Source organism: Streptomyces sp. NPDC002851 (genome assembly GCF_053591935.1).
This window is the reverse complement of sequence record NZ_JBSFUT010000021.1, coordinates 57187-146202: the sequence shown is the minus strand read 5'-3', so window position 1 is coordinate 146202 and position 89016 is coordinate 57187. Positions and strand designations below refer to the sequence as shown.

The window sequence follows — 89016 nt, the reverse complement described above, 5'->3', positions numbered from 1 at the left end:
CCTCGTGGCGGCATACCCGGCCCGCTGACCCGAGTACCGGGCGTCCTTGTCTACTTGACCGGCGGATACGCGTTCTTCAGGAGCTCCTGGAACTGGGCGGAGAACCAGTGCCCGGACAGCGGCGCGTCCGGCAGGGCGCCCGACGGGTTGTTGCCGTTGCGCGGATTGCCCTCGTAGGTCGGGTCACACATCCGGTCGAAGCCCTTGCCTTCGTCGTTCGGGATCTCCTTGCTCGACCCGTCGGACTCGCCCGGCGGCTTCATCCACACATACGCGTCGATACCGGCGGCCGGTGCGACCTGCGGGCGCTCGCCCAGGCCCGCGCCCGATTGGTTGCACCAGTTGCCGACATGGATGCGGCGGTCGTAGCGGCCTCCGTCGACGTACTCGTCCACGCTCGACTCGGGGCCCGGTCCGGAGGGCCGGGCCTCGCCGCCCCAGCCGTTGCGGGAGGTGTCGATCAGCATGCCGATCCCGGCGTCGAAGCCGGTCGACACCAGCTGCTCGCGGAACGTCTGGGCGAAGGTCAGCTCGTCCACCGAGTTGTTCCAGTCGACCCACTTCGACTCGCGCACCGAGCGGCCGCCCACCGTGTCCGTGACGGCGAAGTTCTCCTCCTTCAGGGCGCTGTAGTTCGCCGTGTTGGCGATGAAGCCGTGCACGTCGTCCGGGCTCGCGCCCTCCGCGTTGGCGGCCTCGAACATCACTTGCGCGGAGGGGGCGAAGTTGTCCTCCCAGCCGATCCAGCCGTGGTGGCCCGCGTCGACGTAGTTGTAGACGTTGTCGATGGCGCCGAGCTGCGCGAGCGCGTAGCCGACGCCCTTGACGTAGTTGCCGTTCTCCTTCATCACATCGCACTCGGGGGTCGCGGTGGGGCGGCCGCCGGTGTTGGTGACGAGGTTCGGTAGCGAGTCGATCTCGACGGTCGTCACGATGCGCAGGCCCGCGTACTTCTCGTCGGCCAGGATCTGGGCGATCGGGTCGATGTACTCGGTCTTGTAACGGTCGATCTCGGTGGGTCCCAGCTCGCCGTTGGAGGCGAGCGCGGCGCAGTCCCGGCCCGGCAGGTTGTAGATCACCACCTGGACGACGTCCGCGCCCTGCCGCAGCGCCTCGTCCAGGTGGCCGCGGAGCCCTCTGGCCTCGTCGGTGCCCTCGATGGCGGCGATCCGGTCCAGCCAGACACCGGTCGGCTGGTCGGCGATCGCGTCGCCACCCGGCTCCGCGGCGGCCTTCGCGGACCACTCCGGGTTCACATAGACCTTTGCGCCCTCGTACGGGTTGTCGACGCGGGCGGTGGGCGCGGCGGCGTCGGAGGCCACTGCGGCACCGGGACCGCCGGTGGGCAGCGCGGTCGCGGTACCGGCAGCGGCCGCGGCGACCAAGAGACTTCCGGCGAGCAGGGCGGTGCGCCGTCCTCGGGGGAGCGAGGCGCGGCGGTGTGCATGGCTCATGGGGGGTTCCTCTCGAGGTGAGTCGTTGAACTGCGGTTCGGGAAGGGCAGTAGCCCGGAAGGTCAGCCCAGGCCGCGCAGGTGGTCGCGGAGTCCGATGCCGTACGCGGTCGGAGTGCCGTCGTAGGACGAGATCAGGGCGGGTCCGGCGGAGCAGTCCCAGGTGTTCCAGGTCCAGCCCAGGTAGGAGAGTTCGCGCGCGTCGAACCAGGTCATGACCCGGTCGATGAAGCCGTGCCCGCAGGTGTTCTCGCCGTTCTCGCCCGCGATCAGCGGGACCTGCTCGGCGACCGGGGCCAGCGTCCGCTCCCAACAGGCCTCGTCCACACAGACGTTGAAGTTGTAGACGTGCCACTCGGCGGCGAGATTGCCGGTCGGGTCCTCGGGCCGGTGGTCGAGCCAGCCGCTCAGGTCATTGGCGTACGCCAGGCCGGTGGCGAGGACGACGTTCTCCGCGCCCGTGCCGCGTACCGCGTCGATCAGGTCCTGCATCCCGGCGACCTCGTAGTCGATGCCGGTGCAGGCGTCGCCACCGTCCCGCCAGCACCGCCAGGCGGCGTCCGCACCCGCGCCCGGCATGGCGCGGTCCGGGAACGGCTCGTTGAACAGGTCGAAGACCACCGCCCGGTCGTCCTTGAAGGTCTCGGCGACCGAGGTCCAGAAGGCGGGCGTGTAGCGGGCGTTGGGCATCGGCTTCTGGCAGGACGCCACCTCGGTGTCCGGGCAGTGGTTGTCGTGCCCCGTGTAGCTGCCCCAGGACCAGTGCAGCTCGACGACCGGGGTCATGCCGAGCGCCTTGACGCGGGTCACCAGGTCGGTGACGGCCGCGATGTAGGGCTCGCCCGCGTAGCGCGGGTCGATGTGGTCGGTGCCGAGCCAGCACTCCTCGTTGAGCGGGATGCGTACGGTGTTGGCGTTCCAGTCGGCGATCTTCTGCAGCGAGGCGTCGTCCACCGGGCCGTCGAAGATGCCATGGCCCTGTACGCACATGTACTCGCCGCCGGAGCGGTTCACGCCGAGCAGCCGTCGGGGCGTGCCGTCGCCGGTCGCTTCCACGAACTGGTTGCCCTCGACGCGCAGTTCGGGTGCGGCGGCCACCGTTTCGTGGTCCGCCTCCCGGGATGCCCCGGACGCTCCGGATGTCCCGGACGCTCCGGACGCGAACGCGGAGGGCAGCGTGAACAGCCCGGCGCACGCGAGCAGCAGCCCCGTCGTGAGCGCGAGCAGGCGTCGCCGTAATCGGGGAAGGTGAGGTGGGGGGTGTCGCATGAGCGAGTCCTTACCGATCTTTCGACGGATGGATTCGCTCCCACTGGTGAGCGTGGAAGCTAGCAGCAAGTCGCCGCCGAAGTAAGGGGAGTTGCCGAGATATCCGAACCGCGACCGCACCGCGGCCGCATATTTCTCCGTCGAATCAATTCGACTGTCGAAGGCCCGTCGAATACCGGCAGAGCCCTTGACTGCCGGTCCGCCCCAACTGTTTCTTGGGAGCGCTCCCACTGGTTTCGGCTCCCTCTCCGGAGCACCCCCCGCAGAAGCAAGTGGAGGACCTTCGTCATGAGATTCACCCGCCGCCGCATCCTCGGCCTCGGTGCCGCGGCCGCGCTCACACCGCTCGCCGTCACCCTCGGACCCGCAGCTCAGAAGGGTGCCGCGGCACCGAACGCGACCGAGTACGAGCAGCGCTTCCTCGATCTGTACGGGCAGTTGACCGACCCGGCGAACGGCTATTTCTCGCCGGACGGCATTCCGTACCACGCGGTGGAAACCCTCATCGTCGAGGCCCCCGACCACGGCCACGAAACGACCTCCGAGGCCTACAGCTATCTGATCTGGCTCCAAGCCATGTACGGCAAGGTCACAGGTGAATGGGACCGCTTCAACGCGGCCTGGGAAACCATGGAGAAATTCATGATCCCGAGCCAGGACCAGCAGCCGACGAACAGTTTCTACAATGCCGCGAAACCGGCCACCTACGCGCCCGAATGGGACACTCCGGACCAGTACCCGGCGCAGCTCGACGCCGGGGTCCCGGTCGGCTCCGACCCGCTCGCCGCCGAACTGCGCGGCGCCTACGGCACCGACGACATCTACGCCATGCACTGGCTCCAGGACGTCGACAACACCTACGGCTACGGCGGTGACGGCGCGACCCCGACGTACATCAACACCTTCCAGCGCGGACCGCAGGAATCCGTCTGGGAGACCGTCCCGCACCCCAGCCGCGAGGAGTTCGCCCACGGCGGCCCCAACGGCTTCCTCGACCTGTTCACCGGCGACGCGAATTACGCGAAGCAGTGGCGGTTCACCAACGCCCCCGACGCCGACGCGCGTGCCGTACAGGCCGCCTACTGGGCGCACAAGTGGGCCGCGGCGCAGGGCAAGGAGGCCGACGTCGCCGCCACCGTCGCCAAGGCCGCGAAGATGGGCGACTACCTGCGCTACGCCCTGTTCGACAAGTACTTCAAGGAGATCGGTGACTGCACCGACCCCACCGGCTGCACCCCCGGCAGCGGCAAGAGCAGCGCCCACTACCTGCTCTCCTGGTACTTCGCCTGGGGCGGCGCCACCGACACCGCGGCCGGCTGGGCCTGGCGGATCGGCTCGAGCCACGCACACGGCGGCTACCAGAACCCCCTCGCCGCCCACGCCCTGAGCGGCTATGCCCCGCTCGCCCCCAAGTCGGCCTCCGCGAAGGCGGACTGGGCGGCCAGCCTGAAGCGGCAGATCGAGTTCTACCGCTGGCTCCAGTCCGCCGAAGGCGCCCTCGCGGGTGGCGCCACCAACAGCTGGCAGGGCCACTACGCCGAGCCGCCCGCCGGTACCCCCACCTTCTACGGCATGGCCTACGACGAGAAGCCCGTCTACCACGACCCGCCGTCCAACCAGTGGTTCGGCTTCCAGGCCTGGTCGATGGAGCGGCTCGCCGCCTACTACAAGGAGACCGGCGACGCCGATGCCAAGGCCGTGCTCGACAAGTGGGTCACCTGGGCGCTCTCCGAGACGACCATCGCCGACGACGGCACCTACGCCATCCCCGCCACGCTCCGGTGGTCCGGCGCCCCGGACACCTGGGACCCCTCAAGTCCGGGCGACAACACGTCACTTCACGTCTCCGTGACCGAGCACACCGACGATGTGGGTGTGGCGGGCGCGTACGCGCGCACGCTCGTCCAGTACGCCGCGAAGTCCGGCCACGAGGCCGCGGCCGCCACCGCCAAGGCGCTGCTCGACGGCGTATGGGCGCACCACCGGGACGACAAGGGCGTGGCCGTGCCCGAGCAGCGCGACGACTACAAGCGGTTCCAGGACGCCGTGTTCACCCCGGACGGCTGGAGCGGCACCATGCCGAACGGCGACACCGTCGACGCCTCGGCGACCTTCGCCTCCATCCGCTCGTTCTATACGGACGACCCGGACTGGCCGAAGGTGCGGGACTACCTGGACGGCGGCGCCGTCCCGGAGTTCACCTATCACCGGTTCTGGGCCCAGGTGGACTTCGCCCTGGCGATGGGCACGTACGCGGAGCTGCTCGAATCATGAACGGGCGCGTGCGCACCGTCCTCGTGGGGACCCTCGCCCTCCTCGCGAGCCTGCTCACCGGAGCCGCCGCCGAAGCCGGGCCCGAAGCCCGGTCCGAAGCCGCCGCACCCGCGCCTCCGGCCGCCGCCGAACCGTACACCTGGAAGAACGTCCGCATGGACGGCGGCGGTTTCGTCCCCGGCATCGTCTTCAACCGCACCGAGAAGAACCTCGCCTACGCCCGCACCGACATCGGCGGCGCCTACCGCTGGCAGCAGGAAACACAGTCCTGGACACCGCTCCTCGACCACATCGGCTGGGACGACTGGGGCCACACGGGCGCGGTCTCCCTCGCCTCCGACCCGGTCGAACCGGACCGCGTGTACGCCGCCGTGGGCACGTACACCAATGACTGGGACCCGGGCAACGGCGCCGTCCTGCGGTCCGCCGACCGCGGTGACACCTGGCAGAAGACCGGCCTGCCGTTCAAGCTCGGCGGCAATATGCCGGGCCGCGGCATGGGCGAGCGCCTCGCCGTCGACCCGCACGACAACCGCGTCCTCTACCTGGGCGCCCCGAGTGGCCACGGCCTGTGGCGCTCCACGGACGCGGGCGTCACCTGGTCCGAGGTCACCGCCTTCCCCAACCCCGGCAACTACCAGCAGGACCCGAGCGACGAGTCCGGCTACGCCTCCGACAACCAGGGCATCGCCTGGGTCACGCTCGACGAGTCGACCGGCCAGCCGGGATCCCGGACACAGACGGTGTACGTGGGCGTCGCCGACAAGGAGAACGCCGTCTACCGCTCCACCGACGCGGGCAGCACCTGGCAGCGCCTTGACGGACAGCCCACCGGCCTCCTGGCCCACAAGGGCGTCCTCGACGCCGAGAACGGCTACCTGTATCTCGCGTACAGCGACAAGGGCGGCCCCTACGACGGCGGCGCCGGACAGGTCTGGCGGTACGCGACCGAAACCGGCAAGTGGACGGACATCAGCCCCGCACCCGCCGCCGAAACCTATTACGGCTACAGCGGACTGACCGTCGACCGGCAGCACCCCGGCACCGTCATGGTCACCGGCTACAGCTCCTGGTGGCCCGACACTCAGATCTTCCGCTCCGCCGACAGCGGCGCCACCTGGACGTCCGCCTGGGACTACGAGCCGTATCCGGAGCGCAAGAACCGCTACACCATGGACACCTCATCCGTCCCGTGGCTCGACTGGGGCGCGAAGCCCGCGCCGCCCGAACAGAGCCCGAAGCTCGGGTGGATGACGGAGGCCCTGGAGATCGACCCGTTCGACTCGGACCGCATGCTGTACGGAACCGGCGCGACCATCTACGGCACCACGAACCTGCGGGAGTGGGACAAGGGCGAAAAGTTCACGATCACGCCGATGGTGCGCGGCCTCGAGGAAACCGCCGTCAACGATCTCGCCGCACCCCCGTCCGGCGCCGCCGTACACACCGCGACCGGCGCGGGCGGTCCGCCAGAGACGCAGCAGGCATCGACGGGCATCCCGCGGGGCGCGACCGTCGAGGCCGACCGCGAAGACCCGGAGCTGTTCTACGGCTTCAAGTCCGGTGTGTTCTACGTGAGTTCCGACGGCGGGAAGACCTTCGAGGCGCGCGCGGACGGCCTGCCGGAGGAAGGGAACGTCCGCTTCCAGGCCGTCCCCGGCAAGCAGGGCGACATCTGGCTCGCGGGCGGCAAGGAGAACGCGACGTACGGCCTGTGGCACTCCACCGACGCGGGCACCACCTTCACCCGGGTCGACGGCGTCGAGGAGGCGGACACGGTCGGCTTCGGCAAGGCCGCACCCGGCAGCGACCACCCCGCGCTCTACATCAGCGCCCAAGTCGACGGCGTACGCGGCATCTTCCGCTCCACCGACGCGGGCGCGAGCTGGGTGCGGATCAACGACGACGCACACCAGTGGGGCTGGACCGGCGCGGCGATCACCGGGGACCCGAATGTCTTCGGCCGGGTGTACGTGTCCACCAACGGACGCGGGATCATGTACGGGGACACGGCCGCGGCCGACTCCGGCGCATCCCCGCAACCAGCCGCCCACAAGGGCCGGTCGGCCGATCCGGTGCTGCGCGACCTCGCCGACGCCCACGGCCGCAGGTACGGCACCGCCGTCACCGGCGGCAAGCTGACCGGTGGCTACGCGGACGTGGCCGGGCGGCAGTTCGGCTCCGTCACGCCCGGTAACGAGATGAAGTGGGACGCGGTCGAGCCGGAGCGCGGGCGCTACACCTGGGCCGCCGCGGACCGGGTCGTCGACTTCGCCGAGGCCCACGATCAGGCGGTACGCGGCCACACCCTGGTATGGCACCAGCAACTGCCCGCCTGGCTCACCCAGGGCACCTTCCCGGACGACGAGCTGCGACAGATCATGACCGGCCACATCGCCGCGGAAGCCGGCCGCTACCAGGGCCGCGTGGACCACTGGGACGTCGTCAACGAGCCACTCGACGACGACGGAACGCTGCGCGACACCCTCTGGTATCGGCAACTCGGCGAGGGCTACATCGCCGACGCGCTGCGCGCCGCCCGCGCCGCCGACCCGGACGCGAGGCTCTACCTCAGCGACTACAACACCGACGGCATCGGGGCGAAGAGCGACGCCATGTACGCCCTGGCGAAGCGCCTCCTCGCGGACGGCGTGCCCCTTGACGGCATCGGCTTCCAAGGGCATCTGATCGTCGGGAAGGTGCCCGACACGCTGACCGAGAATCTGCGCCGGTTCTCCGACCTCGGCCTCGACGTGGCGATCACCGAACTCGACATCCGTATCCCGACCCCCGCCGACGAGAGCGAGTTGGCGCAGCAGAAGGAGGACTACCGGACCGTCACCGCCGCCTGCCTGGCCGTCGAGCGCTGCCGGAACGTGACCGTGTGGGGGTTCACGGACTCCGACTCGTGGATCCCCGGCACCTTCCCCGGCTGGGGCGCGGCCACCCCGTACGACGAAGAACTCCGCCCGAAACCCGGCTACTTCGGGATCGCGGAGGAACTCGGCTGGACACCGGCGCCATCCGGCGAGACTCCGGCAGCCACAGCCACAGCCACAGCCACAGCCACAGCCACAGCCACAGCCACAGCCACAGCAACCGCTACCGCACGGACAGCGTCGACTGCCGCACGACAAGCTCGGGCTGGAGCACGACGTTCCGGTGCTCGTGCGGCCCGGACCCCGCATTGCCGCCGTCGGCCCCCGCGATCTCTGCGATCTCCGTGAGCAGCAGCTCGGCCGCAAGCCCGCCCATCTCCGCGGCGGGCTGGCGGACCGAGCTGAGCGGCACCGCGGCGGCCGCGGCGAACTCGATGTCGTCGTAGCCCACCAGGGCGACATCCTGCGGCACCTTCACGCCCGCCGCGTACAGCGCCTGCAGCATGCCGAGGGCAAGCAGGTCGTTGGCGCAGAACACGGCCGTCGGGCGGGGCGCCATGCCGAGCAGGCGGGCGGCCGCGTCCCGCCCCGCGGAGACATCGAGGCCCTCCGCCCGCACCTCGCGGAGCGTCGCCGCGGGCAGCCCGGCCGCCGCGACGGCCTCCTCGGCGCCCTGCCGCCGGTCGTCGATCTGCTGGAGCTCGCCGGGGCCCGACACGTACACCACGGAGCGGTGCCCGGCGTCGAGGAGATGCCCCACCGCGAGGCGTCCGCCGCGGACATCGTCCACGGACACCGCACAGGCCGACCCGGCCCCCGCGGTCCGGTCCACCAGGACATGTGGAATGCCATGCCGGGCGAAGGCCTCCAGGGTGCCCCCGGTCGGATCGGCGGGCGTCACCAGGACCCCGGCCACCCGCTGCTCGGCGAAGAGCGACAGATAGTGCGCCTCCTCCTCGGGCCGCTGCGCGCTGTTGCACACCATCACCCCGAACCCGGCCTGCCGGGCGGCCCGTTCGGCACCCCGGGCGACCTCCACGAAGAACGGGTTGCCCATGTCGAGCACGAGCAGAGCCAGGATGCGGCTGCGTCCGGCGCGCAGCTGGCGCGCCGACTCGCTGCGCACATAGCCGAGCGCGGCGATGGCCTCCTGGACCCGGCGCCGCGTGGGGGCGGCCACCGACTCGGGGCGGTTGATCACGTTGGAGACGGTGCCGACGGACACCCCGGCCGCCCGTGCCACGTCCTTGATACCCACCGACTGTCCCACGGCCCGCGCCCCGCCTTCCCGCCGCTGGCTCTTCCCGCCGCTCGCTCTTCCCGCCCCTCGATCAGGGGTTGAATTGTTTCACAGGGCGCGGCACCAGGAGCAGCCCGAGCACGGGTACCGCCGCGAGCACCAGCCACGGCAGCGCCCCGCCCGCCTCGAGCAGCGCGCCCGCCGGGGCCCCACCGGCGAGCACGACAAGCCCGGACAGGGACGACAGGGCACCGGTGAAGAGGCCGAGTCGGCGCTCGTCCACCAGGTCCGGAAGGAGTGCCCGGGTCGCCGGAACCACCAGCATCTGCCCCACCGTGAGCAGCACCACGAACGCCACGGAGGGCACGAGCCCACCCACCGGCAACAGCGCCCCGGCGGCCGCGAAGCCCACCCCGATCAGCACGAGCCCGCAGCGCAGCGCCGCCCGGCGCCCCATCCGCGCGGCCACCAGACGCGACAACGGCACCTGCCCGGCCACGACAAGCACCGAGGACAGCGCGAACAGCCAGCCGAGCGCGGCCTGCGAGCCGAGCGCACGGTCCAGCTCGGCCGGGAGTGCCAAATAGAGCTGGTTGTACGCGAGTAGATAGGTCGCATAGGCCAGACAGAGCCCGAGAAAGCGACGGTCGAGCAGCGCCCGCCACGCCCCGCGCTCCGCCCCTGGACGATCCCGCGCGGTGCGCACCGTCGTACGACGCGGCATCAGCCGAGCATGAGCGGCCAGCACCACCACGAACACGGCGGCCCCCGCCAGGCACGCGAGCCGGAACCCGCCGAGCAGAAGCACCGAGCCGAGCACGGGCCCGAGCAGCGCGCCCGCCTGCCCTCCGGCCGAGAACAGCGCGAGCGTGCGGGTGCGGTCGACGCCGGTAGCCTCCTCGTGCCGTACGGCCTGCCGGGCGATCTCCGACTCGACGGCGGGCGAGAACAGCGCGGCCGCGAACCCCACCAGGAGCACCGCCCCGACCACGGCCCCCGTGGCCTCCGCGTAGCCGAGCCACGCGAACCCCGCGACCCGCAGCACACACCCGGCCAGGACGACCGGCCGTGGCCCGTACCGGTCGGCGAGCGCCCCGCCCACCACGAAGAGGCCCTGCTGACTGAAGGTGCGAAGCCCGAGCACAAGGCCCACCAGCCACCCGGCGAGCCCGAGCCCGCCGCCCAAGTGGTCGGAGAGATACGGCAGTACGGCGAAGAAGCCGACGTTGAAGGCGAGTTGCGTGACGATGAGCAGCCGGGGCAGGGCGGGCAGGGCCCGGTAGGAGCGCATGGCGCCCGCGGCCCGCGCGGCCCGCGCCGTCCGCCCGGGGTCCGTCTCCTCGTCCGTGCGGGCACTCATCGGACCGCCACGGGCATCGCGGGCGCGGCCGCGAGCAGCTCACGCGTATACGGATGGGACGGCCGCGCACACACCTCACTCACGGGCCCGCTCTCGACGATGTGCCCGGCCCGCATCACCGCGACCCGGTGCGCGAAGTGCCGTACAAGCGCCAGGTCATGGCAGATGAACAAGTACCCGAGGCCGAGGCGTTCCTGGAGCTCGGCGAGGAGATTGACGATCCCGGCGCGCACCGACGGGTCGAGCGCCGACACCGGCTCGTCCAGGACGAGCAGCCGGGGCCGCGCGGCAAGGGCGCGGGCGATGCCGACGCGCTGGCACTGCCCGCCGGACAGCTCACGCGGCCGCCGCCGCGCGAGCGACGGTTCGAGCCCGACGAGCTCCATCAGCTCCTCGGCCCGCCCCGGCTCGCGCCTGCCCCGTACACGCAGCGGCTCGTCGATGGCGGCGCGTACGGAGAGCCGCGGGCTCAGCGACCCGTACGGGTCCTGGAATACGGGCTGGAACCCCGCGCGCAGCGGCCGCAGTTGGCGCTCGCCGAGCCCGGTCAGCTCCCGCCCCTCGAACCGTACGCTGCCCGCGTCCGGGCGGCGCAGCTGGAGCACCGCGGCAGCCGTGGAGGACTTGCCGGAGCCGGACGCGCCGACGAGGCCGAGGGTCTCGCCCGCCGCGACGTCGAAGGAGACCCCGTCGACGGCGGTCTGCGTGCCGTACCGGACGGTGAGGTCACGGACGGACAGAAGCGGCTCGGCGGTCATGCGGCGGGCCGCCACAAGTCGGCGGCGGGAACGGTCGGTTCGCGGTGGCAGGCCGCCAGGTGCCCGTCGTCGGCACCGCGCAGGGCGGGTTCCCGCTCGGTGCACTCCGGCCCGGCGAGCGGGCAGCGCGGCGCGAACGCACAGCCCGGTACCGACGCCGCCAGCGCGTCCGGCGAGGGCGGAGCGCCGCCGATCGTGGCGAGCCGCTCCCCGGGGGTGGGCTCGGCGGACGGCAGCGAGGCGATGAGCCCCGCGGTGTACGGGGCCCGGGGCGCGGCCAACACGTCGGTCACGGGCCCGAGTTCGGCGACCCGACCGGCGTACAGGACGAGCATCCGGGCGGCTGGGGTCCGGCTCTCCGAGCTTTGCGGGCCCACGGAGACCGGGGAGCCGGACCCGAGCCCGGCGGCCAGGGCGATGTCGTGCGTGACGAGCACGAGCGCGGCCCCGGACTGCTCGCGCACCTCGGTGAGCACGCCGAGCACCTGCTCCTGCACGAGCGGGTCGAGCGCGGTCGTCGGCTCGTCGGCGACGATCAGCTCGGGCTCGTTCACCAGGGCCATGGCGATCACGGCGCGCTGCCGCATCCCGCCGGAGAACTCGTGCGGATACGACCGCGCCCGCCGCGCCGCCTCCGGTATGCCCACGCGGTCCAGGGCGGCCACGGCCCGCGCCCACGCCGCACGCCGCGGCACCCGGGCCACCGACCGTACGGCGGCAGCGAGTTGGTCGCCCACGCGGTGCACGGGACTGAGCACGGCAAGCGCGTCCTGCGGCACGAACGCCATCCGCCGCCCCCAAAGCCCCCGGCGGTCGGCCACCACCTGTCCCCGGTAGCGGACGGCGCCCTCGACCCGCACCCCGTGGGGCAGCAGCCCGAGCAGTGCCCGCGCGGTCAGCGACTTACCGGCGCCCGACTCCCCGACGACGGCGAGTACTTCACCGGCCCGCAGATCGAAGGAGACCCCGCGGACGGCGGCCACCGGCTGCCCCCGGTCGCCGGGGACGGTGACGCGGAGATCGCGGACGGAGAGGAGGGGGTCGGTGTCGCTCATGGTGTGGGTGCCTTCGGTGTGGGGTCGGTCATCGATCAAGCCCGTCCGGCGTTTGAGCACGCGCCCGCAGGGCGATGTGCGGCGCCCGAGCCGACGGTGCGGGACGTCTTCACGCGAGATGTCTTACGGAACGCGCCCCCGCGCAGCCCCGCCAAGCTCACCGCAAGCCCCGCGAGCAGCGCCAACGCCCCCGCCGGTGCCAGCGCGGCGACGGGCGCCCGTTCGACGTACATCCGTGACTCCTCCAGCATCAGCCCCCACTCGGGCGCGGGCGGCTGCGCGCCGAGCCCGAGGAACCCGAGCGAGGCGAGCGCGAGCGCGATGACGGGCAGGCGGAGGACCGCGTGCCGGGCCACCGGGCCCGCGACGGCGGGAAGGAGATGGCGGCCGAGGATCCACCACGGGCTCGCCCCGATGGCGCGTTGCGCGGTCAGATGCCCGGCGGCGCGGGTCTCGGCGACGAGCGCGCCGGTGTGGGCGGCGAGTGGCGGCCAGGAGATGAGGGCCACCGCGAGCGAGGCCCCGGCCGTGCCGGGTCCGAGTACCGCGGCGACGAGGATGCCGACGATCACGGGCGGCAGGGCGTTGGCGATGTCGGAGACGCCCGCGGCCAGGCGCGGCAGAAAACCGAGGGCGAGCGCGCACAGGAAGGAGACGAGACAGACGAGCAGGGCGACCCCGACGGTGCTCGCCGCCCCGTGCCCGAGCCGGGCGAGCACATCGCGGCCGAGCCCGTCGGTGCCGAGCGGATGGGCGGGGGAGGGCGCGGCGAGCCGGGCCGCGGTGTCGACGGCGTACGGGTCGCGGAGCAGCCCCGCACCGATGACGGCGACGAGCAGCCCGGCGAGGACCATCGGCACGGCCGGGCGGATCCGCAGCGGCGGCGGGTCGGGCAGGGCGAGCGCGGCGTCGCGGAGCCCGGGGCCGAGCAGCCGGGCCCGGACGAGTCCGGCGAGCCCGCCCGCGAGCAGTCCGAGGGCGAGGAGCGCGAGCACGGAGCCCTGGAGCAGCGGCAGGTCCTGCGACTTGGCGGCGCCGAGCGCGGTGCGGCCGAGCCCCGGCACCGCGAAGACCGTCTCGACGGCGACGGCGCCGCCGGTGAGCCCGACCACGACGAGCCCGAACTGCGGGACGAGCGCGGGCAGCGCCCGGCGCAGCGCGGCCGCGGTGATCCGCACCGGCGAGACCCCGGAGGCCCGCCACAGCCCGGTCCAGCGCTCGGTGAACACGGCGGGCAGCGCGTCGTCCACGAGCCGCCCGAGCAGCGCACCGGCCGGGACGCCCATGGCGAGCGCGGGCAGTACGAGGTTGACCGGGCCGCTCCAGCCGGAGGTCGGCAGCCAGTCGAGCCACACCCCGAGCACGATCAACGCGAGGGTGGCGAGCAGAAATTCGGGCAGCGAGGCGAGGAGCGCCGCCGTCGTCCCGCGCGAGACGCCCGGCCGACCGCGCGCACCCCGCACCAGGGCGGGTGCGGCGAGCGCGGCCGCGACGACCAGGGCCACCACGAGCGCGGCCCCCATCAGACCGAGGGACACCCCGAGCGCGCCGAGCACGCCCGGAAGGACGTCGCCGCCCGACACCCAGGAGGTGCCGAGGTCGCCGCGGAGCAGCCCACCGGCCCAGGAGCCGAGCAGGTGCAGCGGTCCGGCGTCGAGCCCGAGGTCGGCGCGGATGGCGGCGAGCGCTTCGGGCGTGGCCTCTTGTTCGGCGGAGCGGGCCCGCAGCACGGTCAGCGCCGGATCCTTGCCGGACAGCCAGGGCAGCAGGCCGACGGCGGCGAGCGTGACGGTGAGGGCGAGGCCCCGGGCGAGCCCGGACCGCAGCCCGGGCCGCCGAAGCACCGCCGCCCACGGCACACCGGGGCGCCGCCGCGTAGCGGCCGCGCGGGTCGACTCCACGGCGCCCGACCTCACTTCACGTGGGTGTCGACGGTGACCAGCTCCCGCTCCCGCGGGTCCTTGGCGGAGCCGACCACGCGGGTGGCGTCGCCCTGGATGACCCGCTCGTGCAGCATGGGGATGGCCGCGTCGGTGTTGAGTACGGCCGTCTCGGCGTCGAGGATCGCGCTCCGGCGCCCGTCCCCGGAGGGTGCGGCCTCGGCCTTGCGGATCGCCTTGTCGACCGTGTCGTCGGCGAGTTGGGAGATGTTGAACGAGCCGTCCGAGCCGAAGTCGCTGTGCAGATACGCCGCCGGGTCCCCGGAGTCGAGCACGGTGGCCCGGGACAGGATGAACGCGTCGAACTTCCCGTCGAGCGCGTCCGCCTCGATATTGGCGTACTCGCGCACCTCGAGGCGCACCTTGAACCCGGCCTTCTGGAGCTGCTGTTGCAGCGCCTGCGCGACCTCGGGCAGCTCGGCCCGGTCGGTGAACGTGCCGATGGTGATCGTCTCGCCGTCCGGCTTTCCGGCCTTGGCGGCGTCGGTACGTCCCTTACGCTGCGACGCCCACGGCAGCGCGGGCCCGAGCAGCCCCTCGGCGAGGTCGGCACGGCCCTCGTAAATGTCCTTGACGAGCGCCTTCGCGTCGATCGCCGACCGCGCCGCGGCCCGGAGACCCGCGTCCGCGAACGGGCCCGAATCGGCGTTGAGATACAGCGTGTTGGTGCGCGGCATCGGCACCTCGGTGATCTGCTCCGGCTTGAGCAGCGAGGCCTGCGAGACCGGGACGGACTCCACGATGTCGGCCTCTCCGCTGCGCAGCGCGGCGGCCCGCGCGGCGCCGTCGGGCACGAACGTCGCGTCGATCCCGGCGGCCTTGGCGCGGCCGCCCCAGTAGTGCTCGTTGCGGTCGAGGTGCGCGGAGCTGGTGCCGTTGACCTTCTTGAGCACGAAGGCGCCGGTGCCCGCGCCGACCGGGTTCACGGTCTTTCCCTTGTACGCCTTGGCCGCGAGGATCGACAGCTGCGGCGAGGAGAGCCGCTGCGGCACCAGCGGGTCCACGTCGCCGGTGGTGACGGTGACGGTGTTGTCCTTGTCGCCCTTTGCCCGCACGGTCAGTTCGACGCCGTCGAGGATGCGCGGCTTGGGCGCGGCCTGCGCGGCCGCGGTGAGGGAACGCTCGACGTCCCGCGCCGTGAGCGGCGTGCCGTCGTGGAACCGGACGCCGTCCCGGATCGTGAACGTCCAGGTCTTCGGCGAGGTTTGGGCCCACTTGGTGGCGAGCGCGGGCTCGGCGTCACCCTCGTCGTCGAGCGTGACGAGGGTCTCGGCGGTGGACCAGCGGGACAGTTTGAACGCGTCGTCGCTCAGCGGGGACAGGGCGGAGCGCGGCGGCTGCATCATCGCGACGCGGATCCGCTCCCCGGAGCCGTCGGCGGCGCCGCTGCCGGACCCGGAGAAGCAGCCGGAGAGCAGCAGCGCGCCGGCGAGCGCAGCGGCGGTGGTGGGCAGGGGTTTGGGCAGGTGCACGGAGGTTCCCGAGGTCGCGAGTTACGTGGCCTTGACCGTAGCGTATGACAATCATTTTCAACAAACTCGGTGACCTTTCAACTATCCAGAAGGAGTCGACGGGCAGGTGAGTCCCCGTGGTCGAAGCGCTTCGATGTGCCGCGATGCCCCTATGGACATCCGCTCCCGGCCGCTCTAAGGTCATCGTCCAGAGAGCCCGGCAGTCCAACTGGACGCCGCCGCAAGGACGTTGTCGAAGCGCTTCATCTCGCCGCCCCGGGAGTGCGGAATGGTCACCCTCGCCGATGTCGCCAAGGACGCCGGAGTCTCCGCCAGTACGGTGAGCTATGTCCTGAGCGGCAAGCGTTCCATCTCCGCCCCCACCAGGGAACGCGTCGAGCGCAGCATCGACCGGCTCGGCTACCACCCCAACGCGGGCGCCCGCGCCCTCGCCAGCAGCCGGTCCAACATCATCGCCCTGATGATGCCGCTCCGTACCGATATGTACGTCCCGGTGATGATGGAGATCGCCGTCGCCGTCGCCACCACCGCCCGCACCCACGGGTACGACGTCCTGCTGCTCACCGGCGAGGAGGGCGCCGCCGCCGTGCACCGCATCGAGGGCAGCGCGCTCGCGGATGCCGTGATCGTGATGGACGTGGAGCTCGACGATGCCCGGCTGCCGCTCCTGCGCCACTCCGAACGCCCCGCCGTACTCATCGGGTTGCCCGCCGACCCGGCCGGACTCACCTGCGTCGACCTGGACTTCGCGACGGCCGGGGCGCTGTGCGCGGAGCACCTGGCGGACCTCGGGCACCGCGATATCGCCGTCATCGGCGAGGCGCCCGGCGTCTACGAACGGCACACCGGGTTCGCCGAGCGCACCCTCGCGGGCGTACGTGAGCGGGCCCGGGCGCGCGGCCTGCGCGCGGTGCACCGGCCGTGCGAGGGCAGCTATGCGGCGGTGGCTGCGACCCTGGCCCGCGTCTTCGAGGAGCGCCCCGGCACCACGGGCTTCGTCGTGCAGAACGAGGCGGCCGTCGAACCCCTGCTCGCCCTGCTTCGCCACCAGGGCCGCGCCGTGCCCGAGGACATCTCGGTCACCGCCATCTGTCCCGAACAGGTCGCGTCGCAGGCGTCCGTGCGGCTCACTGCCGTGTCCATCCCGGCGCAGGAGATGGGCCGCCGGGCCGTGGAGCGCCTGGTCGCACAGCTGATACCGGGCGCCGCGCGGCGCGGCACCGGCCACGGCTCGCCGGGCGGCGCGCCGAACGGGCGCCCGGGCCCGGAGCTGCTCACCCCCGAACTCACCGTCCGCGCCAGCACGGGCCCGGCCCCGAGCCCCGCGTAGATCCCCGCCACCGCCACCCACCAGGAGTGCCGCCCCGTGGACACCCCCCACACCCTGGCCCAGTCCTCGCCCACCGTCGGCACCCTGCGCGCCCGCGACGGCGCGTTGGAGTGGAGCGGCCGCCAGGAGACCGTACGCCTCGAACCCTGGGGGCCCGACGCGATCCGCGTCCGCGCCCGCCTCGGCGGCGGCGGGATGCTCGACGGGCTGCCCGGGGCCCTCCTCGACGCACCGGAGGACGCCAACGACACCCGCCCGGAGATCGAGCACGGGCAGGGCCGTCTCACGGTCGGCGCGCTCACCGCGCACATCGACGCCGAAGGGCTCGTACGGTTCACCCGCACCGACACCGGCGCCGAACTCCTTGCCGAGGAGCGCGCCCACTTCTGGTGGCCGGGCCCGCGCCTCTACACCGCGACGGGGAACGGCCACCACCGACTTGAGCAGCGCTTCTGCGCGTACGAGGGCGAACGGCTCTACGGCCTCGGCCAGCACCAGCACGGCCTGCTCGACCAGAAGGGCAGCGTCCTCGACCTGGTGCAGCGCAACGCCGAAGTCGCCATCCCGGTCCTGGTCTCGAGCCGCGGCTACACGTTCCTGTGGAACAGCCCGGCGATCGGCCGCGTCGAGCTCGCCGCCAACGGCACCCGCTGGGTCGCCGACTCGGCCCGCCAGATCGACTACTGGATCACCGCGGGCAGCCCCGCCGACGGCCAGCGCCGCTACAGCGCCGCCACCGGCCGCACGCCGATGCTGCCCGAGTGGGCCGCCGGATTCTGGCAGTGCAAGCTCCGCTACCGCACCCAGGACGAACTCCTCGCCGTGGCCCGCGAGTACCAGAGGCGCGGCCTGCCCCTGTCGGCCATCGTCTGCGACTTCTTCCACTGGACGCACCTGGGGGAGTGGCGCTTCGACCCGGAGCAGTGGCCCGACCCGGCCGCGATGACCGCCGAACTGCGCGCGCTGGGCGTGGAGTTGGTGGTGTCGGTATGGCCGTCCGTGTCGCCGCTGAGTGAGCACCACCGGACCATGGAACAGCGCGGCCTGTTCATCGGCACGGAGCACGGGCCGCTCGCGCATGCCGACTGGCCGGACAAACAGGTCGCTGCCCCGGTCCAGGTCGCCTTCTACGACGCGACCAACCCGGAGGCGCGCGCGTTCCTCTGGGACCGGGTGCGGGCCAACTACCTGGAGCCGTACGGCATTCGGGCCTACTGGCTGGACGCCTGCGAGCCGGAGCTCAAGCCCGCCTTCGCCGCCAACCTGCGCTACCACGCGGGCCCCGGCCTCGAGGTCGGCAATCTCTACCCGCGCGAGAACGCCCGCGCCTTCCACGAGGGCCTGCGGTCCGCCGGGCAGCCCGAGGTGATCACCCTCAACCGCTCGGCCTGGGCGGGCAGTCAGCGTTACGGTGCCGCCCTCTGGTCCGGTGACATCGGCACGGACCTGCCGACGCTGCGCCGCCAGATCGCGGCCGGTCTGAACGCCGGGCTCTCCGGGATCCCCTGGTGGAACACCGACATCGGCGGCTTCCACGGCGGTGACCCGGATGACCCCGCGTACCGCGAAGTGATGGTCCGCTGGTTCCAGTTCGGGGCGCTCTCCCCACTGATGCGGCTGCACGGCTACCGCGACCCGGGCATGCCGCTCGGCCCCGACATGACCGGCGGACCGAACGAGGTCTGGTCATACGGACCGGAGGCGGGCGCCGTCCTGGAGTGGTACGTCCACCTCAGGGACCGCCTCAAGCCGTACGTCATGGACGTCATGCGCGCCGCCCACGAGGAGGGCCTGCCGGTGATGCGGCCGCTGTTCCTGGAGTTCCCGGCGGACGACACCTGTTGGGCGGTCGACGACGCGTATCTCTTCGGCCCCGATCTCTTGGTGGCGCCCGTCCTGGAGCCCGGCGCGCGGACCAGGACCGTCCACCTCCCCGCGGGCGCGCGCTGGACCGATGCCTGGACCGGCGAGGAGTACGCGGGCGGCTCGGACGTGACCGTGCCCGCCCCGCTGGAACGGATTCCGCTGTTCCAGCGGGACGGGGCACGGCTGCCGATCCTGCCCGCGTAGTTACGGCGTCACTTGGTGCCCAGGTAGTAACTCACCTGCGGCGGCTGGTTGTAGCCGGTGTTCTGCCAGGCCACGCCCGTGCGGTAGACCGGGTCGTGCATGAGCGTCGGCAGCCGGTACTCGGTCGCGTACGGCGTGGTGTAGAGCCGCAGTGCCGTGGAGTCCGCGTTCCGCCAGAGCATCTCCTCACGCCAGTCGCCGAGCAGGTCGGCGGAGAGCGAGGGGTTGCCCTTGGTCCAGTTGTTGGAGCGGGCCTCCTGGTCGTACCAGAGGCGGGTCAGCTCGGTGCTGCCGGTGTGCTTGAGTATCTGCCCGTAGCCGGAGCCCGCCGAGCCCGACCAGCGGTGGTCGAGCAGCTCGCGGTGGGCGTCGCCGTCCCACCAGATCGCCGAGTTGTACGAGGCGCCGCCGCCGAAGGACGGCACACTGTCGCTGATCTTCGTGCCGTCCGCCGCGTAGAAGCCGCCCGCACTCGACCAGCACTCGGCCCCCGCGTGCTCGCGGGTCAGGTCGGCGCAGATCCCGCGCCCGACGTCGGAGCCGGTGCGCGAGCCCCACAGGATCTCGCCGGTCCGCGCGTCGTGCATCTCGTAGCCGTACGCGGCCGACGTGCTCTCGTGCACGTTGAAGGACTCCAGACCCGCGCGGGCCGGGTTCAGGTCGCCGACGTGCAGGGCGTCGCCGTGGCCGAGCTTCGTGGTCCACAGGCCATGGCCGTTGTCGTCGACGGCCATCGCGCCGTACACGATCTCGTCCTTGCCGTCGCCGTCGAGGTCGGCCACCGCGAGATTGTGGTTGCCCTGCTTGTCGTAGCCCTTGCCGTAGTTGGTCGAGGAGTTGGAGTCGAACGTCCAGCGGCGGGTCAGATCGGAGCCGTTCCAGTCGTACGCGGCGAGCGCCACCCGCTCGTAGATCCCGCGCGTGAACACCATGCTGGGCTTTGCTCCATCGAGATACGCGGTGGCGGAGAGCAGCCGTCCCGAACGGTTCCCCCAGGTGTCGCCCCAGTCGGCCACGTTCCCGCGCGCGGGCTCGAAGGGCACGGAGTCCATCACCTTGCCGGTGGTGCCGTTGAAGACGGACAGGAACTCGGGGCCGGTCAATACGGCGCAGTTCTCGTCGAGATGGGACGCGTCCGGGTCCCCGATGACGGTCTCGGCGGAGTCCTCCGAGCCGTCCGACGTGCGCACGGCCATCTCGGCCTTGCCGTCGCCGTCGTAGTCGTACACCTGGAACGAGTCGTAGTGCGAGCCGCTGCGCACATTGGTGCCGAGGTCGACCCGCCACAGCCGGGTGCCGCTCAGGTCGTAGGCGTCGTAGACGGTGGGCCCGGTGCAGGTGCCGGAGTTGGCGGAGTCGGTGGCATTGGACGGCGCCCACTTGAGCACGATCTCGTAGTCGCCGTCGCCGTCCAGGTCCCCGACGCTCGCGTCATTGGCGGAGTACGTGTAGCGGACGCCGTCCTGGGTGGTGCCGCCCGGCGGCTGATCAAGCGGGATGTCGAGCCGTCCGCCCGCCCACACGGAGGTCTTCTCGCCGGGCTGCTCGGTCCCGCCGACCACGGCGCGCACCTCGTAGGTGGCCCCCGAAGTGCCGTCCGGATCAAGGTAGTTGGTGTTCCCGGTCGCGGCGATCTCGGTGCCGTCGCGGTAGAGGCGGAAGGAGACGTCCGCCGGATCGTCGCCGAGCATCCGCCAGGTGACGAGCACTCCGTCCCCGGAGGGCACGGCCACCGGGCCGCGGCCGAGCCGCTCGGCGATGCGAGCGGCGGCAAGTGCCTTGGCGGCGCTGTTGGCGGGGGCGGTGGCGGGCGTGAGGGCCGCGGGCGTGAGGGCCGCGGGCGTGGCGGGTGCGGCCCCCGCCAACTGGGTGGCGGTCAGCCCGCCACCGGCCACGAGCGCGGTGACCAGGGCGCCGATGGCGAGTCTGCCGGGGCGGCGCCGGTGTCTGGAGCGTGCGGGGTGGGACATCGGTACCTCATCCGTCGTGGGGGATGGTGACGATGACGCCTCTGAGTCGCCGCCCGGCCGCGCGGAGGTTGCCTCATGGACCCTGTCCGCACCGTTGACCCCTCCAACTCTCCCCGCATATCGTCCCGTTCGAACTTCCGAATCTCGTCTGATATCTCGAACAGAGAAGTACTGAACGGAACGGGACTCCGTATGCATTCATTCCGCTCCAGATTCGGTCTGGCGGGCGCCGCCCTCCTCGTGGGCACCCTCGTCGCCGCCCCCACCGAACCCGCCCAGGCCGCCGAGGTGGCCGACTACACCCTCGACGTCGACGCGGCCGCCGAAGGACCGGCCATCGACGACACCATGTACGGCGTCTTCTACGAGGACATCAACCACGCCGCCGACGGCGGCCTGTACGCCGAGCTCGTGCAGAACCGCTCCTTCGAGTACGCGCCGGTCGACAACTCCCAGTACACCTCGCTGACCTCCTGGAAGACCGAGGGCACGGCAGCGACGGCCGACGACGACGGCCGACTGAACGCCCGCAATCGCACCTACCTGAACCTCGGCGCCGACTCCTCGGTCACCAACACCGGCTACAACGAGGGGATTTCGGTCGAGCGCGGCAAGACCTACGACTTCTCCGTCTGGGCCCGCACCGACGGCTCGGCCCCGCTCACCGTCACCCTGCACGACGCCGACGGGGAGCTCGCCGGGGCCAAGCGCGTGACCGCGCGCGGCGGCTGGGCCAAGTACACCGCCACCTTCACCGCCGCCCGCACCAGCGGCACCGGCCGACTCACCGTCGCCACCGCGCAGCCCGCCGCGCTCGACATGGTGTCGCTCTTCCCGCGCGACACCTACAAGGGCCGCGAGAACGGGCTGCGCAAGGACCTCGCCGAGAAGATCGCCGCCCTGAAGCCCGGGTTCCTGCGGTTCCCCGGCGGCTGCCTCGTCAACACCGGCAGCCACGAGGCGTACGACGAGGCGTCCGGCTGGCAGCGCGAGCGCTCGTACCAGTGGAAGGACACCATCGGCCCGGTCGAGGAGCGGGCCACCAACCACAACTTCTGGGGCTACAACCAGAGTTACGGCCTCGGATACTACGAGTACTTCCAGTACGCGGAGGACATCGGCGCCGAGGCGCTGCCCGTCGTACCCGCGCTCGTCACCGGCTGCGGCCAGAACAAGGCCACCGACGACCCCGAGCTCCTCAAGCGCCACATCCAGGACACCCTCGACCTCATCGAGTTCGCCAACGGGTCCGCCACCAGCGAGTGGGGCAAGAAGCGCGCCGAGATGGGCCATCCCGAGCCGTTCGGCCTCAAGCGCCTTGAGGTCGGCAACGAGGAGAACCTGCCCGACGAGTTCTTCGCCCGCTTCAAGGAGTTCCGCAAGGCCATCGAGGCCAAGTACCCCGACATCCAGGTCATCAGCAACTCCGGCCCGGACGACAGCGGCGCCACCTTCGACCGCGCCTGGGAGCTGAACCGCGAGGCGAACGTCGCCATGGTCGACGAGCACTACTACAACAGCCCCGCGTGGTTCCTGGAGAACAACGACCGTTACGACTCCTACGACCGTTCGGGCCCGAAGGTCTTCCTCGGCGAGTACGCCTCCCAGGGCAACCGCTTCTCCAACGCCCTCGCGGAAGCCGCGTTCATGACGGGCCTGGAACGCAACGCGGACGTCGTCAAGCTCGCCTCGTACGCCCCGCTGCTCGCGGACGTGCACGACGCGCAGTGGAAGCCGGACATGATCTGGTTCGACAACAACCGGTCCTGGGGCTCGGCGAATTACGAGATGCAGAAGCTGTTCATGACCAACACGGGCGACCGGGTCGTGCCCAGCAAGGCGTCCGGCACGCCCGCGCAGTCCGCCCCGATCACCGGCGCGGTCGGCCTCTCCACTTGGGCCACAAGCGCCGCGTACGACGACGTCCGGGTGACCGGCGAGGACGGCATGGAACTGCTCTCCGACGACTTCTCCGGCGATGCGAGCCAGTGGACGAAGGCGGGCGACGCGGGCGAGTGGGCCGTCCAGGACGGCGCGTACGTCCAGTCCGACGAGACCGCCGAGAACACCATGGTCACCGCCGGGGACAAGGGCTGGCAGAACTACGACCTGAAGGTCAAGGCCACGAAGAAGTCCGGCAAGGAGGGCTTCCTCGTCGCCTTCGGCGTCAAGGACACCGGCAACCACTACTGGTGGAACCTCGGCGGCTGGGGCAACTCCCGGTCGGCCGTGGAGAAGGCTGTAGACGGCGCCAAGCACACCATCGCGGGCACGGAGAAGAACACCACCATCGAGACCGGCCGCACCTACGACATCGAGATCAAGGTGCGCGGCCGCCAGGTCACGCTCTACCTCGACGGCAAGGAGTGGGGCAGCTTCACCGACGACGCGAAGGCCGAGCCGTTCCGCCAGGTCGTCACCCGCGACCAGGCCACCGGCGACCTGATCGTCAAGGTCGTCAACGCCCAGGACACGGCCGCCCGCACGCGCATCGACCTGGGCACCGACTCCATCGCCGACACCGCACGGCTCACCACGTTGGAAGCGGCCCCGGACGCGGAGAACACCGCGACCGAACGCCCGGTCAAGCCGGAAACGTCCACGGTGAAGGGGGTGTCGCGCCAGTTCACGCATACGTTCCCGGGTAACTCGGTGACGTTCATGCGCATCGCCGAACGCTGAACCGCGTGCCACCTGACACGTGCCGCGTGCCACCTGCCGCATGGCGCCGCCCCGCCGGTCCTCCGGCGGGGCGGCGCCGCCCGGGCTGACGTCATCCGTACGACCTGCGGTTCCGTCACGCCCGTTGACCCTGCCGTAACGCCGCCTTACCGTTTTGGCGTTCGGGATTGCAGATGCCGTACGAAATCCCGAACGGCCGTGTGTGCGTGCACCGTTGACGGGACTCCGGCCCACCGGCGGTGCGTCGCGCCCCCGTTCCTCATTCCCGAAAGGCCCCTATGAGCCGCCCCGACTTTCCCGCCCGCAGAACCCTCCTCAAGGGCACCTTCGCCGCCACCGCCCTCACCGTGGCCGCCCCCGGCCTGGCCCGGGCCGCCACGGCAGACCGGCGCGCCGTTGCTGCCAATCCGCTCGTGCGGCAGCGCGCCGACGCGCACATTCACCGGCACCCCGCCGACGACCGCTACTACTTCACCGCCACCGTCCCCGAGTACGACCGCATCATCCTGCGCCGCTCGGACTCTCTTGCCGGTCTCAGTAACGCCGACGAAGCGGTGATCTGGCGGGCGCACGAGACCGGTGACATGGGCGCACACATCTGGGCGCCGGAGCTGCATCACATCGACGGCGCCTGGTACATCTACTTCGCCGCCGCGCCGGCCGACGACGTGTGGAAGATCCGGATGTGGGTCCTGGAGAACCGGAACCCCGACCCGTTCCGGGGGAAGTGGACCGAGAAGGGGCAGATCGTCACGGCCTGGGACACCTTCTCGCTCGACGCCACCACCTTCACCCACGGCGGCACCCGCTATCTCGCCTGGGCGCAGCACGAGCCCGGAATGGACAACAACACCGGCATCTTCCTCTCCAAGATGGCCAACCCCTGGACCATCACCGGACCCCAAGTGCGGCTCACCACCCCGGAGTTGCCCTGGGAGCGCGTCGGCTACAAGGTCAACGAGGGCGCCTCGGTGATCCAGCGCAACGGCCGCGTGTTCATGACGTACTCCGCCAGCGCCACCGACAGCAACTACTGCATGGGGCTGCTGACCGCCGACGCGGACAGCGATCTGCTGGATCCGGCGTCCTGGGTCAAGTCGCCCGAGCCGGTGTTCGTCAGCAGTGAGGAGAACAAGCAATACGGGCCGGGGCACAACTCGTTCACCGTCGCCGAGGACGGCCGGACCGATGTCCTCGTGTACCACGCGCGCCAGTACAAGGAGATCGAGGGCGATCCGCTGAACGACCCCAACCGGCACACCCGCGTGCAGCCGTTCACCTGGAGGTCCGACGGCACCCCGGACTTCGGTGTGCCGGTCGCCGACGGTCCCATCGATCTACGTCGCTAAGTCCAAGTGGTCGGCGTCCGTGCCTAGTTGAAGCACCTCGATCCTTCTTCCGTCCGAACCGTTGACTCCCCGGGGCCCGCTCTCTACCTTGACGGCAAGCGCTTTCTGGAACGTTTCAACGTACGCCTGGAGGACGAACCGTGCGGACCACCAAGGGTGTTCATGGGGTCGAGGGAGTCGACCGCCGCGCCGCGCTCAAGCTCATGGGCGGCTCCGCCGCAGCTCTCGGCCTCACGGCTGCGGGCTGCGGCACGGGCGCCGGTGCCGATGGCACGGTCACCATCCGGTACTCCTGGTGGGGCGCCGACGACCGGGCGAAGCGCATCAATGAATCGATCAAGCTGTTTGAGAAGAAGCACCCGAAGATCAAGGTCAAGACCGACTTCCAGCCGTACCTCGACTTCTGGAAGAAGTTCAACACCCAGGCGTCCGGGGGCAATCCGCCGGACGTCTTCCAGAACGCCATCGGCTTTCTGCGCAAGTACGATGCCAAGAACGTACTCCTCGACCTCAATCAGCAGGTCGAGGCGGGCAACCTCAGCATGGACAACTTCCGCGCGGGCCTGGAGAAGTTCGGCGTCGTCGACGGCAAGCTGCTCGGCGTCCCGGTCGGCTCCAACTCCATGGCCCTGGTCATCGACAAACCCGTCTACACCAGAGCGGGCATCACGCCCGAACAGGGCTGGACCTGGGACGACTTCGACGCCGCCCTCAAGAAGATCCGCGACAGGACCGGACGCGCAGGCGACAGCGGCATGTACGGCGTCATGTACCTGTACGACCTGTATCTGCGCCAGCACGGCAAGGCGTTCTTCACGGAGCAGGGCCTCGGCTTCAGCGAGGCCGACCTCACCACCTGGTGGACGAAGGCCCGGGCCGACACCCGCGCCGGACTCGTCGCCGACACCAAGAAGGTCGTCCAGGCCAAGCCCAAGTCCGCGGTCACCGCCGAGCTCGCGGCCGGCGAGTTCACCTGGGACAACTTCACCAACCGCTACAGCGCCGAGGGCAAGAGCGAGTACGGGCTCATGCCCATCCCCACCACCGACGGCAAGAAGACCGGCCAGTACCTCGGCTCGCTGATGCTCAGTGCCTCCAAACGCACCCAACACCCCAAGGAAGTCGCCCAGTTCATCGACTTCATGGTGCACGACCCCGAGGTCGGCAAGATCATGGGATACGACCGCGGGGTGCCCGCCACCACCGAGCAGGACGAGGCGTACAAGCCCACGAACCCGGTCGACCAGGAGATCTCCGCGTACGAGAAGTCCCTCGTCGACGCCGGAGTCCTGGAGACCATCACCCCGCACCCGGCGGGCGCCGACATCTGCGAGTCGGCCTTCCTGCGGATCGCCGAGGAACTCACCCTCGGCAAGCGCTCCGTGGGCGAAGCGGTGAAGCAGTACTTCACCGAGGCGACGACGGCGCTCGGCGGCCGAGGGGAATGACGACCGTGAGCCAGGCCTCCGCCGCCGTGGCGGGCGGCAGCGAAGCCGACGCATCCACCGATCGGGCGGGCCCGCCGGGCAGTTCCCGCGACGGGGGGACCGGCGGGCCCGCCGCACAGCGCCGCCGGGGCCGCCGTGAGAACCTCGCCGGCTATCTCTTCATGTCGCCGTGGATCGCCGGGTTCCTGCTGCTCACCGCGGGACCGATGATCGCCTCGCTGTACTTCGCCTTCACCGACTACAACCTTTTCGACGCCCCGCGCTGGATCGGCCTCGACAACTTCGCCGAGATGTTCGCCGACCCGCGCTGGCGCCACTCGGTGTCCGTGACCCTGTGGTACGTCGTCATCGGCACCCCGCTCAAGCTGGCCCTCGCCCTGGGCGTGGCGCTGCTGCTCGCGCAGCAGCGGCGCGGGCAGGCCTTCTACCGGGCCGCGTTCTACGCCCCGTCGCTGATCGGCGCGAGCGTGTCCGTCGCCGTCGTCTGGAAGGCGATCTTCTCCGACGACGCGCTCGTGGACCGTGCGCAGCAGGCCCTCGGCATGGACGTGGGCGGCTGGATCGGCGACCCCGAGTGGATTCTGTACGCCCTGGTGGCGCTCACCGTCTGGCAGTTCGGCGCCCCCATGGTGATCTTCCTGGCGGGTCTGAAGCAGGTGCCGGTCGAGTTGTACGAGGCGGCCGAGGTGGACGGCGCCGGGCCCTGGCGCCGGTTCTGGAGCATCACCCTGCCGATGATCACCCCGGTGCTCTTCTTCAACGTCCTCCTGGAGACCATCCACTCCTTCCAGATCTTCGCCTCGGCGTACATCGTCGGCGGCGGCGCGGGCGGCAACGCCTGCGGTCCGGCGGACGGTTCGCTCGTCTACACCTGTTATCTGTACGTCCAGGGCTTCGAGAACAGCCGGATGGGGCTCGCCTCCGCGATGGCGTGGCTGCTGCTGCTCGCGGTGGCTCTGGTGACGGCGGTTCTGTTCTGGTCCCAGAAGCGCTGGGTGCATTACGAGGGGGAGGCGACCCGATGACCGCACTCGCCGCTGTCCGGCGTCGTGGCGCCGGTTCGCTCGCCTGGCATCTTGGCGCGCTCGCCGTGCTCGCCGTGGTGCTGTACCCCGTGGTCTGGCTGATCGGCGCCTCCGTCAAGCCCGGTGACGAGATCGTCGGCAGCCTCGACCTGCTGCCGACCGAGCCCATCGCCGACAACTACCACCGCCTGACCGAGGGCATCGCGGACCTCCCGATCGGTACGTTCTTCGTCAACTCGCTGTTCGTCGCGGGCGGTTCGGTGCTCGGCGTGCTGATCTCCTGCTCGCTTGCGGGGTACGCCCTGGCGCGCATCCGCTTCGCGGGCCGCAATCTGCTGTTCACGCTCATGATCGGCACGCTGCTGCTTCCGTACCACGTGCTCCTCATCCCGCAGTACGTGCTCTTTCAGAAACTCGGCCTCATCAATACGTACACGCCGCTGCTGATCGGCAAGTACCTCGCGACCGAGGCGTTCTTCGTCTTCCTCATGGTGCAGTTCATGCGGAACCTGCCCAAGGAACTGGACGAGGCCGCGCGCCTCGATGGCTGCGGCCATCCGCGCATCTACTGGTCGATCGTGCTGCCGCTGTGCCGACCCGCTCTCATCACCAGCGCCATCTTTACGTTCATCAATGCCTGGAACGACTTCATGGGACCGCTGATTTACCTCAACGAGCCCGAGAAATACACCGTTTCGCTCGGTCTGAAGATGTTCGTCGACCAGGAGGGCGTCGCCGACTACGGCGGCATGATCGCTATGTCACTCGTCGCGCTTCTGCCGGTGCTGCTCTTCTTCCTTGTCTTTCAGCGCTATCTGATCGATGGGATGGCGACATCGGGGCTGAAGGGGTGAGCCGGGTGCTGCTCCGGGAACGCTTCGGGGTGTTTGCCGAGTGCCTGCTCACCGGCGTGTGGATCGCGCTCGCCGGGTTGCCGCTCGTCACGCTGCCCGCCGCGTTCGCAGCCGGGGCGGCGCATCTGCGGCGGCACCTTCGGCACTCGGCCTCGGGGTGGCGGCACTTCGCGGCCGACGTGCGGTCGGCGATGGGGCGGCGCGGCTGGGTGGTGGGGGCCGCGGGCCTGCTGGCCGTGCTGCTCGTGGGGCTCGACCTTGCGTTGGTACGGGCGGGATTGCCCGGTGGTCCGTTCGTCGGCGCCGTAGGGGTGCTTGCCCTGCTCTGTGCCGTGGTGGCCGGGCTCCGGGCCGCTGTCCGGTGGGCGCCCGGTGCCTCCTGGCGGGTGTTGCTCGCTGGGGCGGTTCGGCGGACCGTGCGGGATCCGGTGGGGTCGTTCGTGGTGGTTTGTGGGTTTGCCGTGGTTGCCGTATCCGCGTGGTTTGCGGCACCGCTTGTCGCTCCCGCGTTGGGGGTTCTTGTGGGGGCGGTGCTTGCTGTGGAGCGGCGGGCGTAGTCGGGCGTTTTTTCTTCCCCAGTCCCGCCCCTTCCCGTAACTGGGGGCCTGCGGCCCCCAGACCCCCGCTTTGTCGCGCTGTACGCGCTCGTCCTCAAACGCCGGACGGGCTGGTAGTTGGCCCCGTCCTCAAGTCCCGGACGGGCTGGATCGGATCCCTAGGAGTCGTATGTCCTCTGTACCGCGGAGAACTCTGCTCAAGGCCGCCACCGCCACCGCCGTAGGCGCCGCCGTGCCCTTCGGCTCGTCCGCACCCGAGGCTGCCGCCGCCCAACCGCCCGCCGCCGAACCCGTCACCGTCTCCTGGCTGGAGGACGGCCGTCTCGGCGCCGCCCCGGGCTCGACCTTCGGCGTTCCCTGGCCCAAGGGGACGCACCCCGGCGACACCGGCTTCCGGCTCACGACCGCCGACGGCAAGGAGGTGCCCGTACAGACCTGGCCCACCGCCTACTGGCCCGACGGCACGCTGAAGTGGACCGCCCACGCGGTGGGCACCGGCACGGCGGCCGCGGACGCCGACGCGTTTACGTTGGCCGCTGGGACGGCCGCCGAGCCGCAGGAGCGCGTCACCGTCAGTCAGACCGCCGGGACCATCACCGTCGACACGGGCGTCATCAAGGCCGTGATCCCCAAGGACGGTGGACGGATCGTCGCATCCGTGGTCCGGGGGCGCACCCCCATCGCCACCGACGGTCGGCTCGTGCTGCTCCGCCAGGGCACCCCGGACGAGGACGATCAGGGCTCGGAGCGCTGGGAACGGTTCGACGGTGATACCAGCGGTGCGAAGGTCGAGCAGCACGGGCCGGTCCGTGCGGTGGTCCGGATCGACGGCAAGCATCGCAAGGGCGGGCGCAGTTGGCTGCCTTTCGTCATCCGGCTCTACTTCTACGCGGGGGGCGAGTCCTTCCGCATGGTGCACACCATGACGTACGACGGGGAGCAGCCCGCCCGCGGGCGAGAAGGCGACTTCATCCGGGGGCTCGGCGTCCGCTTCAGCGTGCCGCTGCGCGACAAGCCGTACGACCGCCATATCCGTCTCGCGGGTGAGGGCAAGGGTTTCCTCACCGAGGCCGTGCAGGGGATCACGGGGCTGCGTCGCGACCCCGGTGCCGCCGTCCGCGCGGCGCAGGTCAAGGGCGAGAAGCTGCCCGACCCGTCGACCTGGGACCAGCGGGTCACAAGCCGTCTTCAGTACGTGCCGACCTGGGGCGACTACACGCTCGCACAGCTGTCGGCCGACGGGTTCTCGCTGCGTAAGCGGACCAAGCCCGGCCACGGGTGGATCGCCGCGGGTGGCGGGCATCGTGCGCGGGGCTTCGGGTACGTCGGCGGAGTGAGCGGTGGACTCTCCTTCGGGCTGCGGGACTTCTGGCAGAAGCACCCCGCCCAGCTGGACATCCGGGGTGCGGCCGGTGACGCCGCCGAGGTCACGCTCTGGCTCTGGTCGCCCGAGGCCCGTCCCATGGACCTGCGCTTCTACCACGACGGCATGGGCCAGGACAGCTATCCCGAGCAGCTCGAAGGGCTCAACATCACCTACGAGGACTACGAGCCCGGCTTCGGCACCCCGTACGGCATCGCCCGCACCAGCGAGTTGATGTTCTGGGCGAATGCCGCCACCCCCAGCGCGGACGAGCTGCTCGCCCAGGCGCAGGCGGCCTCGCGACCACCCCAACTTGCCGCATCCGCCCGCGACATGGCCCGGGCCGGGGTCTTCGGCGGTCTCTTCAGCCCCGTCGACCGCGGGGACGCCGCCAAGGCCAAGATCGAGGACCAGCTCGACCGGCTCTTCACGTACTACAAGGACCAGGTCGAGCAGCGCCGCTGGTACGGCTTCTGGGACTACGGCGACATCATGCACACGTATGACCCGGACCGGCACCAGTGGCGGTACGACGTCGGCGGCTACGCCTGGGACAACTCCGAGCTCTCGCCCGACCTGTGGCTCTGGTACGCGTATCTGCGCTCGGGCCGGGCCGACATCTTCCGCTTCGCCGAGGCCATGACCCGGCATACCGGCGAGGTCGACGTCTACCACCTGGGCAAGTGGGCCGGGCTCGGCACCCGGCACGGTGTGCAGCACTTCGCGGACAGCGCGAAACAGCAGCGCATCTCGACCGCCGTCTACCGGCGCCCCTACTACTTCCTCACCGCGGACGAGCGCGTCGGCGACCTGATGCACGCGCTCGTCGACTCCGACGAGACGTTCCTCGCCATCGACCCGCTGCGCAAGATCCGCACCGAGCCGTACGAGCCGGACCCGCATGCCCTGTCCATCGGCTTCGGCACCGACTGGAGCGGCCTTGCCGCGGCCTGGCTCACCGAGTGGGAGCGCCGCGGCCCCAAGGCGAAGAAGGCCGAGGCCCGGCTGCGCTCCACCATGGCCACCATCGGCGCGCAGCCCAACGGCTTCGTGCAGGGCAGCGGCCTGTACGACCTCGACACCGGGCACTTCGCGGTGGCGGAGAAACCCAAGGTGGAGGTCTCGCATCTGTCGGCCATGTTCGGTCTGGTCGAGATGTGCGCCGAGTTGATCGATCTGATCGAGGAGCCGGACTTCGAGGCGGCCTGGCTCGACTACTGCCGCTACTTCAACGCCACGAAGGCGCAGCAACGCGAGCGCTACGGCAGTGACTTCGGCACTCTGCTGCTCTTCCAGGGCCACTCCCGCATGGACGCCTACGCCGCCGCGCACACCGACGACGCCGAACTGGCCGCCCGCGCCTGGCAGAAGTTCTACGACAGCGACGGCTACACCCGGGCCTTCGAGTGGTCGATGACGGAGATCGAGGGCCCAGCGACCCTGGAGCCCGGCCACGAGAATCCGCGCATCAACACCAACGAAACCGCCCTGTTCGGCCTCGCCGCGATCCAGAACCTCGCCCTGGTGGGCGACCGGATGCCCGGTGGTGCGGCGCGATGAGACGAGCTGTACTTCTCGCGGCCGCCTGTGTCGTGGCAGGCTGCACGCTCCCCACGGGAACGGCGACGGCTACGGCGCCCGCGGCGCCGGACAACGGCTCCCGCCCTGCCCCGTCGGCCGCCTGCACCGGCACCGCCCCGGTCGTCTGCCATTACGACCTGCCCCCGGGCACGTACGACATCACGGTCCGGCTCGGCGGCGCGGAGGCCGGGCGTACGGACCTCACCGCCGAGGCCCGCAGGGCACTGCTCCCCGAGACGGCGACGGCGGCCGGTGAGACGGTACGCCGGGCCGTCACCGTCGACGTGCGGGAGCCGGAGGGCGAGCCGACCGGGCCGGGCGGAAGCCCGGGGCTCGACCTGCGGTTCGGCGGGGCGGCACCCCGGCTCGCGGATATCGACGTCCGCCCGGCGCCGCGGACGCGCACGCTGTTCCTGGCCGGCGACTCGACGGTGAGCGATCAGGCGGTGGCTCCGTACTCGGGCTGGGGGCAGCTGCTGCCACAGCACTACGGCAGCGGTGTGGCCGTCGCCAACTACGCCGACTCGGGGGAGAGTTCCGGGTCGTTCCGCTCCCACCCGGCGCTGTTCGCGGCGCTGGAGCACCGGGTCGCGGAGGGCGACACGGTGCTCTTCCAGTTCGGGCACAACGATAAGCAGACGACCGCCGCGGACTACCGCACGCACCTGACCGACATGGTCGAGCGCGTGCGGGCCCGCGGCGGCCGCCCGGTCCTGGTGACCCCGCTGGTGCGCCGCTGGTTCAACTCCGACGGCACCCTGAACAACGGGGTTGCCCTGCACATCAACGGCCAGGGCGTCGACCTTCCGGCCGAAATGCGCGCCCTGGCCGCCGAGTTGGGCGTCCCCCTGATCGACCTCACGGCCCTGTCCAAGGACCGGGTCGAGGAGCTCGGCCCGGAGGACTCCAAGCCGCTGTACCTGATGACGGAACTCGGTGACAACACCCACACGTCCGTGCGGGGTGCCACCGAGTTCGCGACGCTCGTACGAGCGGAGCTGGCCGAACAGGGGCTTCTGGGCTGATGAACCCTTAGGTCCCTCTGAACCCTTAGGTCCCTCAGCCGGGTGCGGGCGTCGTCAGAGCTTGCCGACGCCCGCACCCGCGGTGACGGAGTCCTTGACGCTCGTCGCCGCTTCCGGGGTGTACTCGTACGGGATGGCCTCGACGTCGCCGCCGGTCTGGCCCTCGCCCGAGTTCTCCAGGTGGTTGTCCTTGGCCACGAGCGAGCCCGGTCCGGAGTCGCCCTCACCGACGTGGAACGGGTCCTCGGTGTTCTCGAAGTAGTTCGCCTCGACGAGCACGCCCGCGTCCATCGTGGACGCGACACCGTACGAGCCGACGTTGCTGAAGTAGTTGTTCACGACGTGCACCGGGTTGCCGAAGCGGACCCGCGGGTTGCGCTGGTTCGTGCCGTCGAACCAGTTGTGGTCGTACGTCACCCGCAGCTTGCCGGTGTCCTGGTCGCCGTTGTCGTCGGAGTGCCCGAGCAGCATGTTCTTGTCCTGGTCGTGCGCGTGGTTCCAGGACACGGTGATGTCGGTGGAGCCGCGCTTGATGTCGAGGCCGCCGTCCTTCGCCCCGGAGATGTCGTTGTGGTCGAGCCAGACCTTCGACGACTCCTGGACGTTGATGGCGTCGTCGTTGGAGCCGCTGAGCGTCAGGTTCTGGATGATCACGTTCTGCACGCCGCTCACATTGAGTCCGCTGCCCGTGATCTTCCCGGCGGTGCCCACGCCCACCACGGTCTTGTCGGCGGCGACCTTCGTCATCTCGCTCAGCTCGATGGTCCCGTCGACCTGCACCACCAGGGGCCCGTCCTGCTGCACGGCCTCGGTGAACGCACCGGCGTCCGAGACGGTGACGGTCTCGCCGCCCGCGCCGCCGGTGGTTCCGGCACCGTACCCGATGGGCTCGGCGGCGGCCGCCTTGGCGGCCTGCTCCTGCGGCGCCGAGGTGGCGTACGCGGTGCCGAGGGCCGCCAGGGCGGCACCGGCGGTCACCGCGGCGGCGGCCGCCGTCAGGGTCTTGCGGCTGCCGCGGCCGTGTCGTGCCGCGCTCGTCCTGCGCATGGGGGATCTCCGTTCGTGTTGGGGGAGTTGGGGTTCAGGAGGTGGGGATCAGTTGACGTCGACGGAGTAGGCGCCGGTGTCGACCCGCCCGGTGCCCTTGAAGACCTCGGTTCCGGCCTCGACCCCGGTCAGGTACTTCGCGTCGGACAGCAGCCCGCGGCGTACCAGCTCGGCGAGGAAGTCGTCGAGGTCGAGAGCGGTGGACGTGGTGTTCTCGGTCCGTACGAACGAATGGACCTTCCAGCCGATGTCGCCCTCGTACAGGTCCCACGAGGCCCCGCCCAGGCTGACGGTGGCGACCTTCTCGCCGAGCGGGCCCGCGCCGCCTTGCCGGTTGAGCCACACCATGACCTCGTCGCTCGGCTGGTCCTGCCAGTCGACGTCGGACTTGGTGTGCAGCCACAGGTCGTAGGCGACGTTCATGGTGCCGGGGTCCGCGCTGACGTCGAAGTCCCAGGACGTGTTGACGTCCTTGTGGTCGCCGACCTTGACGGGCAGCTCGGTGCTCGCCTGGTCGACCTTCCAGCCCCAGTGCCAGCCGAGTACCGAACTGGCGAAGGACTTCACGTCGTTGTCGGTCCCGGACCAGGAGTACTCCGTGCCCCAGCCGATGGTGTCGCCGTCGTGCGCGGTGTCCCACACGCACTGGGTGCCGGTACCGCTGTCCTGCCCCCAGAGGTTGTTGTTGACGTAGTACTTGCCCAGCGTGATCGTCCCGAAGGCCTCACAGACCTTCGCCTCGGCCACGGAGCCGGTCTCCGTCGCGGCGTTCGCCACGGTCATGCTCGCGGCGGCGGCCAGCGCCACACAGCACGCGAGCGCGGTCCTCGCGGGTGTGCCGAGTCTGCGGCGACGGTGCTCGCCGGGTGGCTTCGGAGGCGGCTTCGGGGGCGTAGGCATGGGGGTGCCTTTCGGTGTGGGGGGTGTCGGTGTGTGGGGGGGGGTGGTTGTACGCATGTGGGTTGCCGCACGGCACGGGAAGGTTGCCGGGTGGTTCCGGAGCCTGGGCATGCGCCGCCCGAACCCGCGGCGACCGGCAACCTTCCGCCCCCAGGCGGCAACTCCCCGACGACATCGAGGAGTTCACCCGTACGGAATGGATTGACCGTGACCGTGACCGAGAACCGCAACAAGTCAGCCCGGCACCGCAGAAGGCGCACCGCGCTCGCCGCCGGTCTGCCGTTGGCGCTGCTTGCCTCCGGGGTGTTCGTCTACGGGACGGACTCCGGGGTGTTCGGCGGCGGGGCCGGGGCGGAGGCGGCCGCCGTGGGGGACGCGGCGGCCTGGGCCGAGGAGGCGGCCGACGGGTTCGCGTCCGTCGACGCGCTGGGGCAGGACGGGACGTACGGCGGCCGTGACGGCGAGACCGTGACCGTGCGGACCCTGGCGGAGCTTGAGAAGTACGCCACCGCCGAGGCGCCGTACACCATCGTCGTCGCGGGCGCGATCACCATGGACCCGAAGGGCAAGGAGATCAAGGTCGCCTCGGACAAGACCATCGTCGGGAGCACCGAGGCCGGGTCGGCGGGTGAGATTGTCGGGGGCGGCTTCTTCCTCGGCGAGGGCGTGCACAACGTGATCATCCGGAACCTGACGATCCGGGACTCGTACGCGGGCATCTGGAACGACAAGGAGCACGACTGGGACGCCATCCAGATGGACGGCGCCCACCACGTCTGGATCGACCACAACGACCTCCGCCACATGGCGGACGGCCTGATCGACAGCCGTAAGGACACCACCAACGTCACCGTGTCCTGGAACAAGCTGAGCACCAACAACAAGACCTTCGGCATCGGCTGGACCGAGAACGTCACCGCGGACCTGACCATCCACCACAACTGGTTCCGCGAGTCCGAACAGCGCAACCCGTCCACCGACAACGCGGCCCACGCCCACCTCTACAACAACTACCTGGAGGACGAGCCCGGCACCGACATCACCACGTCGTACGGCAACTGGGCGCGCGGCGCCACCAAGATGGTCCTGGAGAACAGCTACTTCGACGGCACCGCCAACCCGGTCATCAAGGACGACACCGCCGAACTCGTGCAGCGCGGCAACGTCTTCGAGAACACCAGCGGGCGCAATGAGAGCGGCGGGGACGCCTTCGACCCGAAGGAGTTCTACGCGTACCGGCTCGACAAGGCCAAGGCCGTGCCCGGGCTGCTCAAGTCGGGGGCGGGGCCGCAGCGATCACCAGGCCGCAGCTCCGACCATCCGGTCCAGGCCGCCGACACCACCCTCACCGTCGGCAAGGACGGCCAGTACGCCACCGTGCAGCAGGCCGTCGACGCCGTGCCCGCCGGGAACTCCGAGCGCGTCGTCATCGAGATCGCCCCGGGCACGTACCGCGAAGCCGTGAAGGTCCCGGCGGACAAGCGGCACATCACGTTCCAGGGCATGGGCGGCAGCCGCAAGGACACCGTCATCGTCTTCGACAACGCTTCCGGCACGCCCAAGCCGGGCGGCGGCACGTACGGCACCAGCGGCAGTGCCACCGTCGCGGTCGAGGCCGACGACTTCCAGGCCCGCAATCTGACGTTCTCCAATGACTTCGACGAGGCCGCCAACCAGGACATCAAGGACCAGCAGGCGGTCGCCCTGCGCACCGCGGCCGACAAGATCCTCCTCGACGGCGTGATCGTCACCGGTGACCAGGACACGCTGCTCCTCGACACCGCCGCCAAGGAGCGGCTCGGCAGGGTCCGTGTCACGAACTCCCACATCACGGGGAACGTGGACTTCATCTTCGGTCGCGCCACGGCGGTCATCGACCGTTCGGTGATCGCCCTGAAGAAGCGCTGGAACGGTACGTCGGCCGGATACATCACGGCACCCAGCACGGCCGCCGGGCGCAAGGGCTTCCTCATCACCGGGTCGACCGTGACCGGTGAGGTGTCGGACGGAACCTTCTACCTGGGCCGTCCCTGGCACGCGGGCGGCGACGCGTCGCTCGACCCGCAGACCACGGTCCGCGATACGACGCTCAGCGCGGCCGTGAAGTCCACGCCCTGGACCGACATGGGCGGCTTCTCCTGGAAGGACGACCGCTTCGCCGAGTACCGCAACACCGGCCCCGGCGCGGGCCCGGAGACCGAGGACCGCCCGCACCTGAGCGACGCCGAGGCCGCCGAGCAGGAGGCGGCGGACTGGCTGGGGGACTGGAACCCGTCCTCCTGAGGACCCCGGCCCCGGCCGGTCACGGGGTGAGGCGGGCCTCCGCCTCACCCCACCGCGCCGCCTCGCCCCTCGGCTCGTACCGCCTCAACTCCTGTGTACGTGATACGAGGTGCCGCATCTCGGCGAGCCCGCCGACCTGCCCGCCCGCCCGGGCCTGGACCAGGACGTTCCCCAGGGCGGCGGCCTCCGTGGGCCCCGCCACCACCGGCAGACCGCAGGCGTCGGCGGTCAGCCGGCAAAGGAGCTCGTTCCGGGCGCCGCCCCCGACGACATGCACGACGTCCACCGCGCGCCCGGCGAGCCGCTGCGCGTCCCGGACCGCCCCGCGGTGGGCGAGCGCCAGCGAGTCGAGGACGCAGCGCGTGACCTCGGCGGGGGACCCGGGCACCGGCTGACCGGAGGCACGACAGGCGTCCGCGATCCGCTCCGGCATCCGCCCCGGCGCCAGGAACGCCGCGTCGCCCGCGTCCACCACCGACCGCAGCGCGGGCACCCCGGCCGCCTCGCGAAGCAGCCCGCCCAGGTCCGGGCCGCCCCAGGCCCGCACGCACTCCTGGAGCAGCCACAGGCCCATGATGTTCCGCAGATAACGGACCGTGCCGTCCAGGCCCAGCTCATTGGTGAAGTTCGCGGCCCGGCTCTCCTCCGTCAGGATCGGCGCGTCCAGCTCAAGGCCCGCCAACGACCAAGTGCCGGTGCAGATGTACGCGAACCGCTCGCCCTCGGCGGGCACGGCCGCCACCGCCGACGCCGTGTCGTGCGAGGCGACCGTGGTGACCGGCACCGCTCCCGCCAGGCCGGTCTCCGCCCGCACCGCGGGCCGCAGCACGCCCGCCGGATCGCCGGGGTGCCGCAGCGGCGCGAACAGGCTCAGGTCGATGCCGAGCCGGGCGGCGATGCCGTACGACCAGTCGCGGGTCCGGGGGTCGATCAGCTGGGTGGTGGACGCGTTGGTCAGCTCGGTGCCCGCCTCGCCCGTGAGCCAGTACGTGATGAGGTCGGGGATGAGTAACAGGTGGTCTGCGTAAGGCAGTTGGGCCGAGGTTCGGGCCGCTGTCAGCTGATACAGCGTGTTGAACGGCGCGTACTGGAGCCCGGTCGCCGCATACAGCTCGGACCTGGGCACCGTGGCCCATACCTGCTCCGCGATCCCCTCCGTACGGCCGTCGCGGTAGTGCACCGGGTTGCCGAGCAGCGCCCCGTCCGCGTCGAGCAGCCCGTAGTCCACGGCCCAGCTGTCGATCCCTATGGAGGCGAGCCGCCCGCCCGTCGCGGCCCCCGCCGCCCGCAGGCCGTCGAGGATCCCCGCGTACAGCCCGAGGATGTCCCAGCGCAGTCCTTCCGGTACGCGCACCGGCCGGTTGGGGAAGCGATGCGCCTCGGTCAGCTCCAGGATGCCGGGGCCGACCCGGCCGACCCGGCCGACCATGACGCGCCCGCTGGACGCGCCGAGGTCCACGGCGGCGTAGTTGGTCCCCGCTTGTCCCGCCGTCATCGCAGGAACGCGGCCGCCACACCCGCGTCGACCGGGATGTGCAGCCCCGTCGTGTGCGTCAGGTCGCCGCCGGTCAGCGCGAACACGGCGTTCGCCACATGCTCCGGAAGCACCTCGCGCTTCAGCAGGGTCCGCTGCGCGTAGAACTCGCCCAGCTTCTCCTCCTCGATGCCGTACGTCGCCGCGCGCTGCGCCCCCCAGCCGCCCGCGAAGATGCCGGAGCCGCGCACCACCCCGTCCGGGTTGATGCCGTTGACGCGGATGCCGTATGCACCCAACTCGGCGGCGAGCAGCCGTACTTGATGCGCCTGGTCGGCCTTGGCGGCGCCGTACGCGACGTTGTTGGGGCCCGCGAACACGGCGTTCTTGGAGGTGATGTAGACGACGTCGCCGCCCATGTCCTGTGCCCGCATGACCCGCGCCGCCTCCCGCGACACGAGGAAGGAGCCGCGCGCCATGATGGCGTGCTGGCGGTCCCAGTCCTCGGCCGTCGTCTCGAGCAGCGGCCTGGAGACGGAGATGCCCGCGTTGTTGACGACCAGGTCGACCCCGCCGAAGGCGAGCGCCGCGGCCTGGAACGCCGCCGCGACCTGCTCCTCGGACGTGACGTCGACGCTGATCGGCACGGCCCGGTCCGGCCCGCCGAGCTCCTCGGCGACCGCCGCCGCCCCCTCGGCGTTGATGTCGGCGACCACGACGCACGCGCCCTCCGCCGCGAGCCGGTGCGCGATGGCCCGGCCGATGCCGCTGCCCGCGCCCGTCACCAGCGCCACGCGCGTCGCGAGCGGCTTCGGCTGCGGCATGCGGCGCAGCTTGGCCTCCTCCAACTCCCAGTACTCGATACGGAACTTCTCCGACTCCTCGATGGGCGCATACGTCGACACCGCCTCGGCGCCCCGCATCACGTTGATCGCGTTGACGTAGAACTCGCCCGCGACCCGCGCGGCCTGCTTGTCCTTGCCGAACGAGAACATGCCGACACCGGGGACGAGCACGATCGCCGGGTCCGCGCCGCGCATCGGGGGCGAGTCCGGCGTCGCATGCCGCGCGTAGTACGCCGCGTATTCCTCGCGGTACTCGGCATGCAGCTCCCGCAACCGGGCCACTACGGCGTCGAGTTCGGCGGTGGGCGGCAGGTCGAGGACGAGCGGGCGCACCTTCGTACGGAGAAAGTGGTCCGGGCACGAGGTGCCGAGCGCGGCCAGGCGCGGGTGCTCGGCGCTCGCCAGGAAGTCGAGGACGGTTCCGGAGTCGTCGAAGTGCCCGACCTGAGGCCGGTCCGTGGCCGCCAACCCCCGGATGACCGGGGCGAGTTCGGCGGCCCGCGCCCGGCGCTGGGCCGCGCCCAGGGCCGTGTATCCCTCGATGACCGGACCGAACGGCTCGGCCTTGCCGCGCTCGGCGAGGAACGCCTCGGCGGTGTGGATGATGTGCAGCGAGTGCGCCTCGCACTCCTCGGCGGTGTCGCCCCAGGCGGTGATGCCGTGCCCGCCGAGCACACAGCCGATCGCCAGCGGATGGGCCTCCTTGACCGCCGCGATGTCGAGCCCGAGCTGGAACCCGGGCCGCCGCCACGGCACCCACACCACCCGGTCACCGAAGCACTCCGCGGTCAGCTTCTCGCCGTCGGCGGCGCAGGCGAGCGCGATCCCGGAGTCCGGGTGCAGATGGTCGACGTGCGGGGCGTCCACGAGCCCGTGCATGGCCGTATCGATGGACGGCGCCGTGCCGTCTCCGCCGGGCAACCAGCCCTTGCCGTGCAGACAGTGGTCGAACGCGGCCACCATCTCGTCCTCCCGCTCCACCCCCGCGTACACGCCCTTGAGCGCCCGCAGCCGGTCCAGACGCAGCACGGAGAGCCCCGCCTCGGTGAGCGTGCCGAGGTCGCCCCCGGACCCCTTCACCCACATCAACTCGACATCCCCGCCGGTCACGGGGTCGATGTCGACGCCCTTCGCGGAGGCGTTGCCCCCGGCGTAGTTGGTGTTACGGGGGTCGGCGCCGAGGCGGCGCGCACGCGCGAGCAGGGCGGCTACGGCGGGGTGGGTGGTGGGTGCCATGGAGGTCCTTCCCTCAATAAGCCCGTCCGGCGTTTGAGGACGAGCGCGTTCAGCGCGACAAAAGCGGGGTCTGGGGGCGCGGCCCCCAGGTGACGGCACCCGAGCCGACGGCACCGACACGTGACACGGCTAGGCCCCCCACCCGGCCTGCTCCCCACCGACCCGCTCCGCCACGATCCGCTGACCCCAGCCGGAACGGCTGTACGCGGCGACCGGGTCCGGATCCAGGCCCATTTCGGCGCGGACCTCGCGGAGCAGCGGGCGTACGTCGGTGTGGTACGCGTCCATCAGGACGGCGTTGGCGCCGAGCACATCACCGTCCCGCTGGGCGGCGGCGAGCGCCTCGCGGTCGACCAACAGGGCCTTGGCGGTGGCCTCTTGGACATTCATCACCGAGCGGATCAGCGCGGGAATCTTCGGCTCGATGTTGTGGCACTGGTCGAGCATGAACGCGACGTCCGGCGTGAGCCCGCCCCCGCGTACCACCTCGGACATGATCCGGAACAGCTGGAACGGATCCGCCGCGCCCACCATCAGGTCGTCGTCGGCGTAGAACCGGGAGTTGAAGTCGAACCCGCCGAGCCGCCCCTCGCGCAGCAGCAGCGCCACGATGAACTCGATGTTGGTGCCCGGCGCATGGTGCCCGGTGTCCACCACGACCTGGGCCTTCGGGCCGAGCTTGAGGCAGTGGGCGTAGGCGGTGCCCCAGTCCGGCACGTCCGTCGTGTAGAAGGCCGGCTCGAAGAACTTGTACTCCAGGAGCATCCGCTGTCCGTCACCGAGCCGCGCGTAGACCTCGGCCAGGCCCTCGGCGAGCCGGTCCTGACGGGCCCGGATGTCGTCCTGCCCGGGGTAGTTGGTGCCGTCCGCGAACCACAGCTTGAGGTCCCTCGACCCCGTCGCGTCCATGATGTCGACGCACTCCAGGAGATGGCCGAGCGCCTTGCGCCGCACCGCCGCGTCCGAGTGGCAGATGCTGCCCAGTCTGTACGCGTCGTCCTGGAAGGTGTTGGAGTTGATCGCGCCCAGGCGTACGCCACGCGCCTCGGCGTACTTCGCCAACTCCGCGTAGCCGTCGAAGCCGCCCGGCCCGCCCGGCCCGCCGTCGCTGTCGACCCGGTCCCACGGGATGTGCAGGGCGACCGTCGGCGCGACACCGGTGAACGCGTGCACCTGCGCCGCGTCGTCCACCTTCTCGCGCGGTGTACGGGGCACGCCCTGCTGCGCGAACACCTTGAAGCGGGTGCCCGAGTTTCCGTACGCCCACGACGGCGTCTCGACGGTCTGGGCCTTGAGCGCGGCCTTCACCGCGGCGAGCTCGGTCACTTGGCGGCTCCCGTGTCTCTTCCTGTTGTCTCTTCCTGCACCTTTGTGAATCGATTCATGACTGCACGGTGCGGACGCTAGGAGGCTGCCGGAGGCGTGTCAAGACCTCGAGCGAAGAGGTGGTGGGCCCTCGAAGCCCGCTCCCCGCAAGGCCATTGACGTGACATCAGCACGCCCTCTAGCGTCGGCCGTTGATACTGAAACCTTTCATGGTGGCGTGGTGCCTCCGGGCGGGAGCTTCATGCGACGCGTCTGTTTTCTCCTCAAGGTCCGCCAGGACCGGATCGCCGAATACCGCGAGCGCCACGCCGCCGTATGGCCGGAGCTGCGCGCGGCGCTCTCGGCCACCGGCTGGCACAACTACACGCTCTTCCTGCGCGACGACGGTCTGCTCGTCGGCTACCTGGAGACCGAGGACTTCGAGGCGGCCCGGGCCGCCATGGCGGCCACCGAGGTCAACGCCCGCTGGCAGGCCGAGATGGCCCCGCTCTTCGAGTCCCTCGACGGGGAACGGCCGGACGAGGCGATGAAGCCGCTCACCGAGATCTTCCACCTCGCATGAGTGTCCTGTGAGTGTCCTGCCGAGTGTTGCCCCCAACGGCATCACCACCCTCGACCGGCAAGCCCTCTACTTCGTCTCGTACGACGGCCTCGTCAACACCAACTCCTTCCAGAAACACGGGCTGTTGACCTCCCACGGCCACCAGTACGCCTGCTGGTACACCACCGACCGCACCGCCGTCGTCGCGCGCCGCGCCCTCGGCTCCGGCGCCTGGCAGACCGTCCGGCTCGGGCACACCCTGCGGTACGACGACTCGCACAACGTCATCTCCATGGGCGTCTCCGCGACCGACGGCCGACTGCACCTGCACATGGACTCCCACAGCGACGGCTTCACCTACGTCAAGTCGCGGCCCGGGCTCGTGACCGACCCGCCCGGCCGCGCCGCCTTCACGGCGTCCTGCTTCGAGCCGCCGCGGCCGACGCTCGACGGCCTGACGCTCACCCCGCGGTTCACCTATCCGCAGTTCCTGCCCACCCCCGAGGGCGGGCTACAGCTCAGCTACCGCTCCGGGATCTCCGGCGACGGCCGTAACGCCCTCGCGGAGTACGACGGTTCGCGGTGGACCGCCCTGGGGGAGTGGACCAGCTCCACCGGCACGTACGCCACTGAGCACGGCTCGTCGACAGCCCGCAATATGTATCTGCACGGCATCAACTACGACCCGCGCGGCCGGTTGCACGCCTGCTTCACCTGGCGCGAGCAGAACCCCGCCGTGGCCAGCCACGGCGGCGCCCTCACCAACCACGACACGGGGTACGTCCACTCGGACGACCGCGGCCGCACCTGGCGGAACGACGCGGGCACCGTCGTCGGCACCACCGGAGGCGCCGAACGCGTCGCCGTCACCGGTCCCGGCCTGGTGGTGGATCCGCTCGGCCCGGACCACTCCCTGATGAACCAGGAGAGCCAGTTCATCGACTCGACCGGCCTGCCGCACGCGATCATCAGCCACGTCCCCGGCCACGTCCCCGGCCGTTCTTCCCGCAGGACGTCCGACTACGTCGCCGACCGCACCGCCCACGGCCGCGCCTTCCACCTCCGCAAGACGGCCTCGGGCGGCTGGCGGAAGACCGGGATTCCGGTCCCGCCACACTCCAGCGCGCGCACCAAGCTGGTTCTTGACGCCCACGACAACGCGTACGCCATCCTGCCGTTCGGCCGGATCGCCGCCGCCTCGAAGGTCTCGGCGTACACGGACTGGACCCTGCTGTACGACGGCACCGGCACCGGCACCGGCCTGAACGCCTTCGGCGAGGTCGTCGTCGACGAGACGCGGATCGCGCAGGACGGCGTCCTGTCGTTCATGTACCAGGAGAAGTCCCACGGAACGGTCCCGTCACCGCTGTGCGTCGCCGACTTCCGGCTCCCCACCTGAGGCCGGGGCACGTTCGATCGAACGGATAAGCTGCGCGCGTACCGGCTCGGGGCGAGGGGAAAGCAAGAGGTCATGCGACGTCAGCAGTGGTGGAGGAGCGGTGTGGTGGCGGCCGTGGCCGTGTTCGCGGCGGTCGGCTGCTCGCCGACCGGCGGCAACGGGACGCCCGGTTCGGCGGCATCGGACGACAAACCTTCCGCCTCCGACGGCGCGTCCGACGACGGTAAGGGCGGCCCTGCGCTGCCGGGCATGCCGACCGCCGAGGAAGCCGTCGACCAGCTCGAACAGTTGGAGGTGGCGCGGCACGGCTCGATGACCGGCTACAGCCGGGAAAAGTTCCCGCACTGGGCCGAGCAGGGCGAGAGCTGTGACACCCGCGAGACGGTCCTCGAGCGCGACGGCACCGACGTAGAGCAGAACGACGCGTGCAGGGCCGTGTCCGGCAGCTGGTTCAGCGTCTACGACGACGAGACCTTCACGGACTCCTCGGACCTCGACATCGACCACATGGTGCCGCTCGCCAACGCGTGGCGCTCCGGCGCCCGGACCTGGTCCCAGGAGAAGCGCAAGGAGTTCGCCAACGACCTCAGCCACCCGCAGCTGATCGCCGTCTCGGCGTCCAGCAACCGCTCCAAGGGCGACCAGGGGCCGGACGAATGGCAGCCGCCGTCCAAGCCGTACTGGTGTGACTACGGCAGGGCGTGGACCTCGGTGAAGTTCACGTACGAACTCTCGGTCACCGAGGACGAAAAGGACATGCTCGACCAGATGCTGGACACCTGCGAGGCATGACCGAGCGGGAGCGCGGTCCGGCACGGCGACACAAGGACAAGGGCCAGCACGAGGACGCGGACCACGAGGACGCGGACCACGAGGGCAAGGACTACGCGGACACGGTCACGGCCGGGCCCGGCGGCGTCATGACCGACGAGGTCGGCGTGATCACCGGGGAGCTGACCCTCGTCACCAGCGTGCTCCCGGACGGTCGGGCGAGTCTGCGCGTGCAGTACGCGGGCGCGGAGGAGTGGTACACGCTGACCGGCAGCCCGGTCCCGCTGCCCTCGGACGGTCCGGCCGCGCTGCATGCCGCCGTGCTCGCGCGCATCCGGCGGGGTGGGGGCGCGGTGGCGCCCTGAGGCTCAGCGTGCCTGGAGGCTCAACGTGCTTCGGAGACCGCAGGGTTGAGGTGGATTGCCGTCCCGTCCGTCGGGGCGACGTCCCCCGGACCAGGCGCCGTCAGCGGATACGCCCGGGACAGCAGGTCATCGGTGACCGCGTCCATGTCCAAGCGGCGTTCGAGCCGGGCCAGTTGGGCGGGGCGGCTGCGGGTGGCCGCGGAGGGCGGGGCGAGCAGGGTGCAGCAGTCCTCGTCGGGCAGCCGGGAGACGTCCGCCGTGCCGATACGGGCCGCCTCCGCCATGATCTCCGACTTGTCCCAGGCGAGCAGCGGGCGAAGCAGCGGCAGCGTCGCGGCGTCCTCGACCGTGGCGAGGTTGGGCAGCGTCTGACTGGAGACCTGGCCGAGGCTGTCCCCGGTCACCAGGGCCTGCGCGCCGACGTGGTGGGCGAGCCGGTCGGCCGTACGCACCATCAGGCGCCGCTGCGCCACCACCTGGAGTCGGCCCGCACCGGCCGTGGCCAGGGCGCGCTGGGCCTGCCCGAGCGGGACGAGCCACAGCGTGCCCGTACCGCTCTGGAAGCCGGACAGCTGACGGAAGACCGCGTACGCCTTGTAGGCGGAGGCGGGACCGGTCAGCGGCGCCCCGGTGAAGTGCACGAAGTCGCAGGCCAGACCGCGGCGCATGGCGCGGTGGGCGGCCACGGGGGAGTCGTAGCCGCCGGAGAGCAGCACCAGGGCCCGGCCGGTGCTGCCCACGGGCAGGCCGCCCGGGCCGCGCAGCCGCCGCACCGACACCAGGATCTCCCGCCGGTCGACCTCGACCGCCACCTCTACCTGCGGTGCGCGGAGGTCGACGGGCCAGCCGAACTCGGCCTGCACCCGGGAGCCGATGCGCGCGGCCAGCTCCATCGAGGTGAGCGGGAAGTCCTTGTCGCGGCGCCGGGTGCGCACCGCGAACGCCGGGTTCGGGTCGGTGTGTTGGGCGCTACTGGCCAACCGCACGGCCGCGTCCTCGGCGGCCTCGGCCGTGGGCTCCACACGGAGCGCGGGCTGCACCACGTTGACCCCGAACACCCGCAAGGAGCGGGCCACGAGCTCGTCGTGCAGACCGGGCCGTTCGGGCTCGGGCCCGCGGGCGGAGACGAGCAGCAGACCGTGCCGATGGCGGATCCGCACCGGACCAAGCCCGCGCATCGCCAGGCACACGTTCTCCTGTAGCCGCCGCTCGAACCGTCCCCGGTTACGGCCCTTGAGCGCCAGCTCGCCGTACTTCAGCAGCACACAGGGCTGCCGCATGACACCGACCCTCCTCAGTGGGATCTCACCACTTCTGCCGCTTATCTCCAGTATCCGACGGTACCGACCACCGCCCGCCCGCCCGGACCGGACCTACTGGAGGGGAGGACCCTCCTCCACGAAGGACCGTCCTCGCCGCCTCTCTGAGACTTCGCTGCCCGCCGAAGCGAGCAGCGGCCAGAATGACGAGGTGACCGCCCCGAGCCCGAGTCCAAGCCCAAGCCCAAGTCCAGGCCCGAGCCCAAGTCCGAGCACGGGCCCGAGCCCGAACCTGATCCCGTCCCTGTCCCCGTCCCCGCCACCGCCCTCGCCCCCGCCCCTGTCCCCGCAGCCTTCCGGCACCCCGGACCTGGCCGCCTTCGCGGGCCTGCTCGCCGACCGCACGCGCGCCGCCATGTGTCTGGCCCTGCTCGACGGCCGCGCCTGGACGGCGAAGGAGCTGGCCCGGCACACCGGCGTCGCCGCCTCCACCGCGACCGGGCACCTCCACCGCCTTGTCGCGGGCGGACTCCTCACGGAAGAACGCCAGGGGCGCCACCGGTACGTACGGCTAGCGGGCCCCGCCACCGCGGAGCTGATCGAGGGCCTGGCCGCGCACGCCCCGCCGCGCACCACCGCGGTGCGTTCCCTACGGGACGCGCATCGCCGCCGCGCCCTGGCCCACGCCCGTTCCTGTTACGACCACCTCGCGGGCACCGTCGCCGTCGCCATCACCGACGCGATGACCGAACGCGCCCTGCTTTCCTGGGACCAGGGCCCGGCGCTCACCCCGGCGGGCCGCGCATGGCTGCACGCCCTGGGCATCCCGGAGCCCGCCCCGAACTCCGGCCGCGCCCACGTCCGCGGCTGCCTGGACTGGACGGAGCGCCGCCCCCACCTGGCCGGTGCGGTGGGCGCCGCCCTCCTGACCCACGCGCTCGACTCGGCCTGGGCCGTACGCCGCGGCACCACCCGGGCCATCGACCTGACGGAACGCGGCCGCACGGCCCTCCACGACCACCTGGGTCTGCCCCACGAGCTGCTGCGGCCACCGGGGGAGTAAGGGGGCTCAGCCCACCTGATCCTGTGCCGCGGCCGCCTCATCGACCACATGGCGACGGTGGGCCGCGAAGCGGGCGAGGGCCGTCTCCGTGTCACGGGAGCGCAGCGCCGCGACGAGTTCACGGTGTGCACGCGGGACGCAGCTCAGAAATCCCTCCCTGGTGCGGCCGATCCGGGTCAGCAGAAACAGGTGCACCTGACACCGGATGGTCTGCCACGCCTCCTCGAGCCGCCGGTGTCCGGTGGCGGCGAAGAGGGCGTCGTGGAAGGCGATGTCCTGGCACACCATCTCGTGCTCGTCGGCGGCGCGGTCCGCCCGGGCGCTCGCCCGCTCGATGGCCGCCAGGTCGTCGTCCGAGGCGTGCGCGACCACCTCCCGCACGGCGAGGTCCTCCAACGCGCCGCGCAGACTGTCGAGTTCGGCCACGTCGTCGGCCGACAACGTCGTCACCGTGGTGCCGCGGTGCCAGGCGCAGTGCACCAGACCCTCGCGCTCCAGGGCGCGCAGCGCCTCGCGCACCGGACCGCGGCTGACCCCGAGCGCGGCGGAGAGCTCCACCTCGCGGAGCTGCGCCCCGGGAGCGTAGGTGCCGCTGAAGATGGCGTCGCGGATGCGGTCCGCGACCTCGTCGGCGAGGCCCCGGCGGCGCGCGGGGGCCACCGTGCTGCGGTCTGCCATGGGGGCGTCTCCTCGTTCTCCTCGCCCGCCTCGGGCCATCCCTGGCCGTGCCCGGCCGTCCCCGAGTCCTCGACGGACGCGATGTTCGAATGTTAACATCCAGCCCGTTGTCGTAATGTCAACATTCAGACAATGGCAGAGACGACGACAGAGACGACGGCAGAGACGATGGAAGCGAGGCCGCAGTGAGCGCTGCCCTGTTCACCCCCCTGACCCTCCGGTCCCTGGAGATACCCAACCGCGTCTGGATGTCCCCGATGTGCATGTACTCCGCCGCGGCCGAGGGGCCCGGGACCGGAGTGCCGACGGACTTCCACCTCACGCATCTGGCCTCGCGGTCCGCGGGCGGCGCCGGTCTGGTGCTGACCGAGGCCACCGCCGTACGGCCCGACGGCCGCATCAGCCCCTGGGACCTGGGCCTGTGGAACGACCGGCAGCAGGAGTCCTTCGCCCGTATCGCCGCGGCGATACGCGCCCAGGGCGCCGTCCCCGCCATCCAGCTCGCCCACGCGGGCCGCAAGGCGTCCGTCGACAAGCCCTGGCGGGGCGAGGCGTACCTGTCCGAATCCGAGGGCGGCTGGCCGACCGTGGCCCCGAGCCCGCTGGCGTACGACGGGCTGCCCGTGCCGCACGCGCTGACGGTGGCTCAGATCCAGGAGGTGGTACGGGACTTCGCGGCCGCCGCGGAGCGCGCCCTGGCCGCGGGCTTCCAGGTGGCCGAGATCCACGGCGCCCACGGCTACCTCATCCACTCCTTCCTCTCGCCGGTCGCCAACCACCGCACCGACGCGTACGGCGGCAGTCTCGAGAACCGGATGCGCTTCGCCGTCGAGATCGTCGAGGCCATACGCGCGGTCTGGCCCGAGGACCTGCCGCTCTTCTTCCGCACCTCGGCCACGGACTGGCTGACCGAGAACGTCGAGGACGCCCGCGACGGCTGGACCGGCGACGACACCGTCCGCCTGGCCAAGGAGCTCCAGGCCCACGGCGTGGACCTGCTCGACGTGTCCACCGGCGGCCTGGTCCCCGACGCCAGGATCGAGGCCGGGCCCGGCTTCCAGGTCCCCTTCGCCGCCCGGGTCCGCGACGGCGCGGGCCTCGCCACCGGCGCCGTCGGCCTGATCACCGACCCGCATCAGGCGGAGGACATCGTCGCCACGGGCCGGGTCGACGCCGTCCTCCTCGGCCGCGAACTCCTACGCGACCCCTACTGGCCGCAGCACGCCGCCACCACCCTCGACGCCGAGCCGCGCTGGCCGGAGCAGTACGCGACGTTCGTGCGGCGTCGTACGAAGAGCTGAGCCCGAGCCGGGGCGATGGCACGGGCGGGGCCCCTTGCGTCACGGAACGGCGGACCGCGAGGCGAGGGCCCGGCAGGTCACCCAGGAGAGGTGAACCTCTGCGGCGTCCGCAGGTGCGCACGCATGCTCCGTCCCGGTGCGTGGCAACGACAGCCCGTGGTCCTACGCAGAAAACCCCAGATCGCCCCGGTGTGCCGGGCCCCCTTCCACCGTGGCCGCCCCTGCGGCCGGACACCGACCGGCAAGCCCTACGAACTGCCCGTCCCCGGCATGCCCCCGGTCCTCCTGCCGCTCTGCCCGGAGTGCAGCGCCGCCACGCACCGACTCCTCGGCCCCTCGCACACGCACGAGAGACAGCCGGTCACGTACACCGACGACGCCGGCGCCACCGCGACCGCCCCCGAGATCCGGGCCTGGTGCAAGGACGTCCTGGACGCGGAGGTCGCGGGCGCCCACCTGCTCGACGACGAGGAACGGGCGCTCCTGAGCGAGGTACCCGATCACGGCCGCATCGGCGCCCCCGTCCTCGCCATCTGGCGCCGCCTGCACCCGCGGTGCGGTGACCTGCGGTCGGCGGACCGGTGAGACCAGGAACGTGCCGTCGGCGTGGTGGCGTTCGAGGTAGCGGATGTGGTCCGGCGCGCTGCCCCGCGTCCAGCCCCACGCTCAGCTGCTAGCCCCTGCCGTGAGCCATTGCGCGAGACGCCTCGTCGCCGCCGGGTCACCGGGCTCGGTCGCGGTCGCCGTGAGTGCGGCCGCGAAGCGTTCCGGGCGGGCCAGGAGGCGGCGTCGGGACGCGGTCAGGGCCGCTTCGGCGAGGAGGAGGCCCGCGAGGGCGTGGGGGTCGCCGGGGTGGGCCGTCAGGTCGGCCGTGTAGAGCAGCCGGGCGCCGGTCGGGTCGCCCGAGGTGAGGTGAGCGTCGGCGGAGGGGCCGGGGCGGGGTGCGCGGTAGTGGTCGATGCGGGCGTCTTCCCAGTGGTGGGGTGGGTCGGCGGGGGTCAGCAGAGGCTCGGCGGGTGGCGGAGGTGCGGCGCCTGAGTGCCAGGCGTCGGCGAGGGCGGCGTGCTCGGCCGGAGTACAGGTCAGGTGGCGCAGGCGCCACTCGGCGCGGTGGCCTGCGGCCGCGGCGCGGGCGCGCCGAGCTACGTCCGGGGTGACCGGTTCGCGGAGCCACTGATCGAGGGTGGCGGCGAGGCCGGTGATGAGGCGGCGGCCCGCCGGGGTGAGGTCGGCGCGGGTGGCGAGGGTGCGTACGACGAGTCTGCTCTGGAGGCGGCGCAGCGCGAAGTGGAAGGGCGCCGTGTTCTGCGGGTCGGCCGCCCGGTCGCCCATGCGGTCCCGCCAGAAACCGGTGATCCCCGTGAACGCGTAGGCGCCGTGGAGGAGTCCGGGCAGATGGCGCGGGTCGGCCCGCCAAGGGGCGTAGTACCGCTGGGTGCGGTCGTCGGCGAGGAGCGGAAAGAGGTGGATGAGCGCGGCGAGCTTGCTGTGCTGGAACTCGTGGACGAGGGTCTCGGCCAGGTCGAGTGCGTTCTGCGGCCGGGACGCGATCATCGAGCCGAAGGCGTCGCCGGTGGAGGCGCTCAGGCGGGTGCCGTGGCCGCGGTGCGGGGGACCCATCGGAACGATGCGGGTGATGTCGCCCAGGGCCTGTGTCGGAAGTCCCTCCCCCACTCTCGGCTTCGCCGCGGGCGCGGGGCCCGCCCTTCGGGCGCCCGCCCGAAGGGACGGCGCCGCGACTTCCGACACAGGCTCTGGCCGGGCGTCCGAGGCGGCCGGGGCGTCCGGTTCCGCCGGGCCGCGGCGCAGGATCGCATGGGCGTCGTCGAGGAGGCGGTGCCAGCGGGTGGTCTCGGTGTCGGACAGCGGCGCGGGTGGTACGGGTTCGTCGAGTTCACGGTACGGGTCGAGGGAGTCGAGGCAGACGCCCGTGGCGCCGAGCACCGGCAGCGGACGCCAGTGCTCCGTCGCGCCGTCGAGCAGCGGCCGGGCGGCGACCGGCCCCGCGGTGATCCGGCCCGCGCGGACGGCGACGCGCTGCGTGCCGAACCCGCCTTCGGGGTGGGGGAGTCGCAGCAGTCCGAGGGTCGGCAGGGCGATCGCCCCGTCCCACGTGGGCACGGTCAGGTCGGCCGACGTCCCGGCGTGCACCACCGCCACCACCGCGACGCACGCGAGGTGCCCCACATCGGCCCAGAGCGGCGGCCCGCCCGTGGCGCCGTGCAGCCGGCGCAGCGCGTGCGCCAGCCAACTGCCGAACTGCGGGCTGAGCAGCAGCGCGTCGACGGCCTTCGGCGCCCGCTCGGCGGCGTGCTCGACGACCCGCCACAGCTCGCCCGGATCCCCCAGCGGGCCGAGCACGCCCGGGAGTTCGTCGAGCCGGTCGAGCAGCTCCCGCAGCAGAAGGAGACGCCGGGTGCGCTCGCCGCGCACCAGGAACGCGATGGCTTCCGGGGAGCCGCCGCCGGTGGCCAGATCGTCGAAGAGGGGGCCGGGCATGTGCAGGTAGGTGGGGCTAGGGCCTGCCCGGCGGATCTTGCCTGTGCCGCGGGGGTCTGGCACGCACGCATTGGCGGCACTTACTCGTTGGGGCTCCGCGTCGCCGCCTTCCTCCGCCTTGCAGCTGCACGCACCAGACCCCCGCTCCCCTGCACCGGATGGTGACTGCCCGATGGAGTCGGCCTGATCCGCCGGACAGGCCCTAGTGGCGTGGCGGTCGGGCGGCGGGGGTGGGGTGCCGGGTGGGGTCGGGGGATCGGCTGACGGGTGTGTCGCCATTCGCTACTCGGCCACGCCGGGCGCGGGGCCGCCGCCCACGGCGTTATGGCGCGGCCGTCGCATCTCGGCGAGCATGCGGTCGCTGGGCGCGGGTATCGGCAGTCCTCGCACGGTTCCCACGCTCACGGCGGAGAGGTCCACTACGTCGGACTCCACCTGATCCGCCGCCCGGCCGACGGGTACCGACTCTTTCAACGCGTGATCCCCCTTCGCCGTCGGCGGCACAGAATGCCACCGAACTCTTGTCTCCATCATGGCGAAGCTTGCCCGGTGGGGAAACCCGCGGAAACGGCGAAGATCAGTCTGTCCTGATGGCCGGTTCGCGTCGGGTCAAGGGGCGAACGCGTCGATGGCGGCACGGAGTCGGGCCGCACGATCAGTGCTGTCGTCGAGCGTCGTCACGGCCTCGTAAAGGGCGAACAGACCGCCGCGGCGGACGCTGAGCGCACGCACGATGCCGACGACATCCACGCGCGGCACCGCGTGCCGCCGTATCCGCGACACGGCCTCCGTCGGCAGCAACGACACCAACGTCTGCCGCTCGTCGGGGTCGTTGGCCAGGGGGTATTCGAGTACGACGTTCACGATCCGGGTCAGCGGCGAGAGCGACCGCTGCGCGGGCGCGGAGTGCGGCGGCCGCAACGTGTCCTGTGCTCCCGGCCGGTTCAGGACCAGCGCGGGCAGCTGCTCGGTCAGACCGCTCCGCCAGGCCTCCTCGACCCGGCTGCGGACCGCCGCGAACAGCGGCTCCGCCGCGGGAGCCACCTCGCTGCCGGGCCGGTCGAGTTCGCCGAGTACGCCGAGGACGATGCCGGAGAAGACGCCGGTGCGCCGCTCCGGGTCGTTGACGGCGCGCTGCCCACGGGTCGCGGCGAGCATCAACGCCTGCTCGTGGACGGTCTGGCGTACGCCCGTCGGCAGCAGCTCGGTGGGCAGGCTGTCCGGAAAGCCGTGCCGCTCGTCGAAGGTCTGGCAGGCGTCGACGACCCACAGTTGCCTGCCGAAGCCGGGCAGCGCGTCGCTGGCGAGCCGACGGCGCGCGGACTCCAGGTCGATATTGCGCCGGTCGGTGGCCGTCGCGTCGGCGGAGTAGAGCCGGATCCGCTCGTCCTGGTCGAGCACACCGTGCCCGCCCCACCACACCCACAGGAAGTCCCCGCGGAGCGTGCGGAGTTCATGGACCAGGGCATCCCGCAGCAGCGCATGGTCGGCGCCCTTGTGCGGCAGCCCGGGGTCGTGGCCGTCGGCGGGGGAGAGGTGAAGCAGGATGTTCTCCTCCGGTACGCCACGCTCGCGCAGCCACCGATGGAAGCGCGCCGCGTCGTGCGCGGGCCCGGGCAGCCGCCAGCTCTCCCCGGCCGCGTACGACTCGATACCCACCACGAGGGCGACCACCCGGGTCGGGTCGACTCCCGTCGCTGTCACGGCAGATGACCGACGATCGTGCGAAAGACCGCCGGGTCCGACCAGTAGGCACTGTGTGACACCGGGAACGGCTGGCGACTGTCGGTGGCGACATCGGTGACCCGGCCGGAGAAGAGCGGCTCGCCCACGTAGGCGAGCAGATCCCGCGGATCGTGGAGATTGAGCCACGGGGGCACATGGCCGGGCAGCGGATCGGGGTGGGCGAGCGTGGGCAGGGCCCCGGTCTCGTACAGAAAAGGCCCCTGCGAACCGACCGTGACGAGGAGTTCGACCCCACCGGGTGGAGACTCGATGAGGGTGTCCAGGGCGATGATGCCGCCGAGGCTGTGGCCGAGCAGGACGACCGGCGGCTCCTGCGCGGCTATCAGCTCGCGCAGGTCATGGCGGACCGGCGCGCCCCGTGACAGATAGCGCAGGATGTCCCCGGCGAAGGGGTACGAGGCATCGGTCAGGGCCTTGCGGCGGCGTACCGCCATGCGCGAACCCATTCTCATCGCCGGACGTTTGAGGAGGTTAAGCACCAAGCCCCGGCCCGCTCCGGCCGGTTCGGCGCCCAGCGTCTCGGCCAGCCGGGCCACGGCGGCGTCACGCTCGACGCCGCCGCAGACCACGGGCGCGTCGGCCTCCACGGCCGCACCGATGAGGGTGGCGGCGAGGGCACGCGCCAGGAGGCGGGCGAGGTCGTCCGGGTCGAGGGCGGCGGCCGCGGGCGGCAGCAGCGGGGAGCGGGCCAGCGCGGTGGCGGCCGGGGCGAGGCCGGGACCCAACTCCGGGGCGAAGGCATCTCCTTGAGCCGCGAGCGCGGCGAGCAGGCGGCGCGGACGCTCGTCGGGGAACTCCGCTCCGGGCGGGGTGACGGCCTGGCCGGTGGCCGCCGCGGCCAGGGCCAGCTCCACGTGCGGGTCGGCGTACAGGCGGGCCCACTGGCCCACCTCGTCGGCGCCCTCGGCCGTGTCGCTGTCGTCGACTCCGGTCGCGTCCCGGGCCGTGCCGCCCGGTCCCGCCGGGACACTCGCGCCGTCGGCCGCGAGGCGTGCGCCGTGCGCCTCGCCCCACGGGTAGCCGACCGTGCGCACCCCGGGCGCCAACTCGCCGAGCCGCGCGGCTATGTGGGCGCACAACTCGGTGAGGTGCGGCTCGCGCACGCCCGTGCCGTGGATGAAGACGACCGTGGTCACAGCGGCAGCGCCGCGACGTCGTACTCGATGCGCTGGTGCAGTTGGGCCAGGCTGCGCGACGGGTGCTCGACGCCCAGGACCCGGGTGAGGCCCTCGACCGCTTCCGCGTTGAGCCGGTCGGCCTCCGCCGTCTCGCCCAGACCCCGCAGGTCCAGGGCCAGGTTGGCGGTGCACGACAGGGTCAGCGGATGCTCGGGCCCGGCGACCTCGGACAACGGGCCGAGCACCGCGCTGTCGACGGCGTGCGCGGCGGCGAAGTCGAGCCGTGCGTAATGGTCGTTGGCGTGGCCGAGACGGGCCGTGAGCGTGGCGATGTGCCGTTCGCCCAGAGTCTCCGTGTACTGCTCGACGGCCTTCGCGTCGAGCCGTTCGGCGCCCTGCGTATCGCCCTGCGCCCGTAGCGTGGCCCCGAGGTTCACCATGGCGGCCAAGGTGTTCATGTGGGTCTCGCCCAGCGTCGAGCCGTAGCGGCGCACCGTCCGCTCACCCAGATCGCGCGAGCGCTCCAGGTCGCCGCCCAGGCGACGGTCGACCACGGTGTTCGTCGCGGCGGCGAGGGAGCCGATGTACTCGGGGCCGTACCGCGTGATGTAGCGGCTCAGCGTGTCCTCGGACAGCTCGCGCGCCTCCGCGAGCGCGCCGACCCGGCGTCGGCACAGGGTGAGGATGCGGGCGGCGCCGATGGTGGCGGCATTGTCCCGGCCGAAGTACGCCACGGCGGTCTCGTACGTGGATTCCGAAAGGAGCCGGGCTCCCTGGTAGTCGCCGCTCTCCAAGGTGTCGATCGCCAAGCCGTTCAGGGTGTTGACGGTCTGCCCATTGGTCGGGCCGTACACCAGCTCCAGCTGGCGTGCCGTCTCCTCGTCCACCTCTCTCGCCTGCCGGAACTCCCCGCACATGCGCAGCGAAACCGAGTAGCTCTGCTGGGCCCTGAGGGTCTCCGGGTCCTCGGGGCCGAACAGCGTACGGGCCTTGGCGATCGCCTCCTCGTCCAGGGTGCGGGCGGCGTACACATCGCCCCGGTGGCGCAGCGAACCCGCGAACTGGCTCATCGAGTCGACGAGTTCCTCGTCCGGCATCTGGAGGTCGCGGGACGCGGCGAGCGCCTTCTCGTTGAGCCGCAGCGCCTCGTGCGTCCGGCCGAACCGCTGCAGCATGAAGGCGAGCAGCTTGCTCATCCGCAGCACGTGCAGGTCATCGTCACCGGACTGGCCGCGCCAGGTCGACCAGGCGTCACGGGCCACTTCGAGCGCGGTGTCGTGGTCGCCCCAGAAGTAGAGGAAGGTCACCATGGCATGGATCAGGTCCCGCACCCACGGGTCCGAGCTGCGCACCGCCCCCGAAGCCAACACATGCGGCATCAACGCCTGATACGCGGGCCACTGATCCGGTGCCTCGGGCGCGCCCGGCTTCGCCGTGGTGAGCAGCAGGTGGGCGGCGCGGGCCATCTTGGCCTGGGCCTCCTCGTCCAGGCCGGTCGCCAGGACGTTCTGCATCAGACGGTGCATCTGGAGGGTGCCGCGCTTGTGGTCGAGGCGGATCAGGGACAGCCGGCTCAGGTCGCGAGTGGCGCGGGCGAGCAACAACGGGTCGCGGAGCACCGGGTCGAGCTCCTCGGTGATCTCCACGTTGCGGCTGCCGCGGAGCATGCGCAGCGGAATCGGCTCGGGCGCCATGGAGGCGCAGATCGCCAGGAGTTGACGCGCCGCCGGGTTGCTCTCGGTCAGTCGGTCGACGGAGAGGTTCCAGGCCGCGGCGACGGAGATCGGATAGTCCGGGGACGGGTCGAGGTCGAGGATCTCGCGGCGCCGCTGGGCGAGCAGGTCGAGGTGTTCGTCGACGGGCATGCCGGTCGTGGCGTGCCAGGCCCCGGCCTGCTCGATGGCGAGCGGCAGGTCGCCCAGGGCGTCGGCGAGCCGGTCCGCGTCCTCGGTGGACAGGTCGGAGGCGCGCCGCCGCAGCAGGGCGATGGACTCCTGCCGGTCGAAGACGTCGACGCTGAGCGGTGAGGCCACCCGCTCCCAGTCGCGGTTCCGCGAAGTGACGATGATCTTGCCGGGGCCGCCGCTCGGGAAGTACGCGCGGACCGCGTCGATGTCCTCGGCGTTGTCGAAGATGAGCAGCCAGTTGCCGTGCGGCTTCCCGGTGCGCAGCGCCTCCTGCACCGCGGGCACCGCTGTGTTGGCCTGCGGTCCGACCTCCAGGCCGAGATGCCCGGCGAGCTCCGCGAGGGAGCTGAGGATCAGGCCCTCCTGCTCGGCGGGCACCCACCAGATGACGTCGTACTCGGCGCTGTGCCGGTACACGTACTCGATGGCGATCTGGGACTTGCCGACGCCGCCCATGCCGTGCAGCGCGTGCGGCAGGACCGCGGCCGTCTCCTGCTGCCGCAACTGCTCCTCGACCTGGGTGAGCAGGACCTCGCGCCCGGTGAAATTGGGGTTCTTGGGCGGCACATTCCCCATGATCGTCGGCTGACCGCTGCGGACGAAGCGGTGTTCGGGAGCCTTGAGGTCCATGGTTGCGTCAGCCTTCCGGGCATCAGTTTCGGTTCTTGTCTGCTGGCTCGCCGTGGGCGGCACTTCGCCTCCTGGATCTCCTGGATCGGTGATCTTCGGATCCAGCTCTTCCCGCGAAGCCCCGCTGTTATCTCCACGCGCCCCCGTACCACTCTCCGGTGAGACAGGTGCGCCGGTCGGCGCCGGGAACGGGGCGGCCCGGGCCACGATCCGCGCGGCCCGCCGCGCGTGCGGCCCCGACAGGGCCCGCATGACGGCGAGCTCCACCCGCAGCCAGGCACGGTTGCCCGGGCCCGTGTCGGGCAGCGCCGTCCGCTCCGGGTCGCGCAGCGCGGCCCGCAGCGGGGCGGCCGCGCCCCGGACCCGGCGCAGGTCGGCCAGAAGGTCGACCATGTGGGCCAACTGGGTGCGGGTACCGGTGGCGAGCAGTGCCTCACGCACCCCGTCGGCGAACTCGGGGCGGCCGGTGCCCTCACGGTCCCAGTCGATGAGGCCGCCCATCATCACCTCGGCGACGTGATCGGGGCCGGCCTCCGGCACCGCGTGCTCGCGCAACTCCTCGATGAGCGGGAAGTCAAGGGGTACGACCGCGAGGAGCAGCGCGAGATGCCGGGCGAGCGGGCTGGCGAGCCCCGCGAACCGGTGCACGAGCGCGGCCGCCGCGCGCGGCCCGTCGACGGCCGGGGTGCGCAGGCCCGCCGCCGCCGAGCCCTTGGCCATCGTCCCGGCGATCACCACGGGCAGGTCGCACCGCACGCCCCGCTCACCCGTGACGAGGTCGGCCCAGGCGGAGAACGATTCCGGATGCAGACTGAGCACCGGCACGGGCACCGTCCCGTCATCCGGCTCCGGCAACGGCCGCAGCGGATCCGCGAAGTCCTGCGGCGGCCGACAGCTCAGGCTCCGGTTGGAGGCCCCGACACCCCCGGCACCGAGCCGGGCGCGGAACGGATAGAGCGAGGAGCGGTGCCGCAAATACGGCGGCAGCAAGTGAACGAGGGCCGTGGGCCCGCCCCGGGCGAGCCTGCCCAGGAGTACGTCGGCGGTGTCGGACGCCCAGCCCGCGCCGAGCCCGTCGGTGACGACCAGAAAGAGCGTGCTGCCCCGCCCGTCGAGCAACTCCGCCGGATCACCGGCCTGCTCACCCGGTCGACGCAGGACGGGCCGCCCCTCGGCGGGCACCCGCACACCCACCGTACGAATGTCGCGGAACGCGCCGCTGCGCGCGGCCTCGTCGACCAACCGGCGGACCGTGCCGCGCCAGGCACACATGGTGAGCGCGTCGTCGACGAGCACGACCAGGTCGAACGCGCGCTCATACGTGGGCCGCAGATACGGGATCCACAGCCCGTCACCGAGCCCGTGCTCGGCGGTGCGCTGCTCGTCGAGCCGGGTCAGAACGCGCGAGGGCACCCGACGCCCGAGCCGACGCAGCGCCCGGGCGAGCTGCACCGGGTGCGGGCGGCGGGGCTCACCGAGCGGCGGGAGCCGGAAGGCGGGGGAGTCGGTCTCTTCGGGCACGAAGGAGGGGTCGGGTAACGGGAGTTCCAGCTCCGTGCCGTCAGTGGACTCGCCGACGGCCGTGGCCTCCGCGGCCTCCGCGGCCTCCGCGAACTCCTCGTACTGCGCGTACTCCTCGTATGCAGTGTATTCATCGTATTCCTCGACCCCCGCACCGTACGCGTCGGGCTTCGGCCCAACAGCGTGGTGCAGAAGGGCCGTTGAACCACCGGAGTCCCCGTCGTGGGCACGGGCAGACTCAGGGTCCCGGTCCTCGCGGATATCCGGATGATCCAGTTCCGCCGACGGAGAAAGCGTGTCCGCGCGCCGTCCTGAGGCGAGCCACGCGGACGCGAGCCAGGCGGAGTCGGCGAGGTCGCGCCAGTCGGGCCCGTCGGATAACGGGCCGGTGGCCGCGCCGTTCCCCGTACCGTGCTGGCCGGCGTCCGTATCGTTCCAACTGTCGCTCGGGTCGGGTGCCCGCTCCCTGGGCAAGCCGGTCATCAGCGGCCTTTCGCGAGGTCGCGCAAGAGCGTCTCAATGAGCTTACGCTGGTCCGCCTCGCTCTGAAAACCACCCGCGGTAGTGAGCTGCACAGCGTTGAGTAACTGGTCGATCGACTGGGTCCCGCCCTCGTTCAGACGCCGCTGGAAGTCGTCCACGAGCGCGGTGACGCCCTCGGGACTTCGGCGCAGATGGCTGACGACGATCGACAGGAGCTGCTCACGGCTCGGCGGCCGCAGCTCCAGGGGAAGGCAGCGGCGCCGGAAGGCCGCGGGGAATTCCCGCTCGCCGTTGCTGGTGATGACGACGACCGGGAACTGGGCGCACTCCACACGCCCGCGGTGGATCACGGCCCGCCGCCCGGGGTCGTCCGTGAACACCTCCACGTCGTCCTGTGCGCTGCGGATCAGCTCGGGGATGTCGTAACTGCCGTTCTCAAGGACGTGCAGCAGGTCATTGGGCAGATCGATGTCGCTCTTGTCGAGCTCGTCGATGAGCAGCACGCGCGGGCGTTCGTACGGCAGCAGGGCCGTGCCCAAGGGGCCAAGGGTGAGGAAGTCGCCCAGGCGCGGCGGCAGTTCACCGGCGCCCTCGCCCGCCCCCGTCACGGCGTCTGCCCCTGTCACGGCGTCGGCGCCCGCCCGCCACGCGGCGATCGCCTGGGCGCGGCCGATGGAGTCGTACGCGTAGAGCCCGTCGTGCAGGGCCGTGCGCGAGACGACGCCCCATTCCAGGACGCGGCCGAGGCCCAGTTCGCGCGCGATGAGATACGCGAGGGTCGACTTGCCGACACCCGGCGGGCCCGTGACGAGCAGCGGGCGGCGGAGCAGCAGGGCCGCGTTGACCGTGTCGATCTCCTCGTCCCGCAGGTGGGCGTGCAGCTCGTCGTACTGCTCGGCGCCGAGGCGGCGCACGGCGGCCCGCTCGTCGTCGGGTGGCGCCTCGACGGCCCGGCCGCCCGCGAACTCCCGCCACGGGGGCGGTGCGGGAAGCCGTGGGGCCGGGCCGGTGGGGGCCCGCCCGGTGGCATGGAAGACGCGCCACGAAGGGGGCTGCTCGGTCATGCCGACATCTCCTCATCACAATCGACCAGGCGGTTCGGGTCGTCCCACAGGATCGCCAAGTGACTACCCGCGAGGAGCGGTGCCGCATCGTCCGTCTCGGCAAGGATCCTTAACTGGTTCACCTTGGCGGGCAGTTGTGCGGGCGGGTGTCCGAAGAGGAGCTGAAGGACCTCGACGACGGGCCCGGGCGCGTCGTCGCGCCGGTCCCACGCCGCCAGGCCCACGCCCTCGTCGATCGCGACGGCCAGTGCGTCCAGGCCGTCCCCGGGAAGCGCGGGGCGCTGCAGGATCACGGCGGTGATCCGTGCTTCCTGGGCGAGGCTCGCCCGCCACCGGGTCAGCGGCCGGACGCCGCCGCCCTCGGGCCCGCTCCAGCGGTACGCCTCGGCGGCGCTCGCCGACCGGAAGGTCTGCCAACGGCGGCGCCAGCGGCGCAGTTGGGCGGGGTCGCGCCGCCGCATCCGCTCAAGGCTGCGGAGGTGGACGAAATAGCGCAGACCCACGGGGAGCGGGTCCCGGCCCTGGTCGCCGAGTTCGAGCCGGGCCACGTCGTGGTTGAACAGGGCGTGCGGCAGGAGGAATTCGAGGTGCACCGGCCCGTCCTCGGGACCGTCGTCCGGCGCGTCCGCGTCCGCCCAGTGCGACTCGGCGCGGCGCACCGCGCGGCCGACGGCGTCGGCGAGCGTGTCCAGGGTCGCGTGTTCCACGTCGGAGGCGAGTGGCTGCCAGAAGCCCACCGAGGCGTTCACCCAGTGGCGTACGAAGATCCGGTCCGTGCCGTCGGCCGCCGGGTCGACCATCACGACGAGGGCGCGCGGCACGGACGGGTCGGGCGCGGGCCACTTGACGATCTCGGCGCGGCGGTCGAGGAGCGCATCGGTCTCCCCGGCGGCCTGGGCCCAGGCGTCGGACCAGGCACGCAGCGCCTCGGCCTGCGGGGAGCCGAGCGCGGCCACGACCTCGACGAGCACGACGGCGGGCGGCAGCCGGTCGGCCTGCGCGTTCGCGTCGAGCAGGAAGTCGAAGAGCTCGACGGCGGACAGCCCTTCGGGCAGCGAGAGGCGGAGCTCATGGGAGAGCGTCCACAGCAGCGAGGACCGGTCGACCGGGCCCGCGGCGAGTAACTTCCGTGCGGCCTGGGCGACGTGCTGGTCGAAGACCGGGGGTAACGCGACGGCTCCCGGCGTCTGCACCCCGTTCAGGGCACGCATCGCCCGATGGGCCAGATCGCCGGCGATGTCTTCCCCCTCAAGCACCCCGACGGCCTGAAGGAGTGCCTCGTACCCGCGCTCCTGAAGCAATACGGTCTTGAGTAGCGCGGCCAGCTCCGCGCGGACCGGTAACCCGTTCTCGCCGAGCGGGATACCGAGGTCGTCGCCGACGAGTTGAATGAAGAGGGAACGCTGCTGGGCATCGCGCAGGGACTCCAGGGCGGTCAGCTCCTGGACAAGGACCGCCAGGAGTCGCACCTGGGCGCCGTGCGGTCCTTGGGGCGTGCTCATCTCCACCGACCATCCCCCGCCGAGTCGGTACCGCATTGAGAACCGACGGTGAAGTTATCATGTCAACTTCCCTGTGACCAGGGCCGATTGGAGCCACAGGTGCGACGTGAGCGCACCCTGGGACCTGGTCCTGGGACATGGATCCAGGGACCTGGCTCCTGAGACGAAGAGAGCGCGAGCCGCAGCCGTTCCCGCGGCCGAGTGCCCGGACGGGTACCTCCCCCAAGGTCCCGCCCGGCCCGCCGATCACACACCGATCCCCTGAGGCGGGTTCTGCCCCGGCGCATGGATGCGGCTCGCGCAGAACCCGACTCTTCCGTGCCGAGCTCAACGTTTGCTGAACGTCTGATGAGCGGCGGCATCGACGTGCAGGCCAGGACCCGGATAGGTTGCCGGAATGCCCGAACTGAACACCGACCGTCTCGTGCTCCGTGGTTGGCGGGAGTCCGACCTCGGCCCCTGGGCGGCAATGAACGCCGACCCGGAGGTACGGGAGTACTTCCCGGGCGTCCTCACGCGGGAACAGAGCGATGCCTCCGTCGCCCGATTCCAGGCCGACCTGGAGCGGCGGGGCTGGGGGTGGTGGGCCCTTGAAGTGCGGGCCACCGGCGAGTTCATCGGCTTCACCGGGCTCGATCCGGTGGAACAGGACATGCCGTTCACGGGAGTCGAGGCCGGCTGGCGGCTCGCCCGCCCGGCCTGGGGGCACGGCTATGCGACCGAGGCGGCCCGCGCCGTGCTGACCTTCGGCTTCGAAGACCTCGGCCTCGCCGAGATCCTTGCCGTGACGGCGTCAAGGAATCTGCGGTCGCAGGCGGTGATGCGCCGCCTCGGCATGACGCGCGACCCGGCCGACGACTTCGACGACCCGACCGTGCCGGAAGGTCCGCTGCGCCGCAGTGTCTTGTACCGGCTTCGCGCCCCGGACCCCCGCTGGCGCGCAACGAGCCAGGGTCCAGGGCGCTTTGAGGTGGAGCGGTTCACTCCCTGAGGGGCTCAGGGGGTCAGAACTCTCCTGGGGTCAGAACTGCAGACCCCAGGAGTCGATCTTGCCGGTGTCGTACGTCCAGTTGTCCGTCACCCGGAGTTTCCAGGTGCCGTCGGCGGTTTCGGACGAGGCGTCCACCGTGTACGTGGTGTTGATGTTGTCGCTGCTGCCGCCGGTGCCGTAGTCCTTGAGGAGATACGCGCTGCCGTCGGGGGCGATCAGCTGGACGCGCAGGTCACCGATGTAGGTGTGCGCGATGTTCACCGGAACCTGGAGGGAGGCGGGCGCCCTGCCCGTCACGCCGCTGACGCCGAGCGGTGACTCGACGGTGGCGTGGTCCCTGATCGGGTAGTCCGTGGTGTTCTCGAACTTCGGTCCGGGGGGCTGGGTGGAGCCGGAGCCGACGTTCAGGAGGCGGTTCGGCGAGCCGCTGCCGGGGCTCGTGACCACCCCGGTGCTCGACGCGGCGACCAGGGCGTCCCGCACCTGCGCGGGCGTCGCGTTCGGGTTGTCCGCCAGGTGCAGCGCCGCCGCGCCCGCGACGTGCGGGGCCGCCATCGACGTACCGGAGATGGTGTTGGTCGCGGTGTCGCTGGAGTTCCAGGTCGAGGTGATCGACGAACCCGGCGCGAACAGGTCAAGCACCGAACCGTAGTTGGAGTAGCTCGCCCTGCTGTCACTCCTTGTGGTCGCGCCGACCGTGATGCCCTCAGCCACCCGGGCCGGGGACTTGGTCGAGGCATCGGTGTTCTCGTTGCCCGCGGCCAGCGAGTAGGTGATGCCCGCGGCGATGGAGTTGCGTACCGCCGTATCGAGCGCGCTGTCGGCGCCGCCGCCGAGGCTCATGTTCGCCGCGGCGGGCTTGACGGCATTCCGGGTCACCCAGTCGATACCGGCCACGACCTGGGCCGTGGTGCCCGAGCCCTGGTTGTTCAGGACGCGTACGCCGACGATCTTCGCCTTCTTCGCGACGCCGTGCGCCGTGCCCGCGACCGTGCCTGCCACGTGAGTGCCGTGGCCGTGGCCGTCCTGCGCGGTGTTGTCGTTGTCGACGGCGTCATAGCCGTACGAGGCACGGCCGCCGAAGTCCGTGTGGCTGATGCGTACGCCGGTATCGATGACGTAGACCGTGACGCCCTGGCCCGCACTGTCCGGGTAGGTGTACTTGCTGTCGAGCGGCAGGTTCTTCTGGTCGATCCGGTCCAGGCCCCAGGACGGCGGGTTGTTCTGGGTGGCGGAGACCTTGAAAGTGCGGTTCTGGACGACGGAGTCGACCGCCGGGTCCGCCGCGAAGCGTTTCGCCTCGGCCTCGCTCGCCTCGACCGCATAGCCGTTGAGTGCCGAGCGGTACGTCCGCTCGATGTCGGCGCCGTACTTCTTCGCCAGCGCCTTGCCCTGCGCCGAACTCGCCTTCGGGGCATCCTCGTTCAGCGTCACGATGTAGCTGTCCGCGACCGCTCCTGGTGCCCCGGCGTTCTCGATCGTGCCCACCCGCGCGTCCGCGGCGCCCGCGGGCGGTGCGGAAACGACGCCGAGCGTGAGCGCCGCGACAGCCAGGCCGCCTATGCCGGAATATCTTCGCCGCGTAGACCTTTGCAGTGCCATCCGAGGGATCCTCCTCATCGATGGTGCGCCGGGGCCCGGGGTGGGGCCCGGTCGACGGGGCAAAGATTGGCTGATCCATAGGAATCACACAAGACTGTCGACCGTGGGTAACAGAACTGATTTGCGGGCGACATGATGCACCGTCAACCAGCGTTCAGGGTGTGTCGGGCAGGGCCGGGCCGACGGAAATGACCGAGCGGACCGGGCCGCCGTTTGACAGGGTGGAGGCATGAACTCCCAGCTCAACGATGTGCCCGAGCCGCCGCACCAGGGCCCCGACACCGCCACCACGCCCGAGAATCCCGGCGACGGCGACTGGATCGTCACCGCCGTCGAGCCCGACCTCTTGCGCGGCGCGCTCGCCGTGGAGCGCACCGCGCGCGGCCTCGTACCGCACCGGCTGCCCGCATGGGTGCGGCGGCAGTTTCCCGATGAGGCTCTGGCCCGGGCCGAGGCCCAGCCCTCGGGCGTACGGCTCGCCTTCCGGACCCGCGCCACCGCCGTCGAATTGGACACCGTCCCCACGAAGCGGGTCTATCCGGGAGTCGCGTCGCCCCCGGACGGCGTGTACGACCTGGTCGTCGACGGCCGTCCGGCCGGTCAGGCCCGGGTGCCGGGCGGCAACGTCGAGACCGTCGACATGGCCACCCAGACCGCCACCGTCACACCGGGCCCGCCCGGCACCGCCCGGTTCGCCGAACTGCCCGCGGGCGAAAAGGACATCGAGATCTGGCTGCCCCACAACGAGGCGACCGAAATCGTCGCCCTGCGCACCGACGCCCCCGTGGCGGCCACGCCCGCCGACGGCCGCCGGGTGTGGCTGCACCACGGCAGCTCGATCAGCCATGGCTCCAACGCCGAGCATCCGACCGGGATCTGGCCGGTGCTCGCCGCCACCACGGCGGGCGTGGAGCTGATCAATCTGGGGTTCGGGGGCAACGCGCTGCTCGACCCGTTCGTGGCCCGCGCCATGCGCGACACCCCCGCCGACCTGATCAGCGTCAAGATCGGTATCAATCTGGTCAACGCGGACCTGATGCGGCTGCGCGCCTTCGCCCCGGCCGTGCACGGCTTCCTCGACACCCTCCGCGAAGGGCACCCCACGGCGCCGCTCCTCGTGGTCTCGTCCGTCCTGTGCCCCGTACAGGAGGACACCCCCGGACCGCTCGCACCGGACCTCAGCGACGGGAAGCTCGGCTTCCGGCCCCTGGGCGACCCGGCCGACCCCACGCGTCTGACGCTCACGCGCGTGCGCGCCGAGCTCGCCCGCATCGTCGAGCAGCGCGCCGCCGAGGACCCCCACCTGCACTACCTCGACGGCCGCACGCTCTACGGCGAGGCCGACTTCGCCGAGCTGCCGCTGCCCGACGACGTCCACCCGAGCCCCGCCGCCCACCGCCGCATCGGCGAGCGCTTCGCCGAGCACGTCTTCGGGGACGGTGGGCCGTTCGGCAAGGCCTGAGCCCGATGGGCGGGTTGCGCGGCCGAGGCGCTGGGCTCAGCCCTGGGCGAGGGCCGCGTACCCGGGCCGGATCGTCTCGGTGATCAGGCGCTCGCGCTCCGGAAGCGGCAGGAACGCGGCCTCGGCGGCGGCGCGCGTGAACTCCTCGAAGACCTCCGGGCCGTAGCCGAACGTGTCCGCCAGGTGCTGGAACTCCTCGCTCATCGTGGTGCCCGACACCAGCCGGTTGTCGGTGTTGAGCGTGATCCGGAAGCCCAGCTCGCGCAGCAGGTCCACGGGGTGCTTCTCATACGAAACCGCCGCGCCCGTCTGAAGGTTGGAGGTCGGGCAGACCTCAAGCGCGATGCGGTTGTCACGGACGTACGCCGCCAGGTGCCCGAGCCGCACGGTGCCGTCGGACTCCACGGTGATGTCGTCGGTGATCCGCACCCCGTGGCCGATCCGCTCGGCGCCGCAGACCTGCACGGCCTCGTGCACGGACTCGGCGCCGACCGCCTCGCCCGCGTGGATCGTGAAGTGGCAGTTCTCCTGCTTGAGGTGCTGGAAGGCGGGCAGGTGGCGGGCCGGCGGGTTGCCGATCTCGCCGCCCGCGATGTCGAACCCGGCCACCCCGCTGCCGCGGTGCGCGACCGTCAGCTCGGCTATCTCGAGCGAACGGTCCGAGTGCCGCATGCCGGTGAGCAGCGCCCGCACCGTGATGGTGCCGCCCGCGAGCCGCTCGCCCTCGCGGAATCCCTCGTTCACGGCCCGGACCACCTCGTCGAGGGTGAGCCCGCGCTCCTGGTGCTGCTCGGGGGCGTACCGCACCTCGCCGTACACGACGCCGTCCGCGGCCAGGTCCTCGACGCACTCCGCGGCGACCCGGAACAGGGCCTCGCGGGTCTGCATCACGGCGCAGGTGTGCGCGAAGGTCTCGAGGTAGCGCTCCAGGGAACCGGAGTCGGCGGCGTCCCGGAACCAGACGGCCAGCTCGGCCGGGTCCTCGGTGGGCAGGCCCGAGTACCCGGTCTGGCGGGCGAGTTCGACGATGGTGGCGGGGCGCAGGCCACCGTCCAGGTGGTCGTGCAGGACGACCTTGGGGGACCGGCGGATCCACTCGGAGACGGTGGGGCGTGCGGGCGCGGTGGGCGTGCCGGAAGCGGTGGGGGTGTTGTCAGACAAGTACATGCGGAGGGAGTGTAAGGCAGCATTCCGCTTTCTGTGGCGGCGGTCCCCTTCGTGAACGTTCCGGCCCGGGCTCCCCCCCCCGGCGCGTCCCCCTCAGCCCACCTGCAGCACCGGCAGGGCCGGGGCCCCCGGCGGGAGCATGTGCTTGGCCGCCACGATCGGGGTGCCCTCGACGCTCACCACCTGGGTGACCAGGACCGCCGGAGTGTCCGCATGGCGGCCGAGCTGCTGGCCGCGGCGCTTGCCGAGCAGGGTCGCGGTCACGGCGCTGTGCGCGGTGAGCGGCGCGCTCCGGCCCGCGTCCGCGAGCGCGGCGAGCATCGATCGCGGGGCGTTCGCGGGGGTGTCCCGCAGCGCCTCGGCGAACGCGGGGTGGCGCCTGCGCAGGATGTCCTCGGCCGCCGCCCACTCCTGGGTGAGCGCCGCCGCCGTACCGCCCAGGGTGAGCAGCGACTCCCAGAACAGCAGCTCGGCGCGGGCCGGTGCGTGCAGATGCTGGGCGGTGAAGTCGGTGGGCTCCTCGAGCTGGCGGAGCAGCGGCTGTACGCGCAGCGCGGCGCCGCCCGAGAGCAGCTCCTCGAGCGGGCGTACACGCTCGAAACCGCGCCGCGGCGGGCTGTCGTTGACGGTGCGCCCCACGCCGCGGCGGACCGTGAGCAGGCCGTCCTCCTGGAGCAGCAGCAGCGCCTCGCGCAGCGCGGGGCGGCTCACACCCAGCTCGGCGGCGAGCTTCGGCTCGGACGGCAGGGTCGAGCCGGGCGGGTACGTGCCGCCGTGGATGGCGTCGGCGATGCGCTCGTAGAGCGTGACGACCGGTCTGCGCCGCTCACCGCTGACTTCCATGCCCAACCCCTCCGTAGGTTGCCCTGTCGCACATCTCGACAGGCCCCGTGAAGGTATGCGCCCGGCGAGGGTCCGGGCAATAGCCGCAGGTACTGGGCCCGCGCCGATCCCCGGGCGATGTGATTCAGGCCACCAATGCCTTGACTGTCTACGCCCGTAGACCCAATCTGTCGGAACGGTCTTGTCTGACAGCAGCGGCCGACTGCTGCGTGTCACCCGGATGACAGGACCGTGAATCCCGGCATGACATTCAAGGCAAAGGGGCCAGCATGTCCTTCTCGCTCGGCCGGAGTGGTTCCCGCTCCCGGCCGCAGACGTCCGATCTGACCGGCCGTGGCGGCATGTTGTTCGCCATGGTGCTCGCCGTTCTCGGCTACCAGATCAACGCGACGATGCTCAGCCCCGCACTGCCCGACGTCATCGACCGGCTCGGCACCACGACCGCGCTCGCGGGCCTCTCGCAGACGCTGTTCTTCCTGATGGCCGCCGTCGGCCAGGTCACCCTCGCCCGGCTCAGCGACAAGCTCGGCCGCAAGCAGATCATGATCTTCTGTGCCTGGATCCTGCTCGTCGGCAACGTGCTGTGCATCCTGGCGCCGAACATCGAGCTCTTCATCGCGGGCCGCATCCTCCAGGGCGCCTCGGCGGCGATGTTCACGCTCTCCTTCCTCACCCTGAACCAGCTGCTCACACCGGCCGGCTTCGGCCGCGCCGCGGGCATCATCACCGCCGTCAACGGCGGCCTCGCCGGGGTCGACGCCATCGCGGGCGGTCACATCGCCGACACCATCGGCTTCCGCGGCATCTTCGTCTTCTCGCTGCTCATCGGCGTCGCCGGACTGATCCTCGTGAAGAAGTCGGTGCCGCAGGTCGAGGCCAGCAACCCGCACGGGCGCTTCGACACCCGCGGCATCATCGCGCTCTCCCTCGGCCTCACCGGCATCCTGGTCGGCCTCTCCCAGGGCGGCACCTGGGGCTGGAGCTCACCGACGTCCCTCGCCTTCCTCGGCGGCGGCCTGCTCGCGATGGTCTTCTTCGTCCTCTCGCAGCGCTCCGCCGAGGACCCGGTCATCGACATCGAGCTGCTCGCCTCGCGCCGCGCCTGGCCGCTGCTCCTCACCACCGTCTGCACCCTGGCCGGTGTGTTCAGCGCCATCGCCATGACCATCCCGGTGTTCGCCCAGGACGGCGGCGTCGGCCTCGGCATGAGCGCGGTCCTGTGCGCCACGCTGCTGCTCACCCCGATCCAGCTGATCGGCGTGGTCTCGGCGCCGCTCACCGGGCGGCTCGGGCCGCGGATCGGCTGGCGCACCGTCGTCGTGGCGGGCGCCATGGCCAACTTCGTGATCTTCGTGTTCGCCGCGTTCTTCCTGCACGACATGGTCGTGATGGTCGCGGCCCTCGCCCTGCTCGGCGTCACGTACGGCGGGTTCATGCTCACCGGCCTCAACGGCCTGGCCGTGTCCACCTCGCCGAAGGACAAGCCCGGTTCGCTCTCCGGCCTCAACGGCGCCTGCTTCGGCATCGGAGTCTCCCTCGGCATCGCCGTGGCCTCCGCGATGATGACAGCGGGCAGCAATGCCCAGGGCGTCACGGAGGCCGGCTACCAGAACGCCATGTACGCCTCACTCGCCTTCCTCGCCATCGGCGTCGTCTCCTCCCTCCTGATCCGCAAGCCGGACCCGGAGGAGGCGGCGGATCAGGAGGACAGCGAGCGGAAGCTTGTCCTGACCCACCACTGATCACGCACGGGCGTCAGGGCGTGTCCGGCGGATCTCGGCGCCTGCGGCGGGCCCTTTCCCCTACCCGCCCCTTCCCACAACTGGGGCTCCGCCCCAGACCCCTGGGGTCCAGGGGGCGAAGCCTCCGGCGGGGTCAGCGGGCGAAGCCCGCAAAGGGGGTCTGGGGCGAAGCCCCGGTGGTGGGGGGCTGGGGGCTTCGCCCCCAGTTTCGGGAAGGGGCGGGTGAGGGGAAGGAACTCCCGGACAGGCCCTGGACCCGCACCGTCCACGTCACCGCCGAGACCGCTGCTGCCCGGGCCTCGGGCGCGCGCAGGGAGCCGGTGCTGTCCACCGTCCTGGCTGTGACGGTGTGGGACCGCCCGTCCGCCGGTACGCCGAGGTCGCGGGGCACCACGCGGGTGTCGCCGCGCACCTGCCGCGCCTCGCGGCCGTCGACGTACCAGCGCAGGTGGAGGCGGGAGAGGCCGGGGGGCAGCTCGGCGAGGCGGACGGCGAGCTTGGTGTCCCGCTCGACCGGCTCGCCCGTGTCGGTCTCGGCGGTGAGGGGCTTGGCGTACCGGTAGAAGCCCTCGATCAGGGCCTCGCGGCCGGGCAGGTTGAACTCGGTGGCGGCCAGGGTGCGCATCAGCGACGACTCGGTGGGGCGCCGGATGCCGCGCGGGTAGTAGTCACCGCCCTCGTACGCGCCGACGGTGCCGCCGGACGGATCGTTCTCGCCGAGCCACCGATACCACTTGGTCTTCCGCGCGGCCAGCTGCTCGGCGTCATGGATCGACACGTTGGGCGCGGGGCGCTCCGGGCCGTCATAGGTGCCGTAGTCGTCATACGTGTACTCGTCGGCGAGCAGGCCGATGGAGTGGCCGATCTCGTGGGCGGCGATCAGGCTCGAGCGGTCGTTGTCGGAGGACAGCGTGGAGACCCCGGCGAAGCCGTAGTCCCCGTCGAGACCCGAGTAGCCCGCGCCGCCGTACTTCGTGGAGTTGGCCACCACGACGACCAGGTCCGTCTCCGGCGCCTTGTCCGCGTACGACTTGACCTTGTCGAGGTCGGCGCAGAGCAGCCGCTCGATGTCGTCGCACCAGAAGTACGAGCCGAGCGCGGTGTTCCGCACGACGGAGGAATCCGGGTCGCCGGAGACGCCGGACTCCGCGGAGGCGGCGCTCACGGCCCACACGTTGAACAGACCGGTGTAGCTCCGGTACGGCTCGATGCCCGTGACGTCCGCCCACTTGGCCTTGGCGTCGGCGAGGAAGTCGCGCTCCTCGGCGGCCGTATAGCCGTCCCCGATGATCGTCACGTCGAGCCGGTCGGCGCTGGGTCCGGTCTCGGCGATCGGGGTGACGTCACCGTCACCGGCCGCCTCCCGCGCGGAGAGGTCATCGCGCGAAGAGACCAGCTGAGGGGGTGAGTTGACCGGTACGCGCGTGGTGCGGCCGGTGCCTTCGGGGTGCGGGAAGTACTCCGCCTCGACCGTCGGCCCGTCGGTCGAGGGGGCGGGGTCGGCCACGGCGCCGTCGGCCGTGGCGGCAAGGAGGGCGGCGAGGGCGAGGCCGGTCGCCGCCAGGGCCCCGGGCTTGAGCAGCTGCACGATCTCGTCCTCCAACTACCGTATGCAAACGGGGGGTTAACTCAACTTAAGTCGGCGACTTAAGGTAAGCGTGCGGGGCGTGACGGACAAGAGTCGTTACCGGACAACGAGGGAACGATTCTGTACGGGGAAGGGGGCGCCGGATGACGACAGCCGACAGCAGTGGGCACGGGAGTACGAGCGGGGCCGGTTCCAGAGGTAAGAGCGGAGTACGCCGCCTCGACGACGACGGGGCTCGTCCTGCGACGCCGCCTCTCACGGAACTCGGCCGACGCGTCAAACAGCTCCGCACCCGGCGCGGCCTGACACAGCGGCAGGTCGCCGAACCCGCCTACACACCCGCTTACATCTCCACCCTCGAGGCCGGAAGGGTCAAGCCCTCCGAACCGGCCCTGCGCCACCTCGCCGAGAAGCTCGGTGTGTCGTACGACGAACTCGCCACCGGGCGCCCCGCCCACCTCGCCACCGACCTGCGCCTGCGCCTGGCCGACGCCCAGCGCATCCTGGCGACCGGGGACGCCTGCGACGCGGCGGCCGCGTACCAACGACTGCTCGCCGAGGCCGAAGAGCACGGCCTGCACGCCGAGCGGGCCACCGCGCTGATCGGCCTCGGCCAGTGCGCCCTGGAAACCGGTGAACTCGACCGGGCCCGCACCCGCTTCGAGGCCGCCGAGCGACACCTCGCCGAGCACGCGCCCGAAGTGCCCCCGGCCCAGCGCGCCCGGGCGGTACGCGGCCGCGCCGTCGCCCACTACCTGGCGGGCGAACTCCGCTACGCCTGCTACCTCCTTGAGTCCACCCTCGACGAACTGGACGCCGCGGGCCTGCACGACCCGGACGCCCTGCTCCTCCTCTACAGCGCCGTCATCGCCCCGTACATGGACATGGGCGCCCACGCCCGCGCCGCCCAGACCGCCGAACTCGCCCTCGCCCTGGCCCCCCAGGTCACCGACCCCGCCCTGATCGCGTCCCTGCACCGCTCGGTGGCCCGCACCCTCATCACCGAAGGCCGCGCCGCCGAGGCCGACGCCTCCCTCGCCAAGGCCGCCGAGCTCTACCAACAACTCCAGATCCGCACCGAACTCGCCCACTGCCACTGGATGCGCGGATACGTCCACGCCCAGAACGGCGACCTGGACCGCGCCGAGGCCGAACTGCGCACCGCCCACGCCATGCTGGCGTCCAAACGCGCCGCCCTCTACACCACGCAGGTCGAGGTGGAGCTGGCCGATGTGCTGCGCCGCCGCGGCCGGACCGACGAGGCCGAGGAGCTTCTGCACCGCCTCCTCGGCGGCCTCAACCCGGAGCGCGGCGCCGTGCACGCGGGCGGCGCCCACCGCCTCCTCGGCCTGATCGCCGAAGAGACCGACGCCACCGAGACCGCCGAAGAGCACTACACCCGAGCGCTGTCCCTCCTCGAACAGGCCGGGGCGGCGGGCGACCTCGCCGACATCTGCCGCCTCCTCGGCGACCTCCTGCGCCGTACGGGCCGCACCGAGGCCGCACTCGACGCCTACCGCACCGGCCTCGGCCACCGCGCCGCCCCCGGCACCACCACCCTCGGCCCGGCCCCGGCCCGACCCCCGGGGTTGCGGCTCGGGGAGGGCACGTGACGCGGAGCCCGGGGAAACGGCCTAGGCTCACCGCATGGTCCAGAGCAAGGCGCAGGACGTCGACGGATATCTCGCCGGACTGCCGCAGGAGCGCAGGGACGTCCTGGCCCGGCTGCGGGAGCTGTGCCGCGCGGAACTCACGGGGTTCGACGAGATCATGGCGTACGGCATGCCCGCCTACGCCCGGGACGGCGTGGTCGAGATCGCCTTCGCGAGCCAGAAGCAGTACGTCTCCTTCTATCTGATGCGCAGCGATGTCCGGAAAGCCTTCGCTGAGCGCCTGGCCGGACAGGACATGGGCAAGGGCTGCCTGCGTTTCCGAAAGCCGGAAAATATCGACGACTTGGCCATCGACCTGGTGCGCGATCTGCTGAGGGCCACGGCGGCGGCACCCGGCACGATCTGCTGACGTCCAGCGGGCCGAGCTGACGGGCGGGCGAGACGGCTGCGTAGGGGTACGGAGTGGTGGGGCGGGGGAGACAGGGGAGGTACCGCGAGCAGGGTAGGGCAGGGCTGGAGGGCGTCCGGGGGCGCAGCCCTCGGGAGGCGGCAACCGAGTCGACGGTACGGAATCGTGAAGCGGAAGGAAGCGCGTCCATGCCTCTGTCGGCGAACTCGAACCCGAACCCGAGCATGGCGGGCACTGCCCGCACCGCCTCCCCGCAGCGGCCCGCCGCATCCCTCGAACACGGTGCCATCGGCACCGGCGACCTCGTCTTCTTCGTCGTCGCGGCGGCGGCACCGCTCACCGTCATGGCCGGGGTCGCCCCGCTCGCCATCGCCATGGCGGGCCCGGCGGCCCCCCTCGGCTATCTGATCTCCGGGCTCCTGCTCATCGTCTTCGCCGCGGGCTTCACCGCCATGAGCCGGTACGTGCGCAACGCGGGCGCCTTCTACGCCTACATCGGCCGGGGCATCGGCCGTGCGGCGGGCGTCGGTTCGGCGTACGTCGCCCTGCTCGCGTACAACGCCATCGAGATCGGACTCCTCGTCGGCTTCGGATGTTCACGGAGTCCGGATTCCGCGATCTGACCGGCACGACCGTCCCGTGGTGGGTGTGGGCACTCGCCGGTCTCGTGGCGATCGGCGTGCTCGGCTACCTCAAGGTCACCCTCAGCGCGAAGGTGCTCGGCGTGGCGCTGCTCCTCGAAGTCCTCGTGCTCCTCGTCTTCGAGGCGGGCGTGTTCGCGCACGGCGGCGGACCCCAGGGCCCGGACCTCGGCACGCTCTCGCCCGCGCAGCTGGTGGGCGACGGCGTGGGTGGGATGTTCGTCCTCGCCATCGGCGCGTTCATCGGATTCGAGGCGACCGCCATCTACGCCGAGGAGGCGCGGCAGCCGGAACGGACCGTGCCGCGCGCCACCTATATCGCCGTCGGCTTCCTCGCGCTCTTCTACACCTTCACCGTGTGGACGATCATCAACGCCTACGGTTCCGACCGCGCCCAGGCGGTCGCAGGCGGCGAGGGCGGCTCGGACATGGTCTTCGACGCCACCGCACGCTTCGCCGGGGCCTGGGCCGCGGACGCCATGCACCTGCTGATCATCACCAGCGCCTTCGCGGCCACGCTCGCGTTCCACAACGGCGCCACCCGCTACTTCTACGCACTCGGCCGCGAGGGCCTGCTCCCGCGCCGCCTCGGCACGGTGGGCGCCCGGCACCGCTCGCCCGCCCCCGCGGTCCTCGCCCAGTCGGCCATCGGCCTCGTCACGGTCCTGGTGACGGTGGTGAGCGGCGTGGACCCGTACGCGGTGACGTTCCTGTGGACCAACGGCACCGGCATCCTCGGCATCATGCTCCTTCAGGCCGTCACCGCGTTCGCCGTATACGGCTTCTTCCGGGGCGACCGGCGCGGGCTTTCCGTCTGGCGCGTCGTGGTCGCCCCGCTCGTCGCCTGCGCGGGCCTCACCACGCTCATCTGCCTGGTCTGCGCCCACTTCGACCTGCTCACCGGCGCCCCCACCGGCGTCAATATCGCCCTGCTCGCACCCCTGCCCCTCGTCTTCGTCGCGGGTGTGGCCGTCGCGCTCCGGATCCGGCGCGGCTCCCCACAGACGTACGCGGCACTGACCACCGTCGACGCCGAACGCGCCTGACGGCAGGCCCTTCACCCGGCCGACCCACCACCACTGGCCGACCAACCACCCCTGGGAGGACGAGACAACCGTGTCCCGCACACTGGTCATCCGCGGAACCGTCCGTACCGGCACGGCGGAACACGGCGACGCCACGGCGGTCGCCGTACGCGACGGCCGCGTCCACGCACTCGGCGCCGCGGCCGAGCGCCTCACCGCCACCGCCGACGACGTCGTGGAGCTCGGGGACGGCCTGCTCATGGCCGCCTTCGGCGACGGCCACGCCCATCCCCTCTTCGGCGGACTCGAACACTTCGGCCCCCGCATCAAGGACAAGACCTCCGTCGAGGCCATCGTCGCCGAGGTCGGCAGCTGGGCGGCCCGGCACCCGGAGGAGACCTGGATCGTCGGCGCCTCGTACGACCCTTCGCTCGCACCCGACGGCGCGTTCGACGCCCGCTGGCTGGACGCCGCCGTACCGGACCGGCCGGTCGTGCTGCGCGCGTTCGACTACCACACGGTCTGGTGCAACAGCGAGGCGCTGCGCCGGGCCAAGGTCACCGATACGACCCCGGACCCGCGCCTGGGGTGGATCGTGCGCCGCGACGACGGCTCCCCGATGGGCACCCTGCGCGAGTGGCACGCCTGCGACCTGGTCCTCGACCGGGTGCCCGGGCGCTCCGTCGACGAACTCGTCGAGGCGCTGCGGGTGGCGGGGGAGACGTACGCCCGCGCGGGTCTCACCTGGGTGCAGGACGCCTGGGTCGAGCCGGAGATGGTCGCCGCCTACCGCGAGGCCGCGCGGCGCGGAGCCCTGAAGATGCGCGTCAACCTCGCGCAGCGCGCGGACCCGGACCGGTGGCGTGCGCAGCGCCCCGCCTTCTCGCGGGTGCGGAGGCTCATCGAGGCCGAGGAACGCGAGCGCGCGGCCCAAGGCGGCGGTGCCGGCGGCCTGTTGACCGCCCGTACGGTGAAGTTCTTCAGCGATGGCGTCATCGAAGGCGGTACGGCGGCGATGCTGGAGCCGTACTGCGACGCACCGCACAGCTGCGGCATGCCCGTGTGGGAGCCGACCGCGCTGGCCGAGGCCGTACGGGCCTTCGACGCCGACGGCTTCCAGGTGCACATTCACGCGATCGGCGACGCCGGTGTCCGCGCCGCCCTGGACGCCGTCGAAGCGGCGGTCGGCGGCAACCCCACGTGGGACCGCCGCCCGGTGATCACCCACGTGCAGGTGGTGGACCCCGCGGACCTGCCGCGCTTCGCGCAGCTCGGCGTCATCGCCAACTTCGAACCGCTGTGGGCGCAGCCCGACCCGCTCCAGACCGAGCTGTCCATACCGCGGCTCGGTGAGCGACGCACCGCGCTTCAGTACCCCATGGGCGACCTGGCGCGCGGCGGCGCCCGGCTGTCCTTCGGCAGCGACTGGCCGGTCAGCTCCCACCTGCCGTTGGAGGGCACCCAAGTCGCCGTGACCCGGCGGACGTTCGACGGGGAACCGGCACAAGGCTGGCTGCCGCACCAACGGCTGACGGTGGAGCAGGCCCTGGACGCGTACACCAGCGGCGTCGCCCACCAGGCCTTCGCCGACGACCGCGGCAAGGTCGCCCCGGGAGCCCCCGCCGACCTGGTGTGGCTGTCGGCCGACCCGCGCCGGACCGACCCGCAGCGCATCCGGCACATCCGGGTACGGCGCACCTGGCTCGCCGGAGCGGAGACGTACCGGGCGTGAGCCACGGAAGGTCAGCCGCTCGGGGCCTCGGCCCCGGCTCGGCCGCTCTCCGCCCGCCCCGCCGTGCGCATCCGGCCGAACGCGTACACGCAGCCCGCGAGCGCCAGGTCCGACAGGAGCATGAAGCCGATCGCGTACGAGTCCTTCGCGCTGTAGATCGCGCCCATCACCAGCGGCGGCACAAAGCCGCCCAGGCCGCCGACCGCGCCCACGATCCCGGTCACGGACCCCACCTGCCGCTCCGGCGTCACCTGCGCCACCATCGCGAACACGCTGCCGCTCGCGGCTCCGAGCCCGGCCGCCATGCCCAGGAAACAGATGGTGCCGATCGGCGCGAGCGCCGGGTCGAACGCCTGGGCCACGGCGAGCAGCGCCACGAGCACCAAGGCACCCGAGGTGACCGTCGCCGGGTGGATCCGGTCCGAGAGCCAGCCGCCGACCGGCCGGGCGACCACGGTGACCAGGGCGAACCCGGCCGCCCTCGTCCCGGCGTCGGTCGGCGACAGCTCGTACCAGGTCTTGAGATACGTCGGCAGATAGACGCCGAACGCGACGACCCCGCCGAATCCGACCGCGTACAGCGCGGACAGCTCCCACGTCACCCGCAGCCGCCCCGCCGCGCCGAGCCGCGAGGCCAGCGACGCGGTCGGCACCGGACGGTCCGGCCGGTCCCGGATCAGCACCACCGCGAGCAGCGCGAATACGGCGAGCGCCGCGGCCACGACGTAGAACGGCAGGTCCTGGCCGTGCTTGGCGATCCGCGGCGTGAAGTAGCCGGAGAGCGCGACCCCGCCCGTACCCATGCCGAAGACACCGATCGCGAAGCCCCTTCTGGCAGGCGGGAACCACGAGTTGACCAGCGGCACACCGATCGCGAACGTCGTACCGCCGAGGCCGAGCAGAAACCCCACCGCGAGCAGCGCCGGGTACGAGTCGCCCGCCGGGATCATCAGGAGCACCGGCACGATCGTGAATGCCGCCACCAGCGGGAACATCAGCCGGGCGCCGTACCGGTCGGTGAGCGCCCCGACCGGGATCCGGCCGAGCGACCCCACGATCACGGGCACCGCGACCAGGAGCGACTGCTGGAAGGAGGAGAGACCGAGCCGGTCGTTATAGGCACTGCCGAGCGGCGCGATCAGGTCCCAGGCCCAGAAGGTCAGCGTGAAGCCGACGGTGGCCAGGACCAGATTGCGGTACGCGGCGGACGGGGTGTGATCCACAGCGCCACGCTAGGGCGGCCCCGGGGCAACGGCACGGCGAGCGGTGCGACCAGCGGCGGCCAGTGGTGTGGCCAGTGGTGCGAGCAGCGGTGTGGCCGGTGGTGCGCGCGGTGTGCCAGGGATCACCTTGCTGACGTGCGCCAAGCTCGTCCGGTTATGTCCCGCCGTGCGCGGCTTGATGGGTGGAATCCAGCAGCTGACGTGGACACGCGCCGCGTACACTCGTCCACCGTCCGCTGACCTGAAGCAGCGGGGACACGCACACCATCGGGGGAGAGGTACACAGACATGAGCGCGATCGACACCACAGACGCACCCATCTACGCCCAGCTCGTCGAGGAGCGCGGTGACGTTCCGACGGAGGTGCGCGAGACGGCCGAGGAGACCCAGCGCGAGGTCGAGCAGGCGCTCCGCTGGGGCGTCACGAGCTCCGCGCCCACCGGCGAATAAGCCCACCCCTGCCGGGAGCCGATCGCTCGGAGCCGGAACAGGGGCAGGGGCAGGACCGAAAGCCGCCTTCGCGGTGTCCTACCGTTCCTGTTCCCGCTCCTGCCCGTGCTCCCGTTCGTGCAGCGGCCACGTGTCGTCGTGGGGGCGCCGGGCGTGCAGGCTCACGGCCGCGACCACCAGTGCGGCCGCCACGAAGGTGCTCGCCGCGACCAGCCATGGATGGCCGAACATCGCGCCGAACAGGAACGGCACCGCGCAAGCGAACGCCACGAACAGGCCGAAGCCGAGTACACCCGGAACCCCGGGCGGCTTGAGCGGAGGACGGATCGCTGTCATGGTCAGCCACCTGTCTCGAGGCGCGGACTGCCGGTTGGTGCGCCGGGAACGGGCGGCGGCGACGGCCGCCTGACCTGAGCCGACCGCTCGCCTCGGCTGAACTGTCCGCCTGTCCGTATGGTACGTCGGGCCCTTCAGCGAACCCCAACGGCAGGAACGCGTACACCCCCGGACGCGCCCTGCCGCATGTCGGGTCCCGAGCGATCCGCCCTCGACCGGTCCGCTCTCGACCGATCCGCGAGGAATCTGAAGTGCCCGAGATGACTGCCTGATGCGCCTGCTGATGCGCCTGGTGTCCGAGGTGCTCGACCGGCCTCGCGGGCCTGGCATGATCGAGGGATGTCTGAACGCATGATCGCGGCCTGCGACGGTGCCGCCAAGATCAATCCCGGGCCCGCGGGCTGGGCCTGGGTGCTCGCCGACGCCGCGGGCACCCCGCAGCGCTGGGAGGCGGGCCCGCTCGGCCGGAACACGAACAACGTGGCCGAACTGACCGCGCTCGCCGAACTCCTCGAGGCCACGGACCCGGCCGTACCGCTGGAGATCCGGATGGACTCGCAGTACGCGATGAACGCGGTCACCAAGTGGATCGCGGGCTGGAAGCGCAACGGCTGGCAGACCGCGTCGAAGAAGCCCGTGGCCAACAAGGACCTGGTCGTCCGCATCGACGGCCTGCTCGAAGGCCGCGACGTGACGTTCCAGCACGTCCTCGCCCACCAGGTGAACGGCGACCCGCTCAACGCCATCGCCGACGCCGCGGCCAGCACCGCCGCCACCGACCAGGAGCCCGCCGGTACCTCGCACGGCGCCACCGACGTGCCGCGGCCGAGCCCCGAGACGGAGGACAAGCCGCGCGCGACCCGCTCCCGCAAGGCCCCGGCCCGCCGCGCGCCCCGCGACGGCTCGGGCCCCGTGATCAAGGCCAAGTTCCCCGGCCGCTGCGGCCACTGCCAGTCCCGGTACGAGGCGGGCGAGAAGATCGCCAAGCTGGCGGCCGGTTGGGGCCACCCGACCTGCCGCGACGGCGCGCCCGCCGCCCCGTAGGGGGACAAGGGGGATAAGCGGGACAAGCGCTCCCGAACTCCGGGATCCCTTCGAGAAGTTGACGGTGTCAGGCCATTGACGCGGCCCGGCACCTCAACTACAAAACACTGGGAGCGCTCCCATGACCCTCTTCCCCCCACGGAGGTGTTCGATGAGCAGCACCCGTCCCAGCACGCGTACCAGGACCAGAATCCGGCACCGAATCCGCCGGACCCGCCGCCGTACCGTCCTCGCCTCCGCGTTCGCGGTCACCGCGGCCGTCGGCGCCCTGCTCGTCCCCGGCACCGCACAGGGCGACGTACCGCCGCCCGCGCCCGGCTGGACGGTCGAGTGGCAGGACGACTTCGAAGGCGCCGCCGGATCCGCGCCCTCCAGCGACAACTGGCTGGTCGACAAAGGCCACAACTACCCCGGCGGCCCGCCCAATTGGGGCACCGGCGAAGTCCAGGAGTACACCGACTCGCCCGACAACCTGAGCCTCGACGGCGAGGGCAATCTCCGCATCACGCCGCTGCGCGACGGCTCCGGCAAGTGGACCTCGGCCCGGATCGAGACCAAACGCACCGACTTCAAGGCCCCCGAGGGCGGCGTCCTCGCCATCGAGGCCCGCATCCAGATGCCGAACATCACCGGCGACAAGGCGCTCGGCTACTGGCCGGCGTTCTGGGCGCTCGGCGGACCGTACCGCGGCAACTACCAGAACTGGCCCGCCATCGGCGAGTTCGACGTCATGGAGAACGTCAACGGCGTCGACTCCGTCTGGGGCGTCCTGCACTGCGGCGTCAACCCGGGCGGCGACTGCAACGAGACACAGGGCCTCGGGAACAGCCGCGCCTGCCCCGGCTCCAGCTGCCAGTCCGGCTTCCACACCTACCGGTTCGAGTGGGACCGCTCGGTCTCGCCCAACCAACTGCGCTGGTACGTCGACGGGGAGCAGTTCCACACCCTGTCCCAGGACCGCTTCTCCGCCGAGACCTGGTCCAACATGACCGACCACGAGGGCTACTTCCTGCTCCTCAACGTCGCGATGGGCGGCGCCTTCCCGGACGGCGCCGCCGGACAGGCCACGCCGGTGGCGGGGACGGAGCCGGGGCACCCGATGGTCGTGGACTACGTCGCGGTGTCGACGCGGGCGGGCGGCGGCGAGTAGCGAGCTGGAGCACACGCTCTAGGCGCTGCCGTCGATACGGCCGAGGCGCTCCCATCGGTACGGCTCCGAAGGCCCCGCCGTCTCAGTCCGGCTTCCGTGCCTCCATCAGGACGCGGGTGCTGTGCGTCAGGAACAGGCCGTCCCGCTGGATCTGTTCGTGCAGCGCCCGCAGCCGCGGCTCGTACGCCTCGACGGTGAAGCCGGGCACCATCCAGATCACCTTGCGCAGAAAGTGCACCACGGCCGCGGTGTCGTAGAACTCCATCCGCAGCCGCTCCAAGCGCAGATCGACGATCTCCAGGCCCGCCCGCTCCGCCTCGGCACGTTCGAGGTCGGGGTGGCGGGCCTTGCGCCGCTCCTCCGGCTGCGGCCCCAGGAAGTACTCGACGAGCTCGAAACAACTGGCCGGGCCCACGTGTTGGGCGAAGTACGTGCCATCGGGGGACAGGACGCGGGTGATCTCCGTGAAGTACGGCTTCACCGGGTGCCGGCTCACCACCAGGTCGAAGGCACCGTCCGCGAACGGCAGCGGCGGCTCCTCCGGGTCCGCGACGACAACGGTGCCGAGCGGATGGAGCAGCGCCGTCGCCTTGGCGACATTCGGCGGCCAGGCCTCGGTGGCCACGCACAGCGGCGGACGCCGCGGAACACCGGCGAGAACCTCGCCACCGCCCGTCTGAATATCGAGCGCAGCCCCGGCGCGGGCCATGCGCTCGCCCATGCGGCGCTGGTAGCCCCAGGAGGGCCGCTGCTCGCTGGCCCGCCCCTCGAACCAGGAGAAGTCCCAGCCCTCGGTGGGCACGGCGGCACCCTCGGCGACCAGCTGCTCGAAGTCGCCGGAGCCGGTGGGGCCGGTGGGGGTGGTGGGTGTGGTGCGGTTTGTCATGAGGGGATCCTCGCGGAGGGGACGGGCCACGACCATCGATTTAGGGCCCGTCCCGCGCGGATCCCCCTCGTAGAATCCCCGCCATGGTCGAACCCTCCGCCGAACCCGCCGTTCCCGCACCGTCGTTGGCCCGGTCCCAGCGCTCGTTGGGGGACCCCGAGGTGCGCTACCCCCTGTGGCCCTCGTTGCTGCGCGGCTGCCCACGGACGAGTACGCCCGAGCTCGCCTACCCGGCCGAGGTCGACTACGCCTACTACGCCAACGACGCAGCCCCCACCGACCTGTTCGCCCCGGCCGCCGGACCGGTCGGGGGCGGCCTGGACCGCTGGGCGCCGCTGCTGCCGCCGCTCGCCGCCCCCGGCCTGGGGGAGGGCGGTACGGCCCTGGTTCCCGTCGGCGACGGAGTGTGGATCAAGGACGAGTCCCGTAACCCCACGTGGAGCCATAAGGACCGGCTCAACCGGGTCACCGTCAGCGCGGCCGTGCACATGGGCGTCAAGGGCGTCGCCGTGGCCTCGTCCGGGAACCACGGCGCGTCGGCCGCCGCGTACGCCGCCCGCGCCGGGCTCGGCTGCGTCGTGCTCACCGGGACCGGGGCGCCGCCCGCCGTCGTGTCGTTCCTGCGGGCGTACGGCGCGGCCGTGCTCGCCGTACCACGCGACAAGAGCTGGCCGCTGCTCGAGACGGTCTGCGAACGCCTCGGCTACCACAACGTCAGCAACCTCACCCGCACCCACACCGGCCACGCCTTCGGCCCGGAGGGTTACAAGACCATCGCGTACGAACTGCACGCCGAACTCGGTGTCCCCGCCGCCGTGTTCGCCCCGGTCGGCTACGGCGAGCTGCTCTTCGGCATCTGGAAGGGCTTCGCCGAACTGCACCGCCTCGGTGTCACCGACCGCGTGCCGCGCATGTACGGCTGTGAGCCCGCCGTCGGAGGCCCGCTCGCCGCCGCGCTGCGCACCGACGCTCCGGCGACCGTCGTCCCGGTCGGGGCCACCAAGGCGTACGCCATCGACTGCGCGGCCGGTGGCCACCGCGCCGTACGCGCCGTCCGGGACAGCGGCGGCGACGCGCTGCTCGTCACCGACGAGGAACTCACCCGCGCCCGCGACGCCCTCGCCCGCCAGGGCGTCTGGGCCGAACTCTCCGCCGTGGCGGGCCTCGCGGGCTACCGGCAGTGGACCGCCGCGGGCGGCACGGCGGACGGACCCGTCGTCTGCGTGTCGACGTCGAGCGGCTTCAAGGACCTGGACGTCGGCACGGAACCGCTCACCCCGTCCGAGCCGACGTGGGAGGCGGTGGAGGAGGCGCTCAGGCGCGCGGGCCAGGCGGCGTGAGCCCCGGGCGTAGGTCGTAGGCGTAGGCCGTAGGAACTACTCCGGGCTCCGCCCAAGCGCCGATCCGCGCCCTGGCGCCGCCTGCCTACGCTCGGCCGGTGTGCACATCGCACGCGCGCAAGCACCGCAAGGAGCCACCGTGATCGCAGTAACCGGCGCCACCGGCAACGTCGGCCGCCACCTCGTCGCCCAACTCGCCTCCGCAGGGCACCCGGTGCGCGCCCTGGTCCGCGACCCGCAGCGGGTCGCCCCGGCCGAAGGGGTCGAACCGGTCCTCGCCGACTACACCCAACGCGCCGCCCTGGCAGCGCTGTTCACCGCCACGGACGCGCTGTTCCTGCACCTCGCCGCGACCGGCGAGCACACCGGCGCCGTTCTGGACGCGGCGCGCGAGGCCGGGGTGCGACGCGTCGTACTGCTCTCGTCCGGCATCATCAACAACGACGACGAGACCCTCGACGCCGACCACCCCCTCCACGTCGAACACGCCCGGGCGGAGAAGCTGGTGCGGGAGAGCGGCCTCGACCGGACCTTCCTGCGGCCCAACGCCTTCGCCACCAACGCCCTGCAGTGGGCGCCGCAGATCCGCTCCGGCGCCACCACCGTGCGCGACGCGTTCGCCCGGGCGGCCGCCGCACCCCTCCACGAGGCCGACCTCGCGGCGGTCGCGGTACGCGCGCTCGTCGACGACGGGCACAGCGGCGCCGCCCTCCGGATCACCGGGCCCGAGGCGCTCACGGCCGAGGAGCAGGTGCACCTCATCGGGTCCGCGATCGGCCGCGACCTGACCTTCGACGAGATCCCGGAGTCCGAGGTCACGCCCGACATGTACCCGCATGTGCCGCCACAGATGTTCCCCCGCTTCCTGAAGACCCTCGCCGCCCTCGCCGAGATCGAACCGGAGATCACCACGACGGTCACCGACCTCACCGGCAACCCCGCGCGCACCTTCCGCCAGTGGGCCGAGGACCACGCGGCCGACTTCGGGGAGCGGTGATCGGCTTCGTGGGGAGGGGTGGCAGGGTGGGATGGGCAAGGTGCGTGGTGCACTTGCGCGTTACGTAACGGGAGTTGGGTATGTCCATCATCCACCGCACGACCCTCAAGCCGACCAAGCTCGAACTCCTCACCGACTGGCTGCCGTCCCGGCCGTGGTACCGGGGCGGCTCGGCCGTGCCGGAGCTCTCCAAGGCGGGCGGATTCCGGCTCGACGACCCGGAGGGTGAGGTCGGGATGGAGTTCATGGTGGTCACCGATGGCTCGGACGAGGGTGACGGGGCGGTCAGCTACTTTGTGCCGCTCACGTACCGGGGCGCGCCGCTGGAAGGGGCCGAGCAGGCCCTCGTGGGGACGTTGGAGCACGGGGTGCTCGGCAAGCGGTGGGTGTACGACGGGCCTCACGACCCGGTCCTCACCGCCGAGTTGATCGCCCTGATCGAGGGCAGGGCGCAGGCTCAGGCGCAGAGTGAGAACGACGCCCTCGACCGCGAGGTCGCCCGCTCCTACGTGGGACACGGCTCCGTGGACCTCGCCGGGGCGAGCGTTGCCGAAGGCGACGAGGGCACCGAGCTGCGCACCGCGCGGGGCGCGACGCTGCGTCTGCACCGGGTGCTGCGGCCCGGCCCGGACGAGCTGCCGCGAGGGGCGAGCGGTCACGTTGCCGGTGCCTGGCAGTTGTCCGATGGGAGCCGGGTCCGGGGTCTTGTCGCGGAGTTGCGCGGCACCTCGACCGAACCCGCCGCGTAGCTCGCGGCACGCGACGTAAGGGATCGGTGGCTGCGGCGCGGACTCCATGTATCTCGCCGCGCCGTGCACCTACTCAACAACCCATGGTTAAGGGGCCCGCGAGCCCAGCCACGCCGCAACCGCCTCCGCGATGGGCTGGCCCGTCTCCAGCTGGACGAACCCGAACTGCCCACCCTGGTTGCACTCCAGAAACCACCACGTGCCGTCGGTGGCGGACTCCGCGAAATCGAAGGCCCCGTAGGTGAGTTGGGCCAGGGACATGTATGCACGTACGGCCTGCGCGATCCGGGCAGGCACCTCGGTCGGCGCCCAAGTGCCGCCGTTCGTGGCGAAACGTCCGTCCACCTCGTCCGGATCGGACGGCTTCCGCGCCGCGAACATCTCGTCCCCGACACACGTCAGCCGGATGTCCGCCTGCGCGGGCACGCGCTTCTGCAGCAGCGTCGGCCCGGCAGCGACCGCCGCGAAGTCGGCGTCCGGTTCGACCCGGGTCGTGGGCAGCGCCAGGGGCGGATCACTCGGATGCGCCCCCGAGACCGGCTTCACCACGATATCCCCGTGCTGCGCCGCGAAATCCCGTGCCACCTGCGGAAACGTGGTGATCAGCGTGGGCGGCACGGCGAACTCGCTGCGATGCGCGACGCGTAGCTGCCACGGCTTGCACCGCGCCTGCGCGGCCGCCACGGGGTGATTCATCCAGCGTGCGCCCGTGCCGTACAACGCCCCGTACAGCGCCTGCACGGACTCGGTCGCGAGCCAGGCGGACTGCTGCTCGGAGTGCGCCCCCGGCCGACCGGGCCTGCGCACCCAGACCGACCGCAGCGCGCCCATGCTCACCACACGGCCTCCGACCGACAGATGACCGTGAAAGTCCCCCTTCACATACTCGGCCGACAGGGCAACAGGCCCGGGGAAGTCGGCAGGGTCCAGGCGCACCACCGGTACGCCCTCGTCGTCCAGGGCGGACACCACCATGTCCGCCGTCACATCCTCCGCACACGTCAGTACGAGCACCGTCATGAGCGCGGCGTCAGTCGTCGAAGTGCGTCTGGGACCCGGCCGTCGAGGTGGTCGAGCCGGTTGCCAGCAACAGCCCTCGATCACTGATCGCCGGACGCCCGTCGGGCAGCACGTTCAACTGCCGTTCCGGGTCATAGGCATACGGAGCCGGAGCGGGCGGGTGGACGGTCGGGCGTGCGTAATTCAAGGCGAACGGTCGCATGATGTCTCTCCTCCTGCTGCCGGGAGGGGCGACAGCGTCTCACCATGACCCTCCTCTCCACGCGCGACTGCGAATGCTGCGCCTGCGTGAGACGCGGCCGGGCCGGGACACCGAGTGACACCGAGCCGACCTCGCGCACAGGAACATACGTACGGCTAAAGCAATGGTTTCAGTACTGTGTGTAGTTTTTCAGGCGTGTGGCGCAAACATGGGACCTCCCGGTGGTGCCAACACTCGCCCTCATAGAGGGGAGAAGGCCCGAATCGGTTTCAACCGTTGCCTTCATCACAGACGCAGTCGGCCATACGGGAGTTGAGGCGGGCCTACGGGGACGCGGCGGCGGCCGCCAGGCGGGTCAGCGCGGCCGCCTCCGGGCCGTTCTCCTCGGGCGTGAACACGTGCAGGATCAGGCCCGTCTCGCCGGGGACAGCCGGGACGTGCAGGGTCTCGTAGTCCAGGGTGAGGACTCCGGCCTCCGGGTGGCGGAGGCGCTTGCGGCCCGCCGCGCACATCACTACCTCGCCACTCTCCCAGATTCGGCGGAACTCGCCACTCTGCTCGGACAGTTCGGTGATCAGGGAGGACAGTTCGGCGTCGTCGGGGTACCGACCCGCGGCGACCCGTAGCTGTCCTACCGCCTCCACCGCCCGGTCCTCCCACTCGGGGTGCAGGTCACGGGCGGCGGGGTCGAGGAACAGGAAGCGGGCGTTGTTGCGGTCCGGGGCGGTCAGGGCGCCGATCAGTGCGGCGCCGAGGCGGTTCCACGCCACCACGTTGAGGCGATGGTCCGTCGCGAAGGCCGGGAGGCCCGCCATGCCGTCGAGGATGCGTTGCAGCGGGGCGCCGATCCGGGCCCGGGGCGCGGGGCCGCCGCGAGCCGAGGCCAGTGTGGCGAGATGCCGCCGCTCGGCCGTGTCGAGGCCGAGCGCGCGGGCGAGCGCATCGAGGACTTCGGGGGACGGCTGCGTGGCGCGGCCCTGTTCCAGGCGTACGTAGTAGTCCACGCTGATCCCGGCGAGCTGGGCCAACTCCTCGCGGCGCAGGCCGCGCACCCGGCGGCGCCGCCCGCCCGCGATGCCAGCGGCGAGTCCCACATGCTCCGGCGCGACGCGGGCGCGCCGGGCGCGCAGCAAGTCCCCGAGTGCCCGCCGCGCGTCACCGGTAACGCCGCTCCCGTTCTGGTCACTCCGAGTCCGAGTGGTCTGCTCCACGCCCGTCATACGCCTCAGTATGGGTGGCCCTCGCAGTACCAGGACAACGGGTCCGCCGGTCGAACAGGGTGCTGGCTGCCCGGGCGTGGCCGGGAGAACGTAACGGCATGAACGCAGCCACACCCCAGCAGCCCGCACCCCAGCGGTCCACACCGCAGCAGCCCAAGAAGATCCTCCTGGTCACCGCCCACCCGGACCCCCGCTCCCTCAACGCCGCCCTGGCGGCCTTCGCCGCCGAGCACCTGCGCGCGGCGGGCCACGAGGTACGGGTCTCCGACCTCTACGCGATGAAGTGGAAGCCGTCCGTCGACGCCGACGACTTCCCCGACCACCCCGCCGACGAGCGCTTGGAGGTCCTTCCGGTGTCGGGCCGGGCCACGCGTGCGGGACGCCTGTCCGCCGATATCGCCGCGGAGCAGGAGAAGGTGCGGTGGTCGGACGCGTTGATCCTGCAGTTCCCGATGTGGTGGTTCTCGGTTCCGGCGATCCTGAAGGGCTGGATCGACCGGGTGTTCACCTTCGAGTTCGCCCACGGCCCGGCCGTGCCCCCGCCCTACAGCGAGGGCGCCCTGGCCGGTCGGCGTGCGCTGCTGTCCACCACCATCGGCGCCCGCGAGTCGTCCTTCGCCGACCGCGGCATTCACGGACGCCTGTCGGACGTCGTCTTCCCGCTCCAGCACGGCCTGTTCTGGTTCACGGGCATGGCGCCGCTCGACCCCTTCGCGGTGTACGACGCCGTCGACGTCCCGGGGCCCCGCTTCGAGGCGGCCACCGCGGCGTACGCCCGCCGCCTGGACGGACTCTTCACGGAGCCCCCGATCCCGTACCGCACCCTCACGGGCGGCGATTACGACCACAGCATGCGGCTCCGCCCGGAGCTCGACCTCACGGGCGTGAGCGGCCCGGACGCCACGCACCGCAGCGACCTCGGTGACCTCGGTGACCTGGGTGACCTGGGTGACCCGGGTGACCTGAGTATCCTCAACGCTGCGGATACACCACGCTCTTGACCGCCGTGGCATCCATGGCACCAACGGTGAGGGCCTGTTCGGCCTCGGCCAGGCCGAAGCCGTGCGTGACCAAGGGGTCGAGGCGGACGCGGCCCGAGGCCGCGAGGGCGATCGCCGTGGGCCACGTGTTGGCGTAGCGGAACGTGCCGGTCACCTCCAGCTCGTAGTTCTGGATCCGGGACAGCGGCAGCGCCACCTCGTCACCGCCCATACCGACCAGGACCGCCCGCCCGGCCCGGCCCAGGGCGCGGATCGCCCCGGTGACGACCGCCGGAACGCCGCTGCACTCCAGGAGCACGTCGGGCGCGTGCCCGAGCTCCGTCAGCGGGGTGCGGGACACATCCACGGCCGTCGCGCCGAACTCGCGGGCCAGGCCCAGGCGGTGCGGCACCACGTCCGTGACCGTCACCTCGGCCGCGCCGAACGCCAGGGCCGTCTGCGCGCTGACCAGGCCGATGGGCCCGGCCCCGGTGATCAGGACCCGGTCGCCGGGGCCGACCCGGCCCTTGCGGCAGGCCCATACGCCCACCGACAGCGGCTCGAGGAGCGCGGCCGCCTCATCGCTCAGCGCGTCGGGCACCGGATGCGCGAACTCCTCGTGCACGACGGCGTATTCGCAGAACACCCCGTCCACGGGCGGGGTGGCATAGAACACCATGTCCGGACAGAGG

67 protein-coding genes and 2 pseudogenes (1 of these 69 only partly in view) are annotated in these 89016 nt (G+C 71.6%); 35 read left to right on the top strand and 34 right to left on the bottom strand.

Annotated features, from left to right (window positions below; translation table 11 throughout):
• Window positions 1-50 precede the first annotated feature (50 nt).
• Entirely contained in the window at window positions 51-1454 is a 1404-nt protein-coding gene (locus ACWD10_RS22760; RefSeq protein WP_451093750.1) for a glycoside hydrolase family 6 protein, read from the bottom strand.
• A 62-nt stretch (window positions 1455-1516) separates the two neighbouring features.
• Complete coding sequence (locus ACWD10_RS22755) at window positions 1517-2722, bottom strand: glycoside hydrolase family 5 protein (RefSeq protein WP_451093748.1); 1206 nt, start codon at window positions 2720-2722, stop codon at window positions 1517-1519.
• A gap of 309 nt (window positions 2723-3031) precedes the next feature.
• Here ACWD10_RS22755 and ACWD10_RS22750 point away from each other — a divergent pair, with 309 nt between their 5' ends.
• On the top strand, window positions 3032-4996 hold the full coding sequence (locus ACWD10_RS22750; protein ID WP_451093768.1) for a glycoside hydrolase family 48 protein: 1965 nt from the start codon (window positions 3032-3034) through the stop codon (window positions 4994-4996).
• Window positions 4997-5151: 155 nt separating this feature from the next.
• A pseudogene (locus ACWD10_RS22745) lies at window positions 5152-7935 on the top strand (endo-1,4-beta-xylanase); the annotation flags it as partial.
• A 163-nt stretch (window positions 7936-8098) separates the two neighbouring features.
• Here ACWD10_RS22745 and ACWD10_RS22740 read toward each other — a convergent pair.
• From ACWD10_RS22740 to ACWD10_RS22715, 6 genes are all read right to left on the bottom strand, one after another.
• Window positions 8099-9145, bottom strand: coding sequence for a LacI family DNA-binding transcriptional regulator (locus ACWD10_RS22740; RefSeq protein WP_451093746.1), 1047 nt, complete (start codon window positions 9143-9145; stop codon window positions 8099-8101).
• Between the two features lie 61 nt (window positions 9146-9206).
• On the bottom strand, window positions 9207-10475 hold the full coding sequence (locus ACWD10_RS22735; protein ID WP_451093744.1) for an MDR family MFS transporter: 1269 nt from the start codon (window positions 10473-10475) through the stop codon (window positions 9207-9209).
• Window positions 10472-11233 (bottom strand): ATP-binding cassette domain-containing protein, encoded by a 762-nt coding sequence (locus tag ACWD10_RS22730; RefSeq protein WP_451093742.1) that lies wholly within the window; start codon window positions 11231-11233, stop codon window positions 10472-10474. The genes ACWD10_RS22735 and ACWD10_RS22730 overlap by 4 nt, the downstream gene beginning before the upstream one ends.
• Window positions 11230-12288 (bottom strand): ABC transporter ATP-binding protein, encoded by a 1059-nt coding sequence (locus ACWD10_RS22725; protein WP_451093740.1) that lies wholly within the window; start codon window positions 12286-12288, stop codon window positions 11230-11232. Before ACWD10_RS22725 ends, ACWD10_RS22730 begins: the two co-directional genes overlap by 4 nt.
• A 35-nt stretch (window positions 12289-12323) precedes the next feature.
• Window positions 12324-14114, bottom strand: a complete 1791-nt coding sequence (locus ACWD10_RS22720) for an ABC transporter permease subunit (RefSeq protein WP_451093767.1) — start codon at window positions 14112-14114, stop codon at window positions 12324-12326.
• Window positions 14115-14200: 86 nt separating this feature from the next.
• Window positions 14201-15700 (bottom strand): ABC transporter substrate-binding protein, encoded by a 1500-nt coding sequence (locus tag ACWD10_RS22715; protein ID WP_451093738.1) that lies wholly within the window; start codon window positions 15698-15700, stop codon window positions 14201-14203.
• 268 nt (window positions 15701-15968) lie between these two features.
• Between ACWD10_RS22715 and ACWD10_RS22710 the strand changes: the two genes are divergently transcribed.
• Window positions 15969-17030 (top strand): LacI family DNA-binding transcriptional regulator, encoded by a 1062-nt coding sequence (locus ACWD10_RS22710; RefSeq protein ID WP_451093736.1) that lies wholly within the window; start codon window positions 15969-15971, stop codon window positions 17028-17030.
• A 36-nt stretch (window positions 17031-17066) separates the two neighbouring features.
• Window positions 17067-19100: a glycoside hydrolase family 31 protein gene (locus tag ACWD10_RS22705; RefSeq protein ID WP_451093734.1), complete on the top strand. Its 2034-nt coding sequence runs from the start codon at window positions 17067-17069 to the stop codon at window positions 19098-19100.
• An 8-nt stretch (window positions 19101-19108) separates the two neighbouring features.
• On the opposite strand, the gene ACWD10_RS22700 is transcribed toward ACWD10_RS22705, so the two are convergent.
• Window positions 19109-21070, bottom strand: a complete 1962-nt coding sequence (locus ACWD10_RS22700; RefSeq protein WP_451093732.1) for a rhamnogalacturonan lyase — start codon at window positions 21068-21070, stop codon at window positions 19109-19111.
• Between the two features lie 192 nt (window positions 21071-21262).
• Between ACWD10_RS22700 and ACWD10_RS22695 the strand changes: the two genes are divergently transcribed.
• The 8 genes from ACWD10_RS22695 (at window position 21263) to ACWD10_RS22660 (ending at window position 32954) form a co-directional block, all read left to right on the top strand.
• Window positions 21263-23752: an alpha-L-arabinofuranosidase C-terminal domain-containing protein gene (locus ACWD10_RS22695; RefSeq protein ID WP_451093730.1), complete on the top strand. Its 2490-nt coding sequence runs from the start codon at window positions 21263-21265 to the stop codon at window positions 23750-23752.
• A 278-nt stretch (window positions 23753-24030) separates the two neighbouring features.
• Window positions 24031-25101: a glycoside hydrolase family 43 protein gene (locus ACWD10_RS22690; protein WP_451093728.1), complete on the top strand. Its 1071-nt coding sequence runs from the start codon at window positions 24031-24033 to the stop codon at window positions 25099-25101.
• Window positions 25102-25304: 203 nt separating this feature from the next.
• A complete protein-coding gene (locus ACWD10_RS22685; protein ID WP_451093765.1) occupies window positions 25305-26549 on the top strand; it encodes an ABC transporter substrate-binding protein in 1245 nt (414 codons plus the stop codon).
• Window positions 26546-27574 (top strand): carbohydrate ABC transporter permease, encoded by a 1029-nt coding sequence (locus tag ACWD10_RS22680; protein WP_451093726.1) that lies wholly within the window; start codon window positions 26546-26548, stop codon window positions 27572-27574. The genes ACWD10_RS22685 and ACWD10_RS22680 overlap by 4 nt, the downstream gene beginning before the upstream one ends.
• Window positions 27571-28428, top strand: coding sequence for a carbohydrate ABC transporter permease (locus ACWD10_RS22675; protein WP_451093724.1), 858 nt, complete (start codon window positions 27571-27573; stop codon window positions 28426-28428). Before ACWD10_RS22680 ends, ACWD10_RS22675 begins: the two co-directional genes overlap by 4 nt.
• Before the next feature lie 5 nt (window positions 28429-28433).
• Entirely contained in the window at window positions 28434-28985 is a 552-nt protein-coding gene (locus ACWD10_RS22670; RefSeq protein ID WP_451093722.1) for a hypothetical protein, read from the top strand.
• Window positions 28986-29154: 169 nt separating this feature from the next.
• Window positions 29155-31908: an exo-rhamnogalacturonan lyase family protein gene (locus tag ACWD10_RS22665; protein ID WP_451093720.1), complete on the top strand. Its 2754-nt coding sequence runs from the start codon at window positions 29155-29157 to the stop codon at window positions 31906-31908.
• A complete protein-coding gene (locus tag ACWD10_RS22660; protein WP_451093718.1) occupies window positions 31905-32954 on the top strand; it encodes a rhamnogalacturonan acetylesterase in 1050 nt (349 codons plus the stop codon). The genes ACWD10_RS22665 and ACWD10_RS22660 overlap by 4 nt, the downstream gene beginning before the upstream one ends.
• Window positions 32955-33008: 54 nt before the next feature.
• Here the strand turns inward: ACWD10_RS22660 and ACWD10_RS22655 are convergent, their stop codons facing one another.
• Entirely contained in the window at window positions 33009-34001 is a 993-nt protein-coding gene (locus ACWD10_RS22655) for a pectate lyase family protein (protein ID WP_451093716.1), read from the bottom strand.
• A 48-nt stretch (window positions 34002-34049) separates the two neighbouring features.
• Window positions 34050-34901, bottom strand: coding sequence for a GH12 family glycosyl hydrolase domain-containing protein (locus ACWD10_RS22650; RefSeq protein ID WP_451093714.1), 852 nt, complete (start codon window positions 34899-34901; stop codon window positions 34050-34052).
• Between the two features lie 213 nt (window positions 34902-35114).
• Here ACWD10_RS22650 and ACWD10_RS22645 point away from each other — a divergent pair, with 213 nt between their 5' ends.
• The gene (locus ACWD10_RS22645; RefSeq protein WP_451093763.1) at window positions 35115-37184 is read left to right on the top strand and encodes a pectinesterase family protein; all 2070 of its coding nucleotides are present in this window, start codon (window positions 35115-35117) and stop codon (window positions 37182-37184) included.
• Between the two features lie 19 nt (window positions 37185-37203).
• Here ACWD10_RS22645 and ACWD10_RS22640 read toward each other — a convergent pair whose 3' ends face one another.
• The 3 genes from ACWD10_RS22640 to rhaI all read right to left on the bottom strand — a co-directional run bounded on the left by ACWD10_RS22640 (window position 37204) and on the right by rhaI (window position 42065).
• Window positions 37204-38679, bottom strand: a complete 1476-nt coding sequence (locus ACWD10_RS22640) for a rhamnulokinase (protein ID WP_451093712.1) — start codon at window positions 38677-38679, stop codon at window positions 37204-37206.
• Complete coding sequence (locus tag ACWD10_RS22635) at window positions 38676-40739, bottom strand: bifunctional aldolase/short-chain dehydrogenase (RefSeq protein WP_451093710.1); 2064 nt, start codon at window positions 40737-40739, stop codon at window positions 38676-38678. The genes ACWD10_RS22640 and ACWD10_RS22635 overlap by 4 nt, the downstream gene beginning before the upstream one ends.
• A gap of 129 nt (window positions 40740-40868) precedes the next feature.
• Entirely contained in the window at window positions 40869-42065 is a 1197-nt protein-coding gene (rhaI, locus tag ACWD10_RS22630) for an L-rhamnose isomerase (protein WP_451093708.1), read from the bottom strand.
• A 241-nt stretch (window positions 42066-42306) separates the two neighbouring features.
• On the opposite strand from rhaI, the gene ACWD10_RS22625 reads away from it, so the two are divergent.
• The 4 genes from ACWD10_RS22625 (at window position 42307) to ACWD10_RS22610 (ending at window position 45141) form a co-directional block, all read left to right on the top strand.
• Entirely contained in the window at window positions 42307-42627 is a 321-nt protein-coding gene (locus ACWD10_RS22625; RefSeq protein WP_451093706.1) for an L-rhamnose mutarotase, read from the top strand.
• Window positions 42628-42634: 7 nt separating this feature from the next.
• Window positions 42635-44005 carry a BNR repeat-containing protein gene (locus ACWD10_RS22620; RefSeq protein ID WP_451093704.1) on the top strand — a complete coding sequence of 457 codons (1371 nt, stop codon included), beginning with the start codon at window positions 42635-42637 and terminating at the stop codon, window positions 44003-44005.
• Window positions 44006-44077: 72 nt separating this feature from the next.
• Window positions 44078-44797 carry an HNH endonuclease family protein gene (locus ACWD10_RS22615; RefSeq protein ID WP_451093702.1) on the top strand — a complete coding sequence of 240 codons (720 nt, stop codon included), beginning with the start codon at window positions 44078-44080 and terminating at the stop codon, window positions 44795-44797.
• Complete coding sequence (locus ACWD10_RS22610) at window positions 44794-45141, top strand: hypothetical protein (RefSeq protein ID WP_451093700.1); 348 nt, start codon at window positions 44794-44796, stop codon at window positions 45139-45141. The genes ACWD10_RS22615 and ACWD10_RS22610 overlap by 4 nt, the downstream gene beginning before the upstream one ends.
• Before the next feature lie 20 nt (window positions 45142-45161).
• Here ACWD10_RS22610 and thiI read toward each other — a convergent pair whose 3' ends face one another.
• Window positions 45162-46421 carry a tRNA uracil 4-sulfurtransferase ThiI gene (gene thiI / locus ACWD10_RS22605; RefSeq protein WP_451093698.1) on the bottom strand — a complete coding sequence of 420 codons (1260 nt, stop codon included), beginning with the start codon at window positions 46419-46421 and terminating at the stop codon, window positions 45162-45164.
• Between the two features lie 319 nt (window positions 46422-46740).
• Here thiI and ACWD10_RS22600 point away from each other — a divergent pair, with 319 nt between their 5' ends.
• Window positions 46741-47463, top strand: a complete 723-nt coding sequence (locus tag ACWD10_RS22600; protein ID WP_451093761.1) for an ArsR/SmtB family transcription factor — start codon at window positions 46741-46743, stop codon at window positions 47461-47463.
• 6 nt (window positions 47464-47469) lie between these two features.
• Here the strand turns inward: ACWD10_RS22600 and ACWD10_RS22595 are convergent, their stop codons facing one another.
• Window positions 47470-48141, bottom strand: a complete 672-nt coding sequence (locus tag ACWD10_RS22595; protein WP_451093696.1) for a GntR family transcriptional regulator — start codon at window positions 48139-48141, stop codon at window positions 47470-47472.
• A 248-nt stretch (window positions 48142-48389) separates the two neighbouring features.
• On the opposite strand from ACWD10_RS22595, the gene ACWD10_RS22590 reads away from it, so the two are divergent.
• Both ACWD10_RS22590 and ACWD10_RS22585 read left to right on the top strand, forming a co-directional pair.
• Window positions 48390-49442 (top strand): NADH:flavin oxidoreductase/NADH oxidase, encoded by a 1053-nt coding sequence (locus tag ACWD10_RS22590; protein WP_451093760.1) that lies wholly within the window; start codon window positions 48390-48392, stop codon window positions 49440-49442.
• A gap of 123 nt (window positions 49443-49565) precedes the next feature.
• Window positions 49566-50027 carry a hypothetical protein gene (locus ACWD10_RS22585; protein ID WP_451093694.1) on the top strand — a complete coding sequence of 154 codons (462 nt, stop codon included), beginning with the start codon at window positions 49566-49568 and terminating at the stop codon, window positions 50025-50027.
• Window positions 50028-50108: 81 nt separating this feature from the next.
• On the opposite strand, the gene ACWD10_RS22580 is transcribed toward ACWD10_RS22585, so the two are convergent.
• The 7 genes from ACWD10_RS22580 to ACWD10_RS22550 form a co-directional block, all read right to left on the bottom strand.
• On the bottom strand, window positions 50109-51941 hold the full coding sequence (locus ACWD10_RS22580) for an HEXXH motif domain-containing protein (RefSeq protein ID WP_451093692.1): 1833 nt from the start codon (window positions 51939-51941) through the stop codon (window positions 50109-50111).
• Window positions 51942-52223: 282 nt separating this feature from the next.
• On the bottom strand, window positions 52224-52415 hold the full coding sequence (locus ACWD10_RS22575) for an aldo/keto reductase (protein WP_451093690.1): 192 nt from the start codon (window positions 52413-52415) through the stop codon (window positions 52224-52226).
• A gap of 135 nt (window positions 52416-52550) precedes the next feature.
• Complete coding sequence (locus ACWD10_RS22570; RefSeq protein WP_451093688.1) at window positions 52551-53645, bottom strand: effector-associated domain 2-containing protein; 1095 nt, start codon at window positions 53643-53645, stop codon at window positions 52551-52553.
• The gene (locus tag ACWD10_RS22565) at window positions 53642-54823 is read right to left on the bottom strand and encodes an alpha/beta fold hydrolase (RefSeq protein WP_451093686.1); all 1182 of its coding nucleotides are present in this window, start codon (window positions 54821-54823) and stop codon (window positions 53642-53644) included. The genes ACWD10_RS22570 and ACWD10_RS22565 overlap by 4 nt, the downstream gene beginning before the upstream one ends.
• Entirely contained in the window at window positions 54820-59346 is a 4527-nt protein-coding gene (gene fxsT / locus ACWD10_RS22560) for an FxSxx-COOH system tetratricopeptide repeat protein (protein ID WP_451093684.1), read from the bottom strand. The genes ACWD10_RS22565 and fxsT overlap by 4 nt, the downstream gene beginning before the upstream one ends.
• Window positions 59346-60410 carry an AAA family ATPase gene (locus ACWD10_RS22555; protein ID WP_451093682.1) on the bottom strand — a complete coding sequence of 355 codons (1065 nt, stop codon included), beginning with the start codon at window positions 60408-60410 and terminating at the stop codon, window positions 59346-59348. Before ACWD10_RS22555 ends, fxsT begins: the two co-directional genes overlap by 1 nt.
• A complete protein-coding gene (locus tag ACWD10_RS22550) occupies window positions 60407-61912 on the bottom strand; it encodes a VMAP-C domain-containing protein (protein ID WP_451093680.1) in 1506 nt (501 codons plus the stop codon). Before ACWD10_RS22550 ends, ACWD10_RS22555 begins: the two co-directional genes overlap by 4 nt.
• Window positions 61913-62309: 397 nt before the next feature.
• On the opposite strand from ACWD10_RS22550, the gene ACWD10_RS22545 reads away from it, so the two are divergent.
• Entirely contained in the window at window positions 62310-62903 is a 594-nt protein-coding gene (locus tag ACWD10_RS22545; RefSeq protein ID WP_451093678.1) for a GNAT family N-acetyltransferase, read from the top strand.
• Between the two features lie 30 nt (window positions 62904-62933).
• Here the strand turns inward: ACWD10_RS22545 and ACWD10_RS22540 are convergent, their stop codons facing one another.
• Window positions 62934-64505: a S8 family peptidase gene (locus ACWD10_RS22540; RefSeq protein WP_451093676.1), complete on the bottom strand. Its 1572-nt coding sequence runs from the start codon at window positions 64503-64505 to the stop codon at window positions 62934-62936.
• 229 nt (window positions 64506-64734) lie between these two features.
• On the opposite strand from ACWD10_RS22540, the gene ACWD10_RS22535 reads away from it, so the two are divergent.
• Window positions 64735-65967 (top strand): GDSL-type esterase/lipase family protein, encoded by a 1233-nt coding sequence (locus tag ACWD10_RS22535; protein ID WP_451093674.1) that lies wholly within the window; start codon window positions 64735-64737, stop codon window positions 65965-65967.
• Window positions 65968-66003: 36 nt separating this feature from the next.
• Here ACWD10_RS22535 and ACWD10_RS22530 read toward each other — a convergent pair whose 3' ends face one another.
• Entirely contained in the window at window positions 66004-67134 is a 1131-nt protein-coding gene (locus ACWD10_RS22530) for an adenosine deaminase (protein ID WP_451093672.1), read from the bottom strand.
• A gap of 93 nt (window positions 67135-67227) precedes the next feature.
• Window positions 67228-67977, bottom strand: a complete 750-nt coding sequence (locus ACWD10_RS22525; RefSeq protein ID WP_451093670.1) for a GntR family transcriptional regulator — start codon at window positions 67975-67977, stop codon at window positions 67228-67230.
• A gap of 269 nt (window positions 67978-68246) precedes the next feature.
• Here ACWD10_RS22525 and ACWD10_RS22520 point away from each other — a divergent pair, with 269 nt between their 5' ends.
• Window positions 68247-69719: an MFS transporter gene (locus ACWD10_RS22520; protein ID WP_451093668.1), complete on the top strand. Its 1473-nt coding sequence runs from the start codon at window positions 68247-68249 to the stop codon at window positions 69717-69719.
• Between the two features lie 133 nt (window positions 69720-69852).
• Here the strand turns inward: ACWD10_RS22520 and ACWD10_RS22515 are convergent, their stop codons facing one another.
• Window positions 69853-71322 (bottom strand): M64 family metallopeptidase, encoded by a 1470-nt coding sequence (locus tag ACWD10_RS22515; protein WP_451093666.1) that lies wholly within the window; start codon window positions 71320-71322, stop codon window positions 69853-69855.
• Between the two features lie 128 nt (window positions 71323-71450).
• Here ACWD10_RS22515 and ACWD10_RS22510 point away from each other — a divergent pair, with 128 nt between their 5' ends.
• From ACWD10_RS22510 to ACWD10_RS22490, 5 genes are all read left to right on the top strand, one after another.
• Window positions 71451-72920, top strand: coding sequence for a helix-turn-helix domain-containing protein (locus tag ACWD10_RS22510; RefSeq protein WP_451093664.1), 1470 nt, complete (start codon window positions 71451-71453; stop codon window positions 72918-72920).
• Between the two features lie 34 nt (window positions 72921-72954).
• Window positions 72955-73329, top strand: a complete 375-nt coding sequence (locus ACWD10_RS22505; RefSeq protein ID WP_451093662.1) for an iron chaperone — start codon at window positions 72955-72957, stop codon at window positions 73327-73329.
• A 188-nt stretch (window positions 73330-73517) separates the two neighbouring features.
• On the top strand, window positions 73518-73952 hold the full coding sequence (locus tag ACWD10_RS22500; protein ID WP_451093660.1) for a hypothetical protein: 435 nt from the start codon (window positions 73518-73520) through the stop codon (window positions 73950-73952).
• Window positions 73922-75016 (top strand): APC family permease, encoded by a 1095-nt coding sequence (locus tag ACWD10_RS22495; protein WP_451093658.1) that lies wholly within the window; start codon window positions 73922-73924, stop codon window positions 75014-75016. Before ACWD10_RS22500 ends, ACWD10_RS22495 begins: the two co-directional genes overlap by 31 nt.
• A gap of 70 nt (window positions 75017-75086) precedes the next feature.
• Entirely contained in the window at window positions 75087-76727 is a 1641-nt protein-coding gene (locus tag ACWD10_RS22490) for an amidohydrolase (protein ID WP_451093656.1), read from the top strand.
• 11 nt (window positions 76728-76738) lie between these two features.
• Here the strand turns inward: ACWD10_RS22490 and ACWD10_RS22485 are convergent, their stop codons facing one another.
• Entirely contained in the window at window positions 76739-77950 is a 1212-nt protein-coding gene (locus tag ACWD10_RS22485; protein ID WP_451093654.1) for a nitrate/nitrite transporter, read from the bottom strand.
• A gap of 288 nt (window positions 77951-78238) precedes the next feature.
• Here ACWD10_RS22485 and ACWD10_RS22480 point away from each other — a divergent pair, with 288 nt between their 5' ends.
• Window positions 78239-78400, top strand: a complete 162-nt coding sequence (locus ACWD10_RS22480) for a hypothetical protein (RefSeq protein WP_451093652.1) — start codon at window positions 78239-78241, stop codon at window positions 78398-78400.
• A gap of 78 nt (window positions 78401-78478) precedes the next feature.
• Here ACWD10_RS22480 and ACWD10_RS22475 read toward each other — a convergent pair whose 3' ends face one another.
• Window positions 78479-78736: a hypothetical protein gene (locus ACWD10_RS22475; RefSeq protein ID WP_451093650.1), complete on the bottom strand. Its 258-nt coding sequence runs from the start codon at window positions 78734-78736 to the stop codon at window positions 78479-78481.
• Between the two features lie 339 nt (window positions 78737-79075).
• Between ACWD10_RS22475 and ACWD10_RS22470 the strand changes: the two genes are divergently transcribed.
• Together ACWD10_RS22470 and ACWD10_RS22465 are read left to right on the top strand one after the other, a co-directional pair.
• Window positions 79076-79780 (top strand): ribonuclease H family protein, encoded by a 705-nt coding sequence (locus tag ACWD10_RS22470; protein ID WP_451093648.1) that lies wholly within the window; start codon window positions 79076-79078, stop codon window positions 79778-79780.
• A 151-nt stretch (window positions 79781-79931) separates the two neighbouring features.
• Window positions 79932-80921 (top strand): annotated as a pseudogene (locus tag ACWD10_RS22465) (glycoside hydrolase family 16 protein); the annotation flags it as partial.
• A gap of 91 nt (window positions 80922-81012) precedes the next feature.
• Here the strand turns inward: ACWD10_RS22465 and ACWD10_RS22460 are convergent.
• The gene (locus ACWD10_RS22460) at window positions 81013-81816 is read right to left on the bottom strand and encodes a class I SAM-dependent methyltransferase (protein WP_451093646.1); all 804 of its coding nucleotides are present in this window, start codon (window positions 81814-81816) and stop codon (window positions 81013-81015) included.
• Between the two features lie 83 nt (window positions 81817-81899).
• Here ACWD10_RS22460 and ACWD10_RS22455 point away from each other — a divergent pair, with 83 nt between their 5' ends.
• The 3 genes from ACWD10_RS22455 (at window position 81900) to ACWD10_RS22445 (ending at window position 84902) form a co-directional block, all read left to right on the top strand.
• Window positions 81900-83156 carry a threonine synthase gene (locus ACWD10_RS22455; RefSeq protein WP_451093644.1) on the top strand — a complete coding sequence of 419 codons (1257 nt, stop codon included), beginning with the start codon at window positions 81900-81902 and terminating at the stop codon, window positions 83154-83156.
• 139 nt (window positions 83157-83295) lie between these two features.
• Window positions 83296-84153 (top strand): SDR family oxidoreductase, encoded by an 858-nt coding sequence (locus ACWD10_RS22450; RefSeq protein WP_451093642.1) that lies wholly within the window; start codon window positions 83296-83298, stop codon window positions 84151-84153.
• Between the two features lie 80 nt (window positions 84154-84233).
• Window positions 84234-84902 carry a maltokinase N-terminal cap-like domain-containing protein gene (locus tag ACWD10_RS22445; RefSeq protein ID WP_451093640.1) on the top strand — a complete coding sequence of 223 codons (669 nt, stop codon included), beginning with the start codon at window positions 84234-84236 and terminating at the stop codon, window positions 84900-84902.
• A gap of 87 nt (window positions 84903-84989) precedes the next feature.
• Here the strand turns inward: ACWD10_RS22445 and tgmB are convergent, their stop codons facing one another.
• The 3 genes from tgmB to ACWD10_RS22430 form a co-directional block, all read right to left on the bottom strand.
• A complete protein-coding gene (gene tgmB / locus ACWD10_RS22440) occupies window positions 84990-85922 on the bottom strand; it encodes an ATP-grasp ribosomal peptide maturase (RefSeq protein ID WP_451093638.1) in 933 nt (310 codons plus the stop codon).
• A 10-nt stretch (window positions 85923-85932) separates the two neighbouring features.
• Window positions 85933-86124, bottom strand: a complete 192-nt coding sequence (gene tgmA / locus ACWD10_RS22435; protein WP_451093636.1) for a putative ATP-grasp-modified RiPP — start codon at window positions 86122-86124, stop codon at window positions 85933-85935.
• A gap of 323 nt (window positions 86125-86447) precedes the next feature.
• Window positions 86448-87344: a helix-turn-helix transcriptional regulator gene (locus ACWD10_RS22430; RefSeq protein WP_451093634.1), complete on the bottom strand. Its 897-nt coding sequence runs from the start codon at window positions 87342-87344 to the stop codon at window positions 86448-86450.
• A gap of 98 nt (window positions 87345-87442) precedes the next feature.
• Here ACWD10_RS22430 and ACWD10_RS22425 point away from each other — a divergent pair, with 98 nt between their 5' ends.
• The gene (locus ACWD10_RS22425; RefSeq protein ID WP_451093632.1) at window positions 87443-88345 is read left to right on the top strand and encodes an NAD(P)H-dependent oxidoreductase; all 903 of its coding nucleotides are present in this window, start codon (window positions 87443-87445) and stop codon (window positions 88343-88345) included.
• Here the strand turns inward: ACWD10_RS22425 and ACWD10_RS22420 are convergent.
• A protein-coding gene (locus ACWD10_RS22420) for an NAD(P)-dependent alcohol dehydrogenase (RefSeq protein ID WP_451093630.1) crosses the window boundary here: on the bottom strand, window positions 88317-89016 show its 3' portion. The gene runs 332 nt beyond the window's last position; the window shows 700 of its 1032 coding nt (coding positions 333-1032); its start codon lies off the right edge, out of view; the stop codon is at window positions 88317-88319. The two genes, ACWD10_RS22425 and ACWD10_RS22420, sit on opposite strands and share 29 nt — an antisense overlap.

What these genes read in the sequence shown, in the direction of transcription:
- ACWD10_RS22550 (WP_451093680.1), bottom strand. Translation starts at nt 61,912, where the DNA reads ATGAGCACGCCCCAAGGACCGCACGGCGCCCAGGTGCGACTCCTGGCG.
- ACWD10_RS22535 (WP_451093674.1), top strand. Translation starts at nt 64,735, where the DNA reads ATGAACTCCCAGCTCAACGATGTGCCCGAGCCGCCGCACCAGGGCCCC.
- ACWD10_RS22480 (WP_451093652.1), top strand. Translation starts at nt 78,239, where the DNA reads ATGAGCGCGATCGACACCACAGACGCACCCATCTACGCCCAGCTCGTC.
- tgmA (WP_451093636.1), bottom strand. Translation starts at nt 86,124, where the DNA reads ATGCGACCGTTCGCCTTGAATTACGCACGCCCGACCGTCCACCCGCCC.
- ACWD10_RS22455 (WP_451093644.1), top strand. Translation starts at nt 81,900, where the DNA reads ATGGTCGAACCCTCCGCCGAACCCGCCGTTCCCGCACCGTCGTTGGCC.
- ACWD10_RS22725 (WP_451093740.1), bottom strand. Translation starts at nt 12,288, where the DNA reads ATGAGCGACACCGACCCCCTCCTCTCCGTCCGCGATCTCCGCGTCACC.
- ACWD10_RS22675 (WP_451093724.1), top strand. Translation starts at nt 27,571, where the DNA reads ATGACCGCACTCGCCGCTGTCCGGCGTCGTGGCGCCGGTTCGCTCGCC.
- ACWD10_RS22520 (WP_451093668.1), top strand. Translation starts at nt 68,247, where the DNA reads ATGTCCTTCTCGCTCGGCCGGAGTGGTTCCCGCTCCCGGCCGCAGACG.
- ACWD10_RS22665 (WP_451093720.1), top strand. Translation starts at nt 29,155, where the DNA reads ATGTCCTCTGTACCGCGGAGAACTCTGCTCAAGGCCGCCACCGCCACC.
- ACWD10_RS22525 (WP_451093670.1), bottom strand. Translation starts at nt 67,977, where the DNA reads ATGGAAGTCAGCGGTGAGCGGCGCAGACCGGTCGTCACGCTCTACGAG.
- ACWD10_RS22700 (WP_451093732.1), bottom strand. Translation starts at nt 21,070, where the DNA reads ATGTCCCACCCCGCACGCTCCAGACACCGGCGCCGCCCCGGCAGACTC.
- ACWD10_RS22500 (WP_451093660.1), top strand. Translation starts at nt 73,518, where the DNA reads ATGCCTCTGTCGGCGAACTCGAACCCGAACCCGAGCATGGCGGGCACT.
- ACWD10_RS22695 (WP_451093730.1), top strand. Translation starts at nt 21,263, where the DNA reads ATGCATTCATTCCGCTCCAGATTCGGTCTGGCGGGCGCCGCCCTCCTC.
- ACWD10_RS22710 (WP_451093736.1), top strand. Translation starts at nt 15,969, where the DNA reads ATGGTCACCCTCGCCGATGTCGCCAAGGACGCCGGAGTCTCCGCCAGT.
- ACWD10_RS22595 (WP_451093696.1), bottom strand. Translation starts at nt 48,141, where the DNA reads ATGGCAGACCGCAGCACGGTGGCCCCCGCGCGCCGCCGGGGCCTCGCC.
- ACWD10_RS22555 (WP_451093682.1), bottom strand. Translation starts at nt 60,410, where the DNA reads ATGACCGAGCAGCCCCCTTCGTGGCGCGTCTTCCATGCCACCGGGCGG.
- ACWD10_RS22540 (WP_451093676.1), bottom strand. Translation starts at nt 64,505, where the DNA reads ATGGCACTGCAAAGGTCTACGCGGCGAAGATATTCCGGCATAGGCGGC.
- ACWD10_RS22680 (WP_451093726.1), top strand. Translation starts at nt 26,546, where the DNA reads ATGACGACCGTGAGCCAGGCCTCCGCCGCCGTGGCGGGCGGCAGCGAA.
- ACWD10_RS22685 (WP_451093765.1), top strand. Translation starts at nt 25,305, where the DNA reads ATGGGCGGCTCCGCCGCAGCTCTCGGCCTCACGGCTGCGGGCTGCGGC.
- ACWD10_RS22610 (WP_451093700.1), top strand. Translation starts at nt 44,794, where the DNA reads ATGACCGAGCGGGAGCGCGGTCCGGCACGGCGACACAAGGACAAGGGC.
- ACWD10_RS22655 (WP_451093716.1), bottom strand. Translation starts at nt 34,001, where the DNA reads ATGCGCAGGACGAGCGCGGCACGACACGGCCGCGGCAGCCGCAAGACC.
- ACWD10_RS22650 (WP_451093714.1), bottom strand. Translation starts at nt 34,901, where the DNA reads ATGCCTACGCCCCCGAAGCCGCCTCCGAAGCCACCCGGCGAGCACCGT.
- ACWD10_RS22690 (WP_451093728.1), top strand. Translation starts at nt 24,031, where the DNA reads ATGAGCCGCCCCGACTTTCCCGCCCGCAGAACCCTCCTCAAGGGCACC.
- ACWD10_RS22580 (WP_451093692.1), bottom strand. Translation starts at nt 51,941, where the DNA reads ATGCCCGGCCCCCTCTTCGACGATCTGGCCACCGGCGGCGGCTCCCCG.
- ACWD10_RS22640 (WP_451093712.1), bottom strand. Translation starts at nt 38,679, where the DNA reads ATGACGGCGGGACAAGCGGGGACCAACTACGCCGCCGTGGACCTCGGC.
- ACWD10_RS22475 (WP_451093650.1), bottom strand. Translation starts at nt 78,736, where the DNA reads ATGACAGCGATCCGTCCTCCGCTCAAGCCGCCCGGGGTTCCGGGTGTA.
- ACWD10_RS22495 (WP_451093658.1), top strand. Translation starts at nt 73,922, where the DNA reads ATGTTCACGGAGTCCGGATTCCGCGATCTGACCGGCACGACCGTCCCG.
- ACWD10_RS22625 (WP_451093706.1), top strand. Translation starts at nt 42,307, where the DNA reads ATGCGACGCGTCTGTTTTCTCCTCAAGGTCCGCCAGGACCGGATCGCC.
- ACWD10_RS22545 (WP_451093678.1), top strand. Translation starts at nt 62,310, where the DNA reads ATGCCCGAACTGAACACCGACCGTCTCGTGCTCCGTGGTTGGCGGGAG.
- fxsT (WP_451093684.1), bottom strand. Translation starts at nt 59,346, where the DNA reads ATGACCGGCTTGCCCAGGGAGCGGGCACCCGACCCGAGCGACAGTTGG.
- ACWD10_RS22445 (WP_451093640.1), top strand. Translation starts at nt 84,234, where the DNA reads ATGTCCATCATCCACCGCACGACCCTCAAGCCGACCAAGCTCGAACTC.
- ACWD10_RS22530 (WP_451093672.1), bottom strand. Translation starts at nt 67,134, where the DNA reads ATGTACTTGTCTGACAACACCCCCACCGCTTCCGGCACGCCCACCGCG.
- ACWD10_RS22470 (WP_451093648.1), top strand. Translation starts at nt 79,076, where the DNA reads ATGTCTGAACGCATGATCGCGGCCTGCGACGGTGCCGCCAAGATCAAT.
- ACWD10_RS22755 (WP_451093748.1), bottom strand. Translation starts at nt 2,722, where the DNA reads ATGCGACACCCCCCACCTCACCTTCCCCGATTACGGCGACGCCTGCTC.
- ACWD10_RS22505 (WP_451093662.1), top strand. Translation starts at nt 72,955, where the DNA reads ATGGTCCAGAGCAAGGCGCAGGACGTCGACGGATATCTCGCCGGACTG.
- ACWD10_RS22510 (WP_451093664.1), top strand. Translation starts at nt 71,451, where the DNA reads ATGACGACAGCCGACAGCAGTGGGCACGGGAGTACGAGCGGGGCCGGT.
- ACWD10_RS22735 (WP_451093744.1), bottom strand. Translation starts at nt 10,475, where the DNA reads ATGAGTGCCCGCACGGACGAGGAGACGGACCCCGGGCGGACGGCGCGG.
- ACWD10_RS22590 (WP_451093760.1), top strand. Translation starts at nt 48,390, where the DNA reads ATGTCCCCGATGTGCATGTACTCCGCCGCGGCCGAGGGGCCCGGGACC.
- tgmB (WP_451093638.1), bottom strand. Translation starts at nt 85,922, where the DNA reads ATGACGGTGCTCGTACTGACGTGTGCGGAGGATGTGACGGCGGACATG.
- ACWD10_RS22425 (WP_451093632.1), top strand. Translation starts at nt 87,443, where the DNA reads ATGAACGCAGCCACACCCCAGCAGCCCGCACCCCAGCGGTCCACACCG.
- ACWD10_RS22660 (WP_451093718.1), top strand. Translation starts at nt 31,905, where the DNA reads ATGAGACGAGCTGTACTTCTCGCGGCCGCCTGTGTCGTGGCAGGCTGC.
- ACWD10_RS22730 (WP_451093742.1), bottom strand. Translation starts at nt 11,233, where the DNA reads ATGACCGCCGAGCCGCTTCTGTCCGTCCGTGACCTCACCGTCCGGTAC.
- ACWD10_RS22615 (WP_451093702.1), top strand. Translation starts at nt 44,078, where the DNA reads ATGCGACGTCAGCAGTGGTGGAGGAGCGGTGTGGTGGCGGCCGTGGCC.
- ACWD10_RS22760 (WP_451093750.1), bottom strand. Translation starts at nt 1,454, where the DNA reads ATGAGCCATGCACACCGCCGCGCCTCGCTCCCCCGAGGACGGCGCACC.
- ACWD10_RS22460 (WP_451093646.1), bottom strand. Translation starts at nt 81,816, where the DNA reads ATGACAAACCGCACCACACCCACCACCCCCACCGGCCCCACCGGCTCC.
- ACWD10_RS22635 (WP_451093710.1), bottom strand. Translation starts at nt 40,739, where the DNA reads ATGGCACCCACCACCCACCCCGCCGTAGCCGCCCTGCTCGCGCGTGCG.
- thiI (WP_451093698.1), bottom strand. Translation starts at nt 46,421, where the DNA reads ATGCGGCAGCCCTGTGTGCTGCTGAAGTACGGCGAGCTGGCGCTCAAG.
- ACWD10_RS22585 (WP_451093694.1), top strand. Translation starts at nt 49,566, where the DNA reads ATGCTCCGTCCCGGTGCGTGGCAACGACAGCCCGTGGTCCTACGCAGA.
- ACWD10_RS22430 (WP_451093634.1), bottom strand. Translation starts at nt 87,344, where the DNA reads ATGACGGGCGTGGAGCAGACCACTCGGACTCGGAGTGACCAGAACGGG.